This window comes from Joostella sp., from assembly GCF_048266025.1.
Classification (GTDB): Bacteria; Bacteroidota; Bacteroidia; order Flavobacteriales; family Flavobacteriaceae; genus Galbibacter; species Galbibacter atrarenae.
In genome coordinates, this window is sequence record NZ_JBLXAF010000005.1 from 57,672 (window position 1) to 173,014 (window position 115,343).

Sequence of the window (115,343 nt, forward strand, 5' to 3'; positions counted from 1 at the left end):
TCTGCACCATATGATGAGAAATCAATTTCCCCATTCTGGACATTTCGATAATCTCGTCTTGTCCATTTACAGAAACTGGCGCTGCTTGAGTAGCCTGCGCTATTGGCTGTTGCTGAACAGGTTTTCCTGAAGTAATATCTTGTTTTGGAGCAGCTTGAGTTTCTGGAGCAGCTTGCTGCTTAGAACCTCTATTCTCAATATAATTTAATATATCATCTTTGGTAACGCGATTGTCTTTCCCGCTTCCTTGGATTGTTTCAAGCTCTTCAAGCGATATATTCTCTTCTTTAGCGATATTTTTAACCAAAGGAGAGTAAAATCTCTCAGAATCTGAATAATCTGCTACAGGAGCAGTTACTGTTTCTTTTGCTGCTGAAATATTATCTTCTAGTTCTTCTACTGAAGCTTCATCTACTTCTTCAACCTCTTCGTCAGAACTCTCATCCGTTTCTTCAGAAGCTCCTTCTGCATCGCCCTCTGTTTCAATTATAGCCAGTACAGCTCCAACTTTCGCAACATCATCAACCTCAAAAAACTTTTCTACCAAAACCCCATCTACTTCGCTTGGAACTTCAGAATCTACTTTATCGGTTGCAATTTCTAATACTGCCTCATCTGCTTCTATAGTATCTCCGATTTCTTTCAACCATGAAGTTACTGTTGCTTCTGCGACACTTTCACCCATCTGGGGAAGTTTTAATTCAATTCTTGCCATATCAATAATTTGTAGCTATTTTAAGATGCCTATTTTGCGAAAATAATAAAAAATAAGCGTTTTTGTTATTAAATTTTCTTTCAAATTTCACAAACAACTGTTAATCACTCTTTAAAGAGTTTTCAAAAGGGATTCTATGTAAGATACTTCTTCCCAATGTAACCTCGTCTGCGTATTCCAATTCATCCCCAACAGAAATCCCTCTCGCAATAGTAGAAGTAACTACTTTATAATTTTCTAATTGCTTAAAGATATAAAAATTGGTTGTATCCCCCTCCATCGTAGAGCTTAAAGCAAAAATTATTTCATTTACTTTATCTTCTTTTACTTTCTCGACTAAGGTTGCTATATTAAGATCTAAAGGACCAATACCGTCCATTGGAGAGATCTTTCCTCCCAAAACATGGTATATTCCCCTATATTGCCCAGTGTTTTCTATTGCCATAACATCGCGAATATCTTCCACTACGCAAATTAATGTTTGCTCACGCTTAGGGTTTGCACATATTTCACATAGTTCAAAATCAGAAATATTATGACAGCTTTTACAAAACTTAACTTCACTTCTTAAATTTTGTAATGCTTTAGATAGATTTGTAGTCTGACTTTCTTGTTGTCGCAACAAATGCAAAACTAAACGTAACGCCGTACGCTTTCCTATGCCTGGAAGTTGAGAAACTTCATAGACTGCATTTTCTAATAATTTAGATGAAAACTCCATTATTGCGAAATTACAATTTTAAGCATCAAAAATAAATTTTATAACATAGTTTTGTAAATTCATTTTCTGAAATAACATTACATGAAACCAATATACATCCTATTAATCATTGCAGCTTACTTCGGTATTCTAATATTAATATCTTTTCTTACGAGTAAAGACGGAGAAAGTAACGATAATTTCTTTAAGGCCAATAGGCAATCACCATGGTATATTGTTGCTTTCGGAATGATTGGCGCCTCGCTAAGTGGAGTCACTTTTATTTCTGTACCTGGTTGGGTAGAAGAATCGAAATTTGGATATATGCAGGTTGTTTTTGGATATATTCTTGGATATCTAATCATCGGAACCGTACTATTACCTCTCTATTACAAACTCAATCTTACTTCTATATACACCTACTTAGAAAAAAGATTTGGAAAAAATAGCTATAAAACTGGTGCTTCATTTTTTCTTCTATCAAGAATTGTAGGCGCTAGTTTCAGATTATTTCTAGTAGCAAATGTATTACAGGTTATTATTTTTAATGAAATGGGAGTTCCTTTTTGGGCTACCGTTACCTTAACTATTCTTTTAATTTGGCTATATACTTTTAAAAGCGGTATTAAAACTATTGTTTGGACGGATACACTACAAACGCTATTTATGCTTATCGCATTAGGAGTAGCCATTGTTACAGTATACAATGATTTAAATATTACTGGGGAAAATATGATCGATTATATTTCCTCGAGTGAGCTTTCTAAAATGTTCTTTTTTGACGATTTTAAAAATGCTAACTACTTCTGGAAGCAGTTTATTTCTGGTGCTTTTATCTCTGTTGTAATGACGGGATTAGACCAAGATATGATGCAAAAAAATCTCACATGTAGATCTTTAAAAGATGCTCAAAAAAATATGTTTTGGTTTACAATTGTTCTTACTATTGTAAATTTTATATTTCTATGTTTAGGTCTTTTAATGACTGTTTATGCTCAGCAATATGGAATCGACGCTCATAAAGATGATTTATTTGCCGTTTTAGCTAAAGACTATCTCGGAATGGGAGTATTTATATTTTTCTTAATCGGGTTGATAGCTGCGGCATATAGTAGCGCAGATAGCGCATTAACCTCACTAACAACTTCTTTTAGTGTTGATATTTTAAATATTGAAAAGAAATATTCTCAGGAAAAACAGATTAGTATCAGGAAAAAAATTCACGTTTTATTCTCTCTATTACTAATCCTTGTTATTATAGCTTTTAAGTATATCATAAAAGACGAAAGTGTAATTGCAAAACTTTTTGTCTTTACAGGCTATACTTACGGTCCTCTTTTAGGCCTTTATAGTTTTGGGTTATTTACTAAACTAAAAGCCAATGATAAATGGGTTCCTGTTGTTGCTATTTTGTCTCCTTTTCTAGCTTATTTTATAAGTTACGTGAGTAAAACTTATTACGAATTTGACTTCGGGTTTTTCGTGTTGATTCTAAACGGGGCACTCACATTTATCGGTCTTCTTCTTATTTCCAGAAAACCAACAATCAAAGAAAAAGAGGTTATGTTTAATACTGCCCAGTAGAAAGTAAAACTAACGTACAAGCCACTTCTGCTTCTATATTTTTATCACGTAATTGTGCATAAAAATATGGGTTTTCCGTCCCTGGATTAAAAATAACACGCTTCGGATTTAAACCTAAAATATAATCGTAATATGGCTCTTGATTTTTAGGGTTCAAATACAAGGTTACAGTATCTACATCTTTATATTTTAAAAGCTCTGTATCTATTTTTACCCCTGCAACTTCGCCTGTTCTGAGTCCAAAAGCCACTACTTCTTCTCCAGCAGAAACCAATCTATTTATAGCTATGTTACTATATCTCGAAGGCTTTAATGATGCCCCCATTACTAATGCTTTTCCCATTTGTTAAACTATGTTAAAAAATTATACTAATTGTAACAGTTCCTAAAACTAGTCGTCAAGTTATATAACAACCTTAATCAAAATAAGCAAAAATCATCAATCAAACAATCAAAATCTAACCAATGAAAAATTTCATCCTTTTATGTATGGTTGCCATAACAGCCATTACACACGCACAGAACAGTGCCCCACAAACAAATTTCGCTAAACTTGGTACTATTAAAGGTACTGTAATCGATAAGTCACTACAACAACCAATTCCTTACGCTACTGTTGCCATTAAAAAAGATGGCACTGCTGTTACTGGCGGGATTACAAATGACGATGGTACTTTTGAACTAACTAATATTGAAGATGGATCTTATGTCTTTGAAGTACAATTTATAGGTTACAATTCTTTCAGTAAAGCAATAACAATTTCAAAAGAAAATAGAAATATATCATTAGGAACAATTACCCTTGAAGAGAATATTACAGAGCTCGAAGGTGTAGATGTTGTTGCTGAACGCTCTACCATCGAACAAAAAATAGATCGAAAAGTTATCAATGTCGGAAAAGACCTTACCACACAAGGGGCAACAGCAAGCGACATTATGAATAACATCCCCTCTTTAAATGTAGATCAACAGACGGGAGACCTTTCTATGCGAGGGAATTCTAATGTACGTGTTATGGTCGATGGAAAATTATCTAACGTACCTGTAGCACAACTTTTAAAGCAAATCCCATCAACATCAATCAAAAAAATTGAATTAATAACCAATCCTTCAGCAAAATACAATCCTGAAGGGATGAGCGGGCTTATAAATATTGTACTTTATAAAGATGCCAATATTGGGTTTAACGGAAATTTAAATCTAGGGTTATCGTATGAAGAGGAAGCCAAGTTTAACAGTTCTATCGATTTAAACTACCGAAGAGGAAAGTTTAATTTCTATGGTAACTACGGAAATAATATCGGAAAATACGTTAATGGAGGTAGAATTGAACGTTTTGATGATGAATCAACAGTAAATTTTAATGAGAATCAGATTCAAGATTTTAGCTTTTTCAATAATAATAAATCACATTTATATAAATTAGGAGTTGACTTTTTCTTAAATGATAAAAATACAATCTCAGTTTTCACGAATCAGAATATATATGATGGAAAAGGGAATGGCGATACTCGAATTACCAATGTAGACCCTACTGTTGATGATAACCGACAAATATTCAACAATGAGAATTCTAATCAAAACGAGCAATATAATTTCGACTACAAAAGAGATTTTGATAAAGAAGGTCATAATATAGAATTAGAAGTAGATTATAGTAATTTCACTAATGAAGAAGATGCATATTTTGACTATTTAGGAACTTCAAGTCAACCTAATTACCAAGATTTTGTAGATACTAGAAGACAACAGACTATTGCAAATTTAGATTATGTAAATCCGTTGTCTGAAAAATCCAAATTAGAACTTGGACTTGAAGCAAGAAATTTTGAAACAAATGTAGATTATGCTTCCACAGGATATAGTTTTAATAATGGTGGAGAGCTCGTTCCTACTCCAGGAACAGAATTTATTTACGGAATGGACATCTATTCTGCATATGCAACTTTTGGTCAGAATTTTGAAAAATGGAGCTACCAAGTAGGAGCTCGATATGAAGATGTAACCGTCAAAGCAGACACAAATAGTGTTCGTAGTTTTACAGATGATTATTCGCAACTATACCCATCTGCATATGTTACGTATTCTCCTTCAGAAAAAAACCAGTTTCAGGTAAGTTTCAGTAGAAGAGTTGACAGACCAGGTTTAAGTCAGGTAAACCCTATTAGAGAATGGAGCACCCCACTTATATCATCTTATGGAAATGAAAGCTTAAAACCACAGTTTACAAATTCTTTTGAGACAAATTACACCCGCAGATTAGAACACGGTAGCATCACTTTTGGAGTTTACTACAGAGCAATTAAAGATGAAATTAACCGAACAGTTTATGTTGACAGATTAGATTTAACAAAGCAGATACTTACTTACGGGAATTTTGATGACACGGAAGCCTTTGGTTTTGAAATATCTGCTAATTACAAGCCTTTAGAATGGTGGAGTATAAATGGGAGTTTCGACTTGTATTCACAAACGCAACGTGGATTATCAGAACGTCTTAATTCTACAGAAGATCCAACGGTAGATGATATTATTGAAGAAAATATAGAAGTAGAAAATGTAGCTTATAACGCTCGTTTAAATAACAACTTTACAATCACAAAGAAGTTATCATTATCCCTTTTTGGATTCTATAGAGGAGAAAACAAAGGAATTCAAATGAATGCTAAACCCATGTATTTTGTAAATACAGGAGCTAGATATAGTTTTGCTAATGGAAAAGGAACTTTCAGTTTAAACTTTAATGATATTTTTAATACCATGCAATTTCAGTTTGATGGCGATTTACCTTACCGACAAGAAGGAGCTTTTAATTGGGAAAGTAGAACTGTTTTTGCAGGATTATCATACCGATTTGGCGGTGGAAAAAACAGAAAAGTACAACGTAAAAATAGAGATAACAACACCAAACAAGATAGCGGCGGTATGTTGTAAGAAATTAGTAACACAGCATAAATATATGGTTTATGGTTAGTCGTTCTATGCCTGTTATTAATAAAAAGCCCGAAAGAAAATACTTTCGGGCTTTAGTTTTTTATATATTCTGTTTGTAATCTTAATAATCAAACCTTTTAAATGCTTCCATTGCGGCATAATCAGAAAGTCCAAGGTTTCTATAATGAGCAGCTGTCTTCTTATTTCTATCTTCAGCACGAACCCAAAATTCACGAAGGTCTTCTCCTTGAAATAATACACCATCTTTTTGTGTCTGATGGAAGAAAATAGCTTTTCTTTTTCTCAACACTTGATCTGGACTCATAGGAACAGCCATATCTATCTCATGGATCTCCCATTCGTGCCAAGCTCCTCTATATAGCCATAACCAACAATCTGCCATATAAGGCTCTGGTTTTAATTCTGCCATCGCTTTAAAAACAGCATCCAAACACACTTTATGTGTTCCGTGTGGATCAGCCAAATCTCCAGCCGCATATACCTGATGTGGCTTTACTTCAGCAATTAAATTTTTAACAATATCTATATCTTCTTTCCCAAGCGGACTCTTTTTAACAGCTCCAGTTTCATAGAACGGAAGGTTTAAGAAATGTACCTGCTCATCTGGAACATCAAAATAACGAGTTGCAGCAATCGATTCTCTTTTTCTTATAAGTCCCTTTAATTCTCGAACTGATAATGGATCAATTTCATTCTCTTTCTTCTCATTAATTCCAGAAATAGTTTCCTTCAACTTCTCTAACTCACTCCCTTCAGGAAGAAAATCCATTGCTACTTCAGCAAATTTTAAAGCATCAGCATTAGAAACAGCAATATTTCCTGAAGTTTGATAAGCTATATGTACTTCATGTCCTTGTTGCACCAATCTATCAAAAGTACCTCCCATAGAAATAACATCATCGTCTGGATGCGGACTAAATATAATAACACGCTTTTTAGCTGGAGATTTACGCTCTGGTCTATTCGTATCATCAGCATTAGGTTTTCCTCCAGGCCAACCTGTAATAGTATGCTGCAACTGATTAAACATTTCTATATTTAACTCATAAGAAGATCCTTTTTCAGCCAATAAAGAAGCCAATCCATTCTCATTAAAATCTTTATCTGTTAATCGTAAAATAGATTTTTCTACCTTATCACAAAGCCAAACAACTGCACGTTTTATCATTGGTTCGGTCCACTCTACAGCATCTACCAACCAAGGTGATTCTACGCGAGTTAAAAGAGAAGCAGCCTCTTCATCCAAAACAAAAGTCGTATTTGGATGGTCTTGAAGATAGGTTGCCGGTATCTGTGCCGACTCTTCACCTTCTATGGTACGCTTTACAATTTCAGCCTTTTTATGTCCCCAAGCCAATAAAACAATACGTTTCGCATTATTTACTGTTCCAACACCCATTGTAATGGCTTTCTTAGGCACATTTTCTATTCCAAGGAACGAACTAGCAGCATCTTCTCGAGTTAATTGATCTAGCGTGATACTTCTTGTTACAGAGTTAAAGTGAGAACCAGGCTCATTAAAACCAATATGTCCAGTTCTACCAATTCCTAGTAATTGAAAATCTAAACCTCCATGGGATGCAATTTTCTCCTCATAAGCTGCACAATAATCATTAACCTCATCTTGAGAAATAGTTCCATCTGGAATATGAATTTGATCTTTTGGAATATCAATATGATCAAATAAGTTTTCATGCATAAAATAATGGTAACTATGAATACTCTCCGGATTCATCGGGAAATATTCATCCAAATTAAAAGTAACCACATTTTTAAAACTCAGTCCCTCCTCCTTATGCATCATAATTAATTCTTCATATACACGGATTGGAGAAGAACCTGTAGCAAGTCCTAAAACACACTTTTCTCCTTTACTATCCTTTGTTCGAATAAGGTCTGCAATCTCTTTGGCAACGAGATAGGACGCTTTAGAAGACTTTTTAAAAATCACATTATGAATCTTTTCAAATCTACTATGTTCATAGGTTCCTACCTTTACATGTTTAACACTTTTTACTTCCTCGGAGTTTGTTTTCATTTCTACTAAATCGTTTTACGTTCAAAAAAAAGCGAATTATAAATATAGTAAATTCTTTACTATTTGTATGTAACTAAATTGTTATAAAAATAAAAAAGCAGCATCTCTAAAGATACTGCTTTGATTCGCATTATTTTATTACTAAAAAGTTACCACTTTATAATGGCACTTCCCCATGTAAATCCACTTCCAAATGCAGCTAATACAACGGTATCTCCTTCTTTTATTTTTCCTTGTTCCCATGCTTCTGTTAATGCAATAGGAATAGAAGCGGCTGTTGTATTACCATACTTCATTATATTATTATATACTTGATCGTCACTTAGCTTAAATTTCTGTTGAATAAACTGTGAAATTCTCAAGTTTGCCTGATGTGGCACTAACATATCTATATCTGCAGGCGTCAAATTATTAGCTTGTAAGCCTTCATTTATAACTTCACTAAAACGTACAACTGCATTTTTAAATACAAATTGCCCGTTCATATGTGGTAAATATGAAGTGTCTTCACTATCATTATCTTCTAAAATATCTGTTACCCATCGTTTTCCCATCCCTGGGGCTATTAATGCCAACTCTTCAGCATGCTCTCCTTCTGAATGTAAGTGAGTAGATAAAATACCTTTAGAATTATCTTCTTCTCTACTTAAAACTGCTGCTCCAGCTCCATCTCCAAAAATAACCGAAACGCTTCTTCCACGAGTAGTCATATCCAATCCTGTAGAATGAACTTCTGAACCAATAACAAGAATATTTTTATACATTCCTGTTTTTATAAATTGATCGGCAACAGAAATAGCATATATAAAACCAGAACACTGATTTCTAACATCTAGCGCTCCAACAGTTTTCATTCCTAAATCTCTTTGCACCAATACTCCTGGTCCAGGGAAATAATAATCTGGACTTAAAGTTGCAAAAACAATAAAATCGATATCATCTTTATCTAAACCAGAGCGCTCAATAGCAATTTTAGCAGCTTTAACACCCATAGAAGTGGTTGTATCTTCTCCTCTCACTACATGACGACGTTCTTTTATCCCTGTGCGCTCTTGAATCCAAGCATCATTAGTATCCATTACTTTAGACAAATCGTCGTTGGTAACTACATTCTCTGGGACATAATATCCTAAACCTGTTATTTTTGAATTATACATTAGCAAGCTTTTTTTTGAAAAAAATAAAATAATCGTAATTAGCTACGATTTTATTAAAAATTAGCGTCGCAAGTTACGTAATATTACTAACTCTTTAAAAAAGTGAACACTAAAAGATACTTAAAATTAATAACCCACTATTCCTTTTCCTCTATATAATCTTGAAGATAACTATATCGCTCTGTAAGTTTTCCACTAGAAGTCATCCTCGCTCGGTATAAAATTCCGTCTTTATCATTATTAAAAAATGCAGGAATCACATGTGCAATAAAGCTCTCCCCAAATCCAGCACTAGCATCGGCAGGAATTTCACAAGGGAGATTATCTACTGCCATTACTGCAATTGCATCTTTTTCTTTAAAGTCTGTTTCCAGTTCCGACTTAGGGTTATAACCATAAATAGGATCTGCAATTGTTGATGGTCGGATTGTTGTAGCTACAGGGCCATTAATATCACAACTTATATCTGCCACTACTTTTATTTTAAATTCAGGTTTCCTAGCATCCGCTCTCGTAAAAAGATACGGCGCTCCATCTCCATAAAAGTGTCCTGCTATATAGAAATCGGTTACTTGTGCAAATCTCATGAAATTAGACTCGTATTCTGATGGATTATTATAGAAATTTGAGATTTCAGAAAAAGCACCATCTTTACGTTTGTTATAATCTAAAACATCAATTTGGCAATATACAGCCTCTTCAAATTCATTATCTAAATATTCATCAACAGAAACTTCTTTAATCCCCATACCATCCAAAATCTCCTTAGCGCCATTCCCTACTCTTCCTGTTCCAGTAAGTAATATTTTTATCTTCGGAAGCGTAACATCAGATACTGTTTTTAATAGTGCTTTTATACTAGGTAAAGTTTCTGCCTTTGGAATGCTGAACAAATCGTATTTAAGTCCGTAAGTTCTAATACCATTATAAGCTCCTACAATACCTGCATAGCGACCAAAAGCAACTAGACGCTGCCCCTCAGAATTTGTAATTACCTCATGATCGTATAACTCGATGTTTTTTTCTAATACGGCTTGTAATAATCCTCTATTATAGGATTGCTTTTTTATGGTATGTGAAAAGAAAAAGTATTTTTTATTTGGAATTAGTTCTTCAATAGGAACTTCCTTAACTCCCAATAAAACATCACATTGCTTCATATCTTCTGAAACATGAAACCCTAATTTCTGATATTCTTCATCTTTAAAGGTTCTTATTTCTGAAGGCTCTACAATTATTTCTGCATCTGGAAATGCACGCTTGACAGCTTGGCAGGCTTCTGGTGAGAGCACAACTCTTCTGTCTGGCGGAGTTTTACGTTCTTTGATGATTCCGAATTTCATATATGAATTTGGTATAAAATTTGTTCTAAAAATACGTGGATATATGTAAATGTACAAGATTCCTATAGATTAATAGAAATTGTATTACATTTGCATCCCGCATTAGGGATAGTAGCGGCATCCTTTTTAAAAATTAATCCTGAGCTTGCCGAAGGATGAGTTTTTAAAAAGATACAGCGAATAGCCCGCCCCGAGTTTTTTTACGAGGGAAATGCACAAACAAAAGTTCTTTGAATACACATGGGGTCGACTGGTTTTGACAGCGAGTCTAATGAAAGTGTAAGCATGCAGAGCGCTGGGATATAGCTCTGAAATCTCATATTTCACATTTTTTCAAATGGCGAGAATAACTACGCTCTTGCTGCCTAATCTGAATTTATAGTAAGATTTTGGCCACGTTCCCGCAAGGCGGGAAGGCGAGATGTCTCTGGGTAGCCCTTGTTGATGGCGACCCGTATTGAGACACCATAAAAGTCAACATAGAAATGGTGTAGCTTCGGCACTATTTTAAAACTTAAGAAGCTAAGCGCGTAGTGGGCGGTTTTCGGTCAGCTGCGTGTCGACAATCGAACGAAAACTAAGCATGTAGAAAGCATTTTGATTGCTTGTTTGGACGGGAGTTCGAATCTCCCCGACTCCACAACACTCAAAAATATCTAGCACATTAAAGCTATTAAAAATGGCAAGCTGGTTTAGATATTTTTAAAAGATTTAAGGTGCCCATCATTTTTTTATGATGGGTATTTTTATTTGCAATAGTGGCTAATGGTGATCTTGAAAAAAATCTCCCCGACTCCACAACAAAAAAGCTCAACTAACTTTATAAAGTTAGTTGAGCTTTTTTTATAATATATACTCTTCTTATTGAAATACTTAAAAAAAACTACGGATTAATCCAATTAGTATCTACCGCTTGTGTATTTCTATTCAAATAATTCTTTCTAATGTTCTTCAATTTATGTGCATTTAATGAAGATGCGATGTTATTTATATCCACCTCTCTTTTGAGATCGTACTTCATTAATAAATAGTGAGCACTTGGTTCTTCTATATCTATCTCATCTATCCATCGATACAGTTTATCCATAATTTTATTTTTATTACTGCTTCCAACGGTACGCTTCAATTGGTTGAAATAATACAACTCTGAATTCCTATATGCTTTTCTACGTTTTATTATGTACGTAATTAATTTTCTAAGAAGATAAATTACTATCAATAATACCGCAATTACAATGATGGCAGCAATGATAAAGTCCTTCACAGAAAGTCCTAAAATTGTTAAAGGCTCTTTTTCTTTAGTTTCTGCAACAATCTTCTCTTCTTGGAGTTTTAGAGAATCACGAACACTTTCTAGCATTCCCAAATCTGGATTTGCTGCTACATTAACACTAAATCCTTTAATCGTTTTTTTATAAAGCTTCTGTCTATATGGATTATACCAAGTATATACTTTGTCTGGAATTACCGTTTCTCCTTCTTTCTCGAATAAATACTGAATAGTTTCTGTACGTTGAGCGCTAATAGCGGTTTTAGATTTATAACTATCTATTGTACTTCTCCCAGGATACATACTCACATTTGGGACAGTATCCCAAACGGTTGGTGGAATTAACTCTGGAACCGTCCCCCCCACTTTTCTTGTTATGGTACGAACTAATACATCTCCTACTTTTACATTATTACGATTTCCAGACCAACGTTCGCTAGCTGTTAAGCTTGAAGCCACTAACCATTCGTCGCCTTTAAAACTTGGCGGTGTTGGTTTAACTTTTATAACTTTCTCCTTCGTTTTTACGATACGTTTTACTCCTTTATATCCTCCTGGAGCAGGTGTTTCTACTTCAATTTCAAGAGCTGGGAAAGTAACATCATCTTCACTAAAGGGAAATACATGATAAATAAGTTGTACTCCAGCATAATTCTGACCATTTCTAGAAAACGATTTACTTACAGGTCTAAAATATATTGTAAAAGCACCATTTACTTTGATATTACCAAGGTCGAGTCCCGTTGTAAACCAAGTTGATGTATATACCGTAACACTTACTTGTACTGGCTCGCCAACATAAACGCTCGATTTATTTAAGCTCACTTCACCCCACAACGTTTGTGATGTTGCTTTAGAAGAAACAAACAAACATAGCATCAGCGCTAAAACTACATATATAACATTACCATTCTGTTTCATCTGTACTTTTAGGTTTAATGTTATACTTCTTTACTTGATATTTAAATTTTCGTTGTAAAAACAGCGTTGGATCATCATCAACTTTACGCATCAAAACTTTATCTTTATTTTGTTGTTGCATACTCGCTTTAACATCATCGGGCACTTCATCAAGCTCTTTTCCTTTACGAATATCTGTGTCTACATTTTCCTCTTTTCGCTTCTTCTTCATATCCTCTTTGGTAGCTTCTTGTCCACCACCACTAAGGTCTTCCATATCCTCATTCCTCTCATTCTTAGCTTTCTGTTCTCCCGCGGATTCTTCTGCATTTTCTGCGCTCATCTTATCGGTTCCAGGGAGCATTTTTTGAAGCATATTATTATTTGCTACAGCAGCATCCATGGTTGGATCCATTTCTGCAGCCATTCCAAATGCATATTGAGCAGCGGCATAATCTCCGTTCTTAAAATATGCCAATCCTAAATTATAAGAACCTACAGCCGTTGTATCTTTAGAAAAAGCTGTTATTGCCGATTCATAATCTTCATCTTTAAAATAAGCTACTCCTTTTCTTAATGGATCTTTATAGGCTTCTGCAGCTGCTTTATAATCTCCAGCATCTGATAATCGTTGCCCTTGGTAATCTTCTGTATACCATAAATCTTGAAAACTAGTCTCACTATTACAAGATGTTAAAAGGACAAAAACCAATCCATAAAGCACCCATCCTTTACGATACCACAACAGCATACAAAATGCCATAGGAACAACTAGCAACAAACCAGCGTCTCTCCAATCGTCTTCCTTTTCTTCGGGCTTTTCATTAAAGACTAAGTTCTTACTAATTTTTTTAGCTATTAGCTCCACATCACTATCATCTAAAGTAAGTGTTTGTACATCAATCCCTTCAATAGCCTGTAAACTTGCCATTATATTAGCATCTAAAAAAGATCTTACTGGTTCCCCTTTACTATCTTTTATATTATACCTACTATTTGGTGAAGGAATCTCAGACCCCCCAACAGTATTCATAGGTAAAATGATAACTTTATTTTTTGATTCTCTGACAAAATTGTTCAGAATCATTCTTTCTTTTTCTGAAAAATCATCTGAGAATAATACAATTGTACCAGGCGCTTTTGTGACTTGCGTTAATGAATCTCCTAGAACTAATGCCGCATTTAAATCGGATCCAGGAAAAGGCATCGTTGATGGTTTTAAACCTTCCACATGGCTTTTTACAATCTCATAATCTTTAGTTAATGGAACTATAGTGTGTGCAGTCCCAGCAAAACCTACAAGAGCCATTCTCGCTCTTGGATTATATTTTATAAGATCTTGAATTTTAAATTTAGCACGTTCCAATCTATTAGGCTGGATATCTTCTGCCATCATACTTTGTGACAAATCCAATAACACAACCATTGGTGTTTCTAACTTCTGACCTGGCACTTCTACTTTTTTCCATGTAGGTCCAGCTAATGCTAGAATCCCAAAAGCCATTGTAAAAAGTAAAAGCATATGCATCCAGAATTTAGCTGTGTTACTTCCTTTAGAAATAACATACTTACGTAAATGTGGAGCAATGATCTTCTTCCATTTCATTTCTTGGCGCATGGCTATTAAACTAATAATTACCAAAACCAATACAGCCACCAATAACCACAGAAATTGCGGTCTTAAAAAGTGAAAATCACTCCAATTTATAGGAAATAAATCTTTATACATGGCTTTCCTCCTTTTGATTGATGCGTTTAAATAACTTTATTAAGGTTAAAAAGAACATCATTAATAGTATAATTCCAATTGCTGCACCCAATGGATAATAGTAAAGAAGAGTTACAGGTTTGTTCTCCTCTTCTTCATATTCTATAGGCTCCAATTTATCTAGTTCAGCATAAATCTGCTCTAATCTTTCTTTATCTTTTGCTCTAAAATATTGCCCGTCTGTAAGATCAGCAATATCTTCAAGGGTTCTTTCATCTAAATCATTTCCTGCTCCACCTGGATCTCCAATTCCTACTGTATAAATCCTTACTGTATCTTTTTGTGCAATATCAGCAGCATCAAGTGGTAAAATATCTGTTCCAGCATCCACACCGTCCGTAAGCAATAACATTACTTTCGTCTTTATAGTGTCTTTCTCAAACATTCCTACACCTTTAGTAATGGCTTTTCCAATATGTGTCATTTGCCCAGCCATACCTACGTCGGCTTCTTCCAGCATTTGATCTACCACTTCTAAATCTGGCGTAAAAGGCGCTTGGATATATGAACTAGAACCAAAGAAAATCAATCCCATTCGATCTCCTTCTCTTTTCTTAATAAAGTCGTGCATTACATCTTTAACGGCATCCCATCTACGAACTTTCTTACCATCTATTTCCCAATCTTTTTGCGCCATACTAAAAGAAATATCGGCTGCAATTAAAAAGTTTCTAGATGTTTTAACTTTCATTTCTGGTTTTCCTACCAACTGAGGCGAAGACAATGCTCCAAGAATTAATATCCAACATAAAAACATACAAATCCATACGAATAGGTTTCTACGTTTTACTAAAGCTGCTTTCTTTGGTTTTTGATTGGTATATTCTACCGCATAATCAAATACAGGATAAAATAAAGATGCACTTTTTATTCGCACGGACGGAAAGAGTACATATACCAAAAAAGGCAATGGAATCAAGAAAAATACCCACAGGTTCGCTATTTCAAAATTATCAGGCATGTGTTTTTATCCATTTTTTTGAGTTTAACAAAATAGCAGCTTTTTGCTTATCACTTGCCATATCACTTTTATATACTGTCGCTTCAATATCTTTTTCTAAGGAAAGAAATGCTACTCCTTTTCCGGTTCTATCTAAAAACTCTAACCACGATTTTCCATATAAACTTCCTACCTCATCACGACCGAAAGTTCTAATAGCAACTATCTTTAGTATTGCTAATGTCTCTCCTATAGAATTAACTACTTTTAATTTATTTAAAGCTTCTCTACGATATGCATTTCGTCTATAATTTCTTATCATGAAGTAAGCCGATATGCATAACACTAGAACAACTATTACTGCTAATATTTTCCATCCTACAGTTTCGAAAGTAAACGGTATAGGATCTGGCTCATATAGCTTTTCGAGCTGCAACGATTTTAACTCATCAGGAATAGAATCCTTTTGTATAGTATCGGTTATTTGTTGAACACCTATCATTTAACTGCGCTTAATTTTCCTAATACTTCTCTTAATTGATCGTCTAAAGGTTGTACCGTATCGACCATAAAAACAGGTACTCTATACTTTTTCATTTCATCTTGAAAATTGTAATAGTTGGTATCAAAACCTTCTTTAAAAGCCTCTCTAGTTGCTTTGCTTTTTCCATCTATTACAATCTGATGTGTTGTATTACCAGCTACAAATTTTTGCTTCGGAATAATGTTTTCCATAGGATCTGAAACTTTTGCCAACACCAAATCGTTATGTTGAGATATTGCAGCAATAGATTTTATCAACTTAGGGGAATACCTTAAAAAGTCACTAATAATCACCACTAAAAAATCATGCGTTACTATATTGTTGATACGCTGAATAACATCTTTTAAAGCACTCTCAAACTCAACAGGTTTTGATGTTTTTAACTCGTGATTTCGCTGTACAATTTTTTCTAAAAGATTCAATACATTCTTTCTACTGCGCTTTGGTTTCACAACATCATAGCCATCATCAGCAAAAACAATTCCTCCTACTCTATCTCCTTCTTTTAATACTCTAAAAGCTGCTACTGCTGCCAATTCAGCTGCAACTACAGATTTAGTGCGCACTTTAGAACCAAAAAACATAGATTTAGATTGATCGACAACAATAAGTATCGGCTTCTCCTTTTCTTCAGTGTATACGCGTGTGTGTGTCTTTTGAGTTCTAGCAGTAACTTTCCAATCGATATTTCGAATATCATCACCATTTACATAATTACGAACCTCTTCGAACTCTAATCCACGTCCACGAAGTTTTGAAGCATGTTTTCCCGACAATGAACTATTCACCTTATGTTTTCTAGATAAGAAATTAAGGTTTCTAGCCGAGTGTTCTTTTTTCATTAACTCGGATAAAGAAGTAAAAACGTCTTGAGGATATTCTTTATTTTTTGCCATACGAACACATCATAAGATTGTAGTAACTTATATTAAGCAACTACAGCCACTTGTTTTAATAATTCTCCAATTACATCATCAGCACTAACACCTTCTGCATTGGCTTCATAACTCAATATTAAACGGTGACGTAGACAATCGTGAACTACAGCACGAATATCATCTGGAGCTACAAAATCATTTCCTTTCATCCAAGCGTGTACTCTACAAGCTCTATCAATAGCGATAGATCCCCTTGGACTAGCTCCATAATCTATCCAAGAAGCTAATTGTTCGCTATATTTTGACGGGTAACGTGTACCTGATATAATGTCAACAATATACTTCTCCATAGCCTCAGAGATTGTCACTTTAGCGATTTCTTTTCGTGCATCAAAAATAACTTGAGGTTCTAGCAGTTCATGTGGTTTCTCTTTAGTCTTTTTCTGCTCCTCTCTATTAAGACGAAGAATTGCTAATTCGGAAGCATCATCTGGATAATCAATTATAACATGCATTATAAAACGGTCCATTTGAGCCTCTGGCAACGGATATGTTCCTTCTTGCTCAACAGGATTCTGAGTTGCCATTACCATAAAAAGAGGTTCCATAGTATAGGTTTTTCCAGCTACAGATACTTGTCGTTCTTCCATCGCCTCTAATAAGGCACCTTGAGCTTTTGCAGGAGCTCTATTGATCTCATCCGCTAAGATTAAGTTACTAAAAATAGGTCCTGGTTGAAACACAAATTTATCCTCTAATTCTGGTTGATAAATTTCGGTTCCTGTAATATCAGAAGGTAATAAATCTGCTGTGAATTGGATACGACTTAATCCGCAATTTAACTCCTTAGCTAAGGTCTTAATTGCCCTTGTTTTTGCCAATCCAGGTAATCCTTCTAACAGCATATTACCATCTGCAAGAAGTACTAATATAATTCGTTCTATTAATGTATCTTGCCCTATAATGGCGCTTCCCATTCTTTCTTTCAGGGCAGTTATAGACTCGTGTGGTGTCATACTATATTATTTACAATTAATATATTGTTCTTATTGAAAACTAAATACTTGTTTGAAGTCATTTTTCATATCTACAATCATCCAATTCTTCTCTTTGGCTTCTACTAATGCAGATTCTAAATGTCCACTTACTGTTTTGGTATCATATGCAAACTCACGCTCTGCATCAGTATGATGTAATAAAATACATAAAGATTTGTATTTAGAGCTATTTGTGTATTGCATCATTGCTTGATCTCCATCACTATTTCCTCCACACAAAACAGGCTTTTTACCTATAAATCTATGAATCGCTTCTGGTTTCTTCGTTTTATCATCATTAAAGAAAGGTCCCATTTCCTTAGAAACTGTTGGCACACCATCTACGATTTCATATTTTAATTCTCCATAACTCCCAATCACTTGGTAAGGTGGAATTCCGTATATTTCTTCAGTCCATACACGCATAAAATCTGCACCACCTCCACTTACGATAAATGTTTTGAAATCATGAGCTCTAAGATACTTCAATAACTGTACCATAGGTGAATAAATCATCTCCGTAAATGGTTTATCAAAGCGTTTGCTTCTAGTAGTATCTATCCATTTTCTAACAGAGCTATTAAACTCATCTTCAGTACGTGCATTGTGAGTTTTATTCATTAAGTCTACTAGACCAGCTACTCCCTTCTCTTTAAGAGGCTTGTAATCTCCTTTAACGGCAGCACTTAAGATAGGATCTTTTTGCCATTCAGGTTTATTTGGATATTCAGCTTTTAAATAATCAATAGTGTATTGTAACTGATTAGGAATAGGTTGCTCTGTCCATAGCGTACCATCATTATCAAAAACAGCAATTCTATCTTCAACTGGAATAAAATCTGCTGAAGATTCATCTGTAACCGCCGCTACCCAATCTACGATTCTTTTCTTAGGAGCATCTGCCCAAGCATCTAATGAGTTGTCATTGCTAACACTAGCAGTTTCTACCCCTTCCTCAACTATTGAACTTTTTTCAGACGCAGGAGCGCCTTCTTTACAACCAACATTAAGCATTAATGTTGCTGCTAAAAATGTGAAACTTATTTTTTTCATATCTCTTCTTTTTTAAAATAAAAACTTAATACCTGTATAAAGCATAGGTTCCGTATTAACTACATCATATTGTGGTTCTAGAAATAAGTTAAAAACGGTTCCATCTGTTTTAAATATTTTACCCACACCAGCACCAAATGGCACCTCATGCTGACCAGTAACAAAATTAAAAAGCATTCTTGGATGCCCTCTAAAATACCATCCATGCTCAAAATCATGATAAATTCCAGGCTGTAATTCCATCATAAAAACATCATTACCACCTTGCAAGGTTACTAATGAAATAAACTTCCATGTTCCGATTTTGCTTACTGATACAAAGTTCACACCTCCTGCAAATTTATTTTCATGCAAATAACTTACTACCGCTCCAACTCCAAATTGATGGTTACCATCTTCAGAATGAAAAAGCCTGGAAACTAAAAAATTAGCACTGTTAAATTGATTCTCATTAGGCCTATAATCATCATCATAGTTAAATGCAGTGTCAACCTCATTTCCGTAGTTAAATTCATATTCAGCAGTAAAACGGTAAAACCATTTACCGTAAGTCATATTCCCTAATATCTGTAATCGAGACTGATTATCTCCATAAAAACGATTCCAAATACCCAGAGTTGGACTCGGATCAATAGGATTATTAGCGTCTTGTGCAGCAAGGTTAGGAATGCTTAAAAGAACAATTGCTAAAAATGGTAAAATGTATTTCATATTGATTATCTTTTAGGTTTATATGGCTCTGGAGTTCCTAAGATAATTGGAGGCTCCTCTTTTAAAGTTGCTTGAAATTTTAATACTTGATGTGTAATAGCAGGTAATACCCATGTTAAATTTTGAGCTCCTGTAGAGTCATCCCCCCCATGAATTCCATATAATTCTTTAGGATCTCGAAGTAAATCGTGTACTCTAGGGAAATTATGCTTAACAGGTTTGTCAAACATACTTTCGTGCTTATAATAATGTATTTTAAAATTCCTCCATTTATAGGCAAACATATCGTCTCCATTATACACTGGAAATCCTTCTCTTTCAGATTTTGTAGTCTCTCCTTTAAAAAGTGGCATTTGATCAACTCCATCTATTATTCTATCTGAAGGTACTTTATAACCAGCAACATCAGCTAATGTTGGCATTACATCTGTCATATGAACAATTTCATTAGATTTTTGTCCTTCTGGAATTTTTCCTGGCCAACGTATTAAGCATGGTGTTCTTAAAGAACCTTCCAAAGCTGTAAAGTAAAAACCTCTCCAATAACCCGCTGTACCGAACCAGTTAGGAGCCTCTTCAGGACCATTCTCACTCATCCAAATGACGATTGTATTTTCACGCACTTTTAAGTCATCTATAGCATCTAATATTTGCCCCGTGTTTGAGTCGATCTCCATTAATACATCTCCCCATGATCCGTTTCCAGATTTACCTTCAAATTTAGGATTAGGTAATGTTGGTAAATGCGCTAATGTATATGGAAGGTATAAAAAGAAAGGTTTATTGTCTTGCACTTGTCTTTTCATGAAGTCTATAGATTTTTCTGTAAGTTCACCATCTATAGTTCTTCTTGTATCTACATTGTATTCTTTAACTTTTTTTGGTGTACTTCCTTTTGTAGCTTCCACTATTTGTGGTGGAGAAACTACCGTTGGGTCGTAACCTGCCTGTGATGTATATTGAGACTCATCTGTAGTATTTGCAATTCCGTACCATTCATCAAACCCTTGATCGGTAGGATAACGCCCTTTCATATCTCCCAAATGCCATTTCCCGTACATGGCTGTAGCATATCCTTGTTCAGAAAAAAGTTCAGCCATGGTTTTTTCCCATCCGACTAAACCATACGGCAATCCCCAAACCACTTTTGTTGTTCCAGATCTTATTGGGTGACGCCCGGTCATTAAAGCCGATCTACTTGGCGTACATTGTGGTTCAACATTAAAATTAAGGAGTTGCATTCCTTCTGATGCTAGTTTATCTAAGCGAGGTGTTTCTGCTCCTCTTAGTAAACCTCCTCCGTAAGCACCAATTTCACCCCATCCAAGGTTGTCCATAACAATAACAACCACGTTTGGTTTCTCTTGGGCATTGGTAGCACTTAAAAAAGCACTAAATAATAAGAAAAGGACAAACCTATTTTTGAAATTATCAATTTTCATAATTAATAAAATTATACGCAAGGTGATTTCCTCACATAGTTTAATAAAACTATACTAGAATAGTATTTCTTTTAGGTATAAAGGGGGAAGTAATTCTTGTTAGTATTGATGTAGCTTAAGATCAATTTAAAAAGCTGTAATCATCTAAAACCAAGACAAGTTTTCTAAAAATTAATTGATAAAAATTCGGAGTGCATTTAAAATACACACTCCGAATTTATATTATTAGGTTACTATAAAGTAACTCATTGTTATAATGAAAATATTAGTTTTTCACTGGAGTTTTCATTTGCTCAACAACCTCATCAATAGATAAAGAAGATCCTTTAACAGGAGGGAATTCTTTAAATGTACCTAAGAAGTTAGAAGCCAATTGCTGTGCTGGCACAAACATCCACATGTTATCTGCATACCATCTGATGTATAATGCAGATTTCCATGAAACTTCATATGGATCAGCTCTTAAGTTGATTACTACTGGCCAACTTGGAGATTTTCTATAAGCTTCCGCTATAGAACCTTCCATAATTGTAAAGTGTAATTTAAAGTCTTTGTAACGAATAGCATTTAAGTTACCAGCTGCATCAAAGTAGAAAATCTCTTTTCTAGGTCCTTCTGGCACTTGCCCTTTAAAGTATGGCATTAAGTTATACCCATCTAAATGAGCCTTAAATGTTTTTCCGTTCGCTTTATATCCTGTAAGCATTTTTTTAACTAAATCTGGTTCTCCTGCAGCAGCTGCCAAAGTAGGCATCATGTCTTCATGAGAAAAGATGTCATTATAAACAGTTCCTGGCTCAATTACACCTGGCCAACGAATAGCTGCTGGTACACGGAAACCACCTTCCCAAGTAGTCCCTTTTTCTCCAGCAAAAGGAGTAGAACCACCATCAGGCCATGTAAATTTCTCAGCACCATTATCTGTAGAATACATAATAATTGTGTTATCCATAATACCAAGCTCATCTAACTTAGCTAATACACGACCAACACTTTTATCGTGCTCTACCATACCATCTGCGTACAGACCGATACCAGTAACACCTTCACTTTCTTCATCTAAATGAGTCCAAACGTGCATACGAGTTGAGTTTAACCATACAAAGAAAGGTTTACCATCAGCATGTGCTTTTTCGATAAACTTAATTGCAGCCTCTTCAAACTCTTTATCAACAGTTTCCATTCTCTTTTTAGTTAATGGGCCTGTATCTTCTATTTTACCATCAGAATATGAGTGTAATACTCCTCTAGGTCCGAATTTTTTTCTGAATTCTGGATCTTTTGGGTAGTAATAACTTTCTGGCTCTTCTTCAGCATTTAAGTGATAAAGGTTTCCAAAAAACTCATCAAAACCATGATTTGTAGGAAGATGTTCGTCACGATCTCCTAAGTGATTTTTTCCGAATTGCCCTGAAACATAACCGTGTGGCTTTAATACTTCTGCAATTGTTGGTTGATTATCTTGGATCCCTTGTTTTGCTCCAGGCATACCGATTGTTAATAAACCAGTTCTAAATGGATGCTGTCCTAAGATAAAAGCAGCTCTACCTGCTGTACAAGATTGCTGCGCATACCAATCGGTAAACATAGCTCCCTCGTTAGCAATACGATCAATGTTAGGAGTTTCGTACCCCATCATACCTCTATGGTAGGCACTTACATTGCTCCAGCCTATATCATCCCCCCATAGAACTAGGATATTGGGCTTGTCTTGAGCAACAAGTAAATTGGCCATCAACAAGAGTGTTAATGACATAAAATAGTTTTTCATGTTCATAATTAAATAAATTAAATTGACAAATCTCTATGCGGGTAAAGGGGGAATTCTTATTTAAATATACTAATAATTTATTAATCTCCTACCCTAATCAATAACGAAATTTTGATTAGAATAGGAGGTCATATATTAGTTTATATAATTTAATTTGTTCCTGGAGGAGTCTGTAACTGCTCCATTACTTTATCTAAACTAAAACTAGCAGCTTCCATTCTTGGAGGATACTCCTTAAATGTTTTCAAGAAATTACCTACATAAGTTTGTGCAGGAACTAATAAAAATAAATGATCTACTAACCAGTCGTAATACGTATTTGATGTAATTTGAGCAAACTCATAAGGATCTCTACGTAAGTTAAATATTAACGGCACTCTTAATGGCACAAATGGATCTGCCCATACAGCTAAAGTACCAGGAGTTTTTTGTTCCATAAAAATCAGTTTCCAATCGTCATAACGCAATGCTGTTAAATCTCCATCATCAGAGAAATAAAATATCTCGCTACGTCTTCCTTCTTTTTCTTTTCCAGTTAAATAAGGCAACATATTGTACCCATCTAAATGTACTTTAAAGTTTCTTCCGTTAGCAGAATATCCTTTTAATAATTGATCTTTAACTTTGTCATTTCCAGCTGCTGCTAAGAAAGTAGGCATCCAGTCCATTCCTGAGAAGATTTCATTAGAAACCATTCCAGCAGGAATTTTCCCAGGCCATCTTACCATTGCAGGCACACGCCATCCACCTTCCCAGTTGGTATTTTTCTCACCTCTAAAAGGGTTTACAGCTGCATCTGGCCATGTATTTTTATGAGGACCATTATCAGTAGAATACATTACAATAGTATTATCAGCAATTCCTAGTTCATCTAATAGATCTAAGAACATACCAATATGCATATCATGCTCTACCATACCATCTCCATAATCATTCTGTCCAGATATACCTTTAACCTCTGGTTTAATATGAGTTCTAAAGTGCATACGCGTTCCATTCCACCAACAAAACCATGGCTTTCCTGCTGCGTTTTGCTCTCTAATCCAATCCATAGCCGCTTTAGATGACTCATCATCTATAGTCTCCATACGTTTTTTAGTAAGTGGGCCCGTATCCTCTATTTTACCATCAGCAGTAGAATGAATTACCCCTCTTGGCCCATAGTTTTTTGCAAAATCAGGATATTTTGCAGGATCTGGATAATCTGGTAATTCTGGCTCCTCTTCAGCATTTAAGTGATAAAGGTTTCCAAAAAACTCATCAAAACCATGATTTGTTGGAAGATGTTCGTCACGATCTCCTAAGTGATTCTTTCCGAACTGCCCTGAAACATATCCTTGTGGCTTTAATAATTCTGCGATAGTTGGATCTTTTTCTGAAATTCCCTCTTTAGCTCCTGGCATACCAACCTTACTTAATCCAGTACGAAAAACGCTTTGTCCTAATATAAAAGAAGAACGTCCTGCAGTACAACTTTGTTCTGCATAATAATCAGTGAAAATCGCACCCTCTTTCGCAATTTTATCAATATTGGGTGTACGATAACCTACCAACCCCATCGTGTAGGCACTAATATTGGATTGCCCAATATCGTCCCCCCAAAGAACAAGAATATTTGGCTTGTCCTGAGCAACTAACAAGTTAGCCATCAACAATAGTGTCAATGACAAAAAAGAACTTTTCATAACCATAACTAACAAATTAAATTGATTCTACATTTAATGTAGGGCGGAGGGAATATTCTACTAATATAACATTAATAAATATTATATTAAAAAAAAAGACAGTTTTTTAAGCACTGCTTTTCCCTACAAATATAGTGTAATATATTCTCTTGTTCTGAATTTTTATTTTAAATTCTTAAGCATTACTACAGATAATTTGTAGCTTACTAATATTATGAAAGTTATAAATATACTTACCTTCAAAAAAATATTCCATCATATTTCTATGGCATAAAACGCTATGATTAAAAATTGTATAGAATTTTTATTTTTTTCTCATTGCCATCCTTAATGGCATCAGTAGTTTTAAAATATAAAACAAACCAAAAGTCTCATGATCTTAATTTTATAGCCTGTAGAAAAAATAAATAATCTAAATAAAAAAATCGAGGAGTTTAATCCTCGACTTCTTTAAACATACCAATAATTAAAATCTTAATAATACGAGGTTATATTTCTATACTCCTAAAAACTGGTGAGAATAAAATTTTTAAGGAATCATTCTTTCTTTAGTGCCTTAATATCAAGAATAAGCTGTTGGATTGATGCCCTATTAAGTCCATTATATATCCCTCTAATGTGCCGTTCTTTATCAATAAGCACAAAGTTTTCTGTATGTAAAAACTCATCATCAGACTTTTTTATCCCTAAATCTTCTTCTACGAAGTATGATTTACGTCCTAAAGAGTATATTTCTTGTTGATTACCAGTTACCAAATGCCATTTATCAGCATCGATTCCATATTCCTTTGCATAATTTTTCAATACTGATACAGAATCGGTTTCTGGTGTTACGGAATGTGATAATAACAGAACATCGCTATCATCTATAAATTCGTCTTGTAGCATAGTCATATTTGAGGTCATTTTAGGACATATTCCAGGACAACTTGTAAAAAAGAAATTGGTAATATAGATCTTATCCTTAAATGTAGCATTTGTTATTACATCTCCCTCTTGATCTATAAAACTAAAATTTGGAATTGTATGTAATGTATCTACAAATTCGCTTTTATCATTCATCCATAAAGGGGTAAAAGTAGCTTCTGTATAATAAGGTAATTCTGTTACTCTACTTCCTGTTTTTTTATCCGTTTTACAACTCAAAAACAATATTAAAAATAGCGTATTAACGACTACTAAACTGTACTTCTTCATCATCCAATTCATAACACAAATTTGCTCTTTTTAAGCCAAAAATTCTTCCGTTTTTAGCTTCATAATTATTATAAATCTTGCCGTTCTTGCGCCATGCACGTTGCAATCCCTCCTCTTTTCCATCAACGATATTCAGCTCTTTAAACTTCTCTCCAGAGCTATACCATTGCTCTTGCAAGCCATTGGCTATACCATTCTCATAAACAGACGATGATCTTAAAACTCCGTTAGACCACCATGTTTTAGAAGTTCCATCTTTCTTACCAGCTTTATAATTTGCTTCAAAACTTAGGAGTCCTGTTTCAAACCATTTCTTGTAGAAACCGTTCTTCTTCCCATTTATGTAAGTTATTGTTTCAGCAACAACACCATCACTATAATAATCTTTAGATACTCCTGTAAAGGGTTTATTTTTATAATAAACCAATCCTAAATTAGGTTTTAGTGTAAGTGAGTCTTTGATAACTACACTTTTAAAACTACCACTATTACTAGTAGCCGGTTCCCCCTGCACCGTATTGCAAGAGAAACCTAAACTACTACTAATAACAAGTAATATTATTCTATAAAACCGTACTTGGACTACCTTGATAATCACCTGGAAAAAGAATATAATATTGATTAAGATATAACTCATTTTGAATATGATAATGATATTCCGCCTCTGTAGCATATTGCGTAGTACTTGTATGTCCGCCAGAAGCATCTAAATCTGTTGGGTAGGTACCTGTAGCATTACATTTTCTTCCATAAAGGAAAAATCCATCTGCAATAACTCCTATCAAACTGTCATCATCTTCAGACCAAGCTTTTGGTTCTAAGTGGTAGTGATAACTCTGTGGCCCAGTGTGCGCTCCAGTATAATCTAATGAGCTAACTGCACTATCCAAAGGATCGTTTGGCCCTTCATTATCATTATAGATTACGGCTCCACTTACTGCAATTCCAATTGCCCCCAAACCTGTAGCGGAACTTGTAGTTGCTAAACTCGGGTTTGCAGAAACTGTTAAACTATAGGAACCATTAAAATCATCTATATTTCCCGGAGCCATTTTCATATATGAAGTTACAGTAGGCTCTACAAACAATTCGTGATCTGTAGCAGAAGCTTCAGTTACCAATGTATTTCCCATTGGGTCTATAGCGACACGCTCTGTAGTACTCGACCAATATGGTGACGTATGATTTGGCATTCCGTTCGTTTCTATTACAACCTCATCTCCATCTAATAAAATAGTTGTGTTTTCTGTATCAAACGCACCATACGCATTATGTAACTCAGCAACTGTATTGTCATCATCTCCATCCGAAGTATCATCATCACTACTGCATGCTACGAAAGCCAATAAGCCTGTAAATAATATAGACCCTATTTTTAAATACTTATTTGTCATGTTTATTATTTATAAGTTTATTAATCGTAATCAAATTAATCCCTAGAAGGTCTTCTACCTTTTGGTTTTGGTGCTTCTTCTAGTTCTTCTTTTGAGATATATCCATCTTCATTAGTATCTATTTTAGCAAAATTATCTTTAAGAGGACCTTCAATTTCTTTTTCTGAAAGTAATCCATCTTCGTTAGCATCCATCTGTTCAAAAATCTCATCTACAGTTGGTGGTTTTTGCTTACGATCTTGATCTTGTGCTTGTACATTTACAACACCTAAAACTGTTAACATTGCAATACTTACTATTGATTTTAATGTGTTCTTTTTCATCTTAATTTTATTTAAAGTTTATATTTAATTTCAAATCAAAGGTGCAGAAAATATACGTATAGGATGAATTTTTTCAATGAACACTAGCATATTTTCAGTGAACACGTATAATGGGTCAGTAAGCACTATAAATGAGTCTGTTGAAAATGCCGTTTTTTAAAATCTATTGAAAAATAATTACTTTAATTTGTAGCATGAATAGAATTTTTAGAACAATTTCGCAGATAGTTTTTTGGGCTATAGTATGGGTTGCAATAGGCTCTACACAGGGTCACTCCCTCAATTTTTATACAGAAAACAGCCTTGCGTTTGCTTTTCAAACTTTATTAATAATTGCCGTTAATTACTTATTGGCACCAAAATTAATAATAAAGAAAAAATACTTTGTCTTTATAGCAATTTCGTTGGGACTTATTATCACTCTTTCTTTCTTTTCTTCTGAATTTATACGATCTATAAATCCGCCAGAAATGAATATGCCAGAACGTCCATTTCCGCCAAATCGATCGCCAAGAAAGCCTATTCCTTCAGCATTTTTTATTCATGTTTTATTTTTAAGTATTTCGCTTATTATTGCTACTATCATAGAGATTTTAATAGAGAATAAGAAAAAGGAAGAAGCACTAATAATTAGCAAAACAGAAACTTTAGAAACGGAACTCAAACTTTTAAAATCGCAGATAAATCCACATTTCCTCTTTAATTCTCTTAATAATATATATGCATTATCTGCTGTAGATACACAAAAAACACAAGAAAGCATCATACATCTTTCTGATATGTTACGCTATGTTCTGTACGAGTGCGAAAGACCATTGGTGAGCATCAATAAAGAGGTTACTTATATAAATAATTTTATAAAGTTGTTTCTATTAAAAAGTAGTAAAAACTATCCTATTACTACCAACATAAACGTAGAAAATAATAATTTATTAATCGCTCCAATGCTATTAATTCCATTTGTTGAAAATGCATTTAAGCATAGTAATATCGAAAACATAAAAGAGTCTTTTATAAATATTACCCTAGAAACTACTAACAATAAAATAACCTTTAAAATAGCGAATAGCAAATCTAAAATCTCTACTCAAAAAGATGGTGTTGGAGGAATTGGAATTAAAAACGTTAAAAAAAGATTGTCTATATTATACCCAGAAAAGCATACTTTGCATATTTCTGATGATGATAATACCTTTACGGTAACACTAAATTTAATAAACGATGTATAGATGTCTAATAATAGACGATGAAGAATTAGCTAGAGCTTTAATAAAGAGTTATATTGATAAGTTAGACTTTTTAAAGCTTGTAGCATCTTTTGAAAGTCCGTTAGATGCTATGCAAATTTTAAAAGAAGAGGCTGTTGACCTTATCTTTCTAGATATCCAGATGCCAAACATAAAGGGAACTGACTTTGCTAAACTTATTCCAAAGAATACTAAGGTAATTTTCACAACTGCCTATTCTGAATATGCTTTAGAAGGTTTTGAGCTCGATGCCTTAGATTATTTATTAAAACCCATTAGTTTTGAGCGATTTCTTAAAGCTGTAAATAAACTCCAAGAACAAAACACTACTCATCCACTTGCTAATGATGAAAACAAAACCATTACTGTAAAGTCTGGCTACGATTTGTATAAATTAAAAGTTGATGATATCCTCTATATAGAAAGCGATAGTGAATATGTAAATTTCTATACTGCTGATAAAAAAATAATGAGTCTACAAAGTCTAAAGTCACTTGAGAAAATTTTAAACCCTTCCGTTTTTATTAGAGTTCATAGATCTTACCTTATCAATAAAAATAAAGTAACAGGACTAAAAGGACGGTTTTTAGTGATTTCTGAAGCAAATATTCCTATAAGTGACTTTAAATTTAATAGTGTGAAAAATCAATTATTTCCTTAACACATCACCCTAAAAATCAAATTATTACCTGTTTGTCTAAATTGGTCAACCAATTTTACTTACCTTTGGTTATCATATATTTCCTGTCTGGAGATATAACATATATATAAGTTTTTCCTTTGTTTTTATTCATTTATGGAGACTAACAGATATGAAGCTTTAATTATTAAAAAATAACCAACCAAAATGAAAAGACACACCACTTTAGGAGAGTTTATTGTAGAAAACCAAAAAGATTTCCCATATGCTAAAGGAGAATTGAGTGCCCTATTAAGTTCTATTAGATTAGCTGGAAAAATGGTAAACAAAGAGATTAACAAAGCTGGTTTATCTAATATCACTGGGAAAATAGGACATGAAAATGTTCAGGGGGAAGAGCAAGCAAAGCTCGATGTAATGGCAAATGATGTTTTTATAAGCACCTTACGAAACAGAGGTGAAATTTGCGGTATTGCATCCGAAGAAATGGAAGACTTTTTAGGTTTTAACGAAGAGATTCATAAAGAAGCAAAATACATTGTTCTTATTGATCCTTTGGATGGATCTTCAAATATTGATGTGGACATAACTGTAGGCACTATTTTCAGCATTTATCGTAGAGTTACTGAACCTGGAACTCCAGTAAATATAAAAGATTTTTTACAACCAGGAATCCATCAAGTTGCTGCAGGGTATTTAATTTATGGAACTTCCACTATGCTTGTTTACACCACTGGAAAAGGTGTAAATGGATTTACATATGATCCAGCAATTGGATCTTTCTTTTTATCTCACCCCCAGATTAAATTTCCTAATACAGGAAAAATCTATTCAGTAAATGAAGGAAACTATATTCATTTTCCACTTGGAATAAAAAAATATATCCGTTGGATACAGGAATTAAATGAAGAAGAAAGTAGACCATATACATCAAGATACACAGGATCTTTAGTTGCAGACTTCCATAGAAATATGCTTCTCGGAGGCGTGTATTTATATCCGCAAGGAACTACTGCTCCGAACGGTAAATTAAGACTTTTATACGAATGTAATCCTATGGCTTTTATTACAGAACAAGCTGGAGGGAAATCTACAAATGGGGAGAAACGCATTTTAGAAATTGAACCTACAGAGCTACATCAAAGAGTTCCTTTTTACTGCGGAAGCAAAACAATGGTTGAAAAAATAGAGTGGTTTCTATCAAATGAAAATGACTCATAAAATAGAAACATTGTATAAATTAATAGAAGGGAAAAATAATCTTCCCTCCTATTGATTCAAAAAAATATGTCTAACTATCACCTTAAAGATTTAGATCTTTAATAGATAAAAATTATGACCTCACGGCATTAATTGTGCTGATGGTATTTTTAATAGTATTTGTTATTGCTTTATAATCGTATTCATTTTTTTCATTACTGAAAATAAGGTTAGATCCCATTCCTACACAGCAAACACCAGCCTTAAACCATTTTTCTAAGTTTTCCTTTTCAGTAGAAACTCCTCCGGTAGGCATGATACGAGTCCATGGTTGAGGCCCTTTTATGGCTTTTACAAAATCAGCTCCGTAGATTGCCCCTGGAAAAAGCTTTATAATTTCACATCCCAATTCTTCAGCTACTGCAATTTCTGTAAGCGTTCCACAGCCAGGCATCCAAAGTACCTTTCTGCGGTTACAAACTTTAGCTATGTCTTCTCTAAGAACTGGAGTCACAATAAAGCTAGCTCCTATTTGCATGTATAGCGAAGCTGCGGCGGCATCTGTAATAGAACCTACTCCTAATAGCATCCCTGGAAGCTCTTCATTTGAAAATTTAATTAACTCCGAAAAAACCTCATGTGCATGAGTTCCTCGAGCTGTAAACTCCACCGCTCTTACACCTCCATCATAACACGCTTTTACAATTTTTTTTGCCGTTTCTATGTCTTTATTATAAAACAAAGGAACTACACCTGTATCGGTTATCTGTTGAGCTACTGCTGTACGATTTATATGTTTCATGTAAATACTAAATATTTATCTAGCAACTAAAGCTGCTTCATTTCCTGACATTAATTTTTCAACTTCAGCTACACTTACCAAATTATAATCTCCAGAAATTGAATGTTTTAAACAACATGCTGCGGCTGCAAAATCTATAGCATATTGGAAATTATTAGGTTTATCGAGTAACCCATAAATAAGTCCTCCCATAAAGGCATCTCCACTCCCAACACGATCTACTACTGGAATCACTTCTCTTAGAGTAGCAACATAAGCCTTATTTCTATCATACAGAACACCTCCTATTTTTTGATGTGATGCATTTACAGAATAACGGAGTGTGGTAGCCATTACTTTTATATTAGGGTAATGCTCCAAAAAGTGCATATATACTTCTGGCAGACTATTAATATCGCTATAATCAGGATTTAACTTTTCTAAGCCTGTCATTAAGCAAGCAGTATCTATATCTCCTAAAACGATATCACTATTTCTTAGTAATTCGGGCATTATTTCTTTTGGTTCCTTTCCGTATTTCCAGAGTTTGGATCTATAGTTTAAGTCACAAGAAACTTTTATGCCTCGTTTGTTGGCTGCTTTCACAGCTTCCAAACATACTTCAGCTGCATTTGCTGAAACACCTGGTGAAACACCACTCCAATGAAACCAATTAGCATCTTTAAAAACAGCATCCCAATTTATTTCACCTACAGAAATATTTCCAAAAGAAGAGTCATCTCTATCATATAAAACACTACTCCCTCTAGAAGAAGCGCCGGTTTCTAAATAATATACTCCCAGGCGCTTACCTTTTCTATCTATATAGCTAGTTCCAACATTCTTTTTCCTAACCTCTTCTAGCGCACGAGCACCAAGCTCGTTTGCAGGAATGCTGGTTACGAATTCTGTGGCTATATTAAAATTTGAAAGCGATACTGCAACATTAAATTCACTCCCCCCATAAGTGGCGAGAAAAGAATTAGCTTGTGAAAATCTCAAATGCCTTTCTGTTGATAACCGAAGCATGATTTCTCCAAATGTTACTACTTTCTTTACCATTCAAATTTGAATTTTATGATTAACTAAATGCTAACCCTCCGTTGATATCTATATTATTTCCTGTAAGGAAAGAAGACTCATCTGAAGCTAAATAAGCTACAAGATCTGCTACTTCTTTTGCTTCTCCTTCCCTTCTTAATGGAGTTCCCCCCGCAACTTTAGTTCTCACTTCATCTTTTGTAAAATCATCATGGAATTTGGTTGCGATCATACCTGGAGTAAGTGCATTTACACGGATTCCTTGTGGTCCAAATTCTTTAGCTAAAGATCTTGTATATGTCATAACTGCTCCTTTAGATGCTGCATACAATCCAGCTCCAGGACCTCCTCCATCACGTGCTGCTTGTGAAGAAAAGTTTACTATCGACCCACCTTCTCCCATTAGAGGTTTAAAAGCTTTTGTTACTAAAAATACAGATTTAAAGTTTACATCCATCAATAAGTTATAAAAATCAAGATCCATTTCTTCGATTGTTTTACGAGCAAAAAGCCCTCCAGCAACATTTACTAAAACATCTACTTTAGATCCGAATGCTTTTTTTGTTTCAGCTACTAAATTATCAATGTCGCTTTGCTTTGTAGCATCCGCATAAACACTAATAGCTTCTCCTCCATCTTTTTTAATCAAATTAACTGTTTCCGCAGCTCCTTTTTCATCGTCAAAATAATTTACAACTACTTTTGCTCCTTGCTTTGCTAGATTTAAAGAAATTGCTTGTCCTATGTCTCTAGCTCCTCCAGTTACTACTGCTACTTTTCCTTCGAATTTTTTCATTTTTCTATTTATTTATTATTTATCATTTAACTTCTACTGGCTTGATTGTTGGTATTAGAACATAAACTGATACCAAGGCTAGCGGAGCCAAAACCGCTATTAATATAAATGCTGGGGTATACGATTCTAGTGTTATTTGAGGAACAAGCCAGTTCATTATAATTACTGAAACTGCAGCTATTGTTCCTGCTAAACCTGCAAGGGTTCCTACAGATGGGCCACTAAATAAATCACTTGAAATTGTTTGGATATTTCCAATTGCAAATTGAAATCCGAATAGTACTACTCCTACTACATATATAAATGTCATTGGGTTTTCTCCTGAAACTAAAAATATGATTCCTAATAACCCTAAAAATATTAATGAAGCCCCTATTGTAATAGCTATTTTTCTTGCTGCGTCAACAGATTTTGTTTGCATTAATTTCCCACAAAACCATCCTCCTAAAATACTTCCAGCCATTCCTCCTAAGTAAGAAATCCATAATGTTGCTCCAATCTGTTCGATACTAAAGCCATATTTAGAATTTAAATATATTGGCATCCAACCAACAAACAACCACCAGATAGGCTCTATAAAGAATCTAGTTGCCAATACTCCCCAAGCTTCTTTATGCTTTAAAATATTAGCTACACTTAAACCCTTTTCTTTAGGAGCATCTTCAAGCTCGTCTTTTTTTATTCGGTCATTGAGGATGAGATTGCGTTCTTCTTCGGTAATCCATGAATGTTTTTCTGGTGTTGCTTTATTGATAAATAACCATGGTATTACCCAAAGCAATCCGATGACTCCCAAAATTATAAACGTAGTTCTCCATCCAAATGAACTATATAAAACTGCAATTAAAGCTGGAGCAATAACACTCCCTAAGGAAGCTCCTGCATTGAAAATACCTTGTGCTATAGCTCTTTCTTTTACAGGAAACCACTCTCCATTGCTCTTTACAGCTCCCGGCCAGTTTCCAGCCTCTCCTAGTCCTAAGAAACCTCTTACGATTGACAATGAAACTAAACCTTTAGCAAATGCGTGTAATACTGCAGAAAGTGACCAAACAACAATAGAAACTGTGAATCCTAGTCGTGTCCCTATTTTATCATATAATTTTCCAGATAGAAATTTTCCTGCAGCATAGGTTATCATAAAAACATTAAGCATTACTGCATAATCTGATTCGTCCATACCTAAGTCTTTCCCCATCTCTGGCCACATGACTCCAAATGCAGTACGATCGATGTAATTAATTACCGTGGCTAGACCTATTAAAGCAATAATCCACCATCTTAATCCTTTAACTTTCATATGTTTTTCAATTAAGTCGATTATTCTTAAAAACTGGGCAATACTTTCTACTCAAGCCTGATTTATAAAATCATACTCGACAAAATAAGTAATGCTATTTTTAGGAAAATAGGGAGTCTGAAACGACTTATATTTCCTTATTAAATAATCAATGTTTAAATTTTATTTCTTTTTTTTAACGAGATTGTGCGATCTCAGTATTTCCAGTTACATCTATATTGTAACAATATTGATACAGGCTTTTAAAATGAACCTTCATTTTTTCTTTAGCCAATTTTGGATCCTTATTCTTTATAGCCTCATATATCTCTTTATGTTCTTTAATTCCTATAATTGCCTGATTATCATCACAGACATGATACTTTTCAAAATTGGTAATTATCTCTGGTGTAATAATTAACATAAAAGTATTCATGGTACGGTTTCCGCTAGCTTTTGCTATGGCCAGATGGAATAACAAATCTTCTTGTACTGCATCTTTACCATTTAATACTTTCTCTTCAAAAGCATCCAAAGCATCTTTCATCTTCACCAATTGATCTTCAGTTCTCCTTAAAGCTGCTAACCTAACAGTTTTTAATTCCAAAAGAATTCTAGTCTCTACCAACGATTTAAAATCTGGATTATCTAGACTTAAAATATCAGAAATCATCCCATTTAAAGCAATAATACCGATATTGGCAACAAAAGTCCCACTTTGCGGAATCGACTTCAATAAACCATAAAACTCTAAAGTTTGAATAGCTTCTCGTAAGTTATTTCTACTCACCCCAAACTTTTCTGCCATCATTCTTTCTGAAGGCAATTTATCTCCAGGCTCTAGGTTTTTATAATTTATTAGTTCTCGGATCTTAGAAATTATTTCATTCCTAACATCTTGATTTTCGATTTTATTTAAAGCTTCAATTTTCATTGTAAATACGTTAAATTATAAAACGTAAAATTGGTTAACCAGTTTGAGTTATCAAATTTATAAAAATAAAGTTTAACAAAAAACTATAATCATTAATAATTATATACTATTTCCTCACTAAACTAGCCTTAGTTTTATCAATTTGATATTGATATTTGCCGGCCCCCAACCGGCAAATACCAAAAAGCACTAACTAAAATAACAAATCTACCTCATAACAATTATCATATAAAAAACTATTAACTTGGCGGGTAACATAGTAATAGTTTCGATTCTATTTTAGATTTAAAAATAACTTCTCCTATTGCTACCGACATAAAAAACTCATCTCCTTGGCGGTAAGCAAATTCTTTACCATTACAGTAAATTATTCCTTCACCAGAATATATTACTACTACATAGAAATTTTCTTGCTGTTTAATGGAATATTCTCCATTAAGGCATAATTTACTAAGACCAAAACAATTAGTATGCGCATCGTTAAAGATTGTACTAAAAGTATATTCATCTGAAGTATCTATTGCTCTAGGAGCAACTTTCCATTGATTAAGAGCCTCCTCATATGTATAGCCATCATAATGAAAACAATCTAGCATTTTTTGTTCACCTACTCCTTGATGAATCAACTCATCTGATATCTCCAATCCGGTAGGAGTAATTCGTTCTACACGCATTGTATAATCTGTTGGCTCCTGTACTTCCATTAAGAAACATCCACTCCCAATAGCATGTGGAACACCTCCATATATCATAAAAGCATCTCCTGGTTTTACCTCAATCCTGTGTAAACTATTAAGCATGCCTTCTATGTCTTGACTTAAAAAAAGTTTTTCCCATTTTTCTCTGGTTATTCCTTTTTTAAATCCCATATACACAACGCTTTTCTCCCCGTCTATTTCTCTGGTATTTAAAACATACCAAGACTCTGTTTTACCATACGATGAAGAAAGTACATTTTTAGCATAATTCTTATCTGGATGAACTTGAATGGTAAGACGTTCACGAGAATCTAGCATTTTTATTAATACTCCAGTAGAGTCAAATTTTTTAATAAAATCTTTCCCTAAGAAAAGCTCTTTATCTGAATCGATAATATCCTTGAGAGATATAATACCATTATCGGTTTCGATTTCAGAAAGTCCTTCCCCTTCTGGTCTATTATTTCCCCTAGCAGTTATGGTAGACATAATCCATTCTTCTGGAAAACTGTTATCAACCTGCTGCTTTTCTTCCTTCCATTTATCAATTAAAGCACCTCCAGAATAAGTACGCCACACCCTATTTGTTGACTGCTTTAGTGGCATTTTTGCATATTTCTGTAAATCCTTATTATTCATGTTTATTTTATTAATTCAATTACTCCTTTGATTCCTGTGATAGAAGTAAAAATTGCAAAGATCAAAATGACCGTTAATATTATATTTGATTTAATACCTGCTTTATAAACTCCCATTAAGTCTTTTCTATTTACGAGATAAAAAATTCCAAGAACAGTTAGTGGTAAAATGATTGCGTTTAACGCTTGTGAAAGTATCATCACAAATACTGGGCGACCATTAAATATAGGAACCACCAACCCCAATAAAGAGATTAAAAAAACAATAATTCTATATTTCGGTAAACTCATATCCCTTTCAGACTCATTATAATCACAAATTAACCATGGTAACATTAATATGTTAGGAAATTGTGATGAAACACCAGCCGCTATGATTCCAATTGCAAAAATAGACGAGGCTAAACCACCAGCTAAAGGTTCTAATAATTCAATCATTTGTGAAGCTTCAGATAGTTGTATTCCTTCTTTATATAAAGTCCCTGCCGCAGCTGCCATGATAGATCCACTTATTAAAAACATTAAAGTAGCTGAAAAACTGGCATCATTCTTTTGCTTCTTTAAATCTCCTACTGTCCAACCTGCTTCTTTAACCAAAGTTGTTCTAATTATAAATAAACCTGAAAACACCGTTGTTCCTATTAAAGATGCAATTACAAGTAACGGACTTCCGCTTTCATTAATTGTTTCTGGAACGTTTGGTATAAGTCCTTTTAAAATAGCTATTGGCGGAGGCATCATAATAAAAAAATTAATTAAAAAACTCGCCGACATTATAGCTACAATTACTGCTAATGCTCTTTCAAAAAATTGGGTTTTACCATTCCAAAATATGTAATAAACCAAAGAAATAAAGAACAGTGCAAAATAAATTGGAGATATACCACCAGTAATCACACTTTTTGACCACTCGTAACATATATCTGCTACTATTCCCATTACGCCCATAACACTCCCACAAACACCAACTGTTAAGGCTATGATGAAAAAAATACCGAATCCCGGGTGTATATGGTTTTTAAATGCTTGTAAAGCAGTCTCTCCAGTAACAAGCGTATATTTACCATATAAATTAATCATGAAATAAGTAGTTAAACAAGACGCTACAATGGTCCAAAGCAAAGACATTCCATAAACAGCTCCAGCATTCGCCATTGCTGTAACACTCCCTGTACCTATATTGAGTCCCAGTAAAAATATCCCTGGTAAGAATAATGCAATATAATTGGACAGCTTAGAGCGCCATGATTTTTTATTATGTACCATGCTTTTATTTTCTGAAATTAGTAGTTAAAAAAGGGTAATCATCCTTATTTTTAGTTGAGTATAAATACTCAGTAATGATAGAAACGGCAACCCATTTCTATATTAATCTTGAAAATTTAGAATTCATTACCCTTTTAACTTCTAGTAACATAACAAACTAACTCAAAATCAATTATAACAACTAGACACTTATTAATACCCTGGATTCTGAGGCAATAAATTAGGATTTCTTTCTAACTCATCTTCTGGCAATGGTAATAAGTAATCATCAGCAGTAAAAAACGGTTTTGCTCCTTCTAATCCTGATGCACTAAATGCCTCATCTCCTAATTGTCTTCTTACTATATCATACCATCTTTTACCTTCGAAAGCAAGTTCTAATCTACGCTCTTCCATTATATCGTCAATGGTAACTGTTCCTGTAAGATCTGCTGGTACAGCACTCGCTGGAAACACATACTGAATGTCAGCTCCAGTTTTTGTAGCTCCACCCATTCTTGCTCTACTTCTTACTTGATTTATATAATTTAAAGCAGCGCCATTATCTCCTAATTCTACAGCAGCTTCAGCGGCAATTAATAATACTTCAGCATAACGAATCATTGAATAATTATGACTTGTTGCTCTAGCATTTGCTCGTGCATATTCCCCAGGATAACGCATGTATTTTGCTATATAAGGATTGTTTTTAGCAAACTGGTGACCACTAATATCAAATTGAGTGTAATCTACAACAGTACCACCAATAGACGCTTCATCATCTAAACTAACTGCTCTTCTGTAGTCTCCGCTATCCCATGTTGTATACACTTCAAGTGTTGGCACTGCAACAGACCATCCTCCACCGTCATTTCTATCATCCCCACGAATACCTGTCATCGGTGCTGTTTGGTCATAGGCATTATTTTCAGCCTCAAAATTATTATAATCTAAAGCAAATATTGGCTCTGGAGAAGCATCTATAACTTCTGCATTAAATAAATTTTGAAAGTTAGGGTCTAATGAATATGTACCACTTTTTATAACTTTTGTAGCATAATCGTATGCACTCTGAAAATCTGCCGTATTACTTGTTCCTGCTCTTGTTAGATACACTAAAGCTAAGTAAGACGAAGCAGCTCCTTGAGAAGGTATTGCTGCAGATGCTGTATTTTTTGGCAGCCAAGTTTCCGCATATTCTAAGTCGGCAATAATTTTCTCATATACTTCTGCAACTGAAGATTTTTCAATATTAGAAGTAGCATCTACATCTGTTATTGGCTCGTCAATGTATGGAACCTCACCAAACAATCTAACCAAATGGAAGTAATAAAATGCTCTTGCAAAGTAAGCCTGAGCTGTTATCGGATTTTTTATAGCATCTGAAGCGTCTACATCTTCAGCTCCAGCAATCGCTAAATTAGCAGCTGCAATTCCTTGATATGCTTTTGGCCAAAATTCAATCAACATTCCGTTATTAGCTAATGTTGTGAATTCATTCATTTCTACTCGTCTAGTTTCATTAGAAGCTAGACTTACCATATCTGATCTTAACATTAAGGCTATGGAAAGTTTTCTTCCCCAAAATGTTTCGTTGATAGCATGCGTAAGCGAACCATCTACCGCTGCTTGAATATCACTTGGCGATGCAAAAAATCCTTCAGGAGCTAAAATCCCTACAGGCTCTTCTTCTAAATCTGAACACCCTATCATTGATATTCCCATTAATAATAAAAGTATATATCTATATGTTTTCATTGTATTCTTTTTTTATGATTAAAATTTCACGCTAAGGCTCATATTAACAGATCTTACAGTAGGATAGTTTCCAAAATCGAATCCCTGTGCCGTATTCGATGAGAAATTATTACTTCCTTCTGAACCAACATAATTTACTTCTGGATCTAAACCAGAGTAACTAGTAAAAGTCAACAAATTCTGTACACTAAGAGATAATCTGAAGTTTTCCATTCCTAGTTTTTCTACTAAACTAGATGGGAAATTATATCCTATAGCTAAATTCTTCAATCTTACGTAACTACCATCCTCTACAAATCGAGAAGATATTTCTCTGTTACTATTATTTCCAACTCTTGGCACATCTGTATTGGTATTACTAGGTGTCCAAGCATTGTTGTAATTATCTTGAGTTGTATTGGCATCTCCATTAGATAATTGTACGTTCGTCATATTAAAAATCTCTCCTCCTTGAGAACCTTGAAAAAAGATATTCAAATCGATATTTTTATATGAGAATGTATTTGTGAAACCCCAAGTGAAATCTGGATTTGGATCACCAATAGTTGTTCTATCAGCTTCAGTAATGTCTCCACTATCATCTATATCTGCAAATAATGGATCTCCTGCTACACCTCCGTTTAAAGTAGCTGTACCTTCTGGTGCAGTTCCACCTTGATAAACTCCAGCATAATCATAACCCCAGAATAAACCTACAGATTCTCCTTCTCTTAACACATAACTTCTATCATGAGAAAAATATGATGGAGCTGCATTTCCGAAGTAATCTAAACCTCCAACTAAGCTAACAACTTCGTTATTGTTAAATGCGATATTAAAATCTGTTCTCCACTGAAAGTTTTCATTAGAAATATTAATCGTGTTTAAAGAAACCTCAACACCATTATTATTAATCTCACCAACATTTGTTAGAATTTCATCATCTAAATAACCCGTATATTCTGGTAAGGCATTATTAATTAAAATTAAATCTTTGGTATCAATGTCATAATAATCTACGGAAAGATTTAATCTGTTGCTAAAAAGTCCTAAATCAATACCGAAGTTAGTTTGGTACGAAGACTCCCATTTTAAGTTTGGATTCGCAGGACGATCTGGAGTAACTGCACTAACAGTTTGCCCGTTGCTAGACGCATAAATTCCTTGTATTCTAGCTAAAGACTCGTAAGCACCAATAGACGGGTTACCCGTAACACCATAACTAGCTCTTAATTTTAAATTGGTTATAGTCTGGCTATCTTCCAAAAAGCTTTCATTAGAAATTTTCCATCCTAAAGCCCCTGATGGGAAAACAGCATACTTCTCGTTCTCAGCAAAGTTTGATGCACCATCTCGTCTAACTGTAGCCGTGATTAAATATCTATCATCAAAGTCATAGTTTAAACGTCCAAACTGAGATTGAATTTCAACTTCAGAAATAGAAGAGTCTGGCTGTAAAACATTTGTTGCTGAACCAAAACCATAATAAGAAAAACTATCAGAAAGAAATCCTGTTGCTTCCATATAGCTATATTCGGAAACCGATTTTTGGTAAGAATAACCTCCTAATAAAGTTAAGCTCCCTTTCCCTATTTCTGCTTTATATGTTAAATAATTCTCACTTAATAATGTAGTATTTTTATTATTCTGAATAGATGCTCTTCCATCGTTACCTGCAGAAGTAATTTTTAAAGTTGAAGGAGAGAAAATACCTCTTGTTCTATTTTCTGTACTAAAACCAAATGTTGATTTAAAAGAAAGGTTATTTAAAATATCATAACCCGCATATAAATTCGCTCTAAATTTATCTGTTTTAAGCTCATCTATACGCTCTGTAGCAACTGCATATGGATTATCCACAGGATCTCCAATAGAGTTTCCTGCATTATAAGTACCATCAGCATCGTAAACTGGCTGATCTGGAGCATATCTTAAAGCTAGCGTTATAACGTCATCTCCCCCTGCAGAAACAGAACCATCGGATTGTGTAGCAGCTCCATTTTTCTCTTCTCTACTACCAAAAAGATTCATTCCTAAGTTTAATTTGTCTGTTACATTCGCATCAACATTAGATAAGAATGTCAATTTCTCAAAATCAGAATTAATTAAAACCCCTTCCTGTTGGAAGTAATTTGTAGATGCATAGAAGTTAATATTATCTGAACCTCCAGAAACAGAAAGTTGATACGTTTCTGTACTTCCAGTTCTATATATCAAATCTTGCCAATCTGTATCCGCTGGCCCTTGAGAATAAGCACTTGTGCTTTGCGTATTAGCTCTAATATCGTTTTGGTAATTGGCAAACTCATCTGCATTTAATAAGTCTATTTCATTAGCAGTATTCTGCATAACGTAAGACGTATTAAACTCCACATTTATTTTACCACTTCTACCCTTTTTAGTAGTTACTAGAATTACACCATTAGAACCTCTAGAACCGTATATAGCTGTTGCCGATGCATCTTTTAAAACTTCCATAGAAGCTATATCTGTAGCTTGAGGCATCGAAGCTCCTACAAATCCATCTACAACAATAAGCGGATTACTACTAGCATTTATAGATGTATTACCTCTAATTTTTATACTGATAGGTGCTCCAGGCTCACCTCCATTATTAGACTGAACAACAACACCCGCGGCACGTCCTTGAAGCGCTTCTTCCGCATTACCAGTAGGGAATGCAGTTAACTCTTCTGACTTTACTGAAGACACAGCTCCCGTAATGTCACTCTTTTTTTGAGATCCATACCCTACAATAACTACCTCATCAAGCTCTTCTAAATCTTGCTCTAATGCAATATCAATAGTTTCTTGACCTGAAATTGTTACGGTTTGCTCAATAAAACCAATAAAGCTAAAAGAAACTTTATCTCCATTTTTTATGTTTATTGAGTAATTACCGTCAAAATCGGTAACAACCCCATTTCTACTATTAGCAACTAGTACATTTACTCCAGGAATTGGAACTCCATCTGATTTGGATACAACTGTACCACTTAGTAAATATGTATCTTGTGCTATACCTGAATAATGACATACAATCATTATCAAAAATATAGTTAACATCTTGAATTTCATAAGTTTATAATATTTAGTTAGTTTTAAATTTTAACAAATAATCCCTAGGGATAACTTAGTATCCTATTCACTATTTACTTAAATGTAATTGGTGTATTAACTTTTGAAGTTACTTATGAAAATATGTATCTTTGTAACTTCAAATTACTTATTAAGTAATTGCATGTTTAAATTTACTTCTTAACGAAGTTTTACAAAAAGGATAGGTGTGCGCCTGTCCTTTTTTTTTGGTGCTAAAATAAATTTTTCATGTTGAGCTTGTTTTCATAATTTTCAATTAATCATAATTGGTTTACCAAATTGGTTTACCAAATATATGTTATTTAAATGTTAACTAAAAATGTTTTTGGTAAAATATTGTAGTTAAAAATGCTTTTTTAACAAAAAACTGCACTCAAAATAATCAGTTAGACAATAGCGTGACTTTTATTCCATAAAATCTTCTCTAATAGGACTAAAAACATCTATTAGCACTCCTTCCTCTTTACAAATAGCTCCGTGCATTTCGTGTGGTGGAATGTAAAAAGAATCCCCTCCTTCCATCAATTTTGTTTCTCCGTCAATAGTAAGTTCGAACTTTCCACTCACTACATAGGTAACTTGAGAGTGATAATGCTCATGCATGGAACCTACACCACCTTTATCAAAGTGAACTTTTACAAGCATGATTTTATCATCATAGCCCATAATTTTTCTTTTCACTCCTTCAGCAACTTGCTCCCATTCCATTTCAGCTCCTTTGATAAATTTGTCGCTTGTTCCGAATGTTTTTTCCATTTTTTATTTACTTTTTATTTAATTAATAGGTAATAAGGCCCTTTCCAACTAAGGTCAGTTCCGTTTATTTTTATTGAATGTTTTTCTTTTACTTCAGCATCATTATTTGCTATAGCCAAAACTACTATCTTATCTGTAATTGTTCTTATTTTTACCACAGTATATGCTTTATCGGATGGTAAAACTTCAATAGCTTTTATACTACTAAAAGCATTACTAGCTTTTTCAGTAACGGCATTATAACCACCATGCTTTTCTATAACTGAAGCAAAAATAGCGTTATCTGTGTTATTCTTTCTGATAACAAAACCTGGATCTCTTCGTAAATTAAATTCTGGATCTTTTGCTCCTAAACGAGTAAAAAACAATTTTTCTTTTTCTGAAGTTGAACTCGTAAGTGTATAAAATTTATTATTTGACAACCAACTAAAGCTAGCTGTTTCTTTATTGCTACTTCCAGAAGCCTCTTTATACAGGTGTTGATATCCATTATCTGTTCCAAAAGGAGTCAAACTAGAAAAACTATCCATTTTAAAATCTGTACTTATTATTTGTCCAAAGAAATAGTATGGTAAATCAAATTGATGTTTCTCTTCTGATGAAACTTTAAATATGTCTATTGTCAGTGGATTTTCAATGCCATCTATATTCACCAATGCCATTGTTCTATGAAGCTTTGTTCCTTGATATGCATTGCTATCTTTTACACTGACGATCTGGATGTTATCATTTGAAAAATCTGAAAAATATTTTAACGGGTTATACTTACTTCCCGTTCCATAATCTCCATTAAAATGCGATTTTTCATCTTGAACAATAGTATTATGAGCTATTGTTTGTTTTGCCCAAGTAGTATTCTCCTTTAAATACCCTCCTCCATTCTTCTGATCTATGTTTACAAAACGAGCCAAGCCGTAATCCTGAATTATCTCATCTCCATCTGAATATAATGAAAAAGAAAGCTTGTCGTAATGCCCATGACTACTTCCTTGAGATGTATATTTAACAACCAAAGACATTGGTGTTTTTGATTGTAGAGGTCTCAATATTGATATTCCCCCTTGATTTCCTTTAGGACCGTCTAATAATTCTATAGATTTCCTAATTGAAGATGTAAAATCACCTTCAGCAACACCTTTAGCCACAGCTAATCCCGCAGAACTCAATGTTACAGATTGCTGTTTTTTGGCAATCTCTAAAAGTGACGGATCTTGATCTCCATAATAATATGCAATATCAACAGCATTAATCATAGCTCCTGTATAATAAGACATTCCTTTTTGAGCATCATTTAAAGGGAAGAAATCCCCTTCTGAATCTGTTAATTGCACCAAAGCACTCACGGCTTTAATCAACACATTATCTTTAAATTTAAAGATATCTTTATCCCAACCTGTATTATAAAGCCCTTCAGCAAAAACCATAAATGGATACATGGCATAACGTTGGTAATATGGTCCTTCTGTATAATATCCTGAAGGAGAAAAAGCCTCGTAAAGATTTGCCATAAATCCAGCTTTTCCACCAGCATCAAAAATCGTTCCCCCGTCATTATCCTTCTCTGATAAGTCTAAATTTTCAGTATCCAATCCATAAAGCGCTCTGTTTACCAAGGTAGTATCACGCATTGCTAATCCGATCATTCCTACAGCTGCATTTCCCCATGTACTATGATTGTGAATACGATTAAAAAATTTAGGGTTTTCAATTGATAAGAAGTCAGCAAAAGGAATAAAAAGTTCAGATTCTAAATAATCTCTGTCCTCTTCAGATAACCAATCATAAATACTATCATACGCCTGACTCATATATACTAACCAATTGGCATCATTTAAACATTGCCAGAAAATCTTCCCTCTAGAATAAGACCTTTCCTCTGGATGCAATGGTAGTCCTTTATAAATTTTAGCATATTCAAAAAGTACGTCTTTCGTAAACTCTGCATACTTTTTATCGCCTAGAATTTGAAATAATACTCCCGCTTTCTGAAGGATATAAAAGTTCTTCTTATGACGTTCATGTGTATATCCTCCAGCCATATCTTTAGGGATTGGCACATGAATTCCTGTAGCCATATCTGCATCGACTTCTTCCTTAGTCTCTTTTAACGTAGCATCGAACAAAGGTAGATTCCCTAATTCCTTTTTAATAGAAGCTACTCCTTGTTTTGTTAATATTAAACTAGGATGCTCTTCCGTAGAAAATTGCTTTTGAGCATATATGCAATTAGAAAAAACTACACATATTAATACTATTAAAAAGTTGTTATTTACCTTCTTCATATTATAAGTTTTCTTTTATCAAGCCGATGTTTTTCCCATCTGTAGCTTGATTATTAAGCTTTGATTCTTTAGATACTATATATGAATCTGTAAATACTGGAGCAACATCATAAAGTTCCTCCATGTTATATTTTTGATCTCCTGTTATTATTGGTTTAGGCGTGTTATGAAAGTTTATATTAGAAATATCTACTATCGGCTCTCCAACTACCAAATGCGCCTTTAAAGTCTTAGAATCTGAGAAAATACTATTCTTCATATCCACAACCTGCACGCCATATAACGAAACTGCTGCATCTTGAGTATTTCTTTTTCCCTTCCCTACATTATCAAAAACACAATGATCTAACTCCAAAAATGGTCCGAAAGTACTTTCATCTTTTCCTCCTCTGTATAAGTTTAATGCAACCCCTTCAATATTAGAATATAAATTATTCTTTATTATTACGTATTCCGCATTATAAATTCCAATATCTTCAGTTTCCTTATTTAGTGAGATTACATCACCAGTAATTTTATTGAAGTTAGAGTTTTTAATACTAATGGTGTCTGCAAATGTATTTTTATACACTTTTATAGCATCAAAAGAATGGTTTACATCAAGATTTATAAAGCTACAGTTATCTACAAAAAGCTTGTAATTGTCATTCATAGAATACTTACTCGTAGTAATAACTGAATTTCCTGTTCTATCTGGTGCATTCTTCCCGTCAAATACAATTCCTGCTACAGATAGCTTACCTCCGTTGGCAATTTCAAAAACATTTTTCTTTTCGAATAAGATTGTTGCCTTCTGATTTTCATCTCCAATAAAGCTTAATGGCTTCTCAATCGTTATAGTTTTTGTTAATTGATAAGGAGCTGTAGATTCTAATTGAAGAATATCCCCCGCTTTTGCATTTACAACTGCTTCATTAAGGGTATTTAATCCAGGTTTTACTTTAATTACCTCACCACTAGATAACGCAGGTTCCGCATCTTTCTTGCTATACCAAGCTACTCCAGTTGTTTTCTTTGATGGAATTGAATCTCCTATGGTAGCACCAGCTTTTAAATCTGCGGAAGCAGTAAACAATCCGTTTTCATCTTTTATTAATTCTAATTTTTTCTGAACAAATCCACCTTCTGTTAGTGGTTTTACATTAGGACTGATAATGTTATTATCAAATGAAATCCCAGAAATATCATCATAAACAGTAAACAACTGATCCTGTTTTTCATTATAAAAGATATTATTCGCTATCACAGAATTTATAGGTGTTGCACTTCGTTCTTCATCGCTCCCCGCGCATAACTGAATATGGTCTGAATTTATAAATGTATTATTTTCTACTCGTGCATCTTCCACTTGGAAGTATCTATTTATTGGAGAATTTGGAACGCCATTCATCATCACAAAAGCACCTCTAAAACGATATCCTGTAATACCATCTAGATAATTATTAATAACTGTTTGCTGACCGTTAATTACTCGTATCCCCCCAGTATTAGGCTTTCTATTACCTAAGAAAACATTTCCCTCTACCCATGTCTCATTTCCATGTCTCATGGTTAATGTTCCTTTACACTCATAAAAAATATTATTCTTAAAGGTATTCTGACAAGACTTATTTGAGATAATTTCAAGCTCCCCACTACATCTATCAAAATAGTTAGATGCTACTAATGTTTTGGAATTGGTTAACGAATAATGACTTGTTCCTATACGTAACGTCTCTCCCCCATTAGAACCTAAAGTAGGCCTTGGACCGAAATAATTATGATCTATTTTATGATTATTCTCACGACTTTCCTCTGTATTTAATCTAACAGTCATCGTCACTCCTCTATTTCTCTTCCCTGATAAATGATTGTGATCTATTCTGTTATTCTTTCCATAAATTGCTACCCAAGTATCTGGCTCATGCCTTTCTGGATTACTAAAATTATCTATCACACACTGGGTGAGTCTACTATTATTTGCAAGATGATCGTTATCTTTTTTAAAAGAAATAACTTCATTTGTTGGAGTAAAACCATTTTTAAAAACCAAACCTTCAACAACAAGGTATTCTCCTGCTATTCTAAGGTTAGAGTTTCCCGTAAAAATTACTTTTCCTTTTTCTTCTGCTCGTAATGTAATTAAACTATCTACTTTCCCTTGAGCTTCAAAAAGTAATTCTGAATCTTCCCAGATCCCATTAGCTAATATTAAAGTGTCTCCAGGTTTAACATTACTCAACGCACTATTCAGTTCTTCTACATTTTTAATAGTAGCTACTTCTGTTTTTGGAACACAACAGAACATTGTAAATCCTATTAATACTAAGTATAAAGTTTTAAAGTTTTTCATAAAATAAATTGGTTTACCACTTTGGTTGACCAAATATATGAATAATTAAATTTTATCCAAATTAATTAACGATAAAATAAAAAATAGCCTAATAAAATACCAATTACTCACTCTGCTTCTTAACTTTTAGACCCCCTCGCAAATGAAGCGCATAAAAAAGGCTGCCAATATTGGCAGCCTGGTGTGGTTATTAAAGACTATAAGTAATTATTCTAATTTTAAAAGTTCTATTTTTCGCTTAATCAACATTTGGATATATTTTCTTAGCTGCATACGATCTATTTGTGCACTCTCTATGTAAGCTTGATTATATGCTTTTTTTGCTGAAGAATAATCATCAAGCTTTTTATAAACGTCTCCTAGTAAACTAGTAATATTAACTCGTTCTAAAATAGGCATATTTGTATCTGTTAACGATTGAATTATCCATTTCTTAGATTCCTCATTTTGCTCTTTAGTTATCTTATTTCCTCCTGCTTCATACATTACTTGTGCAGAGCGAGCGAGACTCATAGGAGATAATTGATCACCTTGAAGCTTAAAATACTGGTTCTTTAATGAGATATATTTATCTACATCTTTATCTTTAAAAAGCGCATAAATAGCATCACAATTAGTTTTAGATAGTTCATATTGATTACCATTATTTCCTTCAATTGTATTATACGCAAGCTTCATATCTCCATTTATACGTTCCAAAGGAATCATATAATCTTTATCTCCATTCTTTGCAAGTCCTTCCGCTAATTCTGTGTTGTATTGAATAACATAAAACGCTACAGGTTCACCCACCTCTTCAAGATAACCCTCCATATGATCAACTATGTATTCCATAATTTTATCATTCATCCCTTCAGGCTTATGGAATTTTTTAATGATTACATAATCTTCTTTATTTACTAGTCCATCTCCTTGAGTCATCTTAACATCGATGTAATCGTTGAACACTCGATCTACTCTTACTACCCATTTCTTTTTGTTAATTCCTTCCTGAAGTGTTACAAATGCAGGAGCTTTACTTAAAAGTTCTGCCATTACTTCAAGATTTTCATCATCTTTTTGATATTCCTCATAAATCTCCTCAAAACTCTTAACATCTCCAGTTACTGTTTGCGCCATCTGAAACATATTATCGATATCTAAAGAACCACTAACCTTAGACAAAGCGTTTTCATTAGCATCAACAAACATAAGAGTTGGCATAGATGTAATTTTGTTTTCTTTTACAAGTTGAGAATTAATTTCATTCTCAACATCTACTTTTACAGAAACAAAATTTTCGTTAAAAAAAGCTCCTAATTTCTCATCCACATATACATTTTTATCCATCATTTTACAAGGAGCACACCAATCAGCATAAAAATCAATAAATAAAGGGACATCCCTTTTTTCAGCCTCAGCTAAAGCTTCTTTATAGGTTCCTTCAAAAAAGCTTACACCTTGGGCCTGTACTTTATTTATAGCTATTACGGCTACAAATATTAATGTTATATATAATCGATTAATTTTCATTTTAAATTATTTTTTATTCAAATATTCATTATTACTCTACAGTGATGGTTATCGCATCTTTAACGACTTCATAATAATCACCTGTATTATGAATTCCTACACTTACAATATAATTTCCGGGAGCAGTATCTGTACTTAAAGGATATACTATCTGTCCTAATCCTTGTACAGAAACTTGTTCTGAGAAATATTCTACCGCTGCTTCATCTAATTCTTCTGATCTAACTTCTGCTATAGAAAATGATAATGGTTCTGTTCCTAGAACTCCACTTATTTTTTGAGAAACCCACGGGGATTCATTCTCAATCCTTAAGGCATCTAATCTTGGATCTAGCTCTAAGCGAATTGTCATTGTGTTTGGCAAGTATTCTGCATTCTCAACATCTAAAAACCCAACTTCTTTATCGCAACCTACATTTATAAGCCCTATAAAGACTATCAGTATATATATAATTGATTTTTTCATCGAAATTGTAATTTTAAAGTTTATCAATAATGTAATCGTAATGCATAGAATGTACTACCCCATTTGATGGATGAATATCTGCTGAAGCTATTTGAGCATCTCGAACTGTATTTCCATCCGCAGAATTAAATTTTACAAATACAGGACCAACCCCATATACTGGATCTATCTCTTCTTCTGTAAAAAGTTGAATCTCTGCATTTCCAATAGAAGTAATAAACACCCCTCCATCTTGCCTTGCCGGAATATCATCTCGCATATAAACATCTGTGAATACATGGTTTAATAATATTTCTTTACAGACTTCAGGATCTGTTTCTGCAATCGTCTCTAAATTCTGATTGTACAGCCATCTTCTGATAGAATGAGATGTTAATCCCATAAACATAATTTCATCATAATCAGGATCTTCACCACTAAATAAATTAGTTAAACCAGCATGATCTATCATCTCTACTGTTAAATCCCAGTTATAATCATCTGTAAGTAGATATTCATAAATGGTTTTATCCTCTAAGTCTCCGTTTGCAACTCCACTATCTATAAGGTTATTTTTTGTACAACTTAAGCACATAGTGAATACAAGGAAATAAACTGCTATCTTTTTCATCTGTATAATTTTCATTTTAATCTACTCGGTTCCAATAAATATTCTGTTTCAAAAGTGTATTGTTAGTAAAGGCGTCACTACCAATAAATAAATACAAAGCACCATCTTGAATATCTTGATCACTTAGCTCTGCAAATGCTGGAGGAAGCTCTGTATCTATATAATTATTTCTCAATACATCATAAAATCTTCCATCTTCCATTAATAATTCTTTCTCTCTTTCCTTGAAAATTGCATATTGTAAATTTGTATCTTCCGCTGTTGGATATAAATCAGCATTTGCTCTAGACCTAATAGTGTTTAAGTCTTGAATTGCAGCAGCATCATTACCTAGTTTAGCATTACATTCTGCTCTTAATAAATATATTCCGGCCAATCTTATGTAGATATTATTACAGTTTAACCCTGTCATACTTACCCTACCTGTAGTCTGACTAGTAACACGATAAACACCTTCTGTTACTTTGTACGGATATGAAAACTCATGTCCAGCAGTTTGCATAGAATCTACTTTATAGAAGTAGGTGTCTTTACGGGCATCTTCGCCCTTGTACATATTCTGAATAGTATTCGCTTCAAATTTAAATGCCACTCTCCCAGTTTCTATATAGGAAGTCGCATCATTAATATCTACTGGCCAGGTTACATATTTTTCAATAATAGGAGCTATGTAACCACCAGAATTATCTGAAAGATAAAAACGTTGAATTTCAAGTATACTTTCTCGCGCTGCAACTCTAGTAGATGGATCCCAACCATTAAAATTTAAATCCAGCATAGTTTCTATATCTGGAGCAAGGTCATATTCTGCAGCTTCATCTCCAGAAATCAACTTTGTAGACCAATCAATAGAAGCAGTATAGGCATCGGATGCTGAAACTCCATCCCAACCATAAAGTTCTACCATGCCCCCTTGCCAAGCATATATATTTGCTAGTAAGGCAGCTGCAGCTCCTTTATTTCCGTATTGCTTAGACTGTAAAGGAGTTCCAACATCATCATATAATTCTCCATAACGACCTAATTTAGTATACGCTAATTCTACATTTTTAATAGCTTCTGCAATAACTTCTTGGTCTGTGCTATTTTCATAGGCTTCAAAATTATTGGTGCCAGTAGTTATAATAGCATTCCCCCAAATACGACCTAATTCATAATACATCCACCCTTTGAAGAAGTGAGCTTGACCTATATAAAAATCCATTCGATCTTGTGAAATATTACCCTCCGCTTGATCTATATTTTCAATTATCAAATTACATAGATATATTACATCATAATACTCTTTCCAATTGCTATAGAAAGAGCTTTTAACTGTAGCTGGCACTAAATTCCTAAGATTTAAATAACCAGTGTTATCGCATCTATCTGCCGCAGCCCCCATTTGCTGATGAGAATCGTTTCCCATAAGGCGTTGTACTTCACCTTGAATAGTGATTACAAAGCCCATCAACTCACTATCATCATCAAATGCATTGGTAATCGATTGCCTATCTTCTGGTTTAATATCAAGTGCATCAGCACAAGAATTTAGCATTAGTGCTATAAATATTAAAGGGATTAAAAATCTTCTCATTTTTTTATTCGTTTTTAATGAATTGTAAAGAAATCTTCACATTATCTATATTGCTTCGGCACTCGTTAGAGCACCTTAGACCTCCATATTACTTTTCATTTTTATTATAGATTAATTGTAAAACCTAAGGTGTAAATCCTTGGTAACGGATAATTATCTAAGGTGTCTACTCCTGAATAAGGAACTGCTTCTGGATCTAAACCTGAATAGTTGGTTAATAAGAATAAATTTTCAGCAGTAAAAAACACTCTTGCCGATTCCATTCCTATCTTTTTCATCCAATTCTCATTGAAATTATAAGAGAGATTCAACCTTTTTAATCTAACATAATTTACAGTCTCGATATTAGTATCAACCATCGGGTCTGACTGTGGACCATATCCTAAGTTTGCTGTTGGAAAAAATGGATCATAAGATTCTCCTGCTTCTGCATAACCAGCCTCAGACCAGAAATCTACATCATCAACATCAAAAAACAATCTACTTAAACCTGGACTTCTACTATTAGTGTAAGCAGTATAAGGCACTGCATTAATTATAGATTTTGATAAAGTGTACGTAAATAAGAAATTAAGATTAAAATTTTTCCAAGTGATGTCGTTATTAAAACCTCCTGTAGCCTTAGGTAACGGACTTCCTTTAAAAACTTTATCTAAATCATTAATTCTTCCATCTCCATTTAAATCAGCAATTTTTTTCATTCCCACTTGCGTAGGATATGTATTACCTGCTTGATTTTGGCTAACTACAGATCCATCTACATTATAATAATCTGGAATTTCATCTTCGCTGTTTATGTATCCATCCTGTACATAAACATTAAACCCAAATAAAGGATTTCCTAATACAAAGTTATCCACATCTTTATCATTAAAACTCTCTTCAAACCTATTATAGTTTCTTGCAATATTGAAACTAGATCTCCACTTAACCTCTGTATCTCTTAGTAAATCTAACTGTAATGAAAGCTCTACCCCTTGATTAGATGTAGAAAAAGTATTTCTCCAAGTAGATGTTTCATAATAAACATTTCCAGGAAGTGCAGCATTATAGATCTGATCTTTATTGAATTTATAGTAATAATCTGCTACTAATTTGACTCTATATTCAAAAAGGTTTAGGTCCAATCCTATATCAAATTGCTGCGACTCCTCCCATCCTAAATTATTATAAGAAACCTGATCTGGCGCTAAACCTGGTACTCCTAAGAAATATGGTGAGTTTGCATCTGATACTGTACCATGAGCTAAGTATGGATCTTTAAATTGTATCCCTGTTACCCCCCAAGATGTTCTTAGTTTACCAGAACTAAGCCACCAAAAATCTTGCATAAATTCTTCACTTGAAAAATTCCATCCTGCAGCAACAGAAGGGAAAGTTCCCCATCTATTATCTTCTCCAAAAGTACTAGAACCATCCGCTCTAAGTGTGGCCTCTATTAAATACTTTTGTTTATAATTATATGCTGCTCTTCCAAAGTAACTAAGCAATGTAGATTGATTAAAACTAGAAGAATAGTTTCTAGTAATTATAGATACTCCATTCTGATCTATAACTGCAGCAGATTCTGGTATTTCTGGCACATAATGAATATCATCACTTGCCATTCCTAATCCTAGTCCCCAATTCACTTTATTTATTCTACTAGTATATCCTTGACCCGCCAATAATTCAAGATTGTGAACTTCATTAAGTGTTTTGGTATAATTTAGAGTATTCTCCCAACTCATAACTATCCCCATAGTATTCGTCCCTTCTGAACGTGACAAGCCATATTGATCATTTAAATAAGATGGCACAAATAAATTATTGGTTACTAAAGAAAAATCTATAGAAGGAGTGGATGTAAAGTTAAAGCCACTACCAATATCCCAACTTACTCTCAAGCCTGATCTTAACCTATATGTATTATTTTTCTGCTCTGTATCTGCAATACTATTTGCTTGCTGAATAGCAATAGGATTGTCTATACCATACAACGAAGAAGAGGACACTGGAGACCCTACCATATTAGCAGAACCATTATTACTATTAGACCCTAAACCTCGGTTGGTATATGCCATATAATTTGTAGAAGTAATCTTTAAGTTTTTTCTTGGTCTGATATCCATATTCGCCGTTAGATTATAACGATTAAATGCAGTACCTACCATTATTCCTTCTTCGTTATAATGACCAAGAGCTATATTATATTTAAATAATTCTGAACCTCCGTTTACGTTTAAATTTACATTTAGGGTTTTTCCTGTTTGGAAAAAATAATCCCACCAATTTGAACTATTGTTATAATAATTATTCAAACTATCTTGTAATTCTGGTGTAAATGCTCCTCCAGTTCTTCCATTACCCCAAAACCAATCTAAAACTCCAGATGTTCCCCAAGACTCTTTATAAGATTCAGGTATAATGTAAGTCCTTGTGGCAAAGTCATAGTAAGCAGCTGTAGCCCCTTCTGCAAACTTCAAAGCAAACTGACGCTCTGCATTCCCTATAGTTTGTACAGGAGTTTTAGGTAACACACTATACCCTGTAGATACACTTGCACTAATCTGTGCTTTTCCTGTTTTACCCTTCTTAGTTGTGATAAGAACCACACCATTACTCGCTCTAGACCCATATAAAGCAGCCGCCGAAGCATCTTTTAGGACCTCCATGGATTCTATTGTTGCAGGATCTATATCAGCTAAACCACTAACTCCTAAACTAGAGTTTGTTTCCGATATAATTGGAATCCCATCGACTACGTATAAAGGAGATCCATCATTGATTAAACTTCCATCAGGTCCAGCAACCATTAATGAATTCTGACCTCTAATATTAACAATTGTACCTGTTCCTCCAGGAGAACCAGAACGATTTGTAACTGCAACTCCAGCCATCTGACCCTGCATAAGATTTTCCAGATTTGAAGAAGGCATATCTTTAATTGCGTCTGCTTTGACTGAAGAAACCGAATTGATTAGTTCTTTTTCGGTTCTCTCCCCATAAGCTACAACAGTTACCTCTTCTAAAGAGTTTACATCCTCTTCAAGTGTAACTATAAGATTCGTATTTTCACCGATAACTATCTCTTTACTCTTATAACCTAGAAAAGTAACCTTAATAGAAGGTGTTACTCCTGGTTTAACAGGAATATCTATAACAAATTTACCATCTAAATTTGCAGAAACACCAATCATAGTTCCTGTAACCATAATTGTTGCTCCAGGTAATGTCTCTCCATTAGTACCTTGAACAACTCCCGAAACATTTAAATATTCTTGAAGATTTCTTTTGGCTGGAATAATAAGATATAATTCATCTCCTTGAGGTTCTACAATATAATCTCTTCCTACCAATCTTGAAACTGCATCTATAAGCTCTACATTTTCAAAATTTGCTTCTACAATTCTATCTAAATCTAAGGTTTTACTACTATAGAAGAATTCTACATTCGATTGTTCTCTAATTTCTCTTAATGCTTCATGAAGTGTTACTTCTCCCATATTCATGGTAACTTTTTGGGCAAAAGCAAAAACTGATACATGCATAAAAACCATAAAAATAAAGAGTGTTCGTTTCATTATTTTCACAATTTCACATTCATACCGCCTCAGGAAGCAAGTAGCTCCCTTCGATAGATTTTTTTTCATACATTTATATGATTTTTGTTGTTAATTGATTAGTTAACAGCATCCAAAAACCGGATAGAACGACCAAATACTATCCGGTTTTTAACTGTTTTTATTTTAATATTTTTATTTCATATTCATCATTATTTTTATTCACCTGATACTTTACTTCTGATGTTTTAGCAATCATATCCAATACTTTTTTTATCGGAGTATCTTTCTTAGCTACACCAGTAAAAGGAATACTTTTAAGCTCCTCTTGCTGAAAACTTACTTTAAAACCATACCATCTTCCTATTTTGGTTAGTATGGCTTCTAGATTTTCATTATCAAAAAAGAAAACACCATCCTTCCATGCACTAAAATTTCGCACATCAACATCACTTAAAAATACTTTTGGATCATTATCAAATTTTAAATACCCTCTTTTACCTGGAGTTAAAACAACTTCTCCAGTTTGCTCCGAAGACAATCTTACTTTACCCTCTACGAGTGTTGAAGAAAAGAAATTATCACTTTTATATGCACTCACATTAAAAGAAGTACCCAAAACAGTTACATCCTGATTCTTGGTATGTACAATAAACTGACCTTTATTTTTTACTACTTCAAAATAAGCCTCCCCTTCTAAAACTACTTCTCTGGTATCTCCTGTAAAAGCTTCTGGGAATTTTAGAGTTGAATTAGAATTTAACCATACTTTAGAGCCATCGGGAAGAATAACATTATAAATACCACCTATTGGAATATATAAAGTGTTATATCCAACCTCTGCAACATCATCATTGTCATCTTCAATTTTATACTCTAATGTTTTATTAGTATTATTAATCTGAGTATGTCCAGAGGAAAAAATAGTTTCATTTTGATGAGCCCCTAAGTCTACCTCCTTTCCATTAGATAAAACAAGTGTAGCCTTAGAATGACCTGCATTGATTTCTACCAAATTTTCTTCTGTAATTTGATCACTTGTTTTAAAGTTTTTGAAGATATACACACTGACTAATAACGCTATTATTAAAATTGCAGCATATTTATACATCCCTGCAATATACTTTTTACGTTTTTGCGTCTTATTGCTAGCAATAATAGACGTTACTCTTTTATAAGCAGCATCTTTATCTATTGATTTATAAAAATTTTGCTTAGCATTTATCCTTTCAGGACTAACAATACTATCATATAACTTTCTATTGTCCTCTTTCTCTAGCCACTCATCTAGCAACGCTCTCTCCTTAGAGTCGATGTCTTCTATAATTGATTTTAAAATCAACTTTTCGATAGCGTGTCTTGAATGCTGATTCATGCCCATTTTGTTACTTATATATTGAATACTAATAATTATTCAATGGTTCTCAGTATGAAGAGCACAAATAAGAGGAAATGGGTGGAAAAAACTTTAAAAAAATAATCTTTTTAACAAAAACAATATGTAAATGACAAGAAATGAATAATTATTCAAACGACTCTTAAGCAACTCTAAAGCCCTCGCTCTCTGCGATTTAACAGTATTCACAGATATATTTAAATCTTCAGCAATATCTTTATATTTTAAACCTTCAATACAAGATAATTTAAATACAATTTTACATTTTTCAGGTAATGTCTCTAAAGCATTAAGTAATACAGAATGTACATCCTCTTCTAAAGAGAATTCTTCAGACTCACTCAATTGGTCATACTTTTGCGCATCTAAAGAAACCACTTTATCCCTTTGCTTTATAGAGCGCAACGCCATGTTTTTAACCATTGTATAGAGATAAGCTTTTAAGTCTCTAACTTCCTCTAGGTCTTTTCTTCTTTCCCACAGGTAAACCATACACTCCTCTACAATCTCCTCCGACATACTTTCATCTTTTGTATACTTCATACAAAACGATAGCAAGCGTGGATAAAAATCATAAAAAAGCTCTTTATAAGATTCAGATGTGATTTTAGAATTTGCGATAATATTTAATTATTATATGTCTTTTTAATTACTATTTCTCAATGAAGGCGCTCAATATAATTCAATTTTATTATATAAACACATCACTATATTACATTCTCCTATAGCCAATAAAACTAAAACCGCGGAAAATTTTAAGGCAGCAAGAGCAATTGTAAGAATTTTCAACAAAACGTCTATCGCTTCTTTTCAAATTCAAAGAAGATTAAATCATATTTACTATGAATCTAAGTCTAAAGACTATGCGTAAAAACAAAGTTCAGTGGTGATATTTTTTTTATATTTTTTTCTCCCATCCCATTATATATTTTTTACGAGAATAGAATTAACACCTTATCCTTGTAACAAAATACACGATTATGTACATAAAAAAGGCTACCAATATTGGCAGCCTTTCTCTATTTGATGTAATATGTTTCATTTTACTGGAGTCCCCGTTGTAGAACTTCTTTAATTCCTTCAAGGTTTTCAGAAAACTGCATCATTTGTGCTAGCACTTGTGCCATTTCATTTTTATCGCCAAAGCCTTTTAGCTTATTATTTTTCTGAAAAGTTTCCTTTATTTGTTCCCAGCGATCAAATTCAGTAGGACTCATCTGACCTACCAATTCTTTATATTTTAAGAGGTTTGCCTCAGCTGATGATGTTAATGTTTGAGATTCACTTTCATAATGCGATAATAATAATGTTTGCAATTCATCATCATTCATTACAGGCACTACTTTAGCTACTAATTTATTCATATCTCTATAAGAACCTTGAAGCTTAAATGATGGCTCTACGCGATATTCATCTTCCATAGCTGCACTCTTTATATACATTGTATTAACCTTTAAAATCGAGTTTCTAATTTTAACGATTTTCTCTAATACAGAAACGTATTCGTCAACTTCTTGCTTTGTATAATTACCTTCAAGATCAACCTCTTTGTTATCGTTCTCAATTCTATCTAATAGTCTATAAACATCAGCAAAATTCTTACTGCTTAGCTGATGTAAAACTGGATTGGAAGTAAGAGAATTCTCAATTAAACTTAACCTAAATAAATGAGCCGTATCTCCAATAATATCTCCTAAATTATAAATATCTGCCCTATTTGAAAGCATATCAGGAATTCTAAACTTTTCACCGCTCTCAGTATAAGGATTTCCAGCCATTATAACACAAAATTTCTTCCCACGAAGATCATAAGTTTTCGACTTTCCATTAAAAACACCTTCAACTTTTCGAGTACCATCAGAAAGGGATATAAACTTTTGCAAAAATTCTGGACTACAATGCTGAATATCATCTAAATATAGCATCACATTGTTACCCATTTCAAAAGCGAGGTTCAACTTCTTAAGCTCTTCTCTTGCTGCAGAATTATTCGCAGAGGCAGGGTCTACAGAGGCTATTTCGTGACCAATAGCAGGTCCATTAATCTTCATGAAAATAAGACCCAATCTATTCGCTATATACTCCATCAACGTAGTTTTACCGTATCCAGGAGGCGAAATTAAAAGCAACATTCCCATTCTATCTGTTCGCTTTTGGTCTCCAACCGTTCCCAATTGTTTGGCTAAATTATCTCCGAATAAGGGTAAATAAACTTGATCTATAAGCTTATTTCTAACAAAAGAACTCAATATTCTTGGCTTAAATTCTTCTAGCCTAAGCATTTCCTTAAGCGAAACTGTAACTTCATGTTTTGCTCGCTTATAGGCATTATATGCTGGTACTTTTTCAGAAAAATAATTAGTTAAATGAGAAACAAAATCATGATAATTAAAATTATAAACACCGTTACGTATAGATAAATGTTCTCCTCGTAGACCTACTATTTCTTCTGATGGGGAAACGAACTTAGTATTTAATGTCGACTCATCTCCAAAAAGAATTAAACACACAACCTCATCAACATAGTTTAATTTAAAAGTTAAATTATCCTCCCCTAAACTATGTAAATAAGCTCCAACCCATTGTTGCACTAAAGCTATCTTTGATTCATAAGAACCAAGATTTTCAAGGCTGTTTTTAAATCTTAAATCACCTTTCTCTTCTTTTAGTTTATTTAGAAAGCCTTCTTTTATCTGAATTGCTACGCCACTCCTTTTAAAATCATTATCATTCTGAAGCTCTTCAAAAAGATAATTACTAATATCAGTTGCTAGGCTCGAATTAAAAATGCCTGTATTTTTTGAGAACTCGATAATCGACAATTGAAGCTTTTCTATGATAAAATTGTACTCCTTTGTGTTTGGAAAAAACTGAATTACATCTCCAGAGGCTTTTATGGTTTGGTTTAAGTGTTTTTTTTGTTCCTCTCCTATAAAGTTCCAAAAATATTGAGCATAAGCTCTTATTCTTGGAGGATAAGATAACAACTCCAAAGCTTTGTGTTTCGCTATAAATACTGATAAAATAGCTGTTGCATCTAAATCGTGTACTCCTTTAACATAACCCTCAGAATAATCTTTACTACTTTCTTCTTGAACCAACTTTAATAATGCTTCTTCAGAAAGCTCCAAAACATCTTTAGGGAACTTTTTAAAAATCTTAAAAGCTAAATAAGCACTTCGATACACAACATCATTTTCCGAAATATAATCTTGGTTCCAAAATTCTTGAGATTCTAATAGCGTTTCATTTTCTATCTTCTGATAAAAATCTGTTCCAGTAAGGTGGTATTGCAAACTTCCATCAACATATAAAATAGTAAGATCTAAGGCTTGGTTATTAACACCAAACTTATGCTTTCCTAAACGAATTATATTATTGCCATCTTCATATAATTCTTTTTTATCTTTAAGCTTACGCAGCGAATCTTCTTGAGCTGATTTTAATAAAGATTCTATCTCTTCAGCTTTCCCGCTATCTCCCATTTCTTGGAGCTGCTTAGCAATATCCCGCGACTTACTAACTAGCATGTCTGAAGCAAAATATGCATTTATATCTTTAGCTTCCGAAAAAGATTCTGCTTTTTTCCTTACCCCATTTAAAATCCTTTCTGCAGAATTTTGAAGAGCAATCGCCCTTTTATTTCTCTTTTCTACTAATTGATTTTTTCTAGCCTCAAAAGCATTATAGATCTCCTCTCTTTTTTCAATGATAAGACTGATAAACTCTTCAAAATCTGCAAACTTACCTTCTAACTCTTCTAATTGAATGGATATTCTTGTTTGGAAATCTTCACACTTCTCTGGTGTATCAGAAATATCCAAGTAGTTAATTATACTCTGATCGATCAACTTAAGCTGTGCAGCAAAATCTGCCTGAGCTTCCTTGCTTCCTAAAGATTTTTGCTTCTTTTTAATCCTCGCTTTTAATTGATTGATCGTAGAAAAAATTAAAGAAATATTATTAATTATTTCTATAGAATGAGAGGTGTCTTCTATTTTTAAATTAGAAACTACATCTATAAGAAGTTCTAAATCTTTAGATATTTGATTTACCTCTTCCTCTAAATTTTTAGCATCAATAACTTTTGCGATTGCATCTAGCGATTTCTCTTTCTCTTTCACCTTATTCTCATAAGGCATTAAAGCTTTATCATCTAGCAAAAATTGCACACAACGTTCAGAAATCTTTTCAGATTGCTCTGCGATTCTATTTTCAAGTTCGTCAATAAATTTTTCATCTAAATAACGAACCTCCTTTAAACTAATAGCTTCTCCTCGTAAAGCACGCAACTGAGTTAGAAAATCTACAAAATCATTAATACTTTTAAAACTCGTGCTCTTAATTTTATTAAAAAGATGCGTAGCCGTTTTATCTATTTCCTGTGTTTTCTTTTGCGCATTCTTTTTTAATTGAAGTACTTTTTGAAATTCATCTATTGCAGCATTTGCTGCCTTATTAATCTCTTGTAACGGTTCATTTAAAAGTTTAGTTTCTTCTTCATTCAACCAATAATATGAATCTAAAATGTTTTTAGATTGCTTTGCCAAATCAGAATACAGACCATCATAATTATCCTCTTTATTCAGTAAATTAACCAAACCATTTACTTCAGCCATCGCCTTCACAATGTCCTTATTTCCTATTTTATAAAGTAAAGAGTCTTGATGTTCCGACGGAATAATATCTCCTTTTAGATAAGGAGTTTGCCATATCTGAATTACATGATGTTTGCTTTGCTCATCTTCATTTTTAAAATAACATAACTCGCCATTATCTAATATTGTAAATCCGTTACATATTATTGGAGTTTGTATTTTCTGAAGAATTACATTATAGCTCATTAAATTATACAAACCACTTTCAGGAGCATAAAAAACATATAAATAATCCTCTCCATTGGGAGAACTAATTCTCTCTTGAAACTTTACATTGGGAATACTATTATCAAAAATATTATACTCCCCAGTTTGCAAATAATAACCTGTTGGAAAAATCACTCCATGATCATCTGGAAGTAAAATACAACTGTTCTTGATACTCTCAATTTTCTGTACTTCCTTCAGCTTATGATTATAAATAAAATACCGAGCTTCCTCTTGGAAAGGCTTAATTTCGATAACAATTAAGTTTCCTAAGTTGGCAAATTTATATTGACCGTCATCTAGAGTTTGATCTCTATGAGTAACCTCTTCAGCATAAATACCTTTACCATTCTCTGTATTATCCTCCACTTTTATGGTAAGATCTCCGCCTATAGTTTCAACGAAAACCTTATCCAAAATAGAAACATGAGCATGGAGACCTTGCCGATGCATATCTCTAGTTACCTCCTGCCAATTAAACTCATGTTGAGAAGGTAGCTTATATTCATGCTCACTACGATTATCTATATACTTTAACTGACCATCTTTTATTAACCACTTAAACGTTTTTATATCGGTCACACTATCACTAAGCTGAAAAACCATATAAAGATAGTTTCCCACGATAGCGAACTTAGAAAAAATAGTATTTCTATAATATTTATATAGGTTTTGAAAGTCAGAATAAAAAACATCATCATTTAAAACATCTAAAGAAATAGGATCAAAGTTGTTATTATTGAATTTATAAATACTAATAACATCACTAAGCTTTATATCTGTTCTTAATCCAAAATGAACATTGTATCCAAACAAGCAAATATCCGATAACGACAATATATCTCTAGCGATACAATTGTTTTCTGTATTTATTCGATTGGTGGCGATAAGTTTTGTTTCCAAAGATCCAAAAACCTCTTTTCTACCTTCATTAAGGTTTTTTAGACGCTCTTGTAATTCAGTCTTCTGCTTCTGTAATCGATTCTGAATTACCTCATAGGTTCCAGCATCGAGTTTTTGCACGTTGTCTTCCTTTGTAGATTCCTTTGCCATTCTATATTACACTGAATTTGTTCCCCTCAATAGAATAATTGAGCGGTTATTATTTTTTTACAGTTGATTGTATTTGACGAAAATTACCTAAAGAAAACAGAGGTTTTTTAAAATATAATGAAAGCAGTATTATTAGTAACTCCAATAAGAACTCAATTCAAAAAACCTCTGTTATATATAGCTGTTAATCTTTAGCTAGCGTCTTTATTTATCTATTCAACTTCGATATCGTACTATCTGAAATCCCTAAACCTTTTGCTAAGTTTAATAAATTTCCAAGCATCGTTTTGTCTTCAGCACTATCAGATTTCATCTTAAGATCTGCAATCAAGCTAGCTATTGTTATATTCTTAATATCTTCCGTAGAAACACCATATTTAATCGCAAAGTTTCTTACTTTTTCTAGTAGGTTCCCCTTAACATCGTCGCTTCCTAAAATAGCATCCTTAACCTCTTGAACATTCGTACTACTTTGTACCATTCTATCAAAACCTTTACCTCTTGTTATCTGACCTATAATCTGATCAAAGAACATAGTTTCTCCACCAACAATATCAATCTTAGCCGCTTTAAGAGCATCTCCTATAACTTGCGCCTGAGCATCTGCTATTTCTTTCTGAATATTGATATTAGCTAGATCTATCTGTAAGTCTTTGTTTAATCGCAATTTAAACTCTTCGTGTTCTTTACCTACACCATCTAGTTTCTTCATTGCAGCTGCTTTCTCCTCAATTCCTGAAGCATCAGCAAATGCTTTTTCTTTAATAACATCTGCTTCCGCAAGACCATCTTTACGTTTAGCTTCCGCTTTAGCTTCAATTCCGAGAGCTTCTGCTTTTGCTTTTTTCTCAATAATATTAGCTTCCACTAACCCTTGACGCTCGTTTGCATCTGCTTTTGCATGCATTACTTGTGCCTCAGACATACCAACAGTAGCCTCTTCTTTAGCTTGCGCCTCTGCCAATATTTTTCTTGCTTCTGCTTGTTTAGCACTAGCTTCTTTATGAGCTAAAGCTTCAATATTTATCTCTTCAGCTTTTTGCTTAGCTGCTTCTTTTTGTGCCTCGGCAGCTTTTATTGTTTTAATAAGGCTTTCTTCTGCTAGCGCTTCAGCAGTAGTAATCTTAACTTGTTTATCTCTATCTGCAGTTTTAAACGCTTGAATATCTTTCATGTTTTCCTGTTCTTCTACTACACCTTTTTCAAGCATAACACGATCACGAATAACATCTTGTATATTCTTTTTCTCTACCTCTACTACTTTCTCTTTTTCAATTTGTGCTAACGTAACGACTCTTTCTCTTTCTGTAGCCTCTAGCAATCTATCTTTTTCAACTCTTTCTGTCTCCACAGCATCTGTACGCTCCTTATTTTTAAGAGCTACAATAATTTGACGCTGCATATTCTCTTCGGCTACTTTTACTTTTTCTTCAGTAGAGATCCTTGCGCTTTCAGATTTTAAACGCTCTTCTTCATTAACCTTTAATGTTTCTGCTTCTTCTCTTGCTTTGATATTGGCAATTTCACGTTTTTGCTGCTCTTCTTTTTCTGCTAATTGTTTATTAAGCTCAAGAATAGTCTCACGAGCTTCTACATCCTGCTTACGAATAGTTTTCTCTTCATCTCTTTTGATAAGATTCGCTTTCATATTTTGAACAGCAGTAAGCTCTGTAATTTTCTTAATACCCTCAGCATCCAAAATATTATCTGGTTTCAACTCTTTTACAGAAGTCTGCTCTAAAAAGTCAATCGCACAATCTTCTAAAGTATAACCATTAAGGTCTGTTCCGATAATATTAACTATTTCATCTCTAAACTCTCTTCGCGCTTCATATAGCTCAATAAAATCAAACTTTTTACCTACTGTTTTTAAAGCTTCAGAAAACTTAGCTTCAAAAAGGTCTTCGAGAGTAGCAATTTTTGATGCTCTATCTACACCAATAGTTTGCGCTACTTTTTTAATATATTCAATATCATTATTTACTCGAACAAAAAAAGCAACCTTAATATCGGCTCTCATATTGTCTTTACATATAAGTCCTTCATGAGCCAGTCTTTCAATCTGAATTTTCTTTACAGAGATATCCATTATCTCAGTTTTATGAAATACTGGTACTGTATAAAGCCCTCTATCTGTAGCTACTTTAGTCCCTCCAAATCCGGTTCTAATTAGCGCCTGACCCTGAGGTACTTTTTTATAAAACATCGCAATTATTGCGAAATAAACAATTATTAAAAATAGAAGTATTCCTATTCCAATGCCAACAAGTGGTAAAATTGATTCCATAGTATTAATATTAATTAGTCGTTATAAGATTGTACAAAATAAAAGTTGCGATCGGCAGATCTTTTAATTATTAAAATACTGGTTCCATAATTTAATGGGTCTCCAGTTAGAGATTTCACGTAAATTGATAATGTATCTCCATTAACTTTAACTTCAGCATTCCCCATTTTATCTTCTGATATAGAAGAAAGCAATGTTGCTTTTCTCCCTAAATAATCAATAGGGGCATCTCCATCTTTATTTAAATTCTTAAAAAAGGCTTTAAAAGGAGTTGTTATTATTTTTGTCAATATCAGCGATGGAAGTAATGCCAAAAGCATTACCACAAAACCAATGGTATTATCGTAGGTGCCGGTAATTGAAGTTATCATAGCAGTACAAAACCACCAGATAAATATCCAAAATGTAAAAGTGAACATAAACGGAAGTCCTACAAAATTAAAATAGATAAGTAGAATTTGCCACCATTTTAATGGCTTCCTCCTTTTCCCTACCACATCTTCTTGATTGACCTCTGTATTGGAAATATCTTCAAAGTCCATATTACCTCCTTCAATACCAGTATCTACATCCATATCAACATCTACATCGATGTCAAAATCAGGCTCAAAATCCAACCCCCCAATCATGGTTGCAATCCAATATAGAATTAGAATTATAAGTAGTATTGATAAGATTATATTTACTTCAGAAAAAAGTATATTGATTAATTCTGTCAATTTCAGTGATTTAAAATTATTTCATTCCAAGTTGATTCTTCAACTTACTAAGCTCATCTTCTGCTTTGTTTTCTGAAACATCTGCAGCCTTATTTATTTCATCATCTATAGACTTAGATGTATTAGCTATCTCCCCATAAGCTTCTGCAAGAGCTTCCTCTTGGGCAACTTTTTCTTTCATTCTTTCTAACATCGAAACAGTTCCTGTACTGTCCAATTCGGCCATTTGCTTATTAAGGTTTTTAGTCGCATTGCTAACTTTCACCCTTGCATTAAGAGTTTTTAGCTCATTTTCCCACTTACCTATATTAGATTTTATAGCTTGGATATTTTTTTGAAGTTGAGCCACATTATTATCAAACTTCTCGGACTCTTGCGTAGCTTGTAATATCTGCTTATCTACTACTTCTTTTTGTAAAAGTGCTTCCTTTGCTAATCTGTCTGCTTCATTAGCATCCATTTGATCAGCTTGTGCCTTTTTAAGAATTAAAATAGCCTTATTCTGATAATCATCTGCTTTATTCTGATACTCTTCTTTATCATTTTTAGCACGTATAGCTAATGCCTTTACCTTAGCCATAGCCTCAAGACTCTTTTCAAGATCTAATTTCATATCCCTAATTCCTTGCTCGGTCATCTTAATAGGATCCTCCATTTTATCTATGGCAGCATTAGTTTCTGCTTCGCCAATTTTAAATAATCGTTTAAATATATTCATGATTTTATCTTTTTTAGTATTTTGAAAATTCTATAATTTTATCTGAGTACTCACTCATTAATAAACTCAACGAGTTTAAAGCAGCTTCAAGCTCATTAAGATCCATATTTTCAACTTGTAAAGTATCCCTAAAGATCACTTTATTTCCTGATTCGTCTAGCGCAAATGCTCCATGTATAATATCTCTGTTTTTTTGCAGTAAATTCTTAAAGACTGCCTCAGACTGATTATTTATCTTGAAAAGGTATTGCTCCATTATTAATATAGGTGGAGCTACGCCAACAATAAGGTTTCGAATACCAGAGTTTTCCTTTTGGATAACCAAAACGCCTTCTTCAGGGTTTTCATGTGTAATATTGAAGTCTAACTCAAGTAGAAAATCCCGAGTTATGTTAAAATGGTTTTTCATAGATTATAGTTAGGTTAATGTTTAAATTTTTCGATGTTAATATTACAAAAAAATATTAACAAGCTTATCAAAGAAGACTCATAAGTTCCCCTATAAATATTATAAATATCACAATCATACTTTATCATCTTTTAATTATTAATTATTTTTTAATTATAAACAAATGCTGCATTTGAGAACAAAACCACAATGAATGTCATTTTTTTTGCTAATTTTGTTAGACTAATTTACAATAAATTTTCTTAACTGCAAATATAATTAGCAAAATATGTCATTATTTGGAAAAAATATTAGAAAAATAAGAAGTTTAAAATCGATGAGCCAGCATGCATTTGCAGACTTATTTGACCTAAAAAGAGGCACTCTAGGAGCTTATGAAGAAGGACGTAGCGAACCTAAAATAGATACTATTATTAAGATTGCTAATTATTTTAGCATTCCAATAGATCACTTGCTAACAAAAGAATTAACCGTAAACGAGCTTTTAAAATTTCGTGGAGGTGTTGAACGTTACAATACGGAAATATCGAATCAATTATTTTTTAAAAGAATTCCCTGTATCCCTTCAGAAAGAATTAAAGAGTATTCTGAAAATTTTAATAACACTGATTATATTGAGAATATTCCCTATGTATTATTGCCAATCACAGAAGGATCTGAAATGAGAAGCTTTATAATTAACAACCTAGAAATGAGTAAAAACAATAAAGGTTTTTACCCTAAAGATGTTGTTATTGGTAGTAAAGTAGATAATTTATCTCCAGAAATAATACAAGATGGAAAATTATATATAACCGTCTTAAAAGAAGAAGTTATATTTAGAAGAATCTTCATTTCAAACACTAAAATCACCCTAAGAGCAGATCATCCAGGAGTTGAAGACATCATTCTAAAACTTACTGATATTAAAGAGCTCTGGAGAGTAGACTATGTTTTTTATCACCGAACATTAGAAAACAACACCGATTTAGAGGATAAAATAATGAAATTAGAAGAGCAATTTAAACAGTTAAAATCTGAATTATAATTTACTTCTATAAACCCCAGAAATAATACTAAATCGGGAGATAAAAGTTAACTATGAGCCAAACCTATATTTTGTTTAACTTTTAACATAAATATATTGAACATTTTGTAATTTTACTATTATAAAATTAATAGTTATGGCAAAGAAGCAAACAACACCAGATAGATTGATCACATATTATATGGATTTTGTTCTTGAAAATGGGAAGGAACCAACATCTGTTTATGCATTTACAAAGCTCCATAATTTAAAAGAAGAAGATTTTTACAAATTTTATGCAAGTTTAGAAGTGCTTGAGAAAGAGGTTTTTAAAGCTTTTTTTGACAACACCTTTCTACTATTAGACAAAAATGAAGAATACCATACTTACAATCCTAAAAACAAGTTATTAAGTTTCTATTTCTCTTTTTTCGAGTTACTTACTGCTAATCGAAGCTATGTAGTTCAAACACTTAAAGGGAAAGAAAGTAATTTAAAATCCTTGAGTGTTTTACAACATCTTAGAACTGCTTTTATATCCTATATTAAGCAACTTCAAATAGAAATTCCAAAAATTGAAAATAAATCAGTTTCAAAGTTTCAAAACAAATCTTTTGAAGAAGCTGCATGGATCCAATTATTGCTAACCATAAAATTCTGGCTAGACGATACTTCTCCTTCCTTTGAAAAGACAGATATATTCATTGAAAAATCACTACAAGCAGGTTTTGATCTTATCGATATCAAACCTTTTCAAAACATCTTAGATTTTGGGAAATTTATAATTAAAGAACGAACAAACTTTACCGTATGAAAACATTAGATAAAATCCCAACGGGAAAAATACAACGTGCGGGAAAGTTTCTTCAAACAGGAGCTAAGGTCGGAGCTAATTATATAAAATACTACGGTGATAAAATTGTGACTTCAGAAGAGGCTGCTAGAGGGAGATTGAATAAAAATAATGCAGAAGATATTTATGACGGACTAAAAAGTTTAAAAGGAAGTGCCTTAAAAGTTGCTCAAATGTTGAGCATGGAGAAAAGTATTTTACCACGAGATTATGTAGAAAAATTCTCGTTGGCCCAGTTTTCTGTTCCTCCGCTATCTCCTCCTCTTGTTATTAAAACATTCAAAAAAAATTTTGGAAAACACCCTGAAGATATTTTTGATACTTTTAATGCTACTTCTGTAAATGCAGCAAGCATTGGTCAAGTTCATATCGCGGAGAAAAATGGTAAGAAATATGCTATCAAAATTCAATATCCAGGTGTTGCAGAAAGCATTGCTACAGATTTAGCTTTGGTGAAGCCAATTGCCATTAAAATGTTTAATATAAAAGGGAAGGATTCTGATAAATACTTTAAAGAGGTTGAACATAAACTTATTGAAGAGACCAACTACTTACTAGAGGTAAAACAGAGCAAGGATATTGCTATGTCTTGCAGCCATATTCCTAATTTACTATTCCCAAAATACTATGAAGATTTATCTTCAGAACGTATTATCACAATGGATTATATGAAAGGCAAACATATGTCTGAATTCACAAAAGATAATAAAGACGAAAAGTTTGCTAATACGATTGGTCAAGCTTTATGGGATTTTTACATGTATCAAATTCATAAACTAAAAAAGGTCCATGCAGATCCACACCCTGGCAATTTTTTAATCAGTGATGAAGGTAAACTAATTGCTTTGGACTTCGGATGTATGAAAGAGGTTCCTGAGGACTTTTATATTCCTTATTTTGAACTAGCTGAAAAGGACACTATCAATAATCCAAAAATATTTGAAGATAAATTATATGAATTAGAGATTTTAAAACCCGAAGATACAACAGAAGAAAAGGTTTTCTTTAAAGCGCTTTTTCATGAGATGTTAAGCATTTTTACGAAACCATTTCACAATGAAGTTTTTGATTTCTCTGATGCAGGATTCTTTCAATGTATTGCCCAATTAGGTGAAAAATATAATAACGATTCCCAATTACGGAAAATGAATGGAAATAGAGGTTCTAAACACTTTATTTATATCAACCGTACTTTCTTTGGACTGTATAATTTAATGTTCGACTTAAAAGCAAAAGACATTAAAATAAACAACTTTACTAACTACTAATCGGATTAAAATATGACGGACAGAGAAATAGATAGAATTATAGAAATGGCGTGGGAAGACCGAACTCCTTTCGACGCTATTTCTTATCAATTCGCTTATAGCGAAAAAGATGTAATCGAATTAATGCGAAAAGAATTGAAACGTAGCAGCTTTAAAATGTGGCGTGCACGTGTTCAAAGCCGCTCTACAAAACACTTAAAGAAGAGGAATTTTGAAGAAGGCCGTTTTAAATGTAGTAGGCAAAAACAAATAACCCAAAATAAAATCTCAAAAAGATAACCATCTTCTTTATTTAAATATATAGAAATTCTTTTCTTTACCAAAACATTATTTTTAAAATTAATCAGCTTTAATAACACCAATCTCTGCTATTGTAGTTGTAATACCTTCTCCTGTTGTTTTATTCGCTATCAATTTAATATACTTTGCTTCTACTGGATTGAAATTTATCTGCTGCTTAATTCTATTATTCTGAATATTTCCAAATTCTCCTTTAGAGACTTCCTTCCATTTTTTTCCATGTTCACTTACTAAAAAAGTGTAATCGGTAATTAAACCATTTGGAAATCTAGCTTGCATCGGAGTATAAGTAAAACCTTTAATTATAATTTTCTCTCCAAGATTAATTACTACCGACTGAATCTCATTTGGCTCTTTTTCTGAACTAAAATAAGTAGCTGGATCGTTATCGATAAATTTAGCAGCCTCTTCCATTTTTCCAGAAGTCACACTAAAAACTTCCCACTTCTTTTTGGTGTATTCCAACATTACCTTTTTCACCTCTGTCTGCTCATTCGTATCTGTGTTTACCGCTATTACATTTAACTCTTTTGCCTCTTGAACAACAAAAGGTTTTTCATATTTCATTGAATTTTTTGTTGGTGTAGACCCATCAAGTGTATAAAATATCGATATATTTTCATCAGGAACATGCATTGTTATAACCCCTTCTTTATTTTGCTTTATGGTCGGAAGCACTAACAAGTTTGGAGCTTTATACAATTCTACATTAGAAAGTGTAATTGCTCCTTTTGCCTTTTGAATGGATACTCTTAATTTTGAAATAGTTTGCGTATCAAACCTTAATATTCGCTTATATCCAATTGTAGTTTCTGTTGCAACCGTTTCCCAGTCGTTATCTTTAAGAACTTCAACAGTGAAATTTTGCACCCTTTGCCCTAATAGAATATACTCCTGAAGCACTATTCTATTTATTGCCGTTGGTTCAGAAAAAGAGAATATTACATTTGCTTCTGTAATCTCATTATCTGTTGCCCAATAAGTGGTTTTATTATCATCTATTAATAACTCTGGACTAAAATTATCATCATTACCTCTATAATTAGACGCTACAACTTTGGTATTTAAAGCCAAGTTTTCTGCAAAATCTTTATCTAACTGTTTTCTTAATGCAATAAGCTGTTGTTCATCCAACTCATGCACCAATCCGCGTTTGTCTACGGGGAGATTTAATAAAAAGGAAGCGTTTCTTCCTACTGATTTATAATAAATATCTATTAACTCCTCTAGTGTTTTCACCTGATGATCTTCTGATGCATGGTAATACCAGCCCGGTCTTATAGAAACGTCTGCCTCGGCTGGAAGCCAATGAGTACCATCTTCATGCCCTCCACGCAATTCTTTATATCGTGGCCACCCTGGATAAATTTCATCCCTACGCATAATACTCCAATTTGTAGCATTTGCTTTGCCGTCTTCGTTTCCTACCCAACGTATATCCGGCCCACCATCACTAAAAATAACAGCATTAGGCTGTAACTCTCTTACTATAGAAACTGCTTTATCCCATTCGTAATAAGTTTTATTATCAATCTTTCGGGTTTCATTAGCTCCTCCATAATATCCTGATCCTCCATTGGCGCCATCAAACCAAACTTCAAAAATATCTCCGTAATTAGTTAATAACTCCCTGAGTTGCTCATGAAATATCTTTACATACTCTGGATTTCCATAATGTTCATTATTACGATCCCAAGGAGATAAGTATACTCCAAACTTCAGTCCTCCCTCTTTACATGCTTCCGATAATTCTTTTATAAGATCTCCTTTTCCATTTTTATAAGGAGCATTTTTTATAGAATGTTCTGTGGTTTCGGTTGGCCAAAGACAAAAACCATCATGGTGTTTTGCTGTTATTATAATCCCTTTCATACCAGCCTCCTTCGCAACACTCACCCATTGATTAACGTCTAAATCTGTAGGATTAAAAGACTTAGGACTTTCCCCTCCTAAACCCCACTCCATATCAGTAAACGTATTCATATTAAAATGAATAAAAGCGTAATATTCCAATTCTTGCCATGCCAACTGACGTTCGGAAGGTATTGGGCCAACGGCTTGAGGAGGTGTTACCTCTTGCTTACATGAATATGTAAAAATCGCTATAATAGCTAATATTAAGGTTTTGATGGTAGGTTTCATAATATGGTTTTATAAAGTTTCGGCTGGATATGATACTTCTTTTTGTGTTTTCTTATTTATAGGTAACTGCGCATTACTTTCTTTTAGGTATTCAGAAAGTTCTTCTGCAAGCTCTTCCACCTTTCCTGGCTTTGCTGAAGCTAAGTTATTTTCTTCTCCTATATCTTCAGTAATATTATATAATTCAAAATGTTCATCTTTATAAAAATAAATCAATTTCCAATCCCCTTTTCTAATCATACTTGCAGTTCCTATTCCAGGTCCATCAACACCCCATCTATTTGGGTAATGCCAAAACAAAGGTCTATCCTGCTTTTTTATTTCATTATCCTTTAAAATAGAAACGAAACTCTCTCCATCAACTTCTTGAATAGTTTTAGGGGCATTTATTCCAACCATATCTAAAATAGTAGGAAAGAAGTCTTCAATTATTAAATATTGATTTGTTTGTGACCCAGCTGTTGTTACTCCTGGCCATTTTACGAGCATAGGCTCTCGAATTCCTCCTTCATACATAGATCCTTTTCCGCTAGCTAAAGGCTTATTATGAGTATTCAATTCTCCACCTCTAGCATGTGCACTGAGTCCTCCATTATCTGACATAAATAAAATGATTGTATTTTCATCTAAATTATTTTGTTCTAGAAAATCCATTATATCCCCCAAACTTTTATCCATTCCCTCCACCATCGAGGCATATTTAGCTTCTGTTTCATCCAAACCATCATCCAAATATTTCTGTATAAATCGATCATCCCCATAAATAGGAATATGAACAGCATAATGTGCCATATACAAGAAAAAAGGCTCATTCTTTACACTATCTAAAGCTATTAATGCTTCTTTTGTAAGCGCTTCAGTTAAGAATACATCTTTCCCATAATATTTTTCAAGCCCAGGGACATCGTTTAAATGTTTGCGTTTATCGTTATTTCCATAATCTTCTGTACCCAAATAACTATGAGGCGACCCTGCTGCATGTCCAGCTATATTTACGTCAAAACCTAAGTTTAAAGGATTTTCTCCAGGAGTGTCAATGGCACCAAAATGCGCCTTTCCAACGTGTATCGTATTATAGCCATTATCTTTAAGAATTTGCGGTAATGGAGTTGCTTGCACTGTTCTTTCTACTCCTGATACTTGAGAGAGTCCATTTACATTCCACTTAGGAAAGTCTAAAACATCATCTTTTTTATCTGTAGGTGAATTTTTTACTAATGTCCAATTTGTAACACGATGCTTAGCTGCATTCATTCCTGTTATAAAGCTAATTCGAGTAGGAGAACAAACTGGTGTAGCGTAGGCTTGAGTGAACTTCATCCCTTCTTTTGCTAGCCGCTCCATATTTGGAGTATTGTAACGATCGTTAAAAGGTGTTTTCTTATCCCAAAAAGGAACTGATGTGTCTTGCCACCCCATATCATCTACAAGGAATACCACTATATTTGGTTTGTCAGGTTCTTTCTCTTCTACTTTTTCATTCTTATTCTCTTTGCATGAGATAAATAAACTACAAGCTAAAACTACAATCAATCTATAATACATATTCTTTATTTTATCGAATTCAAACTTGCATTCAGCCAAACTTGTTTTCCTTTAGGCAATTCGATTTCTTTTTTCAAATCTTTATATTTAACACTTACTGTTTTGCTAGTTTTAGAGAGCAAACCTACCTGTTGCATTTCTCCTTCTGCCCACTTTATAGCAACCTCAACATCACCTCTAGCAACTAAGCCACTTATTTCACCTGTCTTCCAGTTATTAGGTAGCGTTGGTAATAATCTTATAAAGCCTTCATGAGATTGCAATAATAACTCTGCAACTCCTGCGGTATAACCAAAATTTCCATCTATTTGAAACGGCGGGTGTTCGTTAAATAAATTATTAGCTGTTGACTTTTCAAATAATTTATTAATATTCTCTTCAGCACTTTTATTATCAAATAAACGCGCATTAAAACTAATCATCCATGCTCTACTCCATCCAGTTCCTGCTCCTCCATATTTCAATCTGTAATCTATTGTTTCTTTAGCAGCTTTAAAAGCTTCAGGAGTAGCACTTGTAATCACAGTTCCTGGATACAATGCGTATAAATGAGACATATGTCTGTGTCCTTTTTCAGGCTCTTCATATGGTTTATTCCATTCTAAAATTCTCCCATCTTCTCCAATTACAACCCCTGGACTCAATTTCTCTCTTTTCTTTTTTATTTCTGAAATAAAACTATCGTTAATTCCTAAAACTTCAGCACTAGCAAGGGTATTGTCAAAAACCTCAGCAATTATTTGATGCCCCATTGCTGCTCCTTTAACTATTGCTGCAGACTCACCGTCTTCAGCAATATAAGAGTTCTCCGGTGACGTCTCAGGGTAAGAAATCCACTTTTTAGTAGTTTTATCCCATTGTAACCAATCTAAATAAAAAGCAGCAGCTTCTTTTAGGTATGGGTATGCCATTTCACGAAGAAATTCTTTGTCCTCTGTAAATTGATAATATTCCCAATAATGTTGAGCTAACCAACCTCCTCCGTGAATCCAAGCTCCCCAATAAGGTGTTTTGGCCCTCATGAATGCTGGTGCCCATAAATCTGTGGTGCTATGAGCTACCATTCCATTTAATCCATATTGAGATTTTGCAGTAAGCTTACCGCGTTCTAAAACTTTATTTCCAAATTCGAATAATGGCAATTCACATTCACTTAAATTAGTAACCGTTGCTGGCCAATAATTCATTTGCACGTTAATATTCAAATGGTAATCTGCATTCCAAGGAGCTTTAATATGATCATTCCATAACCCTTGGAGATTCGCAGGATTAGCTCCTTCTCTAGAAGAGGAAATTAAAAGATAACGTCCATATTGAAACAGTTTTGTCTGTAAATCTAAATCTGGAGTTCCTTCTTTATAGTTTTCTAAACGTTTATCTGTAGGCTGAGCGTTTAATTCGCTATTTCCTAAACTAAAATCAACTCTGTTATACAACTTTTGAAAATCCTTTTTATGTTCTGACAACAAGCTCTTGAAACTCTTACTAGAAGCTTTTTTAATAACATTTTGAACAACATTATCAAAATTCTCATGGTAATAAGAAGTCGCAGTTGCTAGATATAAGGTGATTTCTTTTGCTCCTCTTACCTGTAAACTATTTCCTTCTGATTTAATATTCCCTGTTTTGCTAACTGCTTTTAATAAGGTTTGAAAATGAACTCCATCCTCCATAGGATGCGGTGTTTCATTAAACATTCCTCCTAACTGCGTTACCTTTCCATTCATTTTCATTTCCGTATCCGAAGAAGCAGTAACAACAACTGTTTCCGTTTCCTCATCTTTAGGACGAGACATTTCTATATCGAAATTCATCCCTTTAGGATTGGTAGTTTTCAAATGAACAACTAATATATCGTCTGGATTAGAAGAGAATACACTTTCTGTATACGTTTCACCATTAATCTTATAAGAAACTTCTGCTAATGCGTCCGAAAAACTTAAGCTTCGTTTGTAATCGGTAACCGATCCTTCCCTTTTAAAATGCAAGAATAAATCTCCTGCTGTTTGATGAGATCTTACAATACTTTTATACGAAAACTTATCTATGATAAATTTATCTGCTTCATGTACTTTCCCGTCATCGATTAACTTTCTGAGTGTTTTTAAATCTTCTGGAGTTCCTTTTGCATTGTCTAGATTTGCACTTCCGGGCCACATCGAATCTTCATTTAACTGGATTCTTTCCGTTTCAACTCCTCCAAAAACCATTGCCCCCAATCTTCCATTCCCTACCGGTAACGCCTCTATCCATTTGCTAGCAGGTTGCCCATACCATAAATCTGGAGTTCCGCTTTCTTCTGACTTATCTTGAGCTGTCAAAAAAATCGGAAAACTCAAAAACGAACACAATACAACTTTAATAATTCCTTTCATTATATAATTTATTAATCTATTTTTTCAAACCAGAGCCAATTAAAATCTACTTCACTATCGGCTGCATCAAAAGTTGCAGAAATAGTATAGAAACCTGGCTTTTTAACTTCTATATTTCCTATTGATGAAAATAAATACCGATCTATTCCCCATTGCTGATTAGGCTCTCCTATCGTTTTACCAGTTGGCACGAACTTATACTGCAAAGGCTGATTATTAACCTTAACATCGACTTTTGCCTTAGATTCTTCTTGTAAGTTATATGAAACATCTAACCTATAGTCTCCTGGAGTATCAATATATACTTTCCAACTATACTCTTGTATCCCTTTTATTCTTGCATGAGGCGGAATTGTTCCGAATCTCTCAGCTTCTACAAAACTAGAATTCCCTTTAGAAGCTAAAGCATTTTCTGATTTTAATGAAAATCCACCGTCATCACTAATTGCCACCAAACCTTTTTCAACTTCAGGTTTTTTATTAAACTCCATCACTACAACAGAAACAAAATTATCAGGCGCTTTTCTAGGCAAGTCTATATTTGTAAACACCTCATCATGCTTAAATTCTAATGCCTTTCTTTGTTTATCCGATAGTAAATATATTTTTTGCGGAGCCTCTTTTATCCCTGTAACAGGCAACTTACTATTTAGTGGCCAATTATAAACATGTAAATATATTTTATAGCTTCCTCCTTTTTCTTCTTTTGCTGTTATTTGTCCCCAATTATGAAGGTTTGCTTTTAAATCGAAAGCGCCGCTGCCGTAAATAGAAGCTCCATTTACATCCAACCAAGCTCCAATATCTCTAAGTCGAGAAGTAATTTCAAAAGGAATGTCTCCATTTGCTCGCGGACCAATATTTAGCATTAGATTTCCGTTGAGACTTACATTTCCTATGATATTTTTTAAAAGTGAGGTTGTTGATTTCCATTGATTTTCTAGTCGGTTGTATCCCCAAGAATGTGCAACGGTAGCTGGAGTCTGCCAAGGATACTCTAATTTAGTTTCCCCTAACTGATTATCGCCTAATGTTCTATAATCTACATCAGGATCTTCTTCTATAGAAAGTCCCAAACGAGAATTAATGAGGCAATCTGGCTGTAACTTTCTAATCAATTCTTTGAGTTGAAGCAATTGCTTTTTTGTAACTACAGTTTCAGAATGATTAATCCACATATCGAACCATAACATCCCAATATCTCCATAATTAGTTAGCAATTCTGTAATCTGAGGGATTACTTTTTGCTGCCAATAAATATCAAAATCTTCTGAATTAAAGTCTTCCAATTCTTTGGCATGATCCCAAGCATTAGGATCTTCCCAATCTATCCAATGTGAATAATATAAACCTAATTTTAAACCGTGCTTTTTACAAGCCTCTGCCAATTCTTTTACAATATCTCTTTTATTATTTGTATAGTTGCCAATATCGTAAGTGGTTACTTTACTATCCCAAAGAGCAAATCCGTCATGATGTTTTGCTGTAAGGGTTACATACTTCATCCCTGCTTTTTTAGCGGCTATTACCCATTTTTCAGGATCTATATCTTCCCAACTAAATCGGTCTAAAAGTTTTACATATTCATCCTTAGGAATCTGATTTCTATATTGAATCCATTCAGCATAATCATTATCATTACGCAATTTCTCTCCTTTCCAAACTCCTTCTGCTCCAGTATAAATTCCCCAATGAATAAACATTCCGAAGCGATCTTCTACAAACCATTCTGCTCTTTTTGAAGTATTCTTTTGAGCGACTGCTTGGTATTGCAAAAACAATACAAATAAGACAACGCTATATCTTAATCCGTTACTTAGTTTTTCCATTCTCAATCTTAAAAGTCCATGCATATTTCTCCCCTAATTCATTTAATGCCTTTAAAGGTACGCTTATCATAAGTTTTTCGTCTTTGTAAGACCAATCAAGATTTTCTTTGATTCCTAATATATAAATATTACTACCGTCTTCAGGATGAATTGCATCTAAAGTAAATGTCTCCTCTGGCTTCTTAAAAGACGTTGCATATAATGTAGACGCATTTTTCTTTTTCATGATTCTAATCACATCTCCTTGTTTATAATTTTCTCCAACACTTTCGGTATTATAAACAGCCTCTCCATTTATGTCCAACCAATCTCCAATATCTTTAAGTCTTTTTATACTTGCTTCAGGAATTACACCTTTTGCATCTGGACCAACATTAAGAAGGTAATTTCCTCCTTTTGAAGCTGCATCTACCAAATTAAAAATTAAAGTTTCAGAGGTTTTCCAATTATGATCATTTGTTTTGTATCCCCATGTATCATTCATAGTCATACAAGACTCCCAGTCTAAAGTAGAAGTTCCGTCTAAAATCTCTTGCTCTGGAGTTCCAAAATCTCCTGCATATTTCATCTTACCATCATTCATCCCTTGCATTCCTTTTCTACCTTTATCAACACGATTATTTATAAGAATACTAGGCTTTAAACTTCTTACATATTGATATAAATCTAGCCCTTGTTCGTGCGTGAATTCTGGCGTCCATTCTCCATCGAACCATAAAATAGCAGGATCGTATTTTGTAATAAGCTCTTTAAGTTGTGGCTTCATGTAGTTTTCATAATACATATTGAAACGCTCCTCATTATTCTCATCTTTAGTACCTCCTTTTGCATAAGTATCTGCTTGAGCATCTGGGTGATGCCAATCCATTGTGGAATAATAAAGTCCGAATTTAATATCTTCTTTTTTACAAGCATCAGATAAAGCCTTCAATATGTCTTTCTTATACACTGAAGCGTCCATAATATCATAATCTGAAATCTCAGAATCCCACAATCCAAAACCATCATGGTGCTTTGAAGTAATCACCATATATTTCATTCCGGCATCCTTTAACGCAGACACCCATTGTGATGCATTAAATTCTACGGGATTAAATGAAGTCGCAAATTTCTCATATTCAGAGATAGGAATCGATTCCGTTTTCATGATCCATTCCCCAACGTTTTTAGTTTCTTTTCCTTTATAAATACCTGCTGGAACAGCATATGCACCCCAATGAATAAACATCCCGAAACGCGCTTCTCTCCACCATTCCATTCGGTTATCAAAATCTACTTCGGATTCTTCTAAATAATCGATATTTGAGTTTTCGCTTGTAGCTACTGAAGGTTGTTCATGTGAAGCCGCTTTTGGACTTTCCTTACATGATAAAAAAGTAATTAGTAAAAGAATTATTAAATAACGATTCATAATTAAAGGTTTTGGTTGGTTATATTATTTATTAATCTTCTGTTTACAATTAGTCTTACATAGAACAAATATAGAGGTTATAATCTATAAAAATCAATTGCATTTTTACTCATCACTTTATCTAAATCTTCATCAGTATAAAAACTTTTTATAACATCTAGAACTTCAGCATATGTAGCTGCTACTAAACAGACTGGCCAATCTGACCCAAACATAATTCTATCGGATCCAAAAGACTGAGTTACTTCTTCTAAAAAAGGAATAAATTCACTTTTATCCCACTTATATCCTTTGGTTTCAGTAACCATTCCAGATACTTTACAGTATACATTTTCATTTTGAGCTAACAGCCGAATAGCATCTTTCCATTCTTTTTCTATTCCATTAGAAATTTCAGGCTTTGCTATATGATCTAAGACAAAAGGTTGGTCTGGAAACTTATCAACCATTTTTATAGTGTCTGAAAGCTGATTTTTACTGATTAAAATATCGTATGTTAATCCGTATTTTTTTAAAGCTCCTATTCCCTTCTGAAAGTCTTCCCTCAATTGAAAATTATTGGATTCCGCTTGAACAATATGGCGTACCCCTTTAAATTTAGAAAACTTAGAATAGTGTTCCAATCGCTCATCTATAGTACTACTTTTTAGATCTACCCAACCTACAACACCTTCTATAAAGCTATTTTTATCAGATAAATTCAATAAAAAATCTGTCTCCTCTTCAGATTGATCTGCTTGTACTGCAACACAACCATCAATTTTATTTTCCTTTAAAACAGGCAATAAATCTTCTGGCATAAAATCCTTACGAATAACCTTCATAGTATCATCAATCCAGCTATCTCTAACTGGATTGTACTTCCAAAAGTGCTGATGACTATCAATTTTCATAATAAAATTCTATTTATAGGCTTTCACAGATTGCTTAGAGCTTCCTAAACCATCAATTCCTAGTTCTACAGTATCCCCAGGATTTAAATAGCGAGGTGGTTTTAACCCTAATCCAACACCAAATGGCGTTCCTGTAGAAACAATATCTCCAGGTAATAAAGTCATAAACTGACTTATATAGCTAACTAAAGTAGGAATATCGAAAACAAAATCTGATGTATTACTATTCTGCATCATTTCTCCATTTAATTTCAACCAAAGGTTAAGACTATGGGGATCTTTTATTTCATCTTGAGTTGCAATATAAGGTCCTAACGGAGCAAAAGTGTCACAACTTTTTCCTTTAACCCATTGCCCTGATCTTTCTATTTGAAACTCACGCTCACTATAATCATTATGCAAAACATATCCTGCAACATGATCCATCGCATTTTCTTTAGACACATACGAAGCTTTCTTGCCAATTACAAAAGCTAGCTCTACCTCCCAGTCTGTCTTTTTACTATTTTTAGGAATTACCACATCATCATTCGGTCCAACGATTGCAGATGTCGCCTTAAAAAATAAAACAGGTTCCTTTGGAATATCCATACCACTTTCTGCTGCGTGTTTAGCATAATTAAGACCTACACAAACTAACTTTGATGGTCTTACTGATGGTGCTCCAAGACGAACATCATTACTAACTTTTTCGCATGAATCAGCATTTGTTTCTAACCATTTCTTCAAACGATCTACTCCATCACTCCCAAAAAAAAACTCATTAAAATCTTCTCCAAAGGAAGATACATCAATACGGGTTCCATCTTCTAATTGAACCCCTGGTTTCTCACTGCCCTCTTTTCCGAATCGTATTAATTTCATGTTATATTATTTTATTATTGTTTTTATTTGTTTCCATTCTTTCCCTCCAAAAGGAGCATCATTTTGCTGAATCCCACCTGGAGTACTTCTTCCGTCTTCAATATATTTTACAAGAAGTGCATGAAGTTCTGTTACCCTCTCTGGCTCTTCATAAACTAAATTGACACTCTCTTTAGGATCTTTATTAAGGTTATAAAGCTGTAACGGTGGTAATTTTTCTATCCCTTCAGAATTTGGTTTAGGACTACTCCAACCACCAGAACCTGGACAGAATATTAACTTCCATTCCCCTTTTCTTATAGCAAAACTTCCATTTATAGAATGATTTACAATGGCTTCTCTACCAAACTTATCCTCATCATTATTAAAAAGAGGTAACATTGAATAACTGTCTTCTCCTTGATTATCTTTAAGTTGAATGTTTAAAATATCTGCACATGTAGCCATTAAATCTGTAGTACATACAATTTTATCTGTTGATGTACCAGCCTCAATAACAGCTGGCCATTTAACTATAAAAGGTACTCTATGTCCTCCTTCAAATATATCTGCTTTATGACCTCTATATTTATAACTAGGATAATGATTTTTAGCCTGTAATTCTTCAATTTTAGCAGCTGGAGAACAACCATTATCACTGGTGAAAATTATCAATGTATTTTCTTCGATTCCAGCTTCTTTAATCGCCAAATTTAGTTTCCCCATATAATCATCTACAAGCATCACAAAATCAGCATAAGGATTTAATCCACTTTTACCTTGCCACTCTTCCGTAGGGAGAATTGGTGTATGTGGAGATGGAAGTGCTAAATATAAAAAGAAAGGTTTTCCAATATTTGCATGATCTTTAATATAATTTATAGACTTTTCGAAAAACAAAGGAGTTGTTTCTTCATGAACAAAATCCGCTCCAGTAGGACCTTCTCGCCACCATCCGTATTTGGTTTCACTTATTGTTACTTTATCTGGCTGTGCTGTTACATTATCATTTTCAACATAAACATACGGCGCCATATCCAAAGAACCAGAATGCCCAAATGAATATGTAAACCCTAAATCTTTTGGAGAATTAGAAATTGGTTTGGTAAAATCTATATTGTCATAATCTGTTGGTGTCCATCCTTCACCTCCAATACTATCTCCTTCCTTTAATGCCCAATCCCAACCTAAATGCCATTTCCCAATGAATGCAGTTTCATAATTCTGAGCTTTTAATAAGGAAGCAACCGTAGTTCTATCATTAGGAATTAATGCTTTTGAGACCCCAGTTAAGACACTATTCTTAAGAGGACTCCGCCAATTGTATCTTCCTGTGATAATACCATATCGCGTAGGAGTACATACTGATGAAGAGGTATGAGCATCCGTAAATTTAAGTCCCTCATTAGCTAATTCATCTATGCTTGGTGTTTGTATCTTACCCTCTGGATTAAACGCACTTATATCGCCATAACCCAAATCGTCTGCAAGCACATATATTATATTCAAATCAGAACTTACTTCGCTAACCTCTGCAATTTTATTTTTCTCCTTACATGATGAATATAAAATAGAAGCTCCTACTATGAAAAATAATACTTTTTTAAATCCCATTATTTCTTCTTTTTAGTTTTTAGAGATTTTAAAAGTCCATGCTAAATGTGAAGGCAATTGAGAATATTTAACTTTTTTAGTATCTACAATCATTTTACCATCTCTATAGGTCCAGTCTAAATCTAAATCAGTTCCTACAAGTTTTACTTTCGAATTATTTCCTGGATTTGGAATCTCTAATTCTAACTCCTCATCTGGCCACTGTAAACTCACTGCGTAGATATTCCCGTTATTTTGAGTATAACATAAATACGTTTGCATAGAACTATAAGAACCTTCTATTCCATGATTTTTTAAAGCTTCATCTTTGTAAAACGCTGAAGCAGGAATAACTGTTTTGTCACTATCTTTTGTACTCCAGTATATAGAAACGTGTGCGTTTTGTTTCTTTTCTACATATTTAATTTTAACTGTATTTGCTTTCCCTTCTTTTAAAGTTACAACACCAGAAGTTACCGCTCCAGTTTTTGCTTCCATTACTTCTGATTGACTCCCAGTTTCTTGATAATTCTGATTTACAACTAACTCATCATTTATCCAAATAGCAACAGCATCATCCGCCTTAACCTCAATTGTATACTTTCCAGATTTAGGAGCAACGAGATACCCATCCCAATCTACTGTAAAACTATCTTCTTTTATTCCTTTTAAAGGACTATTTCTCACCCAATTAAAGTCAATTTTATCATCTACTCTTTGCTTAGTAACTTTCTTTTCTTGCTCATGGACACTATAAGGCGTTGCTCCATATATTGCTTCTCCATTTATTTTTAACCATTTTCCTAAATCTATAAGTCGTTCTTGTTGCAATAAAGGAATCTGACCGTCTGCCTTTGGACCGACGTTTATAATCATTCCACCCCCATTGGCTACAGTTTGCACAAACCGATGAACCAATTCTTCTGAAGTAGTATACGCTTCTAATTTTTCGTTTCTATTTAATCCAAAAGAACGCCCTAATCCTCTTACTTCTGCCCACGGACGGTCTGTTTCTTTTATTCCTGCACTATATTCTGGTGTTAAAAAACCAGTATCAAGACCTCTTCCCCATCGATCATTCACAATTGCATCACTACCAACTAAGTTATAATACCAATCTATAAGTTCTGGCGCATGCCACTGCTTTGCTGTATTAAACCATTCCCCATCAGAAAAAATTAAAGAAGGTTTATATGTTTTTACCACCTCTTTAAACTGAGGAATCATATACTCTTCTACGTATTTCCCTATACTATCATTAGGATCTGTATACCATCTGTGCAATGGATGGTTCCATTCTGACAACGAATAATATAATCCCATTTTTAATCCTTCTCCTCGAACAGCATCTGTTAACTCTCCAACTATATCACGCTTTGGACCCACATCTACAGAATTCCAATTCCTATTATATTTACTTGGCCATAAAGTGTATCCATCATGATGTTTAGATACTAAAACTACATATTTAGCACCTGCTCTTTTAAAGAACTGCGCCCATTCTTTAGCATCAAATAACTCAGCTTTAAAGTGAGGAGCTAAATCTTTATAAGTTGCTTGTTCTCCATAATTATCTTTAAGATAATTAGTTCTCAAAGTATCTCCAGTTTGCAAGCCTCTCAAATACCATTCTGAATATGATTCTGCTCCTCCATATGCTGGAACGGAATACAATCCCCAATGTATAAAAACCCCTAATTTAGCATCTTTAAACCATTGTGGATAAGGTCTTTCATTAATTTTATCTATTAATTCTTCGTAATTTCTATCCTGGGAAAATGAAAAAGAATAAAAAAGAATACTGATTATTACAAGAATTTTTAAACGCATATTACCCATTTAATGTTACAAACCCTCCATCTATCGGGAAATTACTGCCAGTTATAAAAGAAGCTTCATCGCTACATAGATAAAGCGCCATGTTTGCTATCTCTTCAGGAAGTCCCATTCTTCCGATTGGTTGCGTTTTAGAAAGTTTATCAAACATTTCTTCTTCTTTTCCTGGATAGTTATTCTTAATAAATCCATCTACAAATGGAGTATGTACTCTCGCTGGAGAGATACAATTACATCTAATATTATGATCTATATAATCTTTCGCTATAGAATACGTCATTGTTAAAACTGCTCCTTTTGACATTGAATAGGCAAACCTATCTGAAATACCTACCGAAGAAGCTATGGACGCCATGTTAATTATTGTACCTCCTTTTTCTTTTAAGAACGGAATTAATGCTGAAATACAATTATAAACTCCTTTCACATTTACGTTATAGACTCTATCTAAATCATCTTCAGATGTATTTTCCACATTGCCTACATGGGCAATCCCCGCATTATTAATTAATATATCAATCGTATATTGAGAAGCTAATTCTGTAATCACCTTATTAACTCCCGCATTATCTGCAACATCACATTTCTTCCATACACCTTTACCTCCATTTGCCTCAATTTCATTGATAGTATCTTCAGCATTTTTCTCATTAAATTCTAAAATACACACAAAAGCACCATGCTTTGCAAAATTTAAAGAAATTGCTTTTCCTATTCCGCTTCCGCCACCAGTAACAATCGCTACTTTATTTTCTAAACTAAAACTCATTATATATTTTTTATTATTTGAAAAAATCTCTTTTATCCATGACTTACAATATTACTGGAACTAGCATAAATCTTCCACCTAAAAAAAAGCAAACTCTAATACTATTTTTGCCTTTTGGCGACAAATTTTGAAGGTTTTACATATAAAAAGAACATACGCCTTATCAGTAATAAAACAATAAGTCAATATTTCTCCACAACTACACTTCTTATATATACTTAAAAAAGCAAAAATTAGAAACTACTAACTGATTAATATATAGGATTCGAAAGTTAAAAATTTACATATATTTATACAATCGATTGTATAAATATATAGTTTTATTATTATATTTGAGTTATCATTAAGTGACTTTCACTTTTATTGATTTTTGAATAGTAAACTAATTACAACTAAACTTATGATTACGAGGGTAAAAACTTTAATTGCACTGCTTCTAATATTTCAATTTATAGGATGCAACGACAATAAAGAAACTAAAAAAGAAGACAAGAGATCTATTGTTGAAAAAAGTGTTGATCAGTATGACACTGCTTATACTGAAATAAATAAACATCTGGAGATGAAAAGATTCATCCCTAGATCTATTAAAAACAATGCTATGAAATACGTTGGAGCTTATGACTGGACGAGTGGATTTTACCCTGGCACATTATGGAATTTATATAAATTATCTGGAGATAATAAATGGAAAGAACGCGCTACTATTTATACCGAAAAACTAGACACTATTCAATATTGGGAAGGAAATCACGATGTTGGTTTCATGATTGAATGTAGTTTTGGTAATGGAATAAAATATGCCAATATAGAAGAATACAATGATGTAGTTGTACAGACTGCAAAGTCTTTATCTACAAGATTTAGACCAGACGCAGGAGTTATCCAATCTTGGGGAAGTAACAAAAAGTGGGATTGTCCAGTTATTATAGACAACATGATGAATCTAGAGTTATTATTTAATGCTACTAAGATTTCTGGAGACTCCACTTATTACAATATTGCTGTAACACATGCAAATACAACCATCAAAAATCACTTTAGACCAGATTTTAGTTCATACCACGTTGTTGACTACAATCCTGAAACAGGAGAAGTTAACAAGAAAAACACACACCAAGGATTAAAAGATGAGTCTGCTTGGGCTAGAGGTCAAGCTTGGGGACTTTATGGATATACTGTAAGTTACAGAGAAACAAAAGATCCTAAATACTTAGAACAAGCACAAAAAATAGCAGAATTCATTAAAAACAATCCAAATTTACCAAAAGACAAAGTGCCTTATTGGGACTATAGCGCTCCTGCCAGCGAAGAAACTCCAAGAGATGCATCTGCAGCAGCTATAACTGCATCTGCGTTATATGAATTAGCTACTTTCTCTGAAAACGCTAACAAAAAAGAACATAAAGATTTTGCTGATGAGATTATGAGTAGTTTATCATCTCCAGCATATTTTGCAGAAACAGGTACTAATGAAGGATTTTTACTGAAACATTCTGTTGGAAGTATTCCTCATGGAGCAGAAATTGATGCTCCGTTAAATTATGCAGATTATTATTACACAGAAGCTCTTATTAGAAGAGGAGAGTAAGTACCATACTTAAATACCGCATAAAAAAGGCTTTCAAATTGGAAGCCTTTTTTATGCGGTATTACCTTAAGAATACTAATACTTAACTTTATAATCTTTCTTAACAGACTTTCCTTGCCATGCCTTTTTAGAAGTCCATTCCTCATCTTCTGCTGACCAAAACTCATGATCAGATGGCAAACCTAAAGGCAAGAAACTCAACGTAGTCATATACAGGCTCCCTGTAGACGTATAATAATCTGCTATCTCAGGCTGATGTCCACGAAACCCTAAAAGCAACCAATCATTATCGTCAAAAACATCATCTACTAATAAGTTCTTTGTTATCTCAGTTAAAGCACAACGCACTTGAGCTGGAGAAACAATCTCTGGCAAAATCTCTCTTTGTGCTGCCATTGCAAGCACTTGAAACGCTGCAGTCCTATAAGTAATAGACCTTCCTATAACAGGAAAAGTACCTTCAGGAGAAATCATTCGTTCTTGTAATTCTGCATAACGAACCATACGTTTTACTGCTGTATTATAATCCTCCTCATAAGAATTGTCAAAATCCTTCATAACCTCTAGCACTTCCACAAACATCGGATGCATCACATAGGAGTTATAATAATCAAATGCAAAATGAGGACCATCACTATAGTTTCCATCACCTACATACCATTCCTTAAAACTTGAAATTGCTTTATCAATAGACTCTTTATCCCAATCATCTTCTCCAGCATAATGTAAAAATGCCTCTGTAGTCGCTGTAAAAATCAACCAATTATTATTAAATGCTTTTCTAGTCCTTAGCGCTTTAAACTCTGTTATCAAACGCTTTTTTGTAATACTATCTAATGTATCCCATAAAGCTTTTGGAGCTCTCAGTAACCCCTGAGCTAAAAAAGCTGCATCAACAATAGGCTGATGTTCTGTTCTAAAATTTAAATAATCTGGACTACTTGGATTAACTCCGTTTTTAATAGCCTTATAATACAGCTCCTTTAACTCTTCTCTTTTCTTTCCTTCTGCTGAATCATCATCAGGAAGACCTAACCATGGCGCGAGTCCAGCCATTGTTCTCCCAAAGGCTTCTAAGTAAGTTACATTTTTTCTTAACCCATAAGAAGGAGCCTTCTCGTTGGGCATATTTTTTACTAAAGTGTTATTAGCTAAGTTGTACAAAACAGGATGTGATATTTTATAAAGGGTATCAACCCAATAACTTCTAACACTATTATCAGAGACACTTGCATCTACTTCATTATTATCGGTAAACCACGACAATGGATTACTCACTAATGGAACCGCAATAAGAGGCACTGAATTTATGAAATTTCTTCGTTTCATTTTTAAAATATGATTTTTAATTAAAATAAATAAGTTTATAAAAATAAATAGCAACTATATGAAATAAAAAACAAATACAATCGATTGAATTTACAATATATATTTTTATATTTACATAAATTTAACTATTTAATATGAATAACCAACTAAAAAAACCTAGATTATTACGTATTGCTTTGTTTGTTATAACAATATGTTACGTAATTCCTTTTTACGGAAATTCGGATGAAATTTCAATTAATCCTTTAAACGCTATTCAAACTGTAATTAATGGCACAGTAAGCTCTGAAGATGGACTCCCTATACCTGGAGTAAACATTATGATTAAAGGAACAACAAATGGTGTTGTTTCAGATTTTGATGGAAATTACGAAATCAATGTATCTAACTCGAACACGACATTAGTATTTAGCTACATAGGATTTACTAGCCAAGAAATTGTTGTAGGCGATCAAAAAATTATTAATATCACCTTAAAAGAGGACGTATCTAAACTTGAAGAGGTAGTTGTAGTAGGATACGGAACTCAAAAAAAGGAAACACTTACAGGAGCTGTATCTACAGTTTCTTCAGAAACTATAGAGAATAGGCCTGTTACAAATGTCACATCAGCCCTTCAGGGTACTACAGCTGGTCTTAACATAACAAGAACTTCAGGTCAACCTGGTGAAGAAGGACTTGGAATACAAATTCGTGGAGCTACTTCTGCAAACGGCGCTACTGAACCTTTACTATTAGTTGATGGAGTTACTAGCCCTTTAAGCATGCTACAATCCATAAACCCTAATGACATTGAATCAGTTACTGTATTAAAAGATGGGGCCGCCGCCGCTATCTACGGAGCACGCGCAGCAGGTGGTGTTATACTGGTAACAACCAAAATAGGAAAAGAAGGAAAAACAATTATTCAGTATGAAGGTAGAGTTACATCTCAATGGTCCCTCAACGAACCCGTTCGTTTATCATTATTAGAAGAGGCAGAATATTCGAACTTAGCTAGAGAAAATGCAGGCATAGCACCTGAATATTCAGAATTTGATTTAAATAACATTAAAAATGGTACTGAATTTGTTGTGGACCCCAACAACCCATCAAGATACATAACCTACAATCAAAAAAGCATAAAGGATCAAATACTAAGAGATCAATATTTAATGCAGTCACACAATATCAGTGCTAGAGGTGGTTCTGAAAAGATAAAACATTTATTCTCATTTGGATACTTAGACCAAGAAGGCATCATGAAAGTAGGTCCTGATGATTACAAAAGGTGGAACCTACGCTCAAACGTAAGCGCTGAAATAAGTGATAAAATAACTTTAGACACTCGTATATCATATTCTTCTGAAGGAATAGAAAGCCCTTCTAGAGCTATAAATGGCTATGGGCTACTTCAACAAGTATATCAAGCACGTCAACGATTTCCTATATTCACCCCAGACGGGAAACTATTTGGAGGTGCAGGTAGCTCTGGAAATAATACATATGCTTATCTAACAGAGGGTGGGTATACTAACGATGATACTACTAATTTAAATGGAATTTTTAATCTTACTGCAAAAGATTTGATAAAAGGATTTACTTTCAGAACTATATATGGAAGGCAAGAAGAAAGAATAGATTATGAAAACTTTAATAGAACTGTTGAATTATGGGATAGAGGAGGCCCTGTTTATTATTTGAACAATCCTAACTCATACAATGTTTCCAGCACAAAGAACACTACTGAGAACTTTCAACTATTAGTAGATTACGATGTTTTAATTGCAAACAATCATAAAATACATGCGCTAATTGGTTACCAATGGGAAGATTACAGAAGCGCTAACATCAACTCTAGCGCTAGCTCCCTGTCTAGCAACGACATACCAAGCTTAAATTTAGGTGATATTAATAGTAAACAAAATAGCGAAAATAAAATCACCTACGCGAATCAATCTGTATTTGGAAGACTTAATTACACTTTTAAGGACAAGTACCTAATAGAAGGAACTCTAAGAATGGATCAAAGCTCTAGACTATCTCCTGAACTTAGGAGTAAATGGTTTCCATCTATATCTGGAGGATGGAATATGCAAAAAGAAGAATGGTTTTCCAATATATTACCTTTTGTTTCTGAGTTTAAACCTCGTGTTTCTTGGGGTCAGCTAGGTAATGCAAATGCAGATATAATTGGTTATTATGATTATTTAAACCTATTAAATCTAGGAAACTCACTAGTGATGGGCCAAAATGAAGATCGCGCTTCTTACTTCTACCAAAGTAATCTTCCTTCTTTAGATTTATCATGGGAAACGGTGGAAACATTCAATTATGGAGTTGATTTTGCTCTTTTGCAAAATAAACTACAAGGTACATTTGACTTCTATCAGAAGTATAATCGAAATATGTTGATCCCCACAACTCTTCCTGCAACAATAGGTATTTCAACTCCAAGAGTTAACGAAGGAGAATTAAAAAGTTGGGGATGGGAAGCATCACTAAGCTACAGAGGTGAAATCGGAGAAAACTTCAATTTTAGTATTAGCGCTAATATATCTGATAATCAAAATGAATTAGTAAACTATGGAGGTAATACAAATACCATACAAGAAGGAGTAAACACCCTTGTAGAAGGCGAATCATTAAATACTATTTGGGGTTATAAAACTAAGCCTGGCTACATTGAGTCGCAAACGCAATTAGACAATGCTCCATTTTACAGCAACCAAACAGGTATTGGAGATATAGAATACATCGATCAAAATGGGGATGGTCTAATCAATGTAGGTGGTGGAAATACTGCAGATCATGGAGACCTTGTTAAATTAGGAAACAATCAACCTAGATATCTATATGGTTTTACCTTAAAAGCTGACTGGAAGTCTATTGACTTTAGCGTCTTCTTTCAAGGTGTTGGCAAACGTTCATTCCTTCCTTCTAGATACATTCAACAACCTTTTTTATATGCTTGGATACAACCTATGGATATTCATAAAGATTATTGGACACCTGACAATCCTGATGCAGCTTTCCCTAGGCCATACTTAAGTGGCGATCACAATTATGCTACATCAGATAGGTGGATTGTAGATGGATCTTACCTTAGGTTAAAAAATATTCAACTAGGGTATTCAATACCTCAAAAACAAATGGACAAATTACCGTTAGACAGGGTTAGGCTTTATTTATCAGCTGAAAACATACTTACATTCACTAATATGGGAGTTTATGACGGAGTTATAGACCCCGAACAAAGAAACAATGTTCATGCCGATTATCCATTCACTGGATCAATAGCATTTGGTGTCAATTTAACCTTTTAAACAAACTCTTATGAAAACTATAAATCTAAAAAATAAATTTTCACTATATATAATAGGAGTAATTGCATTGACAATTACCTCTTGTGATGTAGATCGACTACCAGAAACTGCCATAGCAGATCCCTCCTATTGGCAAAATGAAAATGACTTAAAAGCAGCAACTAATTATCTATATACATATCTACCTGGACTACCTGAAACTTCAGATGTTTGGTCAGATGATGCTTTTGGAACTGCTTCAAATAATATTAGCGACGGAAGTAGAATCACACCCTCTTCTGACAGCTACTATAGCGACCAATACAATTTAATAAGAGCGGCTAATAACATTATAGAAAAGTCAACTCGAGTAATTGAAGCTGGTGTAGATGTCAATACTGTTAACTGGTATGTATCTGAAGCTAAGTTTTATAGAGCATGGGGGTATTTTAATTTAGTGCGTAGATATGGCGCCGTACCTCTAATCCTAAAAACATTAGTAGAAAATTCTCCTGAATTACAAGCCCCAAAAGCATCCCGCGAGGAAATTTTCAACTCTATCTATGACGATTTAGATTTTGCTGCAAATAACCTAAGAACTCCAAGCCTTTTAGGAGAAAGTAACTATGGAAGAATTTCTAGTACTGCTGCAAATGCCTTTAAATCTAGAGTAGCACTTTTTGAAGGGACACGCGCTAAATTTCATGGATATGGTGACTCAAAAAAGCACTTGATGTTAGCTAAAAGTGCTGCAAAAAAAGTAATTGATTCAAAAGAGCATAGTATATACCCGAATTATTTTGATTTATTTCAATATGAAGGGGAAGGAATACAGAACAAAGAAAACATTTTAGTTCGTCAATATGGAAAAAGTATTGAAGAATCTATTTCATCACACACAACACAAAGAACACTAGAAACTGGAGCTGTAAATCCTACAAAAGCATTAGCAGACTCATATTTAATGTCTGACGGACTACCAATTAATATATCCTCAAATTATAAATTTCCTAAAAGCACCCTTGAGGTATTCGAAAATAGAGACCCTAGGATGAGTGCTACATTTTTTAAAAAAGGAGATTCTTACACAGGCACACAACCTGTATTTAATGTTCCTTCATTAAGTTTTCAGCGTACAGGATTTGCTAATAGAAGATATGCTAATATACAAGATTGGCAAAATTCAAGATCATACATTGATAGAACTTTAATTAGGTATGCTGAAGTATTATTAAATTATGCTGAAGCAGCATATGAATTAAATGAAACCATTAGCGACGATGATATTGACATCTCAATAAATCAGTTAAGAAATAGAGAAACTGTAAATATGCCTGAGTTAAGTAATAATTTTATTAACTCAAATCAACTAGATATGCGAGAAGAAATAAGACGGGAGCGAAGAGTTGAATTAGCACTAGAAGGCTTTAGATATTGGGATATAATTAGATGGAAAACTGCTGAAATTGAATTACCCAAAACTGTTCTAGGAAACTTCTTTTTTGAAGAAGAATTTGGAGAGGTAGTTAAACCAGAATTAACTAGTGAAAACTATATCATTATTCAAAAATCAGATACTAGAAATTTCGATCCTGGAAAAGATTACCTATGGCCAATTCCTACAAACCAAATAAGTCTAAACCCTAATTTAGAACAAAATCCGAAATGGTAACATAACCTATAGCAACCGTTCCAATTATAATGGAACGGTTGTTTTTTTTAATCTACTATGAATTCAATGAAACCAATTAATACACAGTTCTTAACATTAATCATAATTTGCATCACTTTATTTAGCTATGCGCAAGAAAAAAGAGACTTTTTGTCTAAGCAATTAATAAGTATAGAACAACCTATAACTACTAGCACAACATTTTTTACAACAAAACAAGAAATAACAAAACAACTTAAAGAACTATCCCCTACTCAAAAAGAAACAATAATAAGGAAAGCAAAAACTGCATCTTCATACTCTTGGCCTAGCATTCCTGCTACAACTTACTTAGAGTTTAAGCGCACTGGAAACAGAGATATCATGCAGAAATATCAAAATGAGAAAAAGAAAAATCTACAAAATTTAATTTTAGCAGAACTTCTAGAAAATAAAGGAGAGTATTTGGACGCGATAATAAACGGCAGTTGGTCTCTATGTGAACAAACTACTTGGGTACTATCAGCTCATTTAGCTTCTCAAAAAGGAGGTGCTGGAATTCCTAACATCGAAGAACCAATAATAGATCTTGGAGCTGGTGAAGTTTCAAGTTTATTAGCATGGACATATCACTTTTTTAAAGAAGATTTTAAAGAAACTTCTCCTTTTCTATATAATAGAATTCCTTTAGAAATAAAGAACAGAATTATCAATCCTTATTTAAGTCGAGATGACTTTTGGTGGATGGCATTTAAAAAGGAAACCTTTGTAAATAACTGGAATCCTTGGTGTAATTACAATACACTGTTAAGCACCTTACTTCTTCAAAATCAAGTGTCCGAAGAAAACAAATCTGAGGTATTGATAAAATCATTAAAATCTGTAGATAAATTTATAAACTATTATAAAGCGGATGGAGCTTGTGAAGAGGGTCCTAGTTATTGGAGCCATGCTGGCGGCAAAATGTTAGAATATTTAGAACTTGTTTTTAATGCCACAGATGGAAAAATATCTCTAAGAGATAATGATCTTGTTCAGAAAATGGGAACCTACATAATGGATGCTAATATTGAAAATGATTATTATGTAAACTTTTCGGATGCTTCTGTAAGAGCCAATCCTAATCCCGGAATAATATATAGATATGGAGTTTACACAAAAGATAAAGCTTTAAAGCAATTTGCCGCCTATTTAGCTAATGAAAATTCTTTTTATGAAAACATGACTCACCACGCTATAGATCAAATAATAAATAATTTAAAAATTAAGGATGATTTAAAAGATACTACTCCTGAAAAAATAAATAATCTTTCTTTTGAATACTTAGAAACTGGAATTGTTGGAGGAAGGACTTCAAAAGAAAAAAATGAAGGATTCTTTTTTGCCGCAAAAGGAGGCTACAACGACGAAAGTCACAATCACAACGATGCTGGCTCTTTTATCTTATACTATAAAGGGAAACCACTAATTGCAGATATAGGCGTAGAAACTTATTCTAAAAAAACATTTAGCAAACAACGATATGAAATTTGGACTATGCAGTCTAATTTCCACAATCTACCCATGATTAATGGGCTTCCTCAATCTTATGGCCATGAGTATAAAGCCACAAACACAAGTTTTAAAGACTCCCGATCAAAACTTAACTATAATTTAAACATAAATAAAGCTTATCCTGAAGAAGCTTACTGCGAATCATTTAAAAGAAAATACACTCTACAAAGAGGAAGTAATCCTAAACTATATGTTACCGATTCTTATCAACTTAAAGAGTATAGAGACCCTACAGTAGAACATTTTATAACAGCTTCAAAACCTGGCTTAATAAAGGATGGCGAAATAAAACTAGACAATAATGTCTTACTACAATATCCACAAAACACCTTTGAGGTAAGTATTGAAACATTGCCTTTAAAAGATAAGAAGCTGCTAAATTCATGGCAACAAGATCAGTTATATAGAATCAAACTTATTTCCACAGACACTAGTTTAACTAATAATTGGAACTTTATAATTAGCGAAATATAATTACGTGAAAATCCAAAATCAACAAGAAGAATTTGGCGGAGATGAAAAAAACAATTAATTTAACGAAATGAAACGACACTTATATCCTATTTTATTCTTTCTTTTTTCAATATTCTTAACAGCCCAAGAGAAAATTAATATAATCCCAGCTCCAAATAATATTGAATTACATAAAGGAAACTTCACCCTTAACTCAAGTTCAAAAGTTGCCATAAATTCTAATCAATTAGAAAACATTCGTTATTACCTTACTAATGAAATATTAGAAAACACAGGGATATCTGTAATTACTACTGATAAAACTAATAGAGCAGATATCACTTTAGAACTTTCTGAAAAATATCACAACGAGGGATATTACGAACTTACAGTTAACAATAATCAAGTTAATATTAAAGCTGGAACTTTATCTGGGATGATGAATGGTGCTAGCAGCTTACTACAATTAATCACTATCAATAAAGCCAAGACAAACAAAATATCCATCCCAAATTTATCAATAAAGGAAAAGCCAAAATACGCTTGGCGCGGTTTAATGTTGGACACTTCAAGATATTTTATCAGTAAAGATAAATTAAAGGAGGTTATTAATTGGATGGCTTTTTACAAACTCAACAAACTCCATTTACACCTAACGGATGAGCCAGCATGGAGGTTGGAAATAAAAAAATATCCAAAACTAACATCTGTAGGAGGAACTGGAAATTACAACAATCCAGATGCACCTGCCAAATATTACACTCAAAAAGATATTAATGAGCTCGTTAATTATGCAAGTATCAGACAAATAGAAGTGATCCCGGAAATAGATATGCCTGGTCATGCTACCGCGGCAAATAGAGCATACCCCGAATACAGTGGTGGCGGGAGTGAAAAACATCCAGAATTCACATTCAACCCTGGAAAAGAATCCACTTATGCTTTCCTCACAGATATTTTAAGAGAGACTAGTATTTTGTTTCCGGCACAAATGTTGCATCTTGGAGGTGACGAAGTAAGCTTTGGAAGTGAAAAATGGAAAAGCAATCCTGAGATCCAAAGTTTAGTGAAGAAAGAAAGCCTGACTAATCTAAAAGATATTGAAAATTACTTTATGGAAAGGATGGCAGATTCTGTCTTTAAATTAAATTCTAAACTAATTGCTTGGGACGAATTAGCTGACAGTGATCTACCAAGAGACAAAACCATATTAATGTGGTGGAGACATGACAAGCCAGAACAGTTGAATAAATCTATAGATAATGGGTTTAAAACTATTGTATGTCCCCGTGTTCCATTTTATTTTGATTTTATACAAGATGGGGATCATCAATCTGGAAGGAAATGGGCAGGAGAATATAGTACTCTAGAAAGAATCTATAATTTTAAAATTAGTGAATTAATCAACAATAAAGAAAATGAAAAAAATATCATAGGATTTCAAGGAAATTTATGGACAGAAACGATTACTAGTGACAAAAGACTAGAGTTTATGATATTTCCTAGAATAGCTGCACTAGCAGAAACTGCGTGGACGGAAAATAGAAATGACTATACCAATTTCCAGCAACGTCTTAAATCGCACCTTCCTGTTTATAAAACCGAAGAGATCTATTTCTTTGACCCTTTTAATCCTGATATAACACCAGAACCTTTATATAATAAAACCAAATAACAAAATGAATCTAAAAAAAGCATGGCCGCAAAGCCTATTACTAGCATTATTTGTTTCCATAACATATTTTGGAAATGCGCAATCACCCAACGTGGTCTTAATCTTAGCCGATGATTTAGGCTATAACGACGTAAGTTTTAATGGCTCTAAAGAAATACCTACACCCAATATAGATAAAATTGCAGAACAAGGTGTAAGATTTACAAATGCATATGTAAGTTATGCTGTATGTGGACCAAGCAGAGCAGGATTAATTACGGGGAGGTTTCAAGACAGATTTGGATTTGGACTGAACCCTTTATACGCTCCAAAAGACCCTCAAATGGGCTTACCATTATCTGAGGAAACATTAGCATCTGCGTTACTTAAAGCCGATTATAAGTCTGCAGCATTAGGTAAGTGGCATTTAGGAGCTCATGAGTCTTTACATCCTTTAAAAAGAGGGTTTACAGACTTTTACGGATTCTTAACAGGTGGGCATTTTTATTTCCCTGAAGATCTAACTATTCAAGATCAAAAAGGTGTAAAAAGTCAATACGATGCTTATCGTGAAAAAATATTAAGAAACTATGAGCGTGTTGAAGAAACAGAGTATTTAACTGACGGCTTATCTAGAGAAGCTGTTAATTATATAGAGAAATATAAAGACGACCCATTCTTTATATACTTAGCTTACAACGCTCCACATACGCCAATGCAGGCTACAGAAAAATATTTAAGTCGCTTTAGCCATATAGAGAATAAAAAAAGAAGAACCTATGCTGCTATGGTAAGCGCTGTAGATGATGGGGTAGGAAGAGTTTTAGACAAATTAGAAGAGTTAGATTTAGACGAAAATACTATAGTCATTTTCTTATCAGATAACGGTGGCCCTGAGCCTCATAACGGATCAGACAATGGTGCTCTAAAAGGAGGTAAGGGAGAATTATACGAAGGAGGTATTCGTGTGCCATTTGCAATGAAATGGCCTAAAGAAATACCTCAAGGTATTGTATATGAAAAACCTATTATCTCTCTTGATATTTTCTCTACAGTAGTTGAGCAATCAAATATCAAAACAAAAAACAAGTTAGATGGGATAAATCTTATTCCATACTTAAAAGGAGAAAAAGAAGCTGAAGAGCGTGTATTTTTCTGGAGACAAACAAAAAAAGAACGTAGTGCTGTTAGATTTGGTGATTACAAGTATCTGAATCTTGAAAAAAGCAATGAGAAAATGCTGTTTGATGTAAACAAAGATATCAGTGAAACTACAAACTTAAAAGATTCCAAAGCGAATATATATAAGGAGCTTGAAGAGAAATACAATACTTTAAACAAAGAAATGAAAGATCCTATTTTTATGGGATTAACTGATGGTAAAGAGTATAATGCCCTTCACCCAGATAGATTCGAATAAAAAATTAACCAACACCATTACATTTAAAAAAGGGTAGCATTTATGATAATTGCTACCTTTTTTTATTTCATATCTTTCAAACTTAGTTGAGATATAGTTCTGATATATTTATAGGATTAAGCAAACCATAGCATTATTACCTAATAAAGAATGACACACTCATACAGCTAAACTAACTCACAACAGAAAAAGAGCTAGGTAACATATTTATCCAATATAATAGGTCAAATATTCTTAATAAATAGCAAATCGATGACATAAAAAAAGCGAATGGAAATTAATCCATTCGCTTCACATAAACTAACTAAAAAAGAGCTGTTACTTAACTCTATATTCTTCTTTCATCCAGTCATAAGGTTTTCTAGCAATCCATTGCCCTCTTGTGAAGTCTGGAAAGTCTTGAGGCTCTCCATTATTAGCAATAGAAGCTTCAGAAAGTGGCGTAATAGCGCTCCAAGCAGCAGCATCATATGCGTCCATTGGAGGAGCTACATTATCTATTGCAGATTCAACAAAAGCTTTCATAACGAAATAATCCATTCCACCATGCCCAGCTCCAGTTGCTATTTTACCATATTTTTTCCAGATTGGGTGATCATATTTTTCAAGCCATTCTTGAGCATCATCCCATTTATGCGGCTTAGATTCACCCTCTACATAAATTCTACTTCCGTCTACTTCCCACAATCCTTGAACTCCTTGAACTCTAAATCCTAGAGAGTAAGGTCTTGGAGAGTTTGTATCATGGGTAATTATGATAGTTTCTCCATTTGCAGTTTCAACCGTAGAAGTAATTATATCTCCTTGTTTAAATTTCACTTTTGCATTTGGGTGATTTTCTCCCCCGTTATCAACAACATATTTATGTAAACCACGAACTTTTGTTGCATGCGAAGTAATTGTTACAAATCTATTTCCGCGATTAATATCACTCATTGCAGCAATTGGCCCTACACCATGAGTTGGGTATGTATCTCCGTTTCTTAAAACAGAATGTTGTGTTCTCCATTTTGCTTCAGAAAGTGCCTTTTCTCCGAACTCAACTCCTCCACCATAAGGCTGCTGCCCATTATTAAATTTAACCGCTCTTAAATCATGCTGATATCCACATCTAAAATGTAGAAGCTCACCAAATACGTTTTGCTTAACCATATTTAAAACAGCTAAAACATCACGACGATAATTTACGTTTTCAAGAATCATTAAATGAGAACCTGTTTGCTCAGAAGTATTAACTAAATCCCAGCACTCCTCTATTGTTTGAGCTGCAGAAACTTCAAGTCCAGTATATTTACCAGCCTTCATAGAATCTACTGCCATCTTTGTATGCCAAAGCCAAGGTGTAGCGATAATTACAGCATCTATATCTTCTAATTGAAGCATATTACGATAATCGTAATCATCCTTTCCAAATATCTGAGGTTTCTTTTGTCCTGCCTCGGTTATTTTTTTTGTTGCTATATCTATTCTGTTTTGATCTAGATCACAGATAGCCACAACTTCTACATCGTCTCTTTGAAGTGCATTATTTAAATGATTGGTACCTCTTAGTCCAACACCTATAAATGCTAATTTTAATTTCTCATTTTTGCTAGAAGCATATCCAAAAGATAGGTTAGGAGCAAGAGAAATACCAGCGCCAACAACAGCTGATTTTCTTATAAAATCTCTTCTTGAATTCATAATTTATGTTTTATAATATCACTTTACTTTTCTGAAGATTTGTTACTTTATAAAATGAAGCTATTAGTAAATAATTTACTTTCATTTTACTTCGACAATATAGATAATAACTTTCAAAAAAGAAAATAATTAACGTATTTTTAGATTGAAGGTAAAAATATTCAGTAATTAAAAATATTTATTCTATAATATAGAGCTCTTTATAACTATCTATATATTCAGACTTAGAACCATTAGCAAAAGGAACTAAATAAAATGTATACTCATATGTTTTATCACCATCAAAAGTATACTCCTTTTGAGGTCTTGCGCCCCAACTATTATCTCCTGCAACTCCTCTTTGACCTAAATCTATATTTAATTGAACCAAATCACGCTCTTTAATATCTATAGTATGCTTACTTACATTTACTTCTGGCATACCATCGCTATAATTTTCATCTTTAGTTCTTACTTGTGTTTCTTTCTTGTTACTAGTTTCATATGAATAACCCGTTGTTGCGTCAAAATCTTCATTTAACATATGAAGTGCACTCAATCCTAAATTATCATTATTACTTCTTGAAGAAACTACTAACAAACCATTATTAGCATCATCTTCAAAAGCAGCCCATCTTACCCCTGTTTTATACCCATTCTCTTGAGGTCTGATATAAGGCACATATTGATCCTTCACTTTAGAAGAATAAACATCTACAAATGCTGCCGCCTTTCTATCCTGATAATTTTCCCATGGACCGCGACCATAAAAAGTCATATTTTCAAACTTTTTAGGCATTTGCATCTTCATACCTATTCTTGGTATATCTCCCGAATAGGAAGTCTCTGCTAATTTGTTTGTTATTTTTACTACTCCAGAAGGAGCTATATCGTAAGTAGAAGTATACGTTGTCTCTACCCCTGGCAATTGGTAATTAACTTCTACTCCTATACTTCCTTCTTTAGTTGCTGTAGTTTTAAAAGAAGTTACCTTCGCTTCCATTGTAGCCTTTTTCCACTCAACATTTTTCTTCTGCATTCTGTTCCCAAAATCATTATCTGTTGGCGCTCTCCAAAAATTTGGTCTTGGCCCGTTCCCATCATTTATAAGCTCTTCTCCTCCAAACCTATAAGATGTAATAACTCCATCTTCTTTATTAAACTTAAGTGAGAACTTCTCATTACTAAGATTTAAACTCTCTTTCGATTCTTCTTTCTTAATTGTTCCCACTACTTGAGTGTTTGAGCTATTCCAATTGATTTTGCTTGCAATTGCTATTTGCTCATGCGCTACCTGATATCCTTGGCTTAACAGTCCCCAGTTATTTTTTAAAGAGGCTTCTACTTCTAAAAAGTATTCCGTGTTTTCTTTAAAACTAATTCCATTTAATGAAGCTCTAACTAGTTTACTTGTGTGTGGTGTAACATTTATAGATTCTATGGGTATTCTCTTTAACTCCTCTCCATCAGCCTTAATGATAGCCGTGAAATTAAACTTATTAAGGTTTACAAAATCATATAGGTTCTCGACTAACACTCTAATCTCATTATTTTTATTAATCCCTTGTTGAGAGAATTTTATAGACTCGTGTGCTTTTTTCACCTCATAAAGTCCAGGCTGTGGCGTTCTATCTGGAAAAACAATTCCGTTATTTAAAAATGTATTATTTGTAGGCATATTTTCACCATAATCTCCACCATATGCATAATAACGCTCTCCCTTTTCATTTGTCTTCCAAATAGACTGATCTACCCAATCCCAAATAAAACCTCCTTGTAAATTATCATGTTGATTAATAATATCCCAGTAATCTTGAAAATTCCCAGTACTATTTCCCATAGCGTGCGCATATTCACTAGGAATATATGGTCTATCTGTTTTGTGTTTTCCTATAGACTCAAATCTTGCTGGAGATGGATATTGTGGCACAATAATGTCTGTATTCGTGTCCATATCAAAAAGGTTACCATCTTCTGGCTTATAAGCACGCTCGTATTGAACAGGTCTCTTTTGAGGATCCAAAGCTTTAATAGCACTGTATCCTTCAAAGAAATTAACTCCATTCCCTGCTTCATTCCCCATTGACCATATTATAATAGAAGGATGATTTTTATCCCTCTTCACCATTCGTTGCATTCTATCCACATGTGATTTTTCCCACTCTGGCTTTTTTGCAAGTGAATACTTCCCATAGTACATTCCATGAGATTCTATATTTGCTTCATCAACAACATAAATACCATACTTATCACATAATTCATAAAAAACTTCCGACTGAGGATAGTGACTTAATCGAACTGCATTAATATTATTCTCCTTCCAAAGCTTTACATCTTTTAAAATATCTTCTTTTGAAACAACATGCCCAGTTTCTGGATTTGTTTCTTGAGTATTTACACCTTTTAAAGTAATAGTTTGTCCATTTACCTTAAGTAGACCGTTTTTAATTTCTACGGTTCTAAAACCAACTTCTAGAGATGTCGATTCATACACATCTTTCTTCTTTTCTTTAGTAGTAACTACAAGCTTATATAAGTCTGGAGTTTCTGCTGTCCAAGGCATCACATCCAAAATATAAGTAGTGAAATTTACGGTAGTAGTATCTCTAGAATTTATCGTTATAGATTGTTCATCTTGAGCAACAGGAACATCATTTTTATCAAAAATTTGATAAGCAACATCAATTTTAGCTCGCTTAGATGTATTATTACTTATAAAAACACCTAAATCTAATATTCCATCTTGGAAACCACTATCTAAAGTCGCCATTGCAGAAACGTCTTTTATAGCTACTTTTGGTTTCGCATATAAATACACACTTCTCTCAATTCCACTAATTCTCCAGAAATCTTGGCACTCTAAATAAGAGCCATCTGTCCATCTAAATATCTGTAATGCAACTGTATTCTCTCCTTCCTTTAAATATTTTCCAATATTAAATTCAGCAGGCAACTTACTTCCTTGAGAATACCCAACGTAATTTCCATTAATCCAAAGGAAACCTCCCGATTTCATTGCTCCAACATGGAAATAAACATCTTTTTCCATCCAAGAAGCATCCACTGTAAAAGTTCTTCTATAAGAACCTACTGGGTTATAATCATTGGGAACATCACCAGGGTTTTTAGGATATACTTTATCAACAAACTCCATTTCTTCAGATACTGGAGCCTTATAATCTGCAAATTCATACTGATGATTTACATAAATTGGAATTCCATATCCTTCTACTTCCCAATTTGAAGGAACTTGAATATCATCCCAACTACTAACATCTACTTTTGGATCTACAAAATCTTGAGGTCTATCTGATGGCTTTTTAACCCAATTAAATTTCCATATTCCATCCAAAGACAAGTAATTATCTGAGCTTAAAAAAGCATTCTCCTTGGCCTCTTCTACAGAGTCAAAAGAATAAAAAGTAGCATGAGTTTCTTCTTTATTTTCTGAAATCACTTGTGGGTTTTCAATGTAATCTCTCAAAGGCTTATTTAATTGCTGTGAAAATAAAAACGGACAATTTAAAAGCAATATAATCCCTAGGTAATTTAAGTTTAGTTGTTTCATTCTTTATATTTATCTGAAAATTTTAGTAGTTATTTATATTTCTATTATTGAATATTAAAAAGAAAAGACCGGATTTGGAGTATGTGAAACTTTCATTAAAGAATCTAACTCTTTTACTATAAGCGGATTTTCTAAAGCAATATTATTACTTTCTGAAGGGTCGTCTTTTAAATTGTACAATTCTAAAGGAGCGTTTCTATCTTTCTTTACTTTTAAACGAATTGCCTTCCAATTGTCTTTTAATATTGCTTGCTTACCACCGCCTTCATAAAACTCCCAATACAAATAATCATGAGATTGCTGACTTTCCTTCCCTAATAATTCATCTTCAAAAGAAATTCCATTGGTATCTATTTTTTTATCACTTCCGGCAAGTGATGCAAAAGTTGGCAACACATCCCAAAATGCAGCTACATGATCACTTGTTTGATTTTCTTTAATCGTTCCAGGCCATGATACTATAAAAGGTTCTTTAATCCCCCCTTCATATAAGTCTCTCTTAACTCCCCTATGTACTCCACTACTCTTAAAAAAGTTTACATCTTTAATAGTTCTTCCTCCTTCTATGTGTGTTCCATTATCGCTTGTAAAAACCACTAAAGTGTTTTCATCATAACCCTTTTCTTTTAACACCTTCACAACCTTTCCTACGTAATCATCTATACTACTAACCATTGCAGCATAAGCAGCCTTTGGATATTTCTGCTCTCCGTAATGTCTTCCTGCTGGCCATGCTTTTTCAGGAGCAAAAACACTATTCCCATCTCCATCTAAATACATATCTATATACTTTTGTGGTGCTACCAACTCCGCATGTGGCAATGTAAAAGAAAGGTATAAGAAAAATGGTTTATCTTCAGGTTGATCCTTAATAAAACTAACCGCTTTATCAGTAAAAATTTCATTTCCAAAACTCCCATCTGGAGTCTTTATTTTTATCGGTTTCTTATCTTTAAGTGTCCAAAGTGAATCTGGCTTTTGAAAATGTGCTTCCACATGATGGAGATGTCCTGTAAAGTAATCCCATCCTTTTTTTTCTGGAGATCCTGGAGTTCCTGCTACACCTAGCCCCCATTTCCCAAACATTGCAGTTGTGTACCCCTGCTCTTTTAACAACTGAGAAATAACAAAATCCTCTTCTCTTAATGGAATTTCTCCATTTCCCCTAATATGACCTATTCCAGTATTCTGTCCAGTCATAAGACTAGCTCTAGAAGGAGCACAAACTGTACTTCCAGCATAGAAATTAGTAAACTTAATTCCCTGAGATGCTAACCTATCAATGTTAGGAGTTTTTATATATTCTTGTCCATAACACCCTAAATCTCCAACTCCCATATCGTCTGCTATAATGAAAACAATATTTGGGGCCTTTTTCTGAACAGGTTCTACATTTGCTGTTTCCTCTTTACAAGAGAAAAGAATGCTCAGCAAGCAAGAAATCAACACCATATTATAACTAATATTCATACTATTTTATATTTTAATATGTACTAAAATTATTTAAAAGCTACTAACTAGAGATTCCTGTATTAAATGCATTATCCCTAGTAAGCTGTAATTTGAATCTTTCAAATTCGGATTCTGAATGTTCCTTTTTATATATTTCAAAAGCCTTTTCTATTATTTCTGGATACTCATTTGCAACATCATTTTCTTCCTTAGGATCATTATCCAAATTATATACTGATACAGTAGAAATCTTTTTATTATTTTTTAAATCTTTCCAAATAACTTTCCAATCTCCCATTCTGATAGCCACTTGTTTCTGAAACAGAAGTCACCTCTTTTTTACATGATGCAAAAAGAATTAAAAAGAAGAATACACTTACAACTTTAGAAAAAATAAATCGCTTGCTTTCCATAAAATTAATTACACTACAATCTGAAGCCGAATTTTATAATAACTATGCATTTTTCACGAAACACAAATCTTTAAAATAATAGTTAAAAAAATATACCTAAATCAATAAATGCTGCAAAAAGTAATGATAGTAAAAATATCAAATAAATAACAATAAGCAAACTACATAATATATTTTTTTTCGTTTCATTTCATTTAATGTTTCATTTTAACAAAAAAACAATTAATAAATAGTTTTACAAACAATAACCCCTTGATAGCAGCTACTATCAAGGGGTCATCTTTTTATATAAAAAATGTTTACTAAAATCTCAGATTACCAACCTGGATTTTGCGTAAGTTGAGAATTCAACACCAATTCCTCTGAGGGAATAGGGAATAAATAATAATAATCTGGTACACCTGGAGGAACTCCATAAGGAGAAATATACCCTTTAGACGCTCCGCCCTGAATAGGCAACTTATTTCCATAGTCAGCGTTATCAACATAACGACCTAATTTTTCTTCAGCTCCATATTCCTGTAGTTTTTTCCATCTACGTAAGTCATTAAACCTATAGCCTTCATGCATTAATTCAACTGCTCGCTCCCTTCTTATCTCCCATAGAATTGGACTAACATCACTATCTCGAGTTGGGTCTTCTGAAATAGCACCAATTAACAAACTAGCTACGTTCCCTCTTTTTCTAAGCTTATTAATTGTAACATCCGCTACATCTTGACTAAAACTACCCAATTCATACATTGCTTCAGCATGATTCACAAGGATTTCTCCCATTCTAAATATTGGTGCATCTGAAAAGTCTTGATTTTGAATTCCCGTATTTAAGTTGTTATAATATTTATGACTACGATATCCGGTATAACTTGCATTAAATCCTTGTCCGTTATTAGAAAGCCTAAAATGTGGTTCTTGTTTAAGTATAAATCCACCCCAGTTTGCAGTAGGAGTTCCCTTATGCAAATCATCAGATAAATTAGCCATAATATCAAGATACTCCCTATCAGATTCATTACCTGTATACTCCCATTTACTTGACTTCCCGCCTGTTTTAACCTTAAAAGGAGGCACTGTAGTATAATAAAGTCTTTCATCTCTATTCCTGAACTCATCGTATGGATTCTCATCCCCATCAAACATAGCACTCACCCATCTATTCTCTCCATCTTTACACAAATATAAATCCGCAGCCTTCTTTGTCAAATCCCAATTCCCTGCAGAATTCCTATGTCTTGAGGTTAAATAATGGGTCAACTCACCAAACACATAAGCTTTGTAAAGCAACACACCTTCAACTCCACTTAAAGATTCAGAATTAAAAAGTTCATCATATTTAGGATGCAATGTAGAGTTAGAAGCTATTAATTTTGAGCTCGCATCGGCAGAAGCCTGTAAATAAGTTTCTTCACCACCCAAACCATGATATTTACGCCATGTACCTTCAAAAAGCCCGAATCTTGATATAAAAGCTCTTACTACATCAACATCTACAGTGTTGTCGCCTCTATTAACTATATTTTTCTCAGCAAATTTTAAGTCCTCTAAAATTTTTGCAGCAACTTCATCTCTTGTATTTTTTGGTCCAAATAAAACATCTTCATCTGCATCATTAAGCACTTGATCAATATATGGTATCTCTCCATAATCTACCAATAACTTATAATGATTGTATGCTCTAAAAAATTTAGCTATACTCTCCCAATGATTTTTCTCTTCTACAGTCAACTCTCCTCCTTCTAAGTTCCCTAGAAGCAGGTTGGCACGCCTAATAAAAGCATATGGACCTGACCAGTTATTTGTAGACGCTGGAACTGTAATTCTTTGCCAAAGCCATGAATCTCCAAGATTGCCATTACTCTTCAACATTAAATCCCCAGAAAACTCTGAGTTAACTGTCTCATCCCAATCCCCGCCATCATAACCAGGAAATACATTATAAAATGACCATGAATATGTTTCGAAATTCTTATCTGTTGTAAAAACCGTTTCTTCTACCAGCGTATCTTCTGGTAATTTTTCCAAAAAGTCATCACTACAACTAAATGTTACTGACAACAATAGACTTATTGAAAATATTTTTATTTTTTTCATAACTCTCTTTATTAAAATGAAATATTAACTCCTAAACTATAAGATGTTAAATAAGGATAAGCTGCACCCTGACCTTGATTTTGAAGTTCCGTGTTAATTCCGTCAGGTAGATGATCAAAAGAATATAAGTTTTCTCCCATTACAAACACTCTTACTTTATCAATTTTGATTTTATTAAGGACATCTTTAGGTAAGCTATATCCAAAAGTTAAATTTTTAATTCTCAAGTACGATCCATCTAATAAGTACTTAGTTTGCGTTAATCTACTATTTCCGTAATTCTCCCCTCCATTAATATAATTTCTAGGATAATAACCATCAGTATTTTCTGGAGTCCAGTAATCTAATTGATGATCATAAATTACATTGAATTCACCTACGAATGGAAAACGTACTGGATCATTTCTCCACAAGTCTCTCTTTCCAACTCCATTTAAGATAAATGAAAAATCAAAACCTTTATAGTTAGCTCCTCCAAATACTCCATATTGATATCTCCTTGTAGTATTACCTATAATAGTTCTATCTCCCGGATCTTCTAACGTCCCCTCTCCAGAAAAAATCTCACCATCACCATTTAAATCTTTATATTTAATATCTCCAGGATTAGGGCTTCTTCCTTGAAAAACAGGAATACCATCTTTTAGAGTACCTCCCCTTAAATCTTCATCTAATGTACCTTCTTCAAAATCATCTACAGTATAGTAACCATCGGTTACATACCCCCAAATCTCACCAATTTGTTTTCCTACATAATTCTCACTTATGAGTCCTCCAGGATTATCAAATTTTGTTATCTCTGACTGCCCATCAGACAAAGTAGCTCCGATATTATAAGAAAAATCTCCTATATTATCTCTCCAGTTTACAGACAACTCCCAACCAGTGGACTTTAAGTCTGCTGCATTTGAATCTGGTGGACTTGCTCCTAGAGTTGCTGGTAGTTGAGCTCCCACGGTAATCATATCTAATGTCTTTCTTTCATATAAATCAAATGACCCAGAGAACCTATCCCCAAATAACCTTACATCAACTCCTATATTCCCAGAGCGAACTGTCTCCCATGTAAACCCAGTACTAACTAAGCCTGGTAACCCAAGAGTTCTATACCTCAATCCAGTTTCTTCATCAATCCAACTTGCATTAGTTACTCCAATTTCAGGTAAATAAGGGTAATATTGCTGAGCTCCATTTCTAGTAACATTTTGATTTCCTACCTCCCCATAAGATCCTCTAAAATGTAAATGATTAATAAATCCAACATTACTCATAAAACTCTCCCTAGAAAGCGTCCATCCTGCAGAAAATGAAGGAAAGAAACCAAACCTATCTTCATCAGAAAACCGAGAAGACCCATCATACCTCCCATTTAACTCTAAAAAGTATTTCTCTTTATAATTATAGTTAAGCCTTCCAAAATAACCCAATGTAGCATAACCATAAAACCTATCGTCTCCCTCTAACACCCCTGTTGCTGTGGATATAGAAGGTAGATCTACAGAAATCAAATCTGTTTTCCTAATATAAAACTCCTCATAATCAACATCTTCTCTATTCATACCTGCCAACAACTTAAAATTATGATTTCCAAAAGATTTAGCATAGCTAGCATAAAGGTTTATTAAATGACTATTAGTCTTTTGATTCTCTTTTCTATAAAATGTTGATTCAGGAACTCCCCCAAAAGTAGTTAATGATTCAGGATGAATGTATAACTGTTGATTATCTCCACTGTACCAATCAATATATTTTTGTTCAAAAGTATATTCTCCTGTAAAGTTTAAACCAGCCACAGGGTTATACTCCAACTTTTCGAAAATCCTAACATTACTAAGCTTCTTATTTGTAGAAACCCCATAACGCTCTTGATTCTCTGGAGTAAAATATGGTATTTCATTACCATCTTCATCAGTATAAAAACCATCCTTAGCAAAAGGACTATAGTTTACCGCTCTACCATAATCTCCGATTGGAAAATTGGTATCTGTTGCAGTGAATAAAATATTAGAAGTTGAAGCTATTTTTGGACTTAAATCTGCCTTTAGGTATGCATTTACAGTGTTCTTTTTAATTTTATCATTATCTGTTACCATGATCCCATCAACTTCACTATATCCAGTAGAAACTCTATAGGCAACATTTTCTCCTCCTCCACTAAAGCTAAAATTATGAATCTGAGAAAATCCTGCTGAATCTAAAAAGTCACCAAGAAGATCTGTATCTTTCAAAGGATATTCTTGCCCATTATCATCATAAGCAACGCCATCAGGATAACTGCTTGGATTATTCTTATATTCTTCTAAATAATCAACCCATGTATCTATATCCTGACCAATCCAAAACGTGTCTTGACCAAAGTCTTGTAATGCATTTATAAAATCATATGTAGATGCCTTTGTAGGCAAATTTTCAGGATAATTTACACTTGAAGTCACAGAATAATTGAACTTCATTTTCTGATTTTTCTTTCCCTTTTTTGTTGTAATCAACACCACCCCAAAAGCAGCTCTTGCACCATAAATTGAAGCTGCTGCTGCATCTTTCAACACCGTAATAGTTTCAATATCTTGAGGATTAATATCATTAAAATTAACTGGCACATTATCCATCAATATTAACGCACTTCCTCCATTTAAAGATGTAGCCCCTCTGATTTGCACTCCCAATCCTTGAGAACCTGGCTGACCGGAATTAGATGTCACTTGCATTCCAGGAATCATACCTTGTAATGACTCAACTGGATTGATGATTGGTCTATCACCCAATGCATCTGACATTTTTACACTACTTACGGCTCCTGTTAAATTTTCTTTCTTTTGAGTACCATACCCAACTACCACAACTTCATCTAATTGAGCAACATCTTCCTCTAAGGTTACGTTAATTTCATCTCTTCCCCCAACTACAATTTCTTGGTTTAGGAATCCTACATAAGTGTAGACTAAAATTGCCTCAGCTGAATTAACAGTTATTGTATAGTTCCCATCAAAATCTGTCGCTGCACCAGTCGAAGTTCCCTTCTGCTGTACATTAACACCTGGAATAGGCATTCCAGAACTATCAAAAACAGCACCCGTAACTACAGTTTCTTGAGCTAATGCTGCTACTGAGACAAATAGAAACAGCATTGTGGTTAATAATTTTCTCATAAGTTTAATTGTTTGATTAAATATTAAAGATCAAAATAAAGGTGAAACATACTTTATTTAAATTTTTGTTAAAACTATACATTTAGTTTTAGAAATACAAGCAAAACGAAAATATTTATTGTTCGTTTTAACTAAAATAATCTGAAAAATATATAAAATAACGCTTATGAAAAGAAACAATAATATTAAACCTAACAATTTGAAAGCCGAAAGAAGTTATGGCTGAACAAGCGGATAATCTGTATCATATTGCTCTAATTGAACTTTTTTCCACATCGCGTTTTCCAAGAATAGTGGATGTGGCAACCTTACTTCCCAATTGCCTAGTTTCTTAAGCATTCTTTCTGCAATATCTAAATTCTCTAACACAACATTATGTTGTTCTGAAACATCTTCAGTTAGATTAAAGAGCATTGGTAACCTATCTGGGATTCTAATTAACTTCCAGTTATCTTCTTTGATAGCTGCACTTATAGTAAACTTCCACATTAATGTCTTGTGCAATGCTTCATCTTTACCTCCTTCTAAGATAGGTATTAAGCTTTCACCTGTAAAATAGCTACCACTTTCTAACCCTTTATTATCACCCTTAGCAATATTAATAAATGTTGGTGCTATATCTAGAGACGATATCGATTGTTCAATTTTTCTCCCTTCAGGAAGTCTTCCTTTCCAATTTACTATAAAAGGAATATGAATTCCTCCCTCTAAAAGAGTTCCTTTCTTTCCATTATAAGGAGCATTTATAGACCCGTTAGTTTTAACAGGACCTCCATTGTCGCTTATAAATACAATGACTGTATTCTCAGCAAGTTTTTCTCCTTCTAAGGACTTTACTATTTTTCCAACGTTTAAATCCAATCGGTGCACCATTGCAGCATAAGTTCTCCTCTTTTCATTCCGAATATGCTTATATAACTCCAAATCCTCTTTAAGCGCTTGCATTGGCGTATGTGGAGCATTAAATGACGCATACAAAAAGAAACTTTCATTTTTGTGCCTTCTTATGAAATCAACACACTCGTCTCCTTTATCATCTGTAATATAAGTAATCTTTTGTGGTGTCTTGTAGTTACATTCTATCGTTGCATTTCCATTTTCATCTACTCCCGAAAAATAATCATGACTTCCTCCTCTATACCCCCAAAACTCATCAAAACCTCTATTTGTAGGATAAAACTGCTCTTCGTACCCTAGATGCCATTTTCCTATGAGCCCCGTAACGTAGCCATATTCTTTCAAGTGATTTGCAATAGTTTTTTGCTCTACTGGAAGTCCTCTATATTCAGGATCGAAGCCAGGTTGATTTCCTCCTAAATTATTATCATAGCCAAATGAAACCTGATTAATACCAGTCAAAAAACCTGCTCTTGAAGGACTGCAAACAGGAGCAGAGACATAAGCATTACTAAAAAACACTCCTGTCTGGGCAAGCTCATCTATATTTGGAGTTTTAATCTGCTTACTACCTGTAAAACTTAAATCTCCATAACCTAAATCATCTGCTACAATAAGGATAAAGTTTGTTTTACTATTAGAACCATCTTCTCTTTGAACAATATTCTCCTGAGAATTAAGCAAAGCTGAAGTCAATAATAACACACATAAAACCAAACTTTTTTTCATCTTAAATAATTATCTAAATTAACCGTTTACATTAAAAATTGCAGCCCCATTAAAAACATAAAAACCAATACACATCAGCTTTAAGCAAAAATGATTTTTCCAAACAAAAACCTGACTACCAATCCGTTTTAACACTATCAAGAAATTAAACCCTCATGATAGTAAAAATACCAAATAAATAACAACAAGCAAATTTTGACATGTTATTTATTTTCGTTTCATTTCATTTAATGTTTCATTATGAAATATATTAAGGATAAAACAACAAACCCGTAACACTAGCTAGTGTTACGGGTTTACTTATTGTAAATATAAAAATTACAATATGATTTGATTAATATCCTGGATTCTCCACTAAGTTTGGATTATCCGCTAATCGACCAACTCCTAATGCAAAATAATAATGTTTTGTAGGATCAAAAACTCTAACTCCAGAATCTCCGTTTACCTCTGTGATTAAATATTTCTGAGCATCAAAATCATAAACATATCTCATTCCTTTTAAACGCCCATTAAGAACCTGATCTGCAATTCTCCAACGTTTTAAATCCCAATATCTATGCTCTTCGAACAACAACTCTACTTGCCGCTCTTGACGAATGTTTTCCTCCGTAAGCTCATTTCTTTTAGGCATGCCTACTCTATCTCTCACTTGATTCAATTTATCAAGCGCATCACCTGTTCCTAAATAAAATCCTGCTTCCGCATAGTTTAGTAATATTTCTCCATATCTAAACACTAAAAAATCAGAACTTGATTGGCCACTAGCTACTGGCTCATAAGACTCGTCTACACGTTTCTTAATCAACAACCCTGTTCTATGTTGATTTTTATTAGGAGCTTTAGCTCTCCAGTCTGAACCTGGAATAGTGAAAGTCTCGCTATTACTTTCTTGACGTTCTCCATTTTCATCAGTATAAATAGTACTAGAATGAAAGTAAGCATTAGAACCTTGCCACTCAATCTCAGGGTAAAATATAGAGGCAGCAAATCTAGGATCTCTGTTTTCAAATAGCTCCTCTTTACTAATAAGCGTTTCACCATCAAACTTCGTTCTATCAAAAGCTCCTGAAGAACCATCAGCATAATCAAATAAATCTAAAACATTTAAATATACAGGGTAATTAGAACTCCAAGCCGAAGTAAACCCAACCGGTGTTGCTAGGTTATCCCATGAATGTCCTACTTGCGCTTCAAAATCGAACCTCAAAGCAAGGATCACTTCAGGGTTATCATTTTCATCAACAAACAAACGCTCAAAGTTTTTAGACAAATCACTTTCTCTGTTATATAAAGAAAAAGGCCCCTTCGTAATAATCTCTTTGGAAGCATCTAAAGATTTTTGGAAATAAGTATTAGCCTGTCCAGCTGGAATCCCAACAGGACCATTTTCTTCTCCAAATTTAGCTATACTCCCAGCATATAATCCTGCTCTACTCACAAGAGCAATAGCCGCCCATTTACTTACTCTACCATAATCATTACCATCATAAACAGACGGCAACCTTTCTGCTATAGCTTGCGCTTCTTCTATTATAAAATCATACACTTCTTTTTCCGTGTTTCTTGCTGGATATAACTCTTCTTCTGGATCATCTTGTTGTTGAGGAACTGTTATAATAGGAACTCCTCCATAACGTTTTACCATCTGAAAATATGCCCAAGCTCTTAAAAAACGTGCTTCAGACTCTCGTTGTAAAATATATTCTGATTCAAATTCACTATTATTAATTCCTACTATAAAACTATTTATATCCCTAATCAAGTTATAAGGCCAATAAGCCATAGAACCAGCCCCAGTCTCATCATAAACCCTCAAAGCTGCAGCATATGGTGTCTGCCAAGCCCCAACTGTTCTTGCAGAACCACCCATAGCAGCTATAAGTCCCATATTAAAATCAGACTGCCCTCCTAGCTCTTCAAACTTTGTTCGATCATATAAATTAAGAAGATTTGCCTCTGTTAAGTTTTTGTCAGAAAATACAGCATCCTCTTCTATCACTGTAAATGGACCTTTATCCAAATAATAGTCGTTCGTACACCCTACTGCAACTATAAGCAGTAAAGAGCTAATACTTTTAATTATTCTATTCTTCATCGCTATAATTTTATTAATTGATATTAAACTTCACTCCAAACGTATAAGCTGAAGTAATTGGATATGCTCTACCGTTTGCTAGATTATTCTCTGGATCAAGAAAGTTTTTATATATTCCTAATTTACTCCATGTAAATAAGTTTGTTGCTGCCAATGACAACTGAATATTACTTATCCCTCCACTATTTTTTGTAGATGGAATTGTATATGCTAAATTAACTTGCTTCAATCGTAAGTACGTAGCATCCTTAACCCAAAAATCTGAAGTTTTATTGTTATTAGAAGTACCTCCATCAAAAGCCATTGGCAATTGTGCATTCGGGTTATCATTAACTAAAGGATCTTCCTCTGAGGGACTCCATCTGTACTTATAATGGAAATCATATGGAATCGATCCATTTTGAAACATATTTCTAGCTGCA

The 115,343-nt window shown here is 33.6% G+C and carries 80 protein-coding genes and 1 other RNA gene (2 of these 81 cut by a window edge); 16 read left to right on the top strand and 65 right to left on the bottom strand.

The window, feature by feature from the left end:
• Window positions 1–715 carry the 5' portion of a dihydrolipoamide acetyltransferase family protein gene (locus ACN0TY_RS10230; protein WP_417444408.1) on the bottom strand. Its footprint begins 647 nt before the window's first position, so 715 of the gene's 1,362 nt are visible here — the first part of the coding sequence; the start codon lies at window positions 713–715; its stop codon lies off the left edge, out of view.
• Window positions 716–815: 100 nt separating this feature from the next.
• Entirely contained in the window at window positions 816–1,436 is a 621-nt protein-coding gene (gene recR, locus ACN0TY_RS10235; protein ID WP_236960315.1) for a recombination mediator RecR, read from the bottom strand.
• A gap of 81 nt (window positions 1,437–1,517) precedes the next feature.
• Between recR and ACN0TY_RS10240 the strand changes: the two genes are divergently transcribed.
• Window positions 1,518–2,999 (top strand): sodium:solute symporter, encoded by a 1,482-nt coding sequence (locus ACN0TY_RS10240; protein ID WP_236960316.1) that lies wholly within the window; start codon window positions 1,518–1,520, stop codon window positions 2,997–2,999.
• Here ACN0TY_RS10240 and ACN0TY_RS10245 read toward each other — a convergent pair.
• Window positions 2,983–3,342, bottom strand: a complete 360-nt coding sequence (locus ACN0TY_RS10245; protein WP_417444409.1) for a CoA-binding protein — start codon at window positions 3,340–3,342, stop codon at window positions 2,983–2,985. The two genes, ACN0TY_RS10240 and ACN0TY_RS10245, sit on opposite strands and share 17 nt — an antisense overlap.
• A 122-nt stretch (window positions 3,343–3,464) precedes the next feature.
• Here ACN0TY_RS10245 and ACN0TY_RS10250 point away from each other — a divergent pair, with 122 nt between their 5' ends.
• A complete protein-coding gene (locus tag ACN0TY_RS10250; protein WP_417444410.1) occupies window positions 3,465–5,933 on the top strand; it encodes a TonB-dependent receptor domain-containing protein in 2,469 nt (822 codons plus the stop codon).
• A gap of 121 nt (window positions 5,934–6,054) precedes the next feature.
• Here the strand turns inward: ACN0TY_RS10250 and nagB are convergent, their stop codons facing one another.
• The 3 genes from nagB to ACN0TY_RS10265 all read right to left on the bottom strand — a co-directional run bounded on the left by nagB (window position 6,055) and on the right by ACN0TY_RS10265 (window position 10,492).
• Window positions 6,055–7,992 carry a glucosamine-6-phosphate deaminase gene (gene nagB, locus ACN0TY_RS10255; RefSeq protein ID WP_417444411.1) on the bottom strand — a complete coding sequence of 646 codons (1,938 nt, stop codon included), beginning with the start codon at window positions 7,990–7,992 and terminating at the stop codon, window positions 6,055–6,057.
• A gap of 149 nt (window positions 7,993–8,141) precedes the next feature.
• Complete coding sequence (locus tag ACN0TY_RS10260; RefSeq protein WP_236960329.1) at window positions 8,142–9,149, bottom strand: 3-oxoacyl-ACP synthase III family protein; 1,008 nt, start codon at window positions 9,147–9,149, stop codon at window positions 8,142–8,144.
• Between the two features lie 137 nt (window positions 9,150–9,286).
• Window positions 9,287–10,492 carry an NAD(P)-dependent oxidoreductase gene (locus ACN0TY_RS10265; RefSeq protein WP_417444412.1) on the bottom strand — a complete coding sequence of 402 codons (1,206 nt, stop codon included), beginning with the start codon at window positions 10,490–10,492 and terminating at the stop codon, window positions 9,287–9,289.
• Between the two features lie 242 nt (window positions 10,493–10,734).
• Here ACN0TY_RS10265 and ssrA point away from each other — a divergent pair.
• Window positions 10,735–11,135, top strand: a transfer-messenger RNA (tmRNA) gene (gene ssrA / locus ACN0TY_RS10270).
• 240 nt (window positions 11,136–11,375) lie between these two features.
• Here ssrA and ACN0TY_RS10275 read toward each other — a convergent pair.
• From ACN0TY_RS10275 to ACN0TY_RS10345, 15 genes are all read right to left on the bottom strand, one after another.
• Window positions 11,376–12,683, bottom strand: coding sequence for a BatD family protein (locus ACN0TY_RS10275; protein WP_417444413.1), 1,308 nt, complete (start codon window positions 12,681–12,683; stop codon window positions 11,376–11,378).
• The gene (locus tag ACN0TY_RS10280) at window positions 12,667–14,391 is read right to left on the bottom strand and encodes a VWA domain-containing protein (protein WP_417444414.1); all 1,725 of its coding nucleotides are present in this window, start codon (window positions 14,389–14,391) and stop codon (window positions 12,667–12,669) included. The genes ACN0TY_RS10275 and ACN0TY_RS10280 overlap by 17 nt, the downstream gene beginning before the upstream one ends.
• Window positions 14,384–15,307, bottom strand: coding sequence for a VWA domain-containing protein (locus tag ACN0TY_RS10285; protein ID WP_417444415.1), 924 nt, complete (start codon window positions 15,305–15,307; stop codon window positions 14,384–14,386). Before ACN0TY_RS10285 ends, ACN0TY_RS10280 begins: the two co-directional genes overlap by 8 nt.
• Window positions 15,308–15,383: 76 nt before the next feature.
• Complete coding sequence (locus ACN0TY_RS10290; protein ID WP_417444416.1) at window positions 15,384–15,872, bottom strand: DUF4381 domain-containing protein; 489 nt, start codon at window positions 15,870–15,872, stop codon at window positions 15,384–15,386.
• Entirely contained in the window at window positions 15,869–16,810 is a 942-nt protein-coding gene (locus ACN0TY_RS10295) for a DUF58 domain-containing protein (protein WP_417444417.1), read from the bottom strand. Before ACN0TY_RS10295 ends, ACN0TY_RS10290 begins: the two co-directional genes overlap by 4 nt.
• Before the next feature lie 32 nt (window positions 16,811–16,842).
• Window positions 16,843–17,808: an AAA family ATPase gene (locus ACN0TY_RS10300; protein ID WP_236959527.1), complete on the bottom strand. Its 966-nt coding sequence runs from the start codon at window positions 17,806–17,808 to the stop codon at window positions 16,843–16,845.
• 30 nt (window positions 17,809–17,838) lie between these two features.
• The gene (locus ACN0TY_RS10305; RefSeq protein WP_417444418.1) at window positions 17,839–18,882 is read right to left on the bottom strand and encodes an HAD family hydrolase; all 1,044 of its coding nucleotides are present in this window, start codon (window positions 18,880–18,882) and stop codon (window positions 17,839–17,841) included.
• 12 nt (window positions 18,883–18,894) lie between these two features.
• A complete protein-coding gene (locus tag ACN0TY_RS10310; RefSeq protein WP_417444419.1) occupies window positions 18,895–19,593 on the bottom strand; it encodes a hypothetical protein in 699 nt (232 codons plus the stop codon).
• Between the two features lie 5 nt (window positions 19,594–19,598).
• Window positions 19,599–21,035 (bottom strand): arylsulfatase, encoded by a 1,437-nt coding sequence (locus tag ACN0TY_RS10315; protein WP_417444420.1) that lies wholly within the window; start codon window positions 21,033–21,035, stop codon window positions 19,599–19,601.
• Between the two features lie 265 nt (window positions 21,036–21,300).
• A complete protein-coding gene (locus ACN0TY_RS10320; protein WP_236959531.1) occupies window positions 21,301–22,791 on the bottom strand; it encodes an arylsulfatase in 1,491 nt (496 codons plus the stop codon).
• A 164-nt stretch (window positions 22,792–22,955) separates the two neighbouring features.
• Complete coding sequence (locus ACN0TY_RS10325; RefSeq protein WP_417444421.1) at window positions 22,956–24,455, bottom strand: arylsulfatase; 1,500 nt, start codon at window positions 24,453–24,455, stop codon at window positions 22,956–22,958.
• Between the two features lie 573 nt (window positions 24,456–25,028).
• Complete coding sequence (locus ACN0TY_RS10330; protein WP_236959637.1) at window positions 25,029–25,688, bottom strand: SCO family protein; 660 nt, start codon at window positions 25,686–25,688, stop codon at window positions 25,029–25,031.
• The gene (locus tag ACN0TY_RS10335) at window positions 25,660–26,202 is read right to left on the bottom strand and encodes a toxin-antitoxin system YwqK family antitoxin (RefSeq protein ID WP_236959533.1); all 543 of its coding nucleotides are present in this window, start codon (window positions 26,200–26,202) and stop codon (window positions 25,660–25,662) included. Before ACN0TY_RS10335 ends, ACN0TY_RS10330 begins: the two co-directional genes overlap by 29 nt.
• A 49-nt stretch (window positions 26,203–26,251) precedes the next feature.
• A complete protein-coding gene (locus ACN0TY_RS10340; RefSeq protein WP_417444422.1) occupies window positions 26,252–27,082 on the bottom strand; it encodes a YHYH protein in 831 nt (276 codons plus the stop codon).
• Between the two features lie 35 nt (window positions 27,083–27,117).
• Window positions 27,118–27,405: an EF-hand domain-containing protein gene (locus ACN0TY_RS10345; RefSeq protein WP_417444423.1), complete on the bottom strand. Its 288-nt coding sequence runs from the start codon at window positions 27,403–27,405 to the stop codon at window positions 27,118–27,120.
• A 194-nt stretch (window positions 27,406–27,599) separates the two neighbouring features.
• On the opposite strand from ACN0TY_RS10345, the gene ACN0TY_RS10350 reads away from it, so the two are divergent.
• The 3 genes from ACN0TY_RS10350 to fbp all read left to right on the top strand — a co-directional run bounded on the left by ACN0TY_RS10350 (window position 27,600) and on the right by fbp (window position 30,513).
• Window positions 27,600–28,634 carry a sensor histidine kinase gene (locus tag ACN0TY_RS10350; RefSeq protein WP_417444424.1) on the top strand — a complete coding sequence of 345 codons (1,035 nt, stop codon included), beginning with the start codon at window positions 27,600–27,602 and terminating at the stop codon, window positions 28,632–28,634.
• Window positions 28,627–29,313, top strand: coding sequence for a LytR/AlgR family response regulator transcription factor (locus ACN0TY_RS10355; RefSeq protein WP_417444425.1), 687 nt, complete (start codon window positions 28,627–28,629; stop codon window positions 29,311–29,313). The genes ACN0TY_RS10350 and ACN0TY_RS10355 overlap by 8 nt, the downstream gene beginning before the upstream one ends.
• A 186-nt stretch (window positions 29,314–29,499) precedes the next feature.
• Window positions 29,500–30,513: a class 1 fructose-bisphosphatase gene (gene fbp, locus ACN0TY_RS10360; RefSeq protein ID WP_236959538.1), complete on the top strand. Its 1,014-nt coding sequence runs from the start codon at window positions 29,500–29,502 to the stop codon at window positions 30,511–30,513.
• Window positions 30,514–30,625: 112 nt separating this feature from the next.
• Here the strand turns inward: fbp and ACN0TY_RS10365 are convergent, their stop codons facing one another.
• From ACN0TY_RS10365 to ACN0TY_RS10480, 24 genes are all read right to left on the bottom strand, one after another.
• A complete protein-coding gene (locus ACN0TY_RS10365) occupies window positions 30,626–31,294 on the bottom strand; it encodes a bifunctional 4-hydroxy-2-oxoglutarate aldolase/2-dehydro-3-deoxy-phosphogluconate aldolase (protein WP_417444426.1) in 669 nt (222 codons plus the stop codon).
• 15 nt (window positions 31,295–31,309) lie between these two features.
• Complete coding sequence (locus ACN0TY_RS10370; RefSeq protein ID WP_417444427.1) at window positions 31,310–32,335, bottom strand: PfkB family carbohydrate kinase; 1,026 nt, start codon at window positions 32,333–32,335, stop codon at window positions 31,310–31,312.
• A 19-nt stretch (window positions 32,336–32,354) separates the two neighbouring features.
• Window positions 32,355–33,110 carry an SDR family NAD(P)-dependent oxidoreductase gene (locus ACN0TY_RS10375; RefSeq protein WP_236959541.1) on the bottom strand — a complete coding sequence of 252 codons (756 nt, stop codon included), beginning with the start codon at window positions 33,108–33,110 and terminating at the stop codon, window positions 32,355–32,357.
• Window positions 33,111–33,132: 22 nt separating this feature from the next.
• Window positions 33,133–34,410, bottom strand: coding sequence for an MFS transporter (locus ACN0TY_RS10380; protein WP_236959542.1), 1,278 nt, complete (start codon window positions 34,408–34,410; stop codon window positions 33,133–33,135).
• A gap of 175 nt (window positions 34,411–34,585) precedes the next feature.
• Complete coding sequence (locus ACN0TY_RS10385; protein WP_417444428.1) at window positions 34,586–35,323, bottom strand: FadR/GntR family transcriptional regulator; 738 nt, start codon at window positions 35,321–35,323, stop codon at window positions 34,586–34,588.
• Between the two features lie 239 nt (window positions 35,324–35,562).
• Window positions 35,563–36,660 carry a type I phosphomannose isomerase catalytic subunit gene (locus ACN0TY_RS10390; RefSeq protein ID WP_417444429.1) on the bottom strand — a complete coding sequence of 366 codons (1,098 nt, stop codon included), beginning with the start codon at window positions 36,658–36,660 and terminating at the stop codon, window positions 35,563–35,565.
• A 2-nt stretch (window positions 36,661–36,662) separates the two neighbouring features.
• On the bottom strand, window positions 36,663–37,925 hold the full coding sequence (locus tag ACN0TY_RS10395) for an Nramp family divalent metal transporter (RefSeq protein WP_417444430.1): 1,263 nt from the start codon (window positions 37,923–37,925) through the stop codon (window positions 36,663–36,665).
• A 192-nt stretch (window positions 37,926–38,117) separates the two neighbouring features.
• Window positions 38,118–39,662: a RagB/SusD family nutrient uptake outer membrane protein gene (locus ACN0TY_RS10400; RefSeq protein ID WP_236959546.1), complete on the bottom strand. Its 1,545-nt coding sequence runs from the start codon at window positions 39,660–39,662 to the stop codon at window positions 38,118–38,120.
• An 18-nt stretch (window positions 39,663–39,680) separates the two neighbouring features.
• Window positions 39,681–42,719, bottom strand: coding sequence for a SusC/RagA family TonB-linked outer membrane protein (locus tag ACN0TY_RS10405; RefSeq protein ID WP_417444431.1), 3,039 nt, complete (start codon window positions 42,717–42,719; stop codon window positions 39,681–39,683).
• Between the two features lie 426 nt (window positions 42,720–43,145).
• A complete protein-coding gene (locus ACN0TY_RS10410; protein ID WP_236959548.1) occupies window positions 43,146–43,496 on the bottom strand; it encodes a cupin domain-containing protein in 351 nt (116 codons plus the stop codon).
• Between the two features lie 14 nt (window positions 43,497–43,510).
• The gene (locus tag ACN0TY_RS10415; protein WP_417444432.1) at window positions 43,511–45,778 is read right to left on the bottom strand and encodes an alginate lyase family protein; all 2,268 of its coding nucleotides are present in this window, start codon (window positions 45,776–45,778) and stop codon (window positions 43,511–43,513) included.
• 1 nt (window position 45,779) lies between these two features.
• The gene (locus ACN0TY_RS10420; RefSeq protein WP_417444433.1) at window positions 45,780–48,110 is read right to left on the bottom strand and encodes a polysaccharide lyase 6 family protein; all 2,331 of its coding nucleotides are present in this window, start codon (window positions 48,108–48,110) and stop codon (window positions 45,780–45,782) included.
• Window positions 48,111–48,317: 207 nt separating this feature from the next.
• Complete coding sequence (locus ACN0TY_RS10425) at window positions 48,318–49,622, bottom strand: thioredoxin family protein (protein WP_417444434.1); 1,305 nt, start codon at window positions 49,620–49,622, stop codon at window positions 48,318–48,320.
• A gap of 31 nt (window positions 49,623–49,653) precedes the next feature.
• The gene (locus ACN0TY_RS10430; protein ID WP_236959552.1) at window positions 49,654–50,088 is read right to left on the bottom strand and encodes a hypothetical protein; all 435 of its coding nucleotides are present in this window, start codon (window positions 50,086–50,088) and stop codon (window positions 49,654–49,656) included.
• Window positions 50,089–50,101: 13 nt separating this feature from the next.
• Window positions 50,102–50,698: a fasciclin domain-containing protein gene (locus ACN0TY_RS10435; protein WP_236959553.1), complete on the bottom strand. Its 597-nt coding sequence runs from the start codon at window positions 50,696–50,698 to the stop codon at window positions 50,102–50,104.
• A gap of 16 nt (window positions 50,699–50,714) precedes the next feature.
• Window positions 50,715–52,274: a RagB/SusD family nutrient uptake outer membrane protein gene (locus tag ACN0TY_RS10440; protein WP_417444435.1), complete on the bottom strand. Its 1,560-nt coding sequence runs from the start codon at window positions 52,272–52,274 to the stop codon at window positions 50,715–50,717.
• Between the two features lie 104 nt (window positions 52,275–52,378).
• A complete protein-coding gene (locus tag ACN0TY_RS10445) occupies window positions 52,379–55,837 on the bottom strand; it encodes a SusC/RagA family TonB-linked outer membrane protein (RefSeq protein ID WP_417444436.1) in 3,459 nt (1,152 codons plus the stop codon).
• Window positions 55,838–55,997: 160 nt separating this feature from the next.
• Window positions 55,998–57,191 carry a FecR family protein gene (locus ACN0TY_RS10450; protein ID WP_417444437.1) on the bottom strand — a complete coding sequence of 398 codons (1,194 nt, stop codon included), beginning with the start codon at window positions 57,189–57,191 and terminating at the stop codon, window positions 55,998–56,000.
• Window positions 57,192–57,284: 93 nt separating this feature from the next.
• Window positions 57,285–57,836, bottom strand: coding sequence for an RNA polymerase sigma-70 factor (locus ACN0TY_RS10455; protein WP_317207876.1), 552 nt, complete (start codon window positions 57,834–57,836; stop codon window positions 57,285–57,287).
• A 419-nt stretch (window positions 57,837–58,255) separates the two neighbouring features.
• Complete coding sequence (locus ACN0TY_RS10460) at window positions 58,256–63,130, bottom strand: DNA repair ATPase (RefSeq protein ID WP_417444438.1); 4,875 nt, start codon at window positions 63,128–63,130, stop codon at window positions 58,256–58,258.
• Window positions 63,131–63,338: 208 nt separating this feature from the next.
• Complete coding sequence (locus ACN0TY_RS10465) at window positions 63,339–65,417, bottom strand: SPFH domain-containing protein (protein ID WP_236959559.1); 2,079 nt, start codon at window positions 65,415–65,417, stop codon at window positions 63,339–63,341.
• Window positions 65,418–65,431: 14 nt separating this feature from the next.
• Window positions 65,432–66,136: a hypothetical protein gene (locus tag ACN0TY_RS10470; protein WP_417444439.1), complete on the bottom strand. Its 705-nt coding sequence runs from the start codon at window positions 66,134–66,136 to the stop codon at window positions 65,432–65,434.
• Between the two features lie 16 nt (window positions 66,137–66,152).
• Window positions 66,153–66,854, bottom strand: a complete 702-nt coding sequence (locus ACN0TY_RS10475) for a PspA/IM30 family protein (protein ID WP_417444440.1) — start codon at window positions 66,852–66,854, stop codon at window positions 66,153–66,155.
• A gap of 13 nt (window positions 66,855–66,867) precedes the next feature.
• Complete coding sequence (locus tag ACN0TY_RS10480) at window positions 66,868–67,263, bottom strand: YbjN domain-containing protein (protein ID WP_236959562.1); 396 nt, start codon at window positions 67,261–67,263, stop codon at window positions 66,868–66,870.
• 268 nt (window positions 67,264–67,531) lie between these two features.
• Between ACN0TY_RS10480 and ACN0TY_RS10485 the strand changes: the two genes are divergently transcribed.
• The 4 genes from ACN0TY_RS10485 (at window position 67,532) to ACN0TY_RS10500 (ending at window position 70,669) form a co-directional block, all read left to right on the top strand.
• Entirely contained in the window at window positions 67,532–68,290 is a 759-nt protein-coding gene (locus ACN0TY_RS10485) for a helix-turn-helix domain-containing protein (RefSeq protein WP_417444441.1), read from the top strand.
• Between the two features lie 136 nt (window positions 68,291–68,426).
• Window positions 68,427–69,083 (top strand): TetR family transcriptional regulator C-terminal domain-containing protein, encoded by a 657-nt coding sequence (locus ACN0TY_RS10490; RefSeq protein ID WP_417444442.1) that lies wholly within the window; start codon window positions 68,427–68,429, stop codon window positions 69,081–69,083.
• Window positions 69,080–70,390 carry an ABC1 kinase family protein gene (locus tag ACN0TY_RS10495; RefSeq protein ID WP_417444443.1) on the top strand — a complete coding sequence of 437 codons (1,311 nt, stop codon included), beginning with the start codon at window positions 69,080–69,082 and terminating at the stop codon, window positions 70,388–70,390. The genes ACN0TY_RS10490 and ACN0TY_RS10495 overlap by 4 nt, the downstream gene beginning before the upstream one ends.
• A gap of 12 nt (window positions 70,391–70,402) precedes the next feature.
• Window positions 70,403–70,669 carry a TIGR03643 family protein gene (locus ACN0TY_RS10500; RefSeq protein ID WP_417444444.1) on the top strand — a complete coding sequence of 89 codons (267 nt, stop codon included), beginning with the start codon at window positions 70,403–70,405 and terminating at the stop codon, window positions 70,667–70,669.
• A 60-nt stretch (window positions 70,670–70,729) separates the two neighbouring features.
• On the opposite strand, the gene ACN0TY_RS10505 is transcribed toward ACN0TY_RS10500, so the two are convergent.
• The 10 genes from ACN0TY_RS10505 to ACN0TY_RS10550 form a co-directional block, all read right to left on the bottom strand.
• Window positions 70,730–72,832 carry an alpha-L-fucosidase gene (locus ACN0TY_RS10505; RefSeq protein ID WP_417444445.1) on the bottom strand — a complete coding sequence of 701 codons (2,103 nt, stop codon included), beginning with the start codon at window positions 72,830–72,832 and terminating at the stop codon, window positions 70,730–70,732.
• 9 nt (window positions 72,833–72,841) lie between these two features.
• On the bottom strand, window positions 72,842–74,377 hold the full coding sequence (locus tag ACN0TY_RS10510) for a sulfatase (RefSeq protein ID WP_417444446.1): 1,536 nt from the start codon (window positions 74,375–74,377) through the stop codon (window positions 72,842–72,844).
• Between the two features lie 5 nt (window positions 74,378–74,382).
• On the bottom strand, window positions 74,383–76,752 hold the full coding sequence (locus ACN0TY_RS10515; protein WP_417444447.1) for a glycosyl hydrolase family 95 catalytic domain-containing protein: 2,370 nt from the start codon (window positions 76,750–76,752) through the stop codon (window positions 74,383–74,385).
• A gap of 11 nt (window positions 76,753–76,763) precedes the next feature.
• Window positions 76,764–78,581, bottom strand: a complete 1,818-nt coding sequence (locus ACN0TY_RS10520; RefSeq protein WP_417444448.1) for an alpha-L-fucosidase — start codon at window positions 78,579–78,581, stop codon at window positions 76,764–76,766.
• The gene (locus ACN0TY_RS10525; RefSeq protein ID WP_417444449.1) at window positions 78,565–79,992 is read right to left on the bottom strand and encodes an alpha-L-fucosidase; all 1,428 of its coding nucleotides are present in this window, start codon (window positions 79,990–79,992) and stop codon (window positions 78,565–78,567) included. The genes ACN0TY_RS10520 and ACN0TY_RS10525 overlap by 17 nt, the downstream gene beginning before the upstream one ends.
• A gap of 77 nt (window positions 79,993–80,069) precedes the next feature.
• The gene (locus ACN0TY_RS10530) at window positions 80,070–80,885 is read right to left on the bottom strand and encodes an amidohydrolase family protein (protein ID WP_417444450.1); all 816 of its coding nucleotides are present in this window, start codon (window positions 80,883–80,885) and stop codon (window positions 80,070–80,072) included.
• Between the two features lie 9 nt (window positions 80,886–80,894).
• Window positions 80,895–81,749, bottom strand: a complete 855-nt coding sequence (locus ACN0TY_RS10535; RefSeq protein WP_417444451.1) for a fumarylacetoacetate hydrolase family protein — start codon at window positions 81,747–81,749, stop codon at window positions 80,895–80,897.
• A 6-nt stretch (window positions 81,750–81,755) separates the two neighbouring features.
• Window positions 81,756–83,342 carry a sulfatase family protein gene (locus ACN0TY_RS10540; RefSeq protein ID WP_417444452.1) on the bottom strand — a complete coding sequence of 529 codons (1,587 nt, stop codon included), beginning with the start codon at window positions 83,340–83,342 and terminating at the stop codon, window positions 81,756–81,758.
• Window positions 83,343–83,354: 12 nt separating this feature from the next.
• Window positions 83,355–85,151 (bottom strand): alpha-L-fucosidase, encoded by a 1,797-nt coding sequence (locus ACN0TY_RS10545; RefSeq protein WP_417444453.1) that lies wholly within the window; start codon window positions 85,149–85,151, stop codon window positions 83,355–83,357.
• A 1-nt stretch (window position 85,152) separates the two neighbouring features.
• Window positions 85,153–85,926, bottom strand: coding sequence for an SDR family NAD(P)-dependent oxidoreductase (locus ACN0TY_RS10550; RefSeq protein ID WP_417444454.1), 774 nt, complete (start codon window positions 85,924–85,926; stop codon window positions 85,153–85,155).
• Between the two features lie 400 nt (window positions 85,927–86,326).
• Here ACN0TY_RS10550 and ACN0TY_RS10555 point away from each other — a divergent pair, with 400 nt between their 5' ends.
• On the top strand, window positions 86,327–87,517 hold the full coding sequence (locus ACN0TY_RS10555; RefSeq protein WP_417444455.1) for a glucuronyl hydrolase: 1,191 nt from the start codon (window positions 86,327–86,329) through the stop codon (window positions 87,515–87,517).
• Window positions 87,518–87,592: 75 nt separating this feature from the next.
• On the opposite strand, the gene ACN0TY_RS10560 is transcribed toward ACN0TY_RS10555, so the two are convergent.
• Window positions 87,593–88,846: a DUF2264 domain-containing protein gene (locus ACN0TY_RS10560; RefSeq protein ID WP_417444456.1), complete on the bottom strand. Its 1,254-nt coding sequence runs from the start codon at window positions 88,844–88,846 to the stop codon at window positions 87,593–87,595.
• Window positions 88,847–88,980: 134 nt separating this feature from the next.
• Between ACN0TY_RS10560 and ACN0TY_RS10565 the strand changes: the two genes are divergently transcribed.
• The 5 genes from ACN0TY_RS10565 to ACN0TY_RS10585 all read left to right on the top strand — a co-directional run bounded on the left by ACN0TY_RS10565 (window position 88,981) and on the right by ACN0TY_RS10585 (window position 98,862).
• The gene (locus ACN0TY_RS10565; protein WP_417444457.1) at window positions 88,981–92,151 is read left to right on the top strand and encodes a SusC/RagA family TonB-linked outer membrane protein; all 3,171 of its coding nucleotides are present in this window, start codon (window positions 88,981–88,983) and stop codon (window positions 92,149–92,151) included.
• 10 nt (window positions 92,152–92,161) lie between these two features.
• Complete coding sequence (locus ACN0TY_RS10570; protein ID WP_417444458.1) at window positions 92,162–93,802, top strand: RagB/SusD family nutrient uptake outer membrane protein; 1,641 nt, start codon at window positions 92,162–92,164, stop codon at window positions 93,800–93,802.
• 66 nt (window positions 93,803–93,868) lie between these two features.
• Window positions 93,869–95,809 (top strand): heparinase II/III domain-containing protein, encoded by a 1,941-nt coding sequence (locus ACN0TY_RS10575; protein ID WP_417444459.1) that lies wholly within the window; start codon window positions 93,869–93,871, stop codon window positions 95,807–95,809.
• Between the two features lie 67 nt (window positions 95,810–95,876).
• Window positions 95,877–97,463 carry a beta-N-acetylhexosaminidase gene (locus tag ACN0TY_RS10580; protein WP_417444460.1) on the top strand — a complete coding sequence of 529 codons (1,587 nt, stop codon included), beginning with the start codon at window positions 95,877–95,879 and terminating at the stop codon, window positions 97,461–97,463.
• Between the two features lie 4 nt (window positions 97,464–97,467).
• On the top strand, window positions 97,468–98,862 hold the full coding sequence (locus ACN0TY_RS10585; RefSeq protein ID WP_417444461.1) for a sulfatase-like hydrolase/transferase: 1,395 nt from the start codon (window positions 97,468–97,470) through the stop codon (window positions 98,860–98,862).
• 318 nt (window positions 98,863–99,180) lie between these two features.
• Here ACN0TY_RS10585 and ACN0TY_RS10590 read toward each other — a convergent pair whose 3' ends face one another.
• The 9 genes from ACN0TY_RS10590 to ACN0TY_RS10630 all read right to left on the bottom strand — a co-directional run.
• Window positions 99,181–100,545, bottom strand: a complete 1,365-nt coding sequence (locus ACN0TY_RS10590; RefSeq protein WP_236959584.1) for a Gfo/Idh/MocA family protein — start codon at window positions 100,543–100,545, stop codon at window positions 99,181–99,183.
• Window positions 100,546–100,723: 178 nt separating this feature from the next.
• Complete coding sequence (locus ACN0TY_RS10595) at window positions 100,724–104,092, bottom strand: glycoside hydrolase family 2 TIM barrel-domain containing protein (RefSeq protein WP_417444462.1); 3,369 nt, start codon at window positions 104,090–104,092, stop codon at window positions 100,724–100,726.
• A gap of 54 nt (window positions 104,093–104,146) precedes the next feature.
• On the bottom strand, window positions 104,147–105,562 hold the full coding sequence (locus tag ACN0TY_RS10600; protein WP_417444463.1) for an arylsulfatase: 1,416 nt from the start codon (window positions 105,560–105,562) through the stop codon (window positions 104,147–104,149).
• A gap of 43 nt (window positions 105,563–105,605) precedes the next feature.
• Entirely contained in the window at window positions 105,606–105,842 is a 237-nt protein-coding gene (locus ACN0TY_RS10605; RefSeq protein WP_417444464.1) for a hypothetical protein, read from the bottom strand.
• A gap of 430 nt (window positions 105,843–106,272) precedes the next feature.
• Window positions 106,273–108,048: a RagB/SusD family nutrient uptake outer membrane protein gene (locus ACN0TY_RS10610; protein ID WP_417444465.1), complete on the bottom strand. Its 1,776-nt coding sequence runs from the start codon at window positions 108,046–108,048 to the stop codon at window positions 106,273–106,275.
• 11 nt (window positions 108,049–108,059) lie between these two features.
• Entirely contained in the window at window positions 108,060–111,197 is a 3,138-nt protein-coding gene (locus tag ACN0TY_RS10615; protein WP_417444466.1) for a SusC/RagA family TonB-linked outer membrane protein, read from the bottom strand.
• A gap of 216 nt (window positions 111,198–111,413) precedes the next feature.
• Window positions 111,414–112,823 carry a sulfatase-like hydrolase/transferase gene (locus ACN0TY_RS10620; protein ID WP_417444467.1) on the bottom strand — a complete coding sequence of 470 codons (1,410 nt, stop codon included), beginning with the start codon at window positions 112,821–112,823 and terminating at the stop codon, window positions 111,414–111,416.
• Window positions 112,824–113,157: 334 nt separating this feature from the next.
• The gene (locus ACN0TY_RS10625) at window positions 113,158–114,921 is read right to left on the bottom strand and encodes a RagB/SusD family nutrient uptake outer membrane protein (RefSeq protein WP_417444468.1); all 1,764 of its coding nucleotides are present in this window, start codon (window positions 114,919–114,921) and stop codon (window positions 113,158–113,160) included.
• Window positions 114,922–114,934: 13 nt separating this feature from the next.
• Window positions 114,935–115,343 carry the 3' end of a SusC/RagA family TonB-linked outer membrane protein gene (locus ACN0TY_RS10630; protein WP_417444469.1) on the bottom strand. The gene runs 2,696 nt beyond the window's last position, so the window shows 409 of its 3,105 coding nt (coding positions 2,697–3,105); the start codon falls outside the window, past its right edge; its stop codon occupies window positions 114,935–114,937.

Excerpts from the sequence above, each read along its gene's own strand:
- recR (WP_236960315.1), bottom strand. The coding sequence starts at position 1,436 with ATGGAGTTTTCATCTAAATTATTAGAAAATGCAGTCTATGAAGTTTCT.
- ACN0TY_RS10240 (WP_236960316.1), top strand. The coding sequence starts at position 1,518 with ATGAAACCAATATACATCCTATTAATCATTGCAGCTTACTTCGGTATT.
- ACN0TY_RS10245 (WP_417444409.1), bottom strand. The coding sequence starts at position 3,342 with ATGGGAAAAGCATTAGTAATGGGGGCATCATTAAAGCCTTCGAGATAT.
- ACN0TY_RS10250 (WP_417444410.1), top strand. The coding sequence starts at position 3,465 with ATGAAAAATTTCATCCTTTTATGTATGGTTGCCATAACAGCCATTACA.
- nagB (WP_417444411.1), bottom strand. The coding sequence starts at position 7,992 with ATGAAAACAAACTCCGAGGAAGTAAAAAGTGTTAAACATGTAAAGGTA.
- ACN0TY_RS10260 (WP_236960329.1), bottom strand. The coding sequence starts at position 9,149 with ATGTATAATTCAAAAATAACAGGTTTAGGATATTATGTCCCAGAGAAT.
- ACN0TY_RS10265 (WP_417444412.1), bottom strand. The coding sequence starts at position 10,492 with ATGAAATTCGGAATCATCAAAGAACGTAAAACTCCGCCAGACAGAAGA.
- ACN0TY_RS10275 (WP_417444413.1), bottom strand. The coding sequence starts at position 12,683 with ATGAAACAGAATGGTAATGTTATATATGTAGTTTTAGCGCTGATGCTA.
- ACN0TY_RS10280 (WP_417444414.1), bottom strand. The coding sequence starts at position 14,391 with ATGTATAAAGATTTATTTCCTATAAATTGGAGTGATTTTCACTTTTTA.
- ACN0TY_RS10290 (WP_417444416.1), bottom strand. The coding sequence starts at position 15,872 with ATGATAGGTGTTCAACAAATAACCGATACTATACAAAAGGATTCTATT.
- ACN0TY_RS10295 (WP_417444417.1), bottom strand. The coding sequence starts at position 16,810 with ATGGCAAAAAATAAAGAATATCCTCAAGACGTTTTTACTTCTTTATCC.
- ACN0TY_RS10300 (WP_236959527.1), bottom strand. The coding sequence starts at position 17,808 with ATGACACCACACGAGTCTATAACTGCCCTGAAAGAAAGAATGGGAAGC.
- ACN0TY_RS10305 (WP_417444418.1), bottom strand. The coding sequence starts at position 18,882 with ATGAAAAAAATAAGTTTCACATTTTTAGCAGCAACATTAATGCTTAAT.
- ACN0TY_RS10310 (WP_417444419.1), bottom strand. The coding sequence starts at position 19,593 with ATGAAATACATTTTACCATTTTTAGCAATTGTTCTTTTAAGCATTCCT.
- ACN0TY_RS10315 (WP_417444420.1), bottom strand. The coding sequence starts at position 21,035 with ATGAAAATTGATAATTTCAAAAATAGGTTTGTCCTTTTCTTATTATTT.
- ACN0TY_RS10320 (WP_236959531.1), bottom strand. The coding sequence starts at position 22,791 with ATGTCATTAACACTCTTGTTGATGGCCAATTTACTTGTTGCTCAAGAC.
- ACN0TY_RS10325 (WP_417444421.1), bottom strand. The coding sequence starts at position 24,455 with ATGGCTAACTTGTTAGTTGCTCAGGACAAGCCAAATATTCTTGTTCTT.
- ACN0TY_RS10330 (WP_236959637.1), bottom strand. The coding sequence starts at position 25,688 with ATGAAGAAGTACAGTTTAGTAGTCGTTAATACGCTATTTTTAATATTG.
- ACN0TY_RS10340 (WP_417444422.1), bottom strand. The coding sequence starts at position 27,082 with ATGACAAATAAGTATTTAAAAATAGGGTCTATATTATTTACAGGCTTA.
- ACN0TY_RS10345 (WP_417444423.1), bottom strand. The coding sequence starts at position 27,405 with ATGAAAAAGAACACATTAAAATCAATAGTAAGTATTGCAATGTTAACA.
- ACN0TY_RS10350 (WP_417444424.1), top strand. The coding sequence starts at position 27,600 with ATGAATAGAATTTTTAGAACAATTTCGCAGATAGTTTTTTGGGCTATA.
- ACN0TY_RS10355 (WP_417444425.1), top strand. The coding sequence starts at position 28,627 with ATGTATAGATGTCTAATAATAGACGATGAAGAATTAGCTAGAGCTTTA.
- fbp (WP_236959538.1), top strand. The coding sequence starts at position 29,500 with ATGAAAAGACACACCACTTTAGGAGAGTTTATTGTAGAAAACCAAAAA.
- ACN0TY_RS10365 (WP_417444426.1), bottom strand. The coding sequence starts at position 31,294 with ATGAAACATATAAATCGTACAGCAGTAGCTCAACAGATAACCGATACA.
- ACN0TY_RS10370 (WP_417444427.1), bottom strand. The coding sequence starts at position 32,335 with ATGGTAAAGAAAGTAGTAACATTTGGAGAAATCATGCTTCGGTTATCA.
- ACN0TY_RS10375 (WP_236959541.1), bottom strand. The coding sequence starts at position 33,110 with ATGAAAAAATTCGAAGGAAAAGTAGCAGTAGTAACTGGAGGAGCTAGA.
- ACN0TY_RS10380 (WP_236959542.1), bottom strand. The coding sequence starts at position 34,410 with ATGAAAGTTAAAGGATTAAGATGGTGGATTATTGCTTTAATAGGTCTA.
- ACN0TY_RS10385 (WP_417444428.1), bottom strand. The coding sequence starts at position 35,323 with ATGAAAATTGAAGCTTTAAATAAAATCGAAAATCAAGATGTTAGGAAT.
- ACN0TY_RS10390 (WP_417444429.1), bottom strand. The coding sequence starts at position 36,660 with ATGAATAATAAGGATTTACAGAAATATGCAAAAATGCCACTAAAGCAG.
- ACN0TY_RS10395 (WP_417444430.1), bottom strand. The coding sequence starts at position 37,925 with ATGGTACATAATAAAAAATCATGGCGCTCTAAGCTGTCCAATTATATT.
- ACN0TY_RS10400 (WP_236959546.1), bottom strand. The coding sequence starts at position 39,662 with ATGAAAACATATAGATATATACTTTTATTATTAATGGGAATATCAATG.
- ACN0TY_RS10405 (WP_417444431.1), bottom strand. The coding sequence starts at position 42,719 with ATGAAATTCAAGATGTTAACTATATTTTTGATAATGATTGTATGTCAT.
- ACN0TY_RS10410 (WP_236959548.1), bottom strand. The coding sequence starts at position 43,496 with ATGGAAAAAACATTCGGAACAAGCGACAAATTTATCAAAGGAGCTGAA.
- ACN0TY_RS10415 (WP_417444432.1), bottom strand. The coding sequence starts at position 45,778 with ATGAAGAAGGTAAATAACAACTTTTTAATAGTATTAATATGTGTAGTT.
- ACN0TY_RS10420 (WP_417444433.1), bottom strand. The coding sequence starts at position 48,110 with ATGAAAAACTTTAAAACTTTATACTTAGTATTAATAGGATTTACAATG.
- ACN0TY_RS10425 (WP_417444434.1), bottom strand. The coding sequence starts at position 49,622 with ATGAAAATTAATCGATTATATATAACATTAATATTTGTAGCCGTAATA.
- ACN0TY_RS10430 (WP_236959552.1), bottom strand. The coding sequence starts at position 50,088 with ATGAAAAAATCAATTATATATATACTGATAGTCTTTATAGGGCTTATA.
- ACN0TY_RS10435 (WP_236959553.1), bottom strand. The coding sequence starts at position 50,698 with ATGAAAAAGATAGCAGTTTATTTCCTTGTATTCACTATGTGCTTAAGT.
- ACN0TY_RS10440 (WP_417444435.1), bottom strand. The coding sequence starts at position 52,274 with ATGAGAAGATTTTTAATCCCTTTAATATTTATAGCACTAATGCTAAAT.
- ACN0TY_RS10445 (WP_417444436.1), bottom strand. The coding sequence starts at position 55,837 with ATGAAACGAACACTCTTTATTTTTATGGTTTTTATGCATGTATCAGTT.
- ACN0TY_RS10450 (WP_417444437.1), bottom strand. The coding sequence starts at position 57,191 with ATGAATCAGCATTCAAGACACGCTATCGAAAAGTTGATTTTAAAATCA.
- ACN0TY_RS10460 (WP_417444438.1), bottom strand. The coding sequence starts at position 63,130 with ATGGCAAAGGAATCTACAAAGGAAGACAACGTGCAAAAACTCGATGCT.
- ACN0TY_RS10465 (WP_236959559.1), bottom strand. The coding sequence starts at position 65,417 with ATGGAATCAATTTTACCACTTGTTGGCATTGGAATAGGAATACTTCTA.
- ACN0TY_RS10475 (WP_417444440.1), bottom strand. The coding sequence starts at position 66,854 with ATGAATATATTTAAACGATTATTTAAAATTGGCGAAGCAGAAACTAAT.
- ACN0TY_RS10480 (WP_236959562.1), bottom strand. The coding sequence starts at position 67,263 with ATGAAAAACCATTTTAACATAACTCGGGATTTTCTACTTGAGTTAGAC.
- ACN0TY_RS10485 (WP_417444441.1), top strand. The coding sequence starts at position 67,532 with ATGTCATTATTTGGAAAAAATATTAGAAAAATAAGAAGTTTAAAATCG.
- ACN0TY_RS10490 (WP_417444442.1), top strand. The coding sequence starts at position 68,427 with ATGGCAAAGAAGCAAACAACACCAGATAGATTGATCACATATTATATG.
- ACN0TY_RS10495 (WP_417444443.1), top strand. The coding sequence starts at position 69,080 with ATGAAAACATTAGATAAAATCCCAACGGGAAAAATACAACGTGCGGGA.
- ACN0TY_RS10500 (WP_417444444.1), top strand. The coding sequence starts at position 70,403 with ATGACGGACAGAGAAATAGATAGAATTATAGAAATGGCGTGGGAAGAC.
- ACN0TY_RS10505 (WP_417444445.1), bottom strand. The coding sequence starts at position 72,832 with ATGAAACCTACCATCAAAACCTTAATATTAGCTATTATAGCGATTTTT.
- ACN0TY_RS10510 (WP_417444446.1), bottom strand. The coding sequence starts at position 74,377 with ATGTATTATAGATTGATTGTAGTTTTAGCTTGTAGTTTATTTATCTCA.
- ACN0TY_RS10515 (WP_417444447.1), bottom strand. The coding sequence starts at position 76,752 with ATGAAAGGAATTATTAAAGTTGTATTGTGTTCGTTTTTGAGTTTTCCG.
- ACN0TY_RS10520 (WP_417444448.1), bottom strand. The coding sequence starts at position 78,581 with ATGGAAAAACTAAGTAACGGATTAAGATATAGCGTTGTCTTATTTGTA.
- ACN0TY_RS10525 (WP_417444449.1), bottom strand. The coding sequence starts at position 79,992 with ATGAATCGTTATTTAATAATTCTTTTACTAATTACTTTTTTATCATGT.
- ACN0TY_RS10530 (WP_417444450.1), bottom strand. The coding sequence starts at position 80,885 with ATGAAAATTGATAGTCATCAGCACTTTTGGAAGTACAATCCAGTTAGA.
- ACN0TY_RS10535 (WP_417444451.1), bottom strand. The coding sequence starts at position 81,749 with ATGAAATTAATACGATTCGGAAAAGAGGGCAGTGAGAAACCAGGGGTT.
- ACN0TY_RS10540 (WP_417444452.1), bottom strand. The coding sequence starts at position 83,342 with ATGGGATTTAAAAAAGTATTATTTTTCATAGTAGGAGCTTCTATTTTA.
- ACN0TY_RS10545 (WP_417444453.1), bottom strand. The coding sequence starts at position 85,151 with ATGCGTTTAAAAATTCTTGTAATAATCAGTATTCTTTTTTATTCTTTT.
- ACN0TY_RS10550 (WP_417444454.1), bottom strand. The coding sequence starts at position 85,926 with ATGAGTTTTAGTTTAGAAAATAAAGTAGCGATTGTTACTGGTGGCGGA.
- ACN0TY_RS10555 (WP_417444455.1), top strand. The coding sequence starts at position 86,327 with ATGATTACGAGGGTAAAAACTTTAATTGCACTGCTTCTAATATTTCAA.
- ACN0TY_RS10560 (WP_417444456.1), bottom strand. The coding sequence starts at position 88,846 with ATGAAACGAAGAAATTTCATAAATTCAGTGCCTCTTATTGCGGTTCCA.
- ACN0TY_RS10565 (WP_417444457.1), top strand. The coding sequence starts at position 88,981 with ATGAATAACCAACTAAAAAAACCTAGATTATTACGTATTGCTTTGTTT.
- ACN0TY_RS10570 (WP_417444458.1), top strand. The coding sequence starts at position 92,162 with ATGAAAACTATAAATCTAAAAAATAAATTTTCACTATATATAATAGGA.
- ACN0TY_RS10575 (WP_417444459.1), top strand. The coding sequence starts at position 93,869 with ATGAAACCAATTAATACACAGTTCTTAACATTAATCATAATTTGCATC.
- ACN0TY_RS10580 (WP_417444460.1), top strand. The coding sequence starts at position 95,877 with ATGAAACGACACTTATATCCTATTTTATTCTTTCTTTTTTCAATATTC.
- ACN0TY_RS10585 (WP_417444461.1), top strand. The coding sequence starts at position 97,468 with ATGAATCTAAAAAAAGCATGGCCGCAAAGCCTATTACTAGCATTATTT.
- ACN0TY_RS10590 (WP_236959584.1), bottom strand. The coding sequence starts at position 100,545 with ATGAATTCAAGAAGAGATTTTATAAGAAAATCAGCTGTTGTTGGCGCT.
- ACN0TY_RS10595 (WP_417444462.1), bottom strand. The coding sequence starts at position 104,092 with ATGAAACAACTAAACTTAAATTACCTAGGGATTATATTGCTTTTAAAT.
- ACN0TY_RS10600 (WP_417444463.1), bottom strand. The coding sequence starts at position 105,562 with ATGAATATTAGTTATAATATGGTGTTGATTTCTTGCTTGCTGAGCATT.
- ACN0TY_RS10605 (WP_417444464.1), bottom strand. The coding sequence starts at position 105,842 with ATGGGAGATTGGAAAGTTATTTGGAAAGATTTAAAAAATAATAAAAAG.
- ACN0TY_RS10610 (WP_417444465.1), bottom strand. The coding sequence starts at position 108,048 with ATGAAAAAAATAAAAATATTTTCAATAAGTCTATTGTTGTCAGTAACA.
- ACN0TY_RS10615 (WP_417444466.1), bottom strand. The coding sequence starts at position 111,197 with ATGAGAAAATTATTAACCACAATGCTGTTTCTATTTGTCTCAGTAGCA.
- ACN0TY_RS10620 (WP_417444467.1), bottom strand. The coding sequence starts at position 112,823 with ATGAAAAAAAGTTTGGTTTTATGTGTGTTATTATTGACTTCAGCTTTG.
- ACN0TY_RS10625 (WP_417444468.1), bottom strand. The coding sequence starts at position 114,921 with ATGAAGAATAGAATAATTAAAAGTATTAGCTCTTTACTGCTTATAGTT.